This is a genomic window from Xenorhabdus thailandensis, assembly GCF_037996785.1.
Taxonomy (GTDB): domain Bacteria; phylum Pseudomonadota; class Gammaproteobacteria; order Enterobacterales; family Enterobacteriaceae; genus Xenorhabdus; species Xenorhabdus griffiniae.
This window is the reverse complement of the sequence record NZ_JBBMXF010000007.1, coordinates 572,672-688,014: the sequence shown is the minus strand read 5'-3', so window position 1 is coordinate 688,014 and position 115,343 is coordinate 572,672. Positions and strand designations below refer to the sequence as shown.

The following is a 115,343-nucleotide window of genomic DNA, read 5'->3' as shown; positions in this document are numbered from 1 at the left end:
CAGGTTCGCGATGGTAAGGGTATCACCAGAAAAACGGAATTTTCCAAGCGTGTCACTGAACTGTGCATTATCCAATGTCATGTTCATCGCGTTAAAATCTATCAATCCATCTTCAGCGTTCCAACTGCCATTGGCTAAGCCTAAGTTTTTGATGGTGCTATCCAGATAATCAACAGACCAGTTTTGCCCTTGCAGTTTGGCATTGGTGATATTGAAATCTTTGACATACATAGTTGGTAGATGACTGATTTTTCCTTTTAACTCACCCAGTGTCATCGGGGTTTGCCAGCGAATGTCACTGAGCAGGATATTGTTCCAACGCCAACTGCCGTCAGGCAATTGCTGGCCATTGCCAGAAATAGCGCCTCGCAGAAATGTTGCGCCAAAAGAATCGATAGTCAGAGCCTTATCCTGGTAACTGCCTTGCATAACGGCATTTTCAACAGATATGTCATTTAAGCGGATCGTACTGGCACTGAATTGATATTTTCCATTACCAAATGGGTTGCCCACAGCAGGAGCCCAAGGTGTAATGCCGCCCGTGATATTCTCCCCCTGAATACGCGTATTGGGACTCTCTAGCTGAATATTCATCTGGTTCAGTTGCAGGATATCCGCTTGTAAAAGAGGGGGAGTTTGATTTTCAGGTAGTATCAATGTTCCTTGTTGCAATGTCAGACGACGGAGATTTTGGGGGGACAGTAAATGCTGCCATTTGAAATCGAGATCAATGGCATCGGCATTGAGTGAGAAAGGACTTTGTTTGTCACGAATGTTAATGTGGTTAAGTGATAGGGTAGCCGGTTGCAGCCAGCTATGGTCGATGCTTTCAATACTGACTTGGTAATGTCCTTGTCTGCTGAGCCATTGACTTAATTGTTTGGCTCCCCAATGCGTCTGGGCAACAACATAGATAACTATGATTGCCAAAATTAGTAATAGTAGAAGAGTGACAAAAAATTTCCCTAACCACCTCATTATTTCACCTCAACAGTGTAACCTTCCAATAGAAGCCCTTTTATGCCGTAAAATAGGGCAGCACTCAATAGATGATTTAGATAAAAAAGAAAACTCCCGCCGGTAAGGCGGGAGAGACGTATTATACAGAAATCTGACAACTATTTTTCTTGGGGAAAAATGAGGTTAAGCAGAATGGCGGTTAACCCACCGGCAGCAATGCCTGAAGAGAGTAAGTTTTTCACCCAATCAGGGGCAAATTGCAAAATCAACGGTTGCTGAGAGACACCTAACCCCACGGCCAGGGACAGTGCGATGATCATAATGGCACGGCGATTCAGGTGTTCACGGGAAACTATTCTGACCCCAGATGCAGCGATAGTGCCAAACATCACAATCGTCGCCCCACCCAGAACAGGTTCAGGAATGTGTTGTACAAAACCAGCCACGGCAGGAAACAACCCCAATAGGATCAGCATTGCAGCAATCATGTAACCGACATGGCGACTGGCAACACCCGTTAGTTGGATCACGCCATTGTTCTGGCCAAAACAGGAATTTGGAAATGTATTGAACACGGCTGACACCATAGAATTGAAGCCATTTGCCAGTACACCCCCCTTGATACGTTTCATGTAGAGTGGGCCGCTGACAGGCTGTTCGGAGACATCAGAGGTTGCTGTGATATCACCAATCGTTTCCAGTGATGTCACCATAAAAATCAGCATCAGTGGGATCAACAGATTCCAGTCAAAAGACAAGCCATAATAGAGTGGAGAAGGAACGGTGATGATTGGGGCATCTTCTTTCGGTGTTGAAACGGGTAACATATCCATGTACCAGGCCAGCAGATAACCCACTGTCATGGCGATGACCAGAGATGCAACCCGCAAGTAAGGGTTATTTTGGCGATTCAGCAATACGATAACGGCAAGAACAGTTCCAGCGAGCAGCAGGTTTTCTGGTGCACCAAATGTGCCGTTTTGAATCGCAGAATAACCACCCCCAATCGAAGTTAATCCCACTTGAATTAACGATAAGCCAATAATCATCACCACGATACCGGATACCAGAGGTGTGATGATCCGTCTTGCCAAATGTAACACGCGTGAGAGCAGCACTTCCGTCATTGAGGCGAGCATCAGTGTACCGAACAAGGCTGCCATCATCGTTGGAATATCCGCACCACCATTTTTCAACGCCAGGCCACCCATAATCAGTGGGGCAACGAAATTAAAACTGGTGCCCTGAATTGAAAGCAAGCCAGAACCGATTGGCCCCCAAGAGCGAATTTGAATAAGTGATGCCAAGCCAGAGGCAAACAGGGACATACTGATAATGCGTTGAGTATCCTGCTCTGGAAGCTCCAGAGCCTGGCAAATCAACATTGCAGGTGTAATAACAGCTACAAACATGGCCAGTAAATGTTGGGATGCAGCAAATAAGGTATGTGGAAGTGGCGGCTTATCTTCCAGACGATAGATCAGTTCGTTATTTGATTTATTGGGGACTTCTGATGAATTGGATCCACGGGGTAAATTGACCATGTTGTGAAATTTCAGATAGACAAAAAGTGCATTTTAATGATTCTCATCATTAAAGCAATCGTTTGCGTTAAGTTTTCATCATGAATTACGGCTTAATCCTGTCACATTTTTAAATGTTTTAACTTGTGTTTATGAGAAATTTTATTTCTAATCCAACCCTTACCTGCTCTTGGCGTTTTTACAGGATGATTATAACGTCACATTAAATTCACATAATATTAACAATGGGTGAGGTACATCGATGTATCATCTAGATATTTATGGCACGCTCGTTGCTGCCACGCTGGTTTTGCTACTAGGAAGAAAACTCGTACAATCAGTCCCATTCCTTGAGAAATATACGATCCCTGAGCCAGTCGCAGGTGGCTTATTGGTTGCGTTAGTTCTGTTGGCAGTTAAACAATCTGTAGGTTGGGAAGTTAGTTTTGATTTATCTCTCCAAGAGCCTCTCATGTTGATGTTCTTTGCCACAATCGGTTTGAACGCTAATCTTGCCAGCCTGAAAGCAGGCGGAAAATCTTTGGTTATTTTTGTCTGCGTGGTTGTTGGACTGTTATTTGTACAAAACACGGTTGGTATCGCCTTGGCGAAAATGCTTGGCCTTGATCCGTTAATGGGATTGCTGGCAGGCTCCATTACACTATCTGGTGGGCATGGAACAGGTGGTGCTTGGAGTAAGGTATTCACTGAGCGCTATGGTTTTGAAAATGCTACGGAAGTGGCAATGGCATGTGCAACATTCGGCCTGGTTTTAGGTGGCTTGATTGGGGGGCCAGTTGCCCGTATGTTGGTGAAAAATACCCAAACACCAGGGTTGGAGTCTGAGGATACCGAGCTGCCGACGGCATTTGAGAAACCTTATACTGGCCGGCTTATTACACCATTAGTGATGGTGGAAACTATTGCTATGGTTTCCATTTGCTTATTGGCAGGTAAGTTTATTGAGAAACTGTTACAAGGCACAGCCTTTGAATTGCCGACATTCGTGTGTGTTCTGTTTGTTGGTGTCATTCTTAGTAACGGACTCTCTCTGCTTGGTTTTTATCGGGTATTTGACCGAGCGGTGTCGGTCTTGGGTAACGTCAGCTTATCGCTGTTCCTGGCGATGGCTTTGATGAGCCTGAAACTGTGGCAACTGGCTTCCCTTGCGCTGCCAATGTTGGTCATTCTTGCCGTACAGACTTTGGTTATGGCGTTGTATGCTATTTTCGTTACTTACCGGATCATGGGTAAAAATTTCGATGCGGCAGTATTGTCAGCCGGCCACTGTGGTTTTGGTTTAGGTGCGACACCAACAGCCATCGCGAATATGCAAGCGATCACTGACCGTTTTGGGCCATCGCATGTAGCATTCTTACTCGTACCTATGGTGGGGGCATTCTTTATTGATATCGTTAATGCTGCCGTCATCAAATTGTATCTGTTATTACCGATGTTCCCATCTATAGCAGGTTAAAGTAATACACTTTTGTCCTCGCCTAATATCTTGGCGAATATGCCGCTGAAATATTCAGCGGCTGGCACCTAAGCGCGGCTATATTGGGAACTATCCGGCAACCAGCGTTCAATCAGCGCTTTGGCGTGTTCAGGATAATTCTGGTGGATATAGTGGGCGATACGCTGAACTTCGGGCAGCATACCTTGGTCTCGCAATAAATCCGCGATCCTGAATTCTGCATTACCTGTTTGGCGTGTACCCAACAGTTCACCTGGTCCGCGGATCTCTAGATCTTTCTGGGCAATCACAAAACCATCATTACTGTCCCGTAAAACTTGCAGACGAATTTTCGCTGTATTGGTCAGTGGAGTTTTATAGAGCAAGACACAATGAGAAGCAATGGCACCACGCCCGACGCGCCCTCGAAGTTGGTGCAACTGTGCCAATCCTAGCCGTTCGGGATTATCGATAATCATCAGGCTGGCATTGGGCACATCCACCCCGACTTCAATGACCGTAGTGGCAACCAGCAATTGTATTTCACCTTGCTTGAACGCTTCCATGACGGCTTGTTTTTCTGCTGGTTTCATCCGCCCATGCACTAAGCCAATTTTCAATTCAGGCAATGCCAGTGTCAATTCTTCACTGGTTGCCTGTGCGGCTTGCGCTTCCAATACCTCAGAATCTTCGATCAAGGTACATACCCAGTAAGCCTGACGGCCTTCATCCAGACAGGCGCTTTTGATACGTTGGATAATGTCGTTCCGGCGAGTATCTGGGATGGCAACGGTGGTGACAGGCGTCCGGCCTGGAGGCAATTCATCAATGATAGAAGTATCCAGATCGGCGTAGGCGGTCATTGCCAATGTGCGTGGAATAGGGGTCGCTGTCATGATCAATTGATGGGGGTGGAAGCCTTGGTCGCGCCCTTTCTCCCATAATGCCAGACGTTGGTGAACACCGAATCGATGTTGCTCATCAATGATAACCAGTGCCAATCCGGCAAATTTTACCTGCTCCTGAAACATGGCGTGAGTACCGACAATCATGCTCACTTGACCGTTTGCTATCGCCTCTTGCTGTGCCTGACGTGCTTTACCTTTCTGTTTGCCTGCTAGCCAACCGACCTGAATACCCAGTGGCTCAAGCCATTGACGGAAGGTATTGGCGTGTTGCTCTGCCAAAAGTTCAGTTGGTGCCATCAGTGCTACTTGCTTGCCGTGAACAATGGCACGGACAGCCGCCAGCGCTGCCACTAATGTTTTCCCTGAACCGACATCCCCCTGTATCAGACGCATCATGGGGACATTTTTTGCTAAATCGTGTTCTATTTCTGCTACGACACGGGCTTGAGCGCTTGTGGGTGAGAATGGTAACTGGCTTAGAAGTTTCTGTTTCAGTGAATCATTTGCCATTAAGGGATATGCATGAAAGCGCTGGGCTCCCGCCCTGACTGCCAACATACTTAAATGATGCGCCAGTAATTCTTCCAGAATTAACCTACGCTGGGCTGGATGTTGGCCATTTTCTAAATCGGCCAGAGAAGTATCCGGCGGGGGATGGTGCAATGTACGCAGTGCGTCGGGCAGACTGATGAGCTTCCGGCTGAATTTTTCTGGTAGTAATTCATTAATGGCGCAGGTAGCCAATATTTCCAATGCCTGATCGATTAACTTGCGCAGCGTTGTTTGACGTACTCCCTCGGTCGTGGGATAGATGGGGGTCAACGTCTCTTGCAGTTGGATACGGTTGGCATGTTGTTGGATTTTATATTCAGGATGGATAATCTCTGGCCCTTGATTTCCGCGACGAATTTCCCCATAAGCAACAACGTGCTTTCCTGCGGCCAGGTTATTTTTCATGGTGGCAGTAAAATTGAAGAAACGCAGAGTCAAAATACCTGTGCCATCACTGATTTGGCAGGTCATGATGCGCCGACGCCCAAACGTCACATTGGTGCGTAATATTTCACCTGTTACCGTAGCATAAATACTGGGCAATAATTCATGAATGGTATACAGGCGGGTTTGATCCTCATAGCGGAGTGGAAAGTGAAAAAGTAGATCCTGTAGATTGACCAACCCTAACTTAGCGAGCTTAGTGACCTGATTGGCTCCAACGCCACATAACGTGGTTAAGGGAATGGCATCAAGTAGTTGGCCTTTCATACGATTTCTCCGTCAGTGTGATTTATTTCCTTGCTGATGGTGCAATTGTTTTTTGCGCGGCGGATGTTTCTTGCATCGCTGACCACCAGGACTCACTTGCGATGATTTGCCCTTGCTTATCTATCAAGGGTTGTTCCAAGCCCTTACGGCGAGAAACGGCAGCCAATACGGGATATCCTCCTTCGAACAGTAGCCTTTGCTGTTCCTCTTCCGGCAGAATGCTTTTCTGCCGCTGGTACATGCCTGCCAATTGACGCTGCCGTTGTACTTCATACAAAATCAAGGCAGATGCAACAGAGACATTCAGTGACTGCACCATACCTGCCATTGGAATAATGATATCGTGATCTGCCAGGGCGATAGCTTGTTTTGAGATACCTTTTTTCTCCTGCCCCATAATGATGCAGGTAGGCTTAGTGTAATCAATTTGACGGAAATCGACGGCTTTATCAGAAAGATGAGTTGCCAGCACTTGCATTCCATCAGATTTAAATTGGTGAATCGCCTGTTCAATCGTGGAATGCGTTTTCACCTGAACCCAACTATTGCTACCTGCTGCCGAAGAAAGCTGGGTTCTTAATTGCTCAGTAGGCCAGATAGCATGGATTTGGTGAATACCCACAGCATCCGCTGTACGAATAACGGCGGATATATTATGGGGTTTGTGGACTTCTTCTAAACAGATTGTCAGGTCAGGTTGACGCATTGCCATCATCTGGCAAATGCGTGCGTAACGTTTAGGATTCATAACCTCTAGTTTCGGTTACGGCTGACTCGCATCACGTCTGGCATGATACGTATCTTACGCATGATATTCGCCAGCTGGATACGGTCTTTGGTCGTCAGCCTGATGAAAGCACAATAGACACGGCCATCTTTCTCTTCTGTATTCATACTTTGAATACTGGAGTTTACATCGTTAATGGCCGCAGTCAGATTTGCCAGTGCCCCCTGATGGTTAAACATATCGACTTTAATTTCAGCAATAAAATCGCTATTGATATCTTTATCCCACTCAACAGGCATGAATTTTTCCGGTTCTTTCTGGTATCCACGGATATTGCGACAAGATTCGTGGTGGATCACCAAACCTTTTCCTGGGCTGATATGGGCAATAATCGGATCACCTGGAATTGGGCGACAACATTTGGCAAAGGTAATCAAAATACCATCAGCACCCTTGATAGGGAGCTTGCGGGAAGAGTTGCTATTGTTGTTTGGTACTTTCTCTGGTGAACCCAATAATAAATTGCGGGCGACAACCACGCTCATGGCATTACCCAATCCGATTTCCGCTAACAAATCATCCAAAGCAGCGAGCTTCATTCTTGCCAGCTCTTTGTTGATATTTTCTTGTGGAATATCGGTAATTTTCGTGCCGTTACCAAGTGCATGATTGAGTAAACGGCGCCCCAAACTAATGGAATCATCCCGTTTTAGGTTTTTCAGTAACTGGCGAATTTTGGCGCGTGCTTTGGAACTAACGACAAAGTTCAGCCATGCAGCATTAGGGCGAGCCCCTGGTGCCGTAATAATTTCGACCGTTTGCCCACTACTAAGCGTTTGTGAAAGAGGATAAGGTAGTCGATCGACACGTGCACCCACACAGGCATGTCCGATATCGGTATGGACGGCATAGGCAAAATCAACAGGAGTCGCGCCAGCCGGTAACTCAACAATTCGTCCTTCGGGGGTAAAAACGTAAATCTCATCAGGAAATAAATCAGATTTAACGCTTTCAATAAATTCAAAAGAGCTGCCGGCACTTTGCTGGAGTTCCAGCAAACTTTGCATCCAGCGCTGGGCACGAACCTGCGCAGTCGTACCGGATTCCCCTTGCTCTTTATAAGCCCAATGTGCGGCAACCCCCATTTCTGCCATTTGATCCATATCTTCAGTACGGATCTGAACTTCGACGGGTACTCCATGCGGGCCTATCAGGGAAGTATGGAGGGATTGGTAACCATTGGCTTTGGGGATAGCAATATAATCTTTCACTCTACCGGGGCGTGGTTTGTACAGACTGTGCATTTGCCCCAATACGCGGTAACAGGTATCAAGATTATTGACGATGACACGAAAGGCGTAAATATCCATGATAGAATGGAAACGCTGCTCTTTCAGGCGCATCTTACGATAGATAGAGTAGAGGTGTTTTTCGCGGCCACTGACTGTGCATTTGATACCGGCATCCGTTAACCTGCCTTCAATCTCCGACAGAATTTTCTGGATCATCTCTTTACGATTACCGCGAGCGGCTTTCACAACTTCTTTAATGACGCGATAACGGTTCGGATACAGAGCCTCAAACCCAAGTTCTTCCAGCTCGGTTTTTAGGTGATGAATACCCAGACGATGAGCCAGTGGGCTATAAATTTCCAGCGTTTCCCTGGCAATGCGCCGCCGTTTATCGGGGCGCAGGGAGCCAAGGGTTCGCATATTGTGCGTACGGTCTGCCAGTTTGATCAAAATGACGCGGATATCCTGCACCATCGCCATGATCATTTTGCGGAAGTTTTCAGCCTGTGCTTCCTTTTTGTCGCGGAAGTTCAGTTTATCCAGCTTGGATACTCCCTCCACCAACCCGGCAACGGCCGTGCCAAATAACTGTTCTATATCCTGAAATGTTGCAGGGGTGTCTTCAATGACATCGTGCAAAAGTGCCGCCATCAGTGTTTCATGGTCAAGGCGCATTTCAGCCAGAATACAGGAAACGGCCACGGGGTGAGTGATGTATGGCTCACCGCTGGAACGGGTTTGCCCTTCGTGGGCATCCCGCGCAACCACATAGGCCTGTTTAAGCAGATCAATTTGATCTTCAGGCAAATATTTCAGAACTAGCTGATTCAGACTTTCAAACAGGTACAAGGCAGACCTACCGTAAAATTAACGACGACCTTCAGCGATGGCAGAAACGGCTTTGATTTCTGCGGCTTCTTGCTCTTGCTGTTCCTGGCGCTCACGAACATCGAGAATTTTGTTGTTAATGAGGCCTTGCTCGATTTCACGCAGGGCGATAACAGTCATCTTATCGTTTTCTTCTGGAACCAGGGGATCTTTGCCACCTACTTGCAATTGGCGTGCTCGGCGAGCAGCGACCAACACCAGGTCAAAACGGTTACCAATTTTTTCTACTGCGTCTTGAACAGTTACGCGTGCCATATGAGTGCTACTCCACAGATAAATAAATGACTGGGCATAATACTGAAACTTGGTTCAGTCTGCCAATAATTTGCTGATTAAGGCATCATGCCGCTGGGTCTGACGATCTAATCGTAGACGCTCTGAACGAATAATCGATTGTAAATCGGCTAGTGCCGTATTGAAATCGTCATTGATGATGACGTAATCATATTCGTTGTAATGTTCCATTTCCGCGACAGCCTGAGCCATGCGTTTGGCAATGATTTCTTCGCTGTCTTGACCGCGCCCACGCAGGCGGCGGAGCAACTCTTCCTTAGAAGGTGGAAGAATGAAAATGCTGCGAGCTATTGGCATTTTCTGGCGGATTTGCTGTGCACCTTGCCAGTCAATATCAAGAAAAACATCAACGCCACTGGCGAGTGTGTCTTCGATGACTTTTCGGGATGTGCCGTAATAATTACCAAAAACACAGGCATATTCCAAAAATTCATCATGGTTGATCATATTTTGAAACTCATCCACCGTGACGAAAAAATAGTGTTCACCATGATTTTCGCCTGGGCGAGCTTGCCGCGTTGTATGCGAAACGGAAACCTGAGTGTCATACAAGGGTTGGGTTTTTAATAAAGCCTGAATAAGGCTTGATTTTCCTGCTCCACTCGGCGCAGAAACAATATATAACGTTCCTTGGTTCATGATGATTTCTTGACTGATTGGGTATAAATAAATGCAAGCGCAGGAATATAATATCCCACATAGTATACACGGATACGTTAATCCATGCAGCGCTACAATACATGCCAACAGGTATTTCACCAAAATATTTTCTTAACAAACTGGCATTAATGAGATTTTTTGCGACACATTTTCAGCAAAAATAGCTGTTTGCAGAAATTACACATTTATTTTTCGAAACTTCTCTCAAACTTCTTTTTTGCCACTTGGTAAAAAATTTCCTGCTTTTTATCCTCTGCCCGTGTCTTGGCATCAATTTTTAGGAAGTCGTTTTAAGGAAACCAAGGAGCAGGGATGCTTAATTTTCTCATCAGTTTTTTAATAACAGTATGGATATTGCTATCTGGTATACCAATGGCATTTGCAAACAGGGCTCAGTGTCCTGACTGGCCCCAAGAAAAATTTCAGAGTGAAATTAAGCGCCTGTCACAGCAGGTGGCTAAGTGGGATCATCTATACCGTCAGCAGGGAATTACTGAAGTCGATGATGAAATTTACGATCAATTATTGGATACCTTGAGAATTTGGCAAGGTTGTTTAAATCATGGGTCAGACCGTGCTTTACTCTCTGTTAGCCCGGTTGCCGATACTTCCGTGATTCCTGTGCTCTCTTCTGAACAGTCAGGGAAACAGCGTCATCCTGTCCAACATACAGGTTTGCATAAATTGAAGGGAATACAAAAAATTAGCCAGTGGTTACAGGGGCGCACAGGGGTGTGGTTGCAACCTAAAATTGATGGTGTTGCAGTTACTTTGGTGTATGAAAAAGGTCAATTAGTGCAGCTAATTAGCCGTGGTAATGGTATTGAAGGAATAGACTGGATGGATAAAAGCGCATTTATTCCCAGTATTCCTAAACAGATTAAAAATGCCCCTAAACATTTGGTATTACAAGGTGAGCTTTTCTGGCAGCAGGAACAGCATCGTCAGTTTGTTGCGGGGAGTCAGGGCGCGCGCAGTAAAGTTGCAGGCTTAATGATACGTAAAACTCCAGCGCCAGAACTGAAACACGTTGGTATTTTTATTTGGGGCTGGCCGGATGGACCAAATGAAATGGCGGTGAAACTGGAAAAATTGGCAGTAATGGGGTTTCCCATCACACAGCAATATAGTCACCCCATTACCACAGCAGAAGATGCCGAAAAAAGATGGAAAGATTATTTTGTCCAGCCCCTCCCTTTTGCGACAGATGGGATTGTATTACGCCAAGAGCTTGAACCGACAGGCCGACAGTGGCGCTCTGGATCAAACAGTTGGGCGATTGCATGGAAATATCCACTGCGGCAACAAATGACAACCGTAAAAGGTATTAATTTCACAATAGGCCGGACAGGGAGAATATCCGTTGGATTAGAACTGGAAAAAGTAAAGGTGGATGATCGACAGGTCAGTCGAGTCAACATCGGTTCGATCAAACGTTGGAAGCAGTGGAATGTCTATCCTGGCGATAAAATCACGGTGGCGCTGGCGGGACATGGTATACCTAAACTCGATAAAGTGGTGTGGCGTATGGCGGAACGCCCTGATATTCAACCACCTAATGAGCAGGATTATCATTTCCTGAGTTGCCTGACATTCGATCATCAAAACGAAACTAATGCTGATCATTATTGCCAGCAACAGTTTATCGCTCGCCTGACGTGGCTTGGGGTAAAATTGAAAATGAAAGGCGTGGGACAAGGAACGTGGACAGTGTTGGTAAAACATGGGCTGTTGGCAAATTTAACGGCTTGGCTGGATTTGGATAAGGAGCAGCTTGGGGCAGCGACCAATATTGGAACTAAACGTGCGGAATTAATTTTCGCCCAGTTTCAACAGGCAAAGTTACAGCCACTTTCACTATGGTACGAAGCCATTGGCCTGCCTTATGCCAGGCACTTTACTGATGAACAAGCAGATAAACTGGGATGGCAATGGGAAACGATATTCTCTGACGTAAAAGCGAAACCCGCATTAACAGTAAAACAAAGAGAAAAAATCTTGGCCTTTTTACAGCATCCTGAGATTAAGACAGTAATTCATATTTTGTCTTTACGGGATATTGAGAAAACAAGAGATATTCAATGAATAGGGGCAAAAGGCGCCCCAGAAATTCATTACGGTATTAGTGGTCTGTGCCATCGTAATTGAAGATGGGTAAACCAAGGCGATAACGAATAGCTATTAATCGTGCAGCGAGTCCGGCAACAAGTGTAATCAAGATAACGCTGTTTGGGGGTAATGGCGTATACAGTAAGGCAATATAGAGCCAGGCAGCGGCAAAAGAGACACCGGCATAAATCTCTTTTTGGAATACCAGAGGGATGGTATTACAAAACATATCGCGCAATACACCACCAAAAACGCCAGTGATGACTGCGGCAATGGCGGCAATAATCGGGCTGTAGTGCATATCTAACGCGATTTGTGCACCTATGATGGAGAAGACGATTAAGCCAATGGCATCAAGAATGAGAAACAGACGGCGTAGATGTTTCATCATAGGAGCAACCCAGATAGTGAGCACAGCAGCACAGGCAACGGTCACTATATACTCTGGATTTTTTACCCAGCCAAGGGGATAGTGCCCCAAAATAATATCACGGACAGTGCCACCACCAATGGCTGTCACGGAAGCAATAATGATAACGCCGAATACATCCATTTTTCGACGACCTGCGGCTAAGGCGCCTGTCATGGCTTCAGCCGTAATACCAATGATATAAAGGACACTGAGTAACATAAGTTTAATTACATGAAATATAACGTAGAAGTAAAGAGTACTGTTGTAATAATAACGTCTCGACTGAAATTTTTTAGCCGAATTTGAATAAAATTAGTTTTTATTATCCGAAACCTCGCAAAAGAAGGCAGTAAAATGGTTTTTAAGGAACGTCAGATTACATTCGATAGTCGTAGCCATCAGATAACTAATATAAATGTTTGGACGCCAGACAGCCAATGGTTGGTGTACGATGTTCGTCCCGATGGTGCCACTTTTACCAGTTTAACGATAGAAAAAATTCATGTTGATCATGGACAAACTGAAATTATCTATCAGGCAAAGGATGGCGCTCATGTTGGCGTGGTGACTGTGAGCCCGCAAGAACCCGTTCGTTATGCCTTTATTCATGGCCCGGAAAAACCAGATGCACAGTGGCAATATGATTTTCATCATCGCCGTGGTGTCATAGTTTCCGATGTACAGCCCAATGTGGCAATTAACATTGATGCTATGGATATTACTCCACCTTATACCCCTGGCGCTTTGCGCGGTGGAACACATGTCCACGTTTTCAGCCCTGATGGTAGTCGTCTCAGTTTTACCTACAATGACCATGTGATGCACGAGTTAGATCCTGCGCTTGATTTACGTAATGTGGCGGTGGCTGTTCCTTTGCAAGCTGTAATACCAGATAAAAAACATCCAAGGGAATATGATGGTAGTTATTTTTCGGTTGTGGTTAGCGAGACTACAGCCTGCCCGCGTCCCGGCAGTGATGACATCAATCGAGCTTATGAAGAAGGATGGATTGGGCAGCGAGGATATCGCAAAGATAATGGTCAATGGCAGCGTTGGGCACTGGCTTTTATTGGGGATACCTACGCCACCAATGGCGAAAAAATACCGGAAATTTATCTCGTTGATCTGCCAGAGCACAATGATGAATATGCCATTGCAGGCAGCCAACCTTTAGCGGGTACAGAAACAGCATTACCCGCGCCCCCAGCGGGAGTAAAACAGAAACGCCTGACTTTTACGCACGGTAATCGCTGGCCGGGAGTGGTGAATGTTCCACGTCATTGGCTAAGAACATCACCAGATGGCAGTAAAATCTGTTTCCTGATGAAAGATGAAAAAGGGATTGTCCAGCTATGGTATATCTCACCAAATGGTGGTGAACCCATGCAGATAACTTACAACAAAAACGGTATACAATCCGCATTTAGCTGGGATAGCCGTGGGCGGTTTATTGCCTGTGTTTGTGACAATAGTGTTGTACTCTGTGATAGCCAGACTGGAAAAATCCAGCGTTTAACGGGGCGCACTGAGGATGCCCCTTCCGCTGATGCGATAGTGATATCACCGGATGATCGTTATGTCGCTTTTATGCGTGATATTGACGGTTACCGACAACTATTTGTGGTGGAAACAGGGATTAACTGAAAACAACAAATGTAGCAAAGTGAGCATCGCAGATTAAAGGCGGTGCTTGAATACGCCGATATAGTGTATAGGTTCCTAAGTATCGTGGTCACCAGGTTCTGGTGCAGGTAGTATGACGATTGGTTTTTTATCTAGCTGATCTATACGATGTTTAGGGGATTGTTTTGAGCTATCTTGATCGGAGCGAACATAATCGTAGGGAAGTAGAAGCGTGTCCAGGAAAGCAGAAAACGGCAGATCGATTGTAAGTAAGGGCTTCATAAACCATCCTGTTTGGTCATCTTTTAACATACCAATATTGGCTTTTGCCCCAGAATAATAACCTTGATAGGGGCCACTGTGGGTCATGATACTGGAACAGCCCGTAACAAGTGACCATCCTAATGCAGTAAATAGTAATAGAATCTCTTTACAATTTTTCATCATTTTCATGATCTCAATGAGCTAATTTGCCAATGTTTAAATACCTTATTCGCTATTAATGCCATTTTTCCAACGCCTGACAAATATAGTTTTTTCATGATGTTTTACCGTTTAATTCTATTTACTATAGCTAGGTAATATTCAATTTGCTATAGCACTTATCGCTAATTTTGATAATTTTTTGTGATGTGAATTTAATTTCATTTTTTAAGTTATTTTTTGGGTAAGGGAGAGCATATATACCAATCTAACTTCAATATGCGTGTGATTTCTCCCCGCTTCACGGGGAGAAATCAGGTTTCATAGAGTGTTGTAAATTGCAACTTGAAGTTTAATGCGTATAGTTGAAGAAAATAGAAGGAACAATTATTTCACTAAATTTATTGATAATGGTTATCAATTATTAAGAATGATATCGATTGGATATCACAGATATTTATTTTTTGAACATTAATCTTTTTCTTCCTGTTAAAAAATAAAAATTCCCCCTGCATAAAACTTGTCATATAAAAATATGTAAAGCACACAATATGTGGTTTAAAACACATAAATGACGGTTAATTCGTGCCAATATTTCATTGGTGGCAAGGCCATCATTTATGGGGAACAAGGGAAAATGACGAATTTTCTGGATGATCAATCTTTGGTAAAGGAAGCGGGTCATGAGTGATATTGCACTGACAATGAGCTTGCTGGCGCTGTCTGCCGCATTAGGGTTATGGATAGGCAATTGGCGAATACGGGGTATTGGTTTTGGAATTGGTGGAGTTTTGTTTGGTGGGATTATTGTTGGCCATTTTTCCCAGATGTATTCTTTGTCTCTCAGTAATGACATGCTACATTTTATTCAGGAATTTGGCTTAATTCTGTTTGTTTATACTATTGGTATTCAAGTTGGACCGGGTTTCTTTTCTTCCCTGCGGGTTTCTGGCCTTAAATTAAATGGTTTTGCTGTCCTGATTGTCATTATTGGTGGATTAGTTGCTGCCATTATTCACAAATTGTTTGGTATTCCTCTACCTATTATTTTAGGTATTTTTTCCGGTGCAGTGACAAATACACCATCTTTAGGGGCTGGGCAGCAAATCCTGGCAGATTTGGGATCTGACCCTTCGTTTGTCAGTCAAATGGGTATGGGATATGCAATGGCTTATCCCATGGGAATTTTCGGTATTTTATTGACTATGTGGTTGGTTCGGCTCTTTTTCAGAGTAAGCATTGAACAGGAGGCTAGATCGTTTGATAACCAAAATAATCAGAGCCGAGAAGTACTCCAGACAATGAATATAGCTGTACGTAATCCAAATTTGAATGGATTAATGATGCAGGACATTCCTCTGCTCAATAATAATGATGAAGTGGTATGCTCCCGCCTAAAACGGAAGGATTTGTTGATGGTTCCTCAGCCTACTACCGTGATTCAGAGTGGTGATCTGCTTTATTTAGTTGGGCAGCATGAAGCGTTGAATCAGGTTAGGCTGGTCATTGGGGAAGAGGTTGATGTTTCCTTGTCTACTGCCAGTGATATTTTTCAATCCGTCAAGGTTGTGGTAACGAATGATGAGGTATTGAGTCAGAGGCTTGGGACGCTTAATTTAAAGCAAAAATATGACGTTGTTGTCACGCGCCTCAATCGTGCAGGAATTGAATTAGTTGCCAATAATAATGCCAGTTTACAGTTTGGCGATATTCTGAATATTGTTGGTCGTCCTGAAGCTGTAGAAGTTGTTACAAAGCTCTTGGGTAATTCACAACAAAAACTCCAGCAAGTTCAGATGTTGCCTGTATTTATTGGAATAGGATTAGGGGTTTTATTAGGTTCGATTCCTTTGTTTATTCCTGGTTTTCCAGCTGCGTTGCGTTTGGGGTTAGCAGGAGGGCCTTTGATTATTGCGTTAATTTTAGGACGGATTGGCACGATCGGTAAATTTTATTGGTTTATGCCCCCTAGTGCAAACCTTGCATTACGCGAACTGGGGATTGTTATGTTTCTGGCGGTTGTAGGGCTGAAATCTGGCGGTAATTTTATTAATACACTGGTGCATGGCGAAGGGCTGGCATGGGTTGGTTATGGTGCATTGATAACGATAGTTCCCCTGTTAGTTGTGAGCCTGCTGGCACGTATTGTTGTAAAAATGAATTATCTCAGCTTATGCGGAGTACTGGCAGGTGCTATGACAGATCCTCCCGCCCTTGCTTTTGCCAATGGAATTCATAGCACCAGCGGGGCTGCGGCGTTGTCATATGCGACAGTTTATCCATTGGCGATGTTTTTGAGGATCATGACTCCCCAAATTTTGGCCGTGATTTTCTGGGCCTTATGATTTAGGTATTTATACCAATCTAACTTCATAGATGCATGTGATTTCTCCCCGTTTCGCGGGGAGAAATCAGGTTTCATATCGTGTTGTAAATTGCAACTTGAAGTTTAATGCGTATAAATTAACTTTATAATAGAAAATTTATTAATATATACTGCAAAAGCATGGAAAGTTTATTTTATTAAATGCCGTATACGAAATATTTAAAATCTGTGAAATAAACTTATTCTAGTTTCCATAATGGAAAATACTTCATTCTGCCTATATCCCGTCATCAAAACCAGAAACCCAACGTGCCATTTTTTCTCCGGTGGTGACTCGCGCAACATTTGAAGTAAAAGTGTTCCCACTCGTATGAAAGGTGAAAAAGCATGAAATCAAAACTGATTATCATCAATTCGTGCGTTATACTGGTATTGGGATTATTTTCTATAGACCTTTATAATCCGGCACTACCTATAATAAAAACTGTACTCGCAATTACTGACAATCAGGCACAAAGCCTTGTTGTTTATTATCTCGTTGGTTTCGCTGCATCTCAACTTTTTTATGGGCCTCTCTCCGATAAACATGGACGTGTTCCTGTCATTGTATTTTCTTTATTATTTTCTGCTATCGGTAATTATCTGACTTCTACGGCTGGATCATTTCACACACTATCTCTATTCCGGCTTTTGACCGGTATTGGTGCAGGTGGGTGTCCAGTTATTAGCAGAGCTATACTCAGTGATACTTTCCGGGATAAGACGGAGTTATCTAAATCTCTGGCTATTTTTTCGATGGCATCACAAATTTCACCTGCTTTTGCTCCTGTCATTGGGGGGTATATTACAGAATATCTGCCGTGGAAGTTTAATTTTATAGCCCTTACCATAATGATTCTGATAGGTGCATGTTTTGTAAAAATGACGTTGCCGGAAACATCACCAATGAAATCAACAGACAATCGCCGGATAACAGGTTTTCGAATTCTGTTATCTGATATTAATTTTGTTATATACAGTGTTGTTTCTGCCGTTTTGTTTGCTATTACCATTGGTTATTTTACTGCCAGTCCTTTTGTATTCCAGACACAATTTAAATTATCTTCATCACAGAATGGATATCTGTTTATGATTTATTCTGCTGGGATCGTAATAGGTTCATTGTTGACAAAAAAAGGGTTGTCGCATTCCACACCTGAAAAAATTCTGAAAATTTCACTTCCGTTATTAGTGTTGTTTACAGTGGTGGCGCTCATTTCTATTTATTTTACTCAGATATTGTCGATTGAATTTATTATTATTTACAGTTTTGCAGTAGGACTGGGATGTGGACTGTCTTCTCCATTATTACTTGGGATAAGTTTGCATGGACATCCGGAATTGTCCGGAACAGGCAGTGCCTTACAAGGCGCATTAAAAATGGCTGGAGCAGCCATTGTGTTATGGTTTTTCTCTAATGGTCATACAACGACGGCAACAGGCTTAATGTGGGGACTTTTTTCCCTTGCTCTGATTTGTTTCATCTTAATTGCATCTACACAATATTGGATATCTAAAACAGCAAATAGACATTTGTAAAATAATTCATGTATGGAGGAAAGTTAAAGCACCTCAAAATGAATTGGGATTATCCAATGGAGCACGAGGTGTTAGCAAAATCCGCTGTAAACCCTCGACAGGGCGGGGAGCAGTCACAAAGAATAAGAAATAGCTCAGGGGCGGCTTCAACGGAAGGTGAAGCCATCCATCGGTAAGAGTCGGGGAGGACGTTTGACCAAAATTTCATTTACCCGTATATAGTTACCCGTATATAGTGACAGCTTGCCTATCTATTTTGAGTTGTCAGGTGGTCAAACGCATGACTCATTCTTACATGAAAAGAATCATTTTCTTCTGGCAAGATTTGTCCCTAAAACGCTTTTTGAGGGAACTTATCGTTGCAACGGGCGCCAAATCAGTATCCTGCTTCTTGATGCGCTATCTCAATCTCTTCAGACAGAATACGAATACCTTCTTCGATCTTTTCAATATCAGGAACATAGTTCATTCGCATACATTGATGGGCATGTGGCCAATCGTGTTCTAGTCCCGGAAAGAAGAAGTGTCCCGGCACCATCAGCACCTTGCGTTTCTTCAACCGCTGATAAAGTTCTTCCGTCGTGATGGGTAAATCTTTGAACCAGAGCCAGAGAAATATGGCACCTTCCGGTTTATGGATAAGGCAGCGATCTTCCGGTATATGGCGCCGAATGATGGTAATTACGTTTTCTACCCGCTGCTTATAAAACGGTTGAATAACATTTTGTGACAGGCGCAAGAGGTCGTTACGCTTAATCATTTCCAGGGCGATAGCTGGCCCAACACCCCCAGGAGCCAGGTTAATAATGCCATTCATGTTGCTAATAGCACTGATAATTTTTTCGTTAGCAATAATGATACCGCAGCGAGAGCCTGGCAGACCCAGTTTGGACAGACTCATGCACAAAATAATATTGTGATTCCACAACGGGGTAGCGTCGCTGAAAATAATACCAGGGAATGGCACACCGTAGGCATTGTCGATCAATAAGGGGATTTGGTGCTGTTGAGCCAGGCTATCCAGGCGCAGTAATTCTTCATCAGTGATTACGTTGCCTGTTGGGTTGGTAGGACGAGAGACGCAAATCAGGTTAATGTCTTCGGTAATATTCAGGTGATCGAAATCGACGTGATATTTGAATTGGCCGTTGGGCAGCAGTTCAATATTCGGCTTATTAGCGACAAATAACCCTTCATCCAAACCTGAATCTGAATAGCCAATATATTCTGGAGCAAGAGGAAACAAAACACGTTTCATTGAGCCGTCGTCAGCGCGACCTGCCAGTAAGTTAAACAGATAGAAAAAGGCGCTTTGGCTGCCATTAGTCAGGGCAATATTTTGTGGGTGGATGTCCCAACCGAGCTTTTCTCTCAATTCTTGGGCCAGCGCCGCTATCAAGGTGTTTTTCCCTTGTGGCCCGTCATAGTTGCATAGGGTTTCGCTTAATTGACCGTCTAACGCCATGTCAGTCAATATCTGCTGGAAATAGGCATCCATTTCTGGGATATGTGCAGGATTGCCACCGCCTAACATAATTGCACCAGGCGTTCTCAGACCTTGGTTGAGATCATTCATCAGACGGGTAATTCCCGAATCTTGTGTAAATTTGTTACCGAATTGCGAAAATTTCATATTGGCGTTTGCGTCTGTTTTTGTATGAGAAGAAAACACCATACCTTGCTCATTACGCGGGTGCAATGGGGCAAAAGTGGTATTTCCGCTTATTTTTATACATTAATTTAAATTTTTCATCACAGTAACCGATTTTCGACACAAACAATTTACGAGGTGATCATTTACCAGGCCTGCTGCTTGCATAAACGCATAACAAGTGGTGCTGCCAATAAATTTAAATCCCCGTTTTTTCAGTGCTTTTGCCAGTGCATCGGAAGTTGCAGTTTTGGCAGGAACTTCCGATAAATCTTGCCAGTGATTAATTTGTGGAGAGTTATCAACGAAACGCCAGATAAAAGCGCTGAAGTCTTCACCTTGTTCAGCCATTTTTAGGTAAGCGCGGGCATTGTGAATAATTGCATTGATTTTGCTACGATTACGCACGATGGTTGGTTCTTCCATCAGTCTTCCAACGTCTGTTTCATCCATTTTGGCTATTTTGACCGGATCAAAATGATGAAAGCATTTTCTATACCCTTCCCGTTTTTTCAGGATAGTGAACCATGACAAACCCGCTTGTTGTCCTTCCAGACAAATCAGTTCGAAAAGTTGCTGGCTATCTCTTAAAGGGGTGCCCCATTCGTTGTCGTGATAGGCCAGATAATCAAGGTCTGATGTTACCCAACCGCAGCGCGTTATTTCCTGGCTCATAAACTGTATTTGCCTCAGATAATGGTTGATAATTACATCAATGTTAGCTGTATAAATATACAAGTAAAGAGACCTGATTAAGATTTTTTTATACTGCGATAAAATTGGGGGTGATCAGTGCTGTATATCTTACGTCCAAAGGGTATACTGGCCTCTTTCGTTTAAATTCATATGCATCGCGTGCGGGTTCAACATGCAAAAGTTTGATACCAAAACCTTCCAGGGGCTTATCCTGACATTACAGGATTACTGGGCGCGTCAAGGCTGTACCATTGTCCAACCACTGGATATGGAAGTCGGCGCAGGAACCTCTCATCCTATTACTTGTCTGCGTGCTTTGGGACCAGAGCCTATTGCAGCAGCTTATGTGCAACCATCCCGTCGTCCAACTGACGGTCGTTATGGCGAAAACCCAAACCGCCTCCAGCACTACTATCAATTTCAGGTTATCATCAAGCCATCTCCAGATAACATTCAGGAGCTCTATCTGGGTTCCTTGAAAGCGTTAGGACTCGATCCGACTGTTCACGATATCCGCTTTGTTGAAGATAACTGGGAAAACCCAACTCTGGGCGCTTGGGGACTGGGCTGGGAAGTCTGGCTGAACGGTATGGAAGTGACTCAGTTTACTTACTTCCAGCAGGTTGGTGGCCTTGAATGTAAGCCCGTGACTGGCGAGATTACTTACGGGTTGGAACGTCTTGCGATGTATATTCAAGGCGTGGACAGCGTTTACGATCTGGTATGGAGCGATGGTCCGCTGGGTAAAACCACCTATGGTGACATTTACCACCAGAATGAGGTTGAACAGTCTACTTACAACTTCGAGCACGCCGATGTGGATTTTCTGTTTACCTGCTTTGAGCAATACGAAAAAGAGGCACAGGAATTACTGGCGCTGGAAACTCCGCTGCCATTGCCGGCTTATGAGCGCATTTTAAAGGCGGGTCATACCTTCAATTTGCTGGATGCCCGTAAAGCGATTTCCGTGACTGAACGTCAGCGCTATATCCTGCGCATCCGTACCCTGACTAAAGCGGTTGCTGAAGCTTATTATGCCTCCCGCGAGGCGCTTGGCTTCCCTATGTGTAACAAGAAATAAGAGGCCATCATGATTCAACAGACTTTCCTTGTGGAAATCGGCACAGAAGAGTTGCCACCAAAGGCACTGCGTTCATTGGCTGAGTCTTTTGCGGCCAATTTTGAAGCTGAACTGAATAATGCCAATCTGGGTCATGGTGAAGTTAGCTGGTTTGCGGCACCTCGTCGTTTGGCGCTGAAAGTCGCCAATTTGGCGGCAGCACAGGCTGATCGTGAAGTTGAAAAGCGTGGCCCTGCGATTGCTCAGGCGTTCGATGCAGAAGGTAAACCGACCAAAGCCGCAGAAGGTTGGGCGCGTGGTTGCGGTATCACTGTTGATCAGGCTGAACGCATGGTAACGGATAAAGGGGAATGGCTGCTCTATCGCGCTCAGGTTAAAGGCCGTGAAGCAAAAGCGCTGCTGGCGGATATGGTGAGTAGTTCTCTGAGTAAGTTGCCGATCCCTAAATTGATGCGTTGGGGCGATAAACAGACTCAGTTTGTTCGTCCGGTACATACGGTCACTATGCTGCTGGACAGCGAGGTGGTTGAAGGCGAAATTCTGGGGATTCAATCGGATCGCATCATTCGTGGTCACCGTTTTATGGGTGAGGCGGAGTTTACCATTGAGAATGCACAGCAGTATCCCGCTATTTTGCAGGAGCGTGGTCGGGTTATCGCGGATTATGAAGCTCGTAAGGCGATGATCAAGCGTGATGCCGAACAAGCCGCAATGCAGCTTGGTGGTATAGCGGATCTGAGCGACAGTTTGCTGGAAGAAGTGACTTCTCTGGTGGAATGGCCGGTTGTCTTGACGGCGAAATTCGAAGAAAAATTCCTGCAAGTTCCTGCTGAAGCGCTAGTTTATACCATGAAAGGTGACCAGAAATATTTTCCGGTTTACGACAAGGCCGGCAAATTAATGGCGAACTTTATTTTTGTCACCAATATTGAATCTTCTGATCCTCAGCAAATTATTTCAGGTAATGAAAAAGTGGTTCGTCCACGTCTGGCGGATGCGGAATTCTTCTTCAAGACTGACCGTAAACAACGTTTAGAAGACAATCTGCCGCGTTTGGAAACCGTGTTGTTCCAGAAACAATTGGGAACCTTGCGTGACAAAACAGATCGTATTCAAGCCCTGGCTGGTTGGATTGCGGAAAAAATCGGTGCAGATGTCAATCATGCGACTCGTGCGGGTCTATTGTCCAAATGTGACCTGATGACCAATATGGTGTTCGAATTCACCGATACGCAGGGCGTAATGGGAATGCACTATGCACGTCATGACGGCGAAGCGGAAGATGTGGCGCTGGCACTGAATGAGCAGTATCAGCCACGTTTCTCTGGTGATGCACTGCCATCAACGGGGGTTTCCTGTGCCGTTGCTATTGCAGATAAAATGGATACTTTGGCTGGGATCTTCGGGATTGGTCAGCATCCGAAAGGGGATAAAGATCCGTTCGCTTTGCGCCGTGCGGCCCTGGGGGTTCTGCGCATTATTGTTGAGAAAAAATTACCTCTTGATCTCCAAACGTTGACAGAAGAAGCGGTGCGTCTGTATGGCGACAAGCTGACCAACGAAAAAGCGGTGGATGATGTGGTTGAGTTTATGCTTGGTCGCTTCCGTGCCTGGTATCAAGAGCTGGGGTATAGCGTGGATACTATTCAGGCAGTATTGGCGCGTCGTCCGACTCAACCGGCAGATTTTGATGCCCGTATGCAAGCGGTTACCCATTTCCGCACCCTGGATGCAGCCGTTTCTCTGGCAGCGGCCAATAAACGCGTTTCCAACATTCTGGCGAAATCAGCAGAACCGTTGAATGACACTGTCCTTGCTTCTGTATTGAAAGCCGCAGAAGAGATCCAACTGGCGACACACTTGGTGGTGTTGAAAGAAAAACTGGCTCCTCTGTTTGCTGCAGGCAACTATCAGGATGCGCTGGTTGAATTGGCTTCCCTGCGTGAAGTGGTGGATGCATTCTTCGACAATGTGATGGTTATGGATGAAGACAGCCAAGTCAGGATCAATCGCTTGACGCTATTAAGTGAATTGCGTGACTTGTTCTTGCGTGTCGCAGATATTTCTCTGCTCCAGTAATATCGGCCACAACAGCCATGTTGGATGGTTTATCATCAAACAATCACTTATCTTGAAAAAGGTATTGACGGTCTGTGGCTCTGGCAGTAAGATGCGCTTCGTTTTCGGCGAGTAGCGCAGCTTGGTAGCGCAACTGGTTTGGGACCAGTGGGTCGGAGGTTCGAATCCTCTCTCGCCGACCAGCATCTATAGAAACCCTGCTCTTATGAGCGGGGTTTTTTCTTATATATCAGATAAATATATATTAAATAAAATAGTTCGCTATTTTCTTACAAGTCTAAAGTCGGGCATTAATTATTCGAATGCCATATTCCGAAAAGACAGTATCAGCAGAAACCAGTGTTAACCCTTCCATTTGAGATTGTACAATGAGCATCCTATCAAAAGGATCTCCATGATGACGTGGTAAATCACCTGCACTTTCTGCATGAGCATGTGTTATTGATAAAGGAATAAAATTATTTTTTTCCATGATAATATCGAAATCAGCATTGAACTTTAGTTTTCCCAATGCACGTTTTATCGAAATTTCCCAAGGAGTCACTGCGCTGACAAATACGCTATTTGTCCCTTTGCTGAGTATACTTCTTGTCATTTTGCCTAAAGATGGATCATCCGTTATCCACCAGATTAGCGTGTGGGTATCTAATAAAAGCCGTTTCATAAAGATCCTTCAAACATTTCCTGTATATCGTGATCAGCTTCGTAAAATTGTTCATCTATGCTGACATTATTTTCGAATCCTCCAGGTATTCTATCTGATTGATTAATAGGGACTAGCTGGACATAAGGTTTTCCAGATTTAGCAATAATAACAATTTCACCATCAACAGCTTTATCTGCCAGTTGGCTCAAGTGTGTTTTCGCCTCGTGCATATTGGCTTGAATAGTCATGCTTTCTCTCCATTAGCTAAGTTAGCTAAGGTTATATTGTAGTCAGTTTTGAGCAAAATATCATCACTAATGTTCATCTAAGTAATATATACGCATTAAACTTCAAGCTGCGATTTACAACACGATATGAAACCTGATTTCTCCCCGCTTCGCGGGGAGAAATTACATGCATCTTGAAGTGAGATTGGTATATTGGTAATTTCAGAAAGAAACTGGGCATAAGGAATAATTATTTTTCTCTATTTATTATGCTGTTATAAATTCCCACCCTTTCATAAGCCATTTTGCTTATTGTTTGACCATTTGGTCACAAATTCAAAATTATCATCACCAGAGATTAATTCTTATTAATTGCTTAATTTTTAGTTGTTTTGTCTATTTAACGTGCTTCTTGTCATGTTTTTTAACCATGGTTGTTAATAATTCTTTTCTTTTGTGTTTTTCTTATGTTTCTGTTGTTGTGTTTGATGATGTTGACGTCAGGCATAACAATTGATTAATTGATAAGCGAAAAACAATAAAACAAGCTAAATATCACAAACGGGGTTCAAGTAATGACAATTTCCAAGAAAAAACAGTTCAGTTTGTTAAAACTGGGTGTCGGTTTTGTCGCACTGGCTGTGACAGCTAGCATTCAAGCAAAAACGTTGGTTTACTGCTCTGAAGGCTCTCCTGAAGGTTTCAACCCACAGTTATTCACTTCTGGTACAACTTATGATGCAACTTCCAGACAGATTTATAACCGTTTGGTGGATTTTAAAGTAGGTACAACTAACGTCATTCCAAGTCTGGCCGAAAGCTGGGATGTGAGTGACGATGGTAAGGTTTATACCTTCCACTTGCGCAAAGGAGTGAAGTGGCATAGCAATAAGGAATTCAAACCTACCCGTGATTTTAATGCTGATGATGTGATTTTTACTTTTATGCGCCAGAAAGATAAAAATCATCCGTACCATCAGGTGTCGGGGGGCAGCTATGAATATTTCATCGGTATGGATATGGGGAATATCATCAGCAAAATAGAAAAAGTCGATGATTATACCGTTCGCTTTGTCCTGTCACGTCCTGAAGCCCCTTTTATCGCTAATCTGGCGATGGATTTTGCTTCGATTCTGTCCAAGGAGTACGCTGATGTGATGATGAAAGCGGGAACGCCTGAGAAAGTTGACTTGAATCCAATTGGTACAGGTCCATTCCAACTCGTGCAATACCAAAAAGACTCCCGAATTCTCTATAAGGCATTTAAAGATTATTGGGAAGGGCCAGCAAAAATCGACCGCCTAGTTTTTTCTATTACGCCTGATGCTTCTGTACGTTATGCAAAATTACAGAAAAACGAATGTCAGGTTATGCCGTATCCAAACCCTGCGGATATATCCCGCATGAAGCAGGATAAAAATATTGCCTTGATGGAACAGGCTGGTTTGAATGTGGGATATCTTTCTTTCAATGTCACCAAGCCGCCAATGGACAACGTGAAAGTACGTCAGGCATTGGCGATGGCAGTGAATAAAGATGCCATCATTGACGCTGTCTATCAGGGCGCTGGGCAGAAAGCGAAAAACCTGATCCCGCCTACCATGTGGGGCTATAACTCAGATATCAAAGACTACTCTTATGATCCCGCCAAGGCTAAGGAATTGTTGAAAGAAGCCGGTTTCGCGAATGGTTTCGAAACCGATCTGTGGGCGATGCCTGTACAGCGTCCATATAATCCGAATGCCCGTCGTATGGCGGAAATGATTCAGGCTGATTGGGCGAAAATTGGTGTCAAAGCCAAGATTGTCAGCTATGAATGGGGTGAATACCTGAAACGAGCCAAAGATGGTGAACCGAAGACCGTGATGATGGGGTGGACAGGAGACAATGGTGACCCTGATAACTTCTTCGCAACCCTGTTTAGTTGTGCAGCGAAAGATAACGGTTCTAACTATTCAAAATGGTGTTACAAGCCATTTGAGGATGTTATCCAACCCGCGCGTACAACCGCTGATGTTAACAAACGTACAGAACTTTATAAGCAAGCGCAGGTTGTCATGCATGAACAAATGCCTGCGTTGATCATTGCCCATTCCACGGTTTATGAACCAATTCGTAAGGAAGTGAAAGGATATGTGGTTGATCCACTAGGCAGACATCTTTTCTATGATGTTGATCTCAAATAATTCTTGCTGTTGAGCTGTTGTGATTAACCATCCCCCAGAGTTTTCTGTGGGGATGGTTTCGCTTCTCTGATGGACAAGTTGACTCTGTAAACACCAAGCGGTCCGAAGAGCTGCACTGGTATTTAAAAAGGGAACTCAGGATATGCTGCAATTTATCCTCCGACGTCTGGGATTAGTGATCCCGACGTTTATTGGTATTACGCTGCTGACTTTCGCGTTCGTACACATGATACCTGGTGATCCCGTGCTGATTATGGCGGGAGAGCGTGGGATTTCTGCTGAGCGTCATGCCCAATTACTGGCTGAAATGGGGTTAGATAAGCCTCTCTGGGAGCAATATTTTCATTACATCAATGGCGTATTACATGGTGATTTGGGGATCTCGTTAAAAAGCCGCATTCCAGTGTGGGATGAGTTTGTCCCGCGTTTTAAAGCGACTTTTGAATTGGGTATCTGTGCCATGTTATTTGCCATCGCTGTCGGTATTCCTGTCGGAGTATTGGCGGCCGTCAAACGGGGTTCTGTCTTTGACCATACAGCGATTGGTTTGTCATTGACCGGCTATTCTATGCCAATTTTCTGGTGGGGGATCATGCTGATCATGCTGGTTTCTGTGCATTGGAACTTAACCCCTGTTTCTGGCCGAATCAGTGATAGTGTGTTTCTTGATGACAGCAATCCTCTAACGGGTTTTATGCTAATTGATACACTGATTTGGGGTGAGGAGGGCGATTTCACTGATGCTGTCATGCACATGATCCTGCCTGCCATTGTGCTGGGAACGATCCCATTAGCCGTTATCGTGCGTATGACGCGTTCTTCCATGCTGGAAGTGTTGGGTGAAGATTATATCCGTACTGCCAGGGCAAAAGGGCTGAGCCGCATTCGTGTCATTATTGTCCATGCGCTGCGTAATGCGTTGTTACCTGTCGTCACGGTGATTGGTTTGCAAGTAGGCATCATGTTGGCGGGTGCCATTTTGACAGAAACCATTTTCTCATGGCCAGGATTAGGGCGTTGGCTGATCGATGCCCTGCAACGTCGTGACTATCCGGTGGTACAGGGCGGGGTATTGTTGGTGGCAACCATGATTATTCTGGTCAATCTGGTGGTTGATTTGCTGTATGGCATCGTCAATCCGCGTATTCGTCATAAGAAATAGGAGCACATGATGACTCAAACAACTGAGCCTGTGGTATCGGGTGCACCGAAATTAATGACGCCGATACAGGAATTTTGGCACTACTTTAAACGTAACAAAGGCGCAGTGATTGGCCTTGTCTATATTATCCTGATGCTGCTGGTTGCAGTATTGGCGGGGGTATTAGCGCCACATGGTCCAGCAGAACAATTCCGCGATTCCTTACTGATGCCACCGGTATGGCAGGAGGGGGAAGCTGGCAATTTATTCTCGGCACTGATGATGTTGGGCGCGATATCCTGTCCCGTCTAATGTATGGCGCACGCCTTTCATTGTTGGTTGGCTGTCTGGTCGTGGTGATGTCACTCATCATGGGCATCATTCTGGGAGTATTGGCCGGCTATTTCGGTGGTATGGTGGATACCATTATCATGCGTATCGTCGACATTATGTTGGCCTTGCCAAGCCTGCTGCTGGCATTAGTGCTGGTGGCGATATTTGGTCCATCAATTGTCAATGCGTCATTGGCACTGACTTTTGTCGCTTTGCCTCACTATATCCGTCTGACAAGGGCGGCGGTACTGGTAGAAGTTAACCGCGATTATGTGACGGCTTCCCAAGTCGCTGGTGCGGGAGCCATACGCCAGATGTTCATCAATATCCTGCCAAACTGCCTTGCGCCGTTGATTGTGCAAGCGTCATTAGGGTTTTCGAACGCTATTCTTGATATGGCGGCTTTAGGGTTTCTAGGAATGGGGGCACAGCCACCAACGCCAGAATGGGGAACCATGTTGGCCGATGTTTTGCAATTTACCCAAAGTGCGTGGTGGGTTGTGACCTTTCCGGGGCTGGCTATTCTGTTGACAGTATTGGCATTTAACCTGATGGGAGACGGGTTGCGTGATGCACTTGATCCCAAGCTCAAGCAGTAGGGGGATTGTGAAATGGCATTATTGAATATAGACCAATTATCGGTGCATTTCGGGGATGAAGATGCACCATTCCGCGCTGTTGACCGTATTAGCTACCGTGTTGAGCAGGGAGAAGTTGTCGGTATTGTTGGAGAATCTGGCTCAGGTAAATCCGTCAGTTCATTGGCGATTATGGGGCTGATTGATTATCCGGGCAAAGTGATGGCCGAAAAAATGGAATTTGATGGCTGTGACCTGACCAAAATCTCAGAAAAAGAGCGTCGGCAGTTGGTGGGGGCGGAAGTCGCGATGATTTTCCAAGATCCCATGACTAGTTTGAACCCGTGCTACACCGTCGGTTATCAGATTATGGAAGCCTTGAAAGTCCATCAAGGCGGCAATCGAAAGACGCGACACCAGCGGGCAATCGACCTATTGACCCAAGTGGGTATTCCCGATCCAGCTTCTCGTCTGGATGTTTACCCGCATCAATTATCGGGAGGGATGAGTCAGCGCGTGATGATCGCGATGGCTATCGCGTGTCGGCCGAAGCTTCTGATTGCCGATGAACCGACGACGGCTCTGGATGTCACCATTCAGGCACAAATCATTGAGTTGTTGTTGGAATTGCAGCAACGGGAAAATATGGCCTTACTCTTGATCACCCATGATTTGGCGCTGGTGGCAGAAGCAGCCCATCATATTATTGTGATGTATGCTGGACAGGTGGTGGAAATTGGCAAGGCAACGGAAATTTTTCGTGCACCTCGCCATCCTTATACACAAGCATTATTGCGGGCATTGCCGGAATTTGCGGTGGACAAGTCTCGTTTGGCATCGTTGCCTGGCGTTGTTCCTGGAAAATATGATCGCCCAATGGGGTGTTTGCTCAACCCCCGTTGCCCCTATGCCAATGCGCATTGTCGTCAGGAGGAGCCACCATTGAAATCAATGAGTGGGCGTCAGGTTAAATGTCACATGCCACTGGATGATGAGGGGAGGCCAACAGTATGAACATTCAACAAAACAGAGAACAAGAAAAGGCGACAGCAATTTTACTGAAGGCCACGGAATTGAAGAAGTATTATCCGGTGAAAACCGGTTTATTCTCGCCTGAGCGTATGGTTAAGGCGTTGGATGGTGTCTCATTTGAGCTGGAAAAAGGCAAGACGTTGGCAGTTGTTGGCGAATCGGGCTGTGGAAAATCCACATTGGGTCGTCTGTTGACCATGATTGAAAAACCGACAGATGGGGAGCTTTATTATCTGGGGCAAGATCTCTTGGTGCCAAATAAAGAAGCAGAAAAACTTCGTCGCCAGAAAATCCAGATTGTATTTCAAAATCCTTACGCTTCCCTAAATCCGCGTAAAAAAGTGGGACAGATTCTGGAAGAACCATTGTTGATTAATACTTCACTGACCGCGAGCGAACGCAAGGAAAAAGTCTTGCAGATGATGGAGAAAGTGGGGCTAAAACCGGAACACTATGCGCGTTATCCACATATGTTTTCTGGTGGTCAGCGTCAGCGTATCGCCATTGCCCGCGGGTTGATGTTAAATCCGGACGTGGTGATTGCAGATGAACCCGTTTCAGCGTTGGATGTTTCAGTGCGGGCGCAGGTTTTGAACCTGATGATGGATTTGCAGCAGGAGCTGGGATTGTCTTACGTCTTTATATCCCATGATCTTTCGGTCGTCGAACATATTGCTGATGAAGTGATGGTGATGTATTTGGGACGCTGTGTTGAAAAAGGTAGTAAGGAAATGATTTTCAACAATCCGTGCCATCCTTACACACAGGCATTATTATCGGCGACACCTCGTCTGAATCCTGAGTTACGCCGTGAACGTATTAAGCTGACGGGAGAACTGCCAAGCCCAATGAATCCGCCTGCGGGGTGTGCTTTTGCGGCTCGTTGCCGTCGTGCATTTAGCCTATGTACCCAATCCCAGCCTAAATTAAGGCAATATGACGGACAACTGATCGCATGTTTTGCGGTCGAGCAGGATCAAAATCCATCCACCTAACCCTACCTGACCGTGGTATAACGTATAAGCGTTGTAGCTCGGTCATTTTCTCTATTGCATCGCTATTCATCAAAATAAGACGACCGCAAGTAAAATCAAGTATACTCACTCACATTGTTAAGATGTGTTGGTCAGTGTTTTCATTATTAGTTGGTATTGGTTTGGATAAGATGAAATTGCGTGTCAAACGTTCGTTAACCATTAAACAGATGGCCGCAGTGACAGGAGTCACTTTGGTTACCATTGCCATTTTCATCACCATCCAGTTATCCCACCTATTGCAGCAGCGGAAAGATGACTATATTAGCCAGCTTAACAATGCAGCCGTACAGATCCAAACACCTTTGGCGGAAGCGTTGTTGAGTTCAGATCTCAATAAAGCGAAGACACTGTTGATTGGGTTGAAGACCTCGGGCATTCTGGGTCGGGTCGATGTGTTATTACCTGATAACGTTCGGGTCATGAGTCTGGATTTTGCCACTCATCGTCCCATACCTGAACTGGCAAAGAAGGTTTTTGGTATTCCTGTTGAGGTCAATATTCCTCTCTATGTTTATGGTGTTGCGCCAAAAACAGCACAATCACAGGGACACCTTATGTTGCAGGTTGATTCCAATCGGGTATATCGTTTTGCCTTGAATACACTTGCATTAATGTTGACCACTTATTTATTACTCGCACTTATTCTTACGGTGTCGATAAGCTGGTGCGTAAATCGCATTATCATCCGTCCACTGCGCGATGTTGCATGGGAACTGAATGAAGAACAAGCGTCAGAGCCTATGCCTTGTCCTAAAAGCCATCAGGATGATGAGCTGGGGTTGCTGGTAAAAGGCTATAATCGTCAGGTTAATAAGCAGAAAACGTCATCAAAATGAAACCTGACAAGATGAATAATGGTCTAATTCTCGATGATAATATCCAAGGATGGCGGGTTGTCTTAGGTTTTGCAGAATAAAATTAAACAGGTAGGGGTAAGTGAAAATGCTGGGTAACAAAATTGGATATCTTATTGGTGGTGCGATCCTGGCTACGACTTGTTTGGTGCATGCTGAAACCTTGCAACCTGATCCAGCCTGGCAACAAGGCAAACTTGAAAATGGATTCAGTTGGCAAATTCTGCAAACACCACAGCGGCCTAATGATAGAATACAGTTACGATTATTGGTAAAGACTGGCTCATTGTCTGAGAAAAATCAACAACGGGGTTATACTTATCTTATTCCCAAAATCGTTTTATCCAGTAGCAAAGATTTATCATCGCAGAAGTTGGAAAACCTCTGGCACAATGTCATAGATACTAAAAATCCCCCTCCACCCGCCATTGTTTCCTATGATTTCACTCTTTATAGCCTGAGCCTGCCAAACAATCGCCCTGAACTATTGCAAGACGCATTGATATGGTTGTCTGACATTGCTGGTAGTGCGGTATTTACGTCTGAGACACTGGCACAAGCCATGAAAGGGGATGCACATCTTGTGACAACTTTTCCATCTGATATTCAAGATCCCGTGTGGCGTATGCGCTTACAAGGATCGACACTTATTGGCCATGATCCTGGTATGCCAGTATCACTGCCTGTGGATGTGAAAAAGATCGAAAATTTTTATCATCAATGGTACACGCCAGATGTGATGACACTATATATCGCGGGTCATGTTGACAGCCGATTACTGTCAGAGCGAATTAACCAGACATTCGCATCATTGGATGGAAAACGGCAGACGCCAGAGCCTGTTCCTACCTTGTTGCCGCTGAAAGTCGCAACGATTGGCGTAGTGAATGAGAAGGCTAAACAAGATCGTTTATCTTTGACCTGGAACCTGAACTGGTTGCCGATTAATGATTCGCAAACCTTGATTCAGTACTGGTTAAATGACCTGACGCGTGAAGCGCTTTACTATTACCTACAATTGGGGCTAAAAGACAAGGATGACATGCAATTAGGCCTGGATTGTCGTGTGCTGTACCAGCGGGCAAACTGCTCATTAAATTTGGATTCTTCTACGGATAAACTGATGGAATCCACACTTTATCTGGCTTCCCAACTGGCATCATTGCGAGAAAATGGATTGCCACAGGAACAATTTGATGAACTCTATGCTCAGAAGCGGAGTCAGCTCCAGCAGTTATTCGCCATGTATGCTCGTACGGATACCGATATTTTAATCAACCAACGTCTGTTGTCACAGCAAAATAATGTGATAGATATCGCTCCTGAACAATTCCAGCGGTTAAGGCAAGCGTTTTTATCCTCCCTGACACCACAACTTTTGAATAAAAAGCTGCAAGAGATGTTGTCTCAAGACATCTCTTTTATTCTGGTGCAACCAAAAGGTGAAGCGACGATTGATGTTAATCAAATCAAAAATAGCTTTAACCAAATTATGAGACCGGGGCCACAGCCGGAGAAACCGAAAGAGCCTAAAACAGTGAACGATGGGGAGTAAGAGGGTAAACAAGTGCTCTTGTTTCATTTCCCAGTAATATTTGGGCATTACCCTCGAGACTCTTTGCAGAACTCGTCTCAGGAGGTTAAAAACTTATGCCCGACTTTTCACGCAGAAAAATATTACAAGCAGCTGCGATCGGAGCTGCGAGTTCATTACTGCCCGCTTCGATTCGCAAGGCGCTAGCCATACCCGCCAATAACCGTACCGGAACTATTGATGATGTAGAACATGTGGTGATCCTGATGCAGGAAAACCGCTCCTTCGACCATTATTTCGGCACGTTACCTGGCGTACGCGGTTTTAGCGACCGTATCACCATTCCACTCTCCGGTGGGCGCAACATTTGGCAGCAGCAGGGAGTTGGGCGGCTGGTCTTGCCTTATCATTTAGATAGCCGACGCGGTAATGCACAGCGGGTTAAAGGTACGCCTCATTCCTGGAATGATGCACACTCCGCTTGGGATAATGGCTGTATGAGTGCTTGGCCAACCTATAAAACGACACGCTCAATGGGTTATTACTGCCAGGCTGAGTTGCCGTACCAGTTTGCTTTGGCTAATGCCTTCACCTTGTGTGACGCATACCATTGTTCGATCCATGCCGGTACCGATCCCAATCGTTTGTTTCTCTGGACCGGCACCAACGGTCCCAGTGCCGCTAACGTTGCCGCAGTGGTCAACGAATGGGATTCTCCCGGTCTTCCAGAGGAAGGATATACATGGAAAACCTACCCAGAACGACTGGAGGAGAACGGCATTAGCTGGAAAATTTATCAATACCTGCCGGACAACTACGGTGATAACCCGCTGGCTGGTTTCCGCCAGTACCGTGCCGCCAGCGTCGCGGCCGGTAATCCGGCACAACCGCCGGAAGGTTTCCATGACTTTGTACCTTACAGTGATGAACTTAACGAAAAAATTCCATTGTATAAGGGCAACGGTAATACTCTGCCAGCTGTCAGTGGTAACGATCTGGAGATGATACTGGCTGGATTTCGCGCCGAGGTGAAAAAGGGCAGATTGCCGCAGGTAAGCTGGATCGTCGCACCGGCAGTCTATTGTGAGCATCCATCGCCTTCCTGCCCTGTGCAGGGGGGCTGGTTTATTCAGGAGATCCTCAATGCGCTGACAGATGACCCGCAGGTGTGGAGCAAGACGGTATTGCTGGTGAATTTCGATGAGAATGATGGTTTTTTTGACCACATGCCTTCACCCTCCGCACCGTCGCTACGGAAAGATGGTAGTTTCGCTGGCAAGTCCACGCTACCCTTCGACACTGAAATTTTCCAACACGTAGCCCCAGAGGGATCGCATCAGCAGCCACCACCAGACGGGCGCATTTATGGTCCTGGGCCGAGAGTACCGATGCTGATCTTGTCACCCTGGAGTCGTGGAGGTTGGGTTAATTCACAGGTATTCGACCACACCTCAGTTCTACAGTTTTTGGAAAAACGCTTCCGGGTACGCGAGCCGAATATCAGCGCCTGGCGGCGTGCAGTGTGCGGTGATCTCACTTCAGCATTCAACTTTGCCAATCCCAACAATGAAGTACCCCGTTTGCCTGCCATCACGCGACGGAAAGCAGACAACCTGCGTCTGAGCCAGGATGCGTTACCACCGGTGCCGTTACCGGAGGTTGGAAAGCAGCAGTTGCCGTATCAACAGCGACAGAGTCGCCCGTCCCGTGCGTTACCTTATCGGCTTAATGTTGAAGTCTCGGCTTACCCTGACAAGGGGTTACTGACCCTGAGCTTTCACAACACGGGCGAACAGGGTGTGGTATTCCATGTTTACGATAAGCTACATCTGGGTGATATCCCGCGGCGTTATACCGTTGAAGCCGGTAAATCGCTCAGTGATGACTGGCAGGCGGCAGATAACTATGATCTCTGGTTGCTAGGACCCAACGGTTTTCACCGTGCACTGAGTGGTTCACTGACACAGCGGCAGCCAGAAGTGAGTCAAATCATGAATGATACTTGCCTGCAACTGGAACTGCACAATCCGGGTGACAAAACGGTAGAGATCATCATAAAACGCTGCCCTTATACATTGCAGGGACCGTGGCACATTAAAATGCCAGCAGGAAGCTGTCACAGCCAGATTTTTGGCACCCACACCAGTGGTGGCTGGTACGATATTTCGCTGGCGGGGCCGAAAGGATGGCATCGTCGCTTGGCCGGCAGACTGGAAAACGGTGAGCACAGCATCAGCGATCCGTTGATGGGAAAAGCGTAAGGTAACTGTGCGGAATAACAGGGCGGTTAACCCGCCCTGAATTAAATGATTAAATTGATTTAAGCTGACTGGTATCGGTTTGCATGCGTGTGATTTCTCCCCGCTAAGCGGGGAGAAATAAGGCTTCATATCGTGTTGTAAATTGCGACTTGAAGTTTAATGCGTATATATCTAATCGATACTCTTAAATTATATCTGTAATGTTTTTATATTTAAGTCTTTGTGCGCAATTGATTCTTAATTAAAACAATAAATAATATCGCAATTATTTGTTGCTACTTCATCAATGATCATGGCGTTCTCAAACATCCCGAGGTTGGGTGAGTATCGCCTCGCGTAAATTTCCGTATCGGTGAGCACCAATCCCTTAATACACATCGTCAAAGAAAAGTTCGTTAAATCCTCTCCGAATCGATTAGAAAGTAGGATTTTCTAATCATTAAAATTTAATTCCATTTAAGTATTTTTATTTCTGTATGAGACTTGTTCCACACTTTACAAATATCTTTACTCAGACTTAATGATTAGTTACAAATAAGGACATAATCATGCCGATAGCGGTTTATGCGCTTGCAATAGGTGCTTTTGCAATATGCACTACAGAGTTTGTCATCGTCGGGCTTTTACTTAATATAAGCAACGACTTATCCATTTCTATTTCTTCAGCCGGCATGCTTGTCACCGCCTATGCAATGGGGGTCGTCATTGGTGCTCCCATTCTCACTCCACTGATGGTGCGGTTTAAACGTAAAAAAGCGCTGATTGTCTTAATGGCACTTTATGTCCTTGGTAATATCGCCTGTGCAGTTGCGACCAGTTATGATTTCCTGATGGCGGCTAGGGTGATTGCAGCACTTGTTCAGGCATCCTTCTTTGGGCTAGGAGCCGTTGTTGCCACGCAACTTGTACCTGAAGGAAAGCAAGCCAGTGCAATTGCGGCAATGTTCTTGGGAGCAACGCTAGCAAACGTATTTGGTGCGCCTATCGGTACGGTGATTGGCGAATATTTTGGCTGGCGTAGCACATTCATAGCATGCTCGGTCATCGGCGTCATCTCAGGTCTTTCTATTGCTGTGCTCGTACCGGATGTGAAAAGCGAAAGGCCTAAAAATATTGCGCGTGAATTCGGTATTCTTCTGCAACCGCGAGCGCTCAAAGCTCTTCTCATTACCATTCTGGGGTTCAGCGGGATTTTTACCGCACTGACCTATCTCGGTCCTCTCCTGACACAGGTGACAGGATTTCCAGAGACAGCTGTGTCATGGCTTCTGTTCATCTTTGGTGTAGGTATGGTTATCGGTAACCCTCTTGGCGCACGCCTTACCGATCACAGTCTCCGTCTGGGTATTCTCATCACACTAGTGGTTCTATTCATAGTACTGATCGCACTTGGCCTCCTGGCAAGCTTCAAGGTGATAACAGGAATTCTGATTTTCTTGTTTGGGGCTGCAATGTTCTCCGCCATTCCTCCATTACAGGTACAGGCTATGCAGGCCACTAGTGATGCCCCTGTCATGGGTTCCTCATTCAATATTGCTGCGTTCAACCTTGGCAATGCTGGAGGAGCATGGTTAGGGGGTTACGTTCTCGAGCATGGAATGAAAGTCGCTGAACTCCCTATGGTCGCTGCTGGTGTCACCGCAATTGGTCTGGTATTTGCTTTTCTGGCAAAAGCAGGACTACCGGTAAAAATCTCTCATTAAATGTTATCCAGAAGTATCGAGCTTGCTATTTTTTTACTAGGATAAGGAAAGACAGTCATGAATCCGCCTGTAATTCGCTTAAAAAAATCGCTTTGTTTTTTGTTGTTATCGATTGCCTCTTATAGTCATGCCGCAGACGCAAAAATTATACCTGCCGGTAAGCTTAATAATATGGTGCTCGTGCATGGTGCTTTTGTTGACGCTTCTATCGGGCAGGATATGATAATAGATCTCCAGGCAGTATATAAATCGGTAGCCGTCCAGCTCCCAGTGGATTTCCATACAAATGATATCAGAGCAATACAACAGGTTTTTCGACAGAGAAACCGAGCCAATTTTGTTGGTTGGTTACTCTTATGGAGGGATGCCTGTTGAAAACGCAATTGCGCACGGACATTATTCCTTGGAACGTGCCGATAAGGACGGATATTCCGGGCTCGCAGTATCCGAAGCATCAGCCATAGAAATGGCACGTCAGGTCTCCGAAGCCGCTATTGAAATGAGCAAGACAGTGCCATCAAAGCTCAGCTTTCTTAGCTATTCATCTGTTCATGATAACGGTGTCGGTGGTTTCTGGGCGCCTGCATCCTATTTACAGAAAGAGCTTAAGGCACAAGATGCCTTAGCCATGTCTATCACGCAGGGATGTAACAGCCTGGTAATTGCAGTATTGACGGCGTCAAAAATGCTTTCGTCTGATGGACAGGCATTGATTGTCTGTTCTGATCAGTTTTCTCAGTCATCGTTTAACCGATGGTCCTCTGATGCCGGTGTTCTTTATGGTGATGCAGCCGTTGGAGTCATTCTGAGCAAATCACAGGGTTTTGGATATATTCGCTAATTACAAAAAAATGGATGGAAATACACGGACGGGACACTTTTTTCCTGCATATGAGAAAAGCTATATCGCTAGCTCTTAATCGGCTCGGTCATGCAGGTTTTGCAGAACCCGATAGTCATTCCGTAGTGGTCCATTTGTCGGAAAAAGTATTGTTGATAATTTATATGTCCCCGCATTTGGGCATCTGGGGCTATCAACAATGAGAGAATTCGGCCTACGAACCGGGCATACGGGAGCGGGCGATCAATTCCTAGGGCTTGCAAAACATTTATCAGCAACTACTGAAAAAAAATAATACTAGTACTGTTCTATTAATTGGCGCAGGTGCAGGTTTTACACTCACGGTCATGGTTATTGAGATCAAAGAATATTCTATTCTAGAAAATAAACAGTTAAGTGTTATTTATTAAACACGTAATTGAGGTAAATATGGAACGTGTTGAGCTTTTATATTCCGCTGGAAGTAATGACTATCTTGCATATCATGTAAAATCAAAGGGAAAAATAAGAATCCTTATGTTTCCAGACTGGCAAGGGTGTGAAACTGTGTCTGCTCGCAGGCTGGCAGAATATTATGCGAGCAGTTGTGATGCAGAAGTCATCCTGACTGACGTTTATGGTAAAGATAGGCGTCCTAGATCTGATGACCAGGCTGATCGGGTAATAACTCAGTCTCTAGATAACCCATTTGATACACGGGAGCTACTGAAAAACATCTTCTTTTCCTTGGAGACTCACTGGTACAGCATCGGACCTTTGTTTATTGTCGGATTTTGCTTTGGCGGATCACTCGCATTTGAATTTGGTCGTGCTGAACTTCCCGCAACTGGTGTTGTTTCCGTCCACGGACAACCCGATTCGAGACAGCCCGCTACTGGCTTGGGAAAAAAGCCTGCATTCCTTATGTTACATGGCGCAGAAGATCCGTTTATTACGGACACTTCTCTGAACTTATTTATGGGTGAAATGCGCCGAATTAACGCTGACTGGTCCGTGTACTTTTTGGGTGGAGCAAAACACAGTTTTACCCGCAATGACATACCAGTAGGCAATCCCTATATGGGTTATAACAAAAAAGCCGATGAGGAAGCGGTTCTCGCTTTAAAAATAATGTCGGAAAGATTATTGACTGAAAAAACTAAATCATAGTTTCAAAACCCAACATGATGGTAAATAGGGAAGATGTGGTAATTATAGCAGTACGCCACACCCCTATTGGTGCATTTCAGGGTGCCTTGGCTTCATTTTCTGCAAGTGAACTAGGAAGTTTTGTCATAAAAGCACTTCTGAGCGAAACCGGGCTACCATCCGGGATAATAGATCAGGTCATCATGTGACAGGTATTGACTGCAGGTTGTGGACAGAATCCCGCACGTCAAGCTGCTTTGCTGGCTGGACTCGATGTTGGTGTTCAGGCACTAACTATTAACAAAGTATGCGGCTCTAGTCTCAAAGCGGTGCATTTGGGTGTACAGGCTATCCGGTGCGGTGAAGCAGAATTCGTTATAGCTGGCGGCCGAAAACATGACCCGCGCCCCGTATGTGTTAACCACAATGCGAGAGGGGGCAAGGCTGGGGCATACAGATGTAAGAGATTCACTTGTACACGACGGCCTCTGGGACGCCTTTAATAATTTCCATATGGGGGTTACAGCAGAAAACGTTGCGAAAAAGTTTAACCTGACAAGAACTGAGCAGGATGCTTATGCAGCAGAATCTCATCGACGAGCTGTCACTGCAACAGATAAAAACCTTTTCGCATCAGAAATGGTAGAGGTCAATTATACTGACCGTAAAGGCAATCAGATTACGGTAAAGGCAGATGAAAACCCGCGGGATATGTCGGTTACCAAACTTGGAAAATTAAAATCGGTCTTTGATATAAATGGAACGGCCACTGTCGGAAATGCCTCATCTCTTAATGATGGCGCTGCTGCGGTTCTGCTCTGCAGCGCAGATAAAGCCCGTGAATTGGGCATCCAGCCATTGGCTTCATTCGAAACATTTTCAAATACAGGTATAGAGCCAGGAATAATGGGCATAGCACCTATTGCTGCCATTAATAACTGTATCACCCGATTGCATTGGCAATACGAAGAAATTGATGCAATGAGGCATTTTCAGCACAGGCTCTTGCAATACTCTCACAGATCCCAATTCCTGTGGAACGTGTAAACCCGTTAGGCGGGGCTGTTGCATTGGGTCATCCTATCGGTGCATCAGGCAGCCGTATTCTAGTAACGCTTCTTCACCATATGGTGAGGAACAACCTCCATAAAGGTATAGCAGGGCTTTGTATTGGTGGCGGAGAGGGAGCAGTCACGTAAAGGCGCTATTTCTTTCTGCTTTATAAGGTAATTTTTTCTTAATTGTTTCTGAAAATTTTAGTATTGTTGGACTCCGGGTTAAGACACTGGCCATTTTGAGGTAATACATCTGTGGATTTGCTTAAAAGTATGAAGATATATGTAGATGTGGTTGAAAAAGGTAGTATGACTGCCGCAGCAACTTGCTCAGAGTTAACTCCCCAAATGGTCGGTTTATACATCAGAGAATTGGAAAAGCAATTTAGTGTCAAATTACTGAAAAGAACTACTCGCCAGACCGGACTGACTGAAGCAGGGAAATTATTTTATCAGCACTGTGTCCAGGTGTTAGGGATGATCGATGAGACTCAGCAAACCATCACCCAGATGAATAGAGAAGCAACAGGCCTGCTGCGACTTACCGCGCCCACCACGTTTGGTATAAGGATAATTTCGCCGTCGTTAGGTAAATTCAGAAAACTTTATCCCGGAGTAGATGTTGACTTGTTTTTAACCGATTCGGTTATGGATCTTGTCGCTGATGAGGTAGAACTTGCAATACGCATTGGTGTGCTCAAAGACTCCTCCCTAATTGCACGGCCATTAGGAACGTATCGGATGGCTACCGGTGCAGCTCCGTCATACTTGAATGAAAAAGGTATCCCTACCACGCCGGAAAGCCTTGTCGCCCACGATTGCATCGGTTTTCAGCTAAAAAAATCACGAAGGCATTGGCATTTTCTGACAGAAAACGGAGACCTCAATGTTCCGGTTCATGACAGTCTCAGCATTAACCACGGCGAAGCATTACGCCAAGCGGCACTTTCAGGTGCAGGTATTATCATGCAGCCTGAAGTGTTACTTAAGCAGGACTTCGAATCTGGTGCACTTATAAGATTATTTCCAGATGAAAATCTGGCCAGTAAACCGGTTAACATGGTCTATAGGCAAGATAAGTTTGCAACAGCCAAAATGAAAGCCATTATAAATTTTGGACTCGATCATTGGAAAATCTAAACATAATAAGGGGTAATGGATTTTTCGTGCGACAAGGGATTCATTATCAACTTTATTCGCTTCATTTAAGCAGAATTCACTTCAACCAATTTCAAAGAGATACATTTTATGGATCATCGTAAACTTGGGAAAGTCGATATTTCGGCCATAGGTCTTGGATGCATGGGGCTGAGCCAGGCGTATGGTATACAGGATGAAGCGTCCTCGATTCGGACGTTGCACCGGGCGGTCGATCTCGGTGTGACCTTTTTCGACACCGCTGAAGTCTATGGTTCTCACCGCAACGAAATTCTTCTAGGAAAGGCACTCAAAACATATCGCAACCGTGTGGTGATTGCGACGAAGTTCGGCTTCACCTACAACCTCAACCGAACTGATTTCGGTGAGATCACTGGAACGGATGGCAGACCAGAGAACGCTCGGGCGGTAGTAGAGGCCTCGCTGAAGCGGCTTCAAACGGATGTGATCGACCTGTTTTACTTGCACAGAGTGGATCCGGCAGTACCAATCGAGGATAGTGTCGGCGCTATGGCTGATTTAGTGACGGAGGGTAAGGTTCGCATGATTGGCCTTTCCGAAGTATCAGCCCAGACTCTGCGCCGTGCTCATGCCATTCATCCTATCGCTGCCCTGCAGAGTGAATATTCTCTCTGGACCCGTGATATTGAAACGAATGGCGTTCTTAAAGCTTGCCGCGAACTAGGTATTACCTTCGTACCATTCAGCCCCTTGGGGCGTGGCTTTTTGACCGGAAAAGTACCCATCACGGCCGAATTGGAGTCGGGAGATTTCCGTCACAACTTGCCACGCTTCCAACCCGGCCATGTTGAGGCAAATCGGCGGCTGGTTACGGTGATTGAGGAAATCGCAGCGGCAAAGGGGGCTACCGCTGCTCAAGTTGCCCTCGCTTGGGTGCTGGCTCAAGGGAACGACATTGTACCGATCCCGGGGGCGAAGCGCATTGTGCATCTGGAACAGAATGTCGCAGCTGTCGATCTCGTACTGACTATGGGGGAGCTCAGGCAGTTGGAGGCAACTTTTACTCCCGAGAACATATCGGGTAGTCGATATCCTGCTGTCTTCGAGGCTATGGCGCAGAAATAAACCGCAGTTGAGAGCCGGAAATCCATTCTCCAGTTGGGGTTTCCGATCTCCATTCCAGACCACTCGTCGGGCATTGCATAACCGCCCACTTACGCTCCCACAGAACTGTATGTAACACTCGCGGCTGATCTGCCGAAATTTCCGTTCCCCCAAATCCAATCCCTCCACGAACTCATTGGGGGCAATAATAGTTCAAGTCCGGATAACAGGGAGGGTTAACCCTCCCTGATTTAAATAATTAATGTTTTTGAACCCGTTAACTTATTTCTTCTTCGCGGCAGCCCGTAACTCAGTCACGTTTTTACCGCCGATACCCCAGTTATCTGTTTCGACTTCATCAATGATGACAAAGGTTGTTGCCGGGTTTTTCCCAAGTACATCCACCAGCAATTGGGTTGCACCTTCAATCAGTTGTTTTTTCTGCTCAGCGGTGGCGCCTTCGCGGGTAATTTTGATGTTCACAAATGGCATAAAATGACTCCTTTTTGGGTTTGTTATAGATAGTGGGTACAGCAAAAAAACAGTCTTATTGATTGAGATATGGATGTTTATCTGGCTTCTTTTCTTCCGCAGTGGCGATCCAGGCAGCGCAGAACAGCGTCAAACGGGCGAAAAAATAGAAAAATGCCATTAAACCAATCACCGAACCAAAAGCAGCACCCGAAGGGGAGCTGGCAAGGCGGGGCAACATCATGGTCATAATAGATTTAATCACTTCAAATCCAATGGCGGCCATGAGTGTGCCTTTAAACAGCGCTTTTCTTTCAGGGCGATGACGCGGCAAGATCCATAATATCCAAAGGAATAACAAATAATTGGATGAAATGGAAATCGTCATACCAATTGATGTCCATGCCGGCCGGAGCCATTCTATCCCTTCCAGTCCGAGGGCGTGGACGATAGTGGCTTGGGCGGAGCCTGCTATGGAAGTCAGTGAAAGGGTGATGACCAACGCAAATAGCAGGCCAAATAAAGAGAAAAAGTCGCGAATATATTGAAAGTAAATTTTCTCCTTATCTTCATGATTGCGTTCCCAGACATCCCTGGATTGGGCGAGTATTGCCTCGCGTAAATTACCAACCCAGTTCATCCCTGAATAAAGGGCGATTGCCAAGCCTGTTAGTCCCACGGTTGTTCTTTGGTTGATTGCCGTGTCTACGCTGTTTTTCAGGGTGTTGGCGAGATCGGGATCACTGATGCTATTAGCGATGCCATTAATCAAACGTGCCAGCAGGTCAGGATTGGAGGCCAACACAAAACCGGCGATGGCAAAAGAGAGCATCAGAATTGGGATTAAGGATAGAAACGAAAAATAGGTAATGGCAGCCCCAAATTGGCTACCCATGCGGTCGTTAAAACGTTGTGCCGCCCTAATAAAGTGGGCGATAAAAGGAATACGGCGGATAGTATTGCCAATACGGATGGTGACGGAAAGCGCTTTTCTACTGCCATATAGCCCCTTCTCTAATGGTGTAAGATCCTTCCCTGTATTGAGTTGTTCCCTTTTTTCATGGTTATCTGGCATTACATCCTCTAGCGAAAAAATATGTATGCGAAAAAAGAGTAACAGGCAAAATAGAAAAGGCAACTGGTGAAGGAATACGGTAGCCGTATATTGGCTACCGTACAGAAGATCAATCGATTAATCTCATTGATGACCCTTAACTTCACTGTAAACAGTTGGCAGTTCAGTATCGTGGCTCTCATTTTTCACAAAAGGCACTTTACCGGAAAAAATATCTTTTTGTGCGGAGGTTGCCAGACTGGTGAGGGAACCTGGTACATTAATACCTAGGTTTTTGCCTTTATCGTATCCAGTGACAGATTGTTGGTTAATTTGCTGGGTATTCAGCGAGACAGCACCTTGTGCGCTATCAATTTTGCTGCCCACTAAATAAGTTGTTCCAGAAACATCCAGATTAACCTCTTGGGTGCCCGTCAAGGTTGTTTGTTTATCTACCGCTTCTCGATCGAGAGTATCGTAATTGCCTTTGAGTTTGCCATTGTAGCCCTTGAACGCCGCTTTCAACTGGTCTGTCAAACTTGGGGCTTTATCTCCGGTTTTAGCGTCGTCGGCCGCCGCAGTTTCCGTTGTGGCAGTTGTCGTGTTTTCTGGAATGTTTTCCGCTGCGTTAGGAACAGCCTGTTTAGAAGCGGCATCTCCTTTGACGGTTTTGCTATAACTCAAGCCAGCATCCAGACCCACATTCAGGCTATGGGTGCTGTCCTTGCGGCTTTCGGCATTAAAGTTGCCACCAACTTTGCCCGTGATCTGATTAGCATCCACATTTGCACCTTTAAGTGAGGTATCTCCCGCACTGGTCAGGCTGACATTGCCACCGGAAACCTGTGCGTTATGGTGCGTGGTTTGTGCCAAGTTATTGACGCCAAATTTCACTTCACCGCCAATATTATATTTGCTATCGATGATCCTGTTGGCCGGATCGGTTGTTGAAGCATCACCTGTCGCACCATCACCTCCTTCTTTGCGGGCAGTAGAAGACATGCCACCTTTAGCTTTAGCACCGACATTCCAACCATTGGCATTGGCAGTCTCCTGGGCTGAAGTCAGTTCGATTTTCCCACGCTGTGCGGTTAAATCTACCTGTTTGCTGGAAACGTTGGCACCTTGTAATGTCAGGTTATTACCTGCATTCAGATTTACGCCTTGTCCACCAGCGATATTGCTGGTTTGAGCGGTAGTATTGTTCTGATTGTCGGTGTTATAACCGCCACCAAGGCTACCACTGAAATTTTTGCCATCAGGGTTGGTGCCCACGGTCAGAGAAAGTTCCCCATTGTAACCACTGCCTTGTTTCTCATTGTGGTTGGTGGCCTGATTGAATTGAATATTTCCACCTGTATTCACGCTGGCTGAACCTTTACCCGCATTGATTGAAGTGCCTTGGTAGCGCGCATCTCTAGTCACCTGAACATTAACGCCATTTTGGGCGTTAATGTTGCTGGTCACTGCGCTGGTAGTGCTGTTGGATGTTTCCTGATAGCTACCACTGCCTTTGCCATTAACGGAGAGATCTGCACCGGTTGTGGTATAGACACGTAAGCTGGCATTGCCAGTCGTGTCAGCGGTATGGGCGTTTTGGCTGTTAGCTGCCGCTTCACTGGTATGGCTGCCTGCGGTCAGCGAGACACCATCTTTGTTGGCTTGGTACTGTGTCCCTTGGTCATAAATGTCACCGTTCGTTGTGACTTTGACATCTCCTGCCTTGATGTTAGTCACCACAGCATTGGATTGATGGTTATTGGTGTAACGGCTGTTACCATTTAGCGCCAGTTCAATACCGGCATTAGGCAAACCCGTATTTGTGATGGAAGTATCCAGTTTCTTATCTGCGGCAGCCTTGACGGTTTTTTCTACAGGACGGGTCGTTGCGCTGTAATCGGCAGTCCCACTGATCTCACCACCTACCTGTAATTGACTGGTTGAGGTGGATTCAGTATTGGCTGTTGCCACATTTTTAATGCTGCCGGCATTAGCCTGATAGGAACCTTGCACTTGATGATCCGTACCCTGCTGCTTCAACTCACCCATTGCATTCAGCTCAAGGTTGCCAGTCACCTGAGTTTTGGTGACTTCTGCCGTTGTTCGGCTGTCGGATTTTCCATTGCTGTTGTAAGTTCCTTCAACACCACTACCGAGTTTGTCCATACCGCCAGTGACAAACACACTGCTGCTCAATTTTTCCTGTGAGGTTGAGGTTGATGTGCTATTTTCGCCAGCCAGCAACGCAATGTTATTTCCGGTAATTTTCGCATCGCCTTGTGTGGTGACCAACTTAGAGCCGGTCACGGTAACATTTTGGCCGGCATTTACGGTGAGGTTGCCACCATTTAGTTCTGATGGGCGTTGCGTTATGCCTTCATCTTTCTGTTTATCGGTGGTGTGTTCAAAACCGACACCTGCACGGTATTGGTTATCTTTCACATCCTTGGCGTAGTATTGCCAGTCAAGGTTGGTTTTTTCCTGTTGATCCTGATTTTTCTCACCATAATTTAGGATATTGATATTGCCTGATGTATTCATTTGCAGCTCTCCGGCACTTTTTGCCAGACTGCCAATAACATTAATGTCTTTATTACTGAGTAATTTCAGTTCTGCATCAGAAACCAATTGACTACCGGAAGATTTTTGCTGCTGGTTGTGTTCTTGGTTAGTATTTTTGGTGATGTTGAAAATGGTGCCTTTTCTTTCATCCACATCTTTAAAAGTATGGCTGACTGCATTATCGATAGTTAACTGTCCGTCATTGGCTTCAACATAAGCACCGTTTTGCGCTTTAACTTTACTGCCTGTAATGGTGACACCATTTGCTCCAGTCAGCAGTAAGTGCTCGCCAGACGTTACTTCGGAAATATGATGGGTTTCTGATTTATCGCGGTTATCTTTTTTGCTGCCACCGGCAATCCCGCCCCAATAGGTTTTATCCTTGGTAAGGATTTGATCATCAATGAGGGATTGGACAGTAATGTTAGTTTGCTGATCCGCAATAATAATCAGGTTCTTGCCTGAGTTAATCCGGGTTCCGATGATATCAATATTTCCTTTCGCGTTGATACCTAAGATCCCGCCTGCGCTTAATTCATTGCCGGTACTTCTTTGGGTGGTATTGACCTCATTCCAATTACCCGTTTGCAATGATGCACTATGGTTCTTTTTGTATCCCTTCTGTGAAGTTATTTCTGATTCCACCAAACTTGCTAGCTTCACATCTTTCCGGGCTGATACAGACAACTGATTGCCCGCTTTGATCTTACTGCCAAGAATTTCGGTATTGTCTTCACTGGCTAAATGGACATTTTCACGAGCATTGATGGTATTGCCTTCGTACTCGTATTTTTCACTCTCATTGGTGACATCATACTTCCAAGATAATTTCCGTTGATTATTCGTGTTACGGGCAAATTGGTGAAGCTGTTGCCCATTGAGTTTCAGATTGGTACCAGCTAGTTGGACATTATCCCCTTCAATATCAGTTGCCATCACTTGGTTGTCTTGTTTGGCCACCAGCGTGATGTTCTTGCCTGCCAATTGGGTACGGGCGACAGATTCACTGATTTGCTTTTGTTCGGTATAAATGCCACTAAAAGTGCTATCGTGATTATCGCTGCCCATTTTGTCTGATGAAGATTGACTCAGGCGTCCTTGGGACAGCACATTATTGCCGCGCAAGGTAATATCCCCGCCTTTTAGATCTGCAGCTTCCAATTTCACATCACCGTAGGATTCAACTTCAATGCCATCATTGGCGGTGACTTGGCCTTTTAAATTAACTCCGCTTCCTTCCGCCGTATTCAGCAGGCGAATGCGTCCTGCCCGCATACTGCCCAAATAATAGCTGTCGAGTGCATTGATATTGGCTTGCTGGGTATCCAAGATTTGGCCATCAGCCGAAATTTTGTTATTCCCCGTCGTGAGATTGAGGTTTTTTGCGGTGATCACCTGGCCATTGATGTCAATTTTAGGGGCGATCAGATTCAGTACATCATTATGGGATAAGCCATTGTTTCTGATATTCAGGGCGTTCAAATTATCAAACGTATTGAAGCCTTGCAGGATCCCATTTTCTACCAGCGGATTACCGACAACCAATGACGCCTGATTGGTATTGATAAAACCACAGCCGTTACAAGTGATACCGTTAGGGTTTGCCAGCACATAATCGGCAGCGATACCAAATACTTCCTGTTCGCCGAGCAAAAGCGAAGGATTACGGCTAATAACCTCATTTAAGATCACACTGGCAACTTGTCCATTGAGGTTGCTGTTGGCAGATAATTCACCTGCCAATTGTGATGTTCCATTCTCCAGGGAGTTATTGAACACCGCCCCCATTTGATTGACGTTAAAGTCTTGGTATTGGTTATGTGATAACCCTGATTCGGAAGGTGCAACGATATTGACCACTGTTGCGCCGGTATCCGCTTGCATAACATCTGGGCTGTGTGCGGCATCGCCACCAGGTGTAATATCATTGGCAAAACTGACTGAACAGGTTGCCAGAATAATTGCCATAGAGGCGGCAAGTTTTCCCGTTGGAGACAGTTTAAATTTTTTACTTTTCATATAATTTCCTTATTTGCATCTTTATTGCCATGTGCAGCGCTCTAGGGATTATTGTTCTAATAATCCCCACAACTGACTGCGGTTAAAAAATCAAATGGTTCAAAAAATTAAAAAGTGTAAGAGAAGCGAGTTAACAGTTGCATAGGTTCATCCGTATCCCTATTTGGGCGAGAAAGTAATTTGCCTCGGCTGATCTCAACATCTGCAAATAGTTGCTGATAGCGTAGTGTCAAACCTGCACTGAATCCGGCACTGCTTTTCCAGCTGTCCTGACTGCGATAACTTTTAACCTGGCCGATATCCACGCCGGTGCGTAACGCAAGTGAGCCATTGGCAATAGGGATTGAGTGAGAAAGCGTATTTCTTAAATACCAGCCATTATCAGCCGATGACACATTTTTACTGAAGCCTCGCACTGCATTACGGTCAGTTACATTGAGCCACTCAACACCCGGTAGCCCATCTTTACTGTATTGGGCATAAAATTGACTGCTAAATTGGTAAGGCACAGCCAAGAGTGTGAAACGCTGTTGTAAATTTGCCGATAATTTCCCTTTGGTAAATTGCTTATTCAGACTGGTTTTAGTGGTTTGGGCACCAAACCACGGCATTCCCCGTTCAATACTCATATTGAGGGAGATCAACCCTGAAGGGATAATTTGTAAATGGTTAATACCCAGTTCGAGGACACTCAATGTCTGGCTACTGACAGTAATCCCGGCTTCTTGGATATGGTTAGTGTAATTCTTATAAACAAACTGGGTGTTTAATGTGCTAATTTGTGACTGGTTACGATGAAAAACCCAATCGGCACGAACGCCTTTTTGTTGTGAATTCCCGTTCAGTATGATCGAGTTCCTCTGTAAACGGGGATGGCTAGTGTATTGGGAATAACTGTTAAATCCACTCAAGGTTACAGCTCCATAGGCGAGCGAATAGAGCAGAGTATAGGCGCGATTATATTGGGTATTGGGTTTATCGACGGTACTGGCGCCGTTGAGGCTAACAAAGTCAGATAATCCCAATGGGCTATCGACACTGGCATTGAGTCGCGTGATCCATTTTCCGGTGCTTTTATGTCCATAATTATCGGTTGTAGTGGTTATTCTCCATGGGGAAGAATGCTGATTATGTAGCTTGACGATAGAACCACCATTAACAGTACCCGGTAGAATATCGAGTGTCGTTTTGTTTGATTGCAGGCGATTTGCCTGATCTAGCCCTTGATCAAGCTTATTCAGGTTGAGTGGTTTGTTTGTCAAACGAGGGAATAGTGTTTGGCTATTAACCCAGCGGTCACCTCCTTCTATCGCCTCGACAAAACCTTCAACGACATTGATCCCCAGTTCATCATGGGGGTTTAGGGGAAGAAACTGAACGCGTGCCGTAATGTAACCTTTAGCAATATAAAGGTTGGTGATTTCCGCTGACAGCTTGTTGATATCATTGCTGGTGATACAGTTATCGGGCAGGGCACTGAGTGTATTTAGATCTCCTGGAGAGAGTAAGGTAATGCCTTGCAGATAAACCCCATTGATGGCCAAACATGGCTGCGCTTCCTTCACCACGGGTGAAACCGTTTGTGGTGAAACGCTATTTGAGCGATTAATCAATCCTTGATGGCGACGCTCTTCAATTAATTGGTCTATTTCCCGTGAACTGTCCTGTAAAGTTCTTCTTGCTTCATCTGTAGGGAAAGCAGGACTAAGCACGTCAGGGGATGCGCTTACCTGAAATGTAGAACATAATAAGATGAAGATTATTGTCCTTTTAATCATAGTAATACCCAAATGACAATAGTTGATGGGAAGTGTATCGTGTTGGGTTAGGTTTAAACATCCTGGTTTATTAATGAAGCATTAAAGCATAGAAAGTATTTTATGTTGTTCTGATTGATAATTATTTTTTGTTAAAAATTACATCTTAAATTTATAAATTTACCTTAGTTATTTATTATGATTCATTTTGGTTATGTATCATCTCAATATTAAGAGTTAAGTGAAATTTAATTTTGGTTTAAATATATCCATCTCTATCTCTTTTTATTTCATCTGCATAGGTGTTATTTTTGTATCAGTTTGAATTTATGGTGCTTTTTTATTTTTTCATCCTTATAATGTATAAGGAAATATATAATTAATATTTAAATTATTTCATTTTATAATGGTAGGTAATGCTGATGAATAATGGATGTTTTTCTCTATATTTATGATGCTATTGATACTGATGCAGTTTACAGAATTAATGCATCAGATATTATTGTCAGTGTGTCCACAAATAAAACTGGGTTTAAATATTATAGGGAGGTTGTTAATATCAATATTCTATTTTAAGAAATACTTTAAGATGGTTGTTGCCAAAATGCATGTGATGATATGGTGGTAATTCATGTAAAAAATAAACTTAAAATCATTTTATGCTTGTTTATTATCGTATTTTTGATTTTAAAAATATATTGAACGTCAAATTACATTGGTATGTATAAATTACCAGTGTTTCTTTCCCTTTTCTGATTGTTTCATGATGTAACAAATCGGATATACCTAATCACTCTAAAATAATCATAAAATCACGTTAGCAACTATTTATCTAGTTTATTATTTTATTACCATGTTTTTCTATTTGAAATCAAAAAAAACATGGGTACAATTACTATACTTTTTAGTCATCCAAAGTGTCCCTGTATGATACTGTTGATGCTAAGAATAAGAGATAGACATTAATTTTTATCTTGTAAACCGCACTTAGGATACTAAATAACAATTGTGTAACAATTGCTTGTTTTTAAGTAATAAGTGAGGTGGCGTTGTCTACACAATTCAAGATATACCTTCATGACATATTATAAAATCCAAAAAATACCAGTCTGCTGTTGGAAAGGCAGAGGGGGAGGTTTCTGTCTGTGTTTATCAGTGTCATGAGGCAAGGTACAGTGACAGAAATGAAACTGTATTGATTGGGTAATAATATTAGCTGTTTGATTTTAGAGGTGAAAATTCCAAGGCCGTTTTCTCATATCAGATTTGATTATGAAGGGGGGAATGATGTTTTTCCGTAATGTCGACAAAAGTAATATTATTATTTTCTCGTTAATGCTGGGAGTTATCATTTTATTTTTATCTTTTGGAAACAGCAGATTAGGAATTATTGATTACGCCGATAAGCATTGCCAGAAGAATACAACCTGCTTGATTGATATGAATAAGATTATTCCTTTTGACTGGGACAAAATGTATATCATCGACAAAGGCATAGCACCAGAGGATATTGAAAAAATTATCGGAACTAAGTTTGATTACGAAACGAGCCTTTTTTATAAGATTATTTTTGTCAGGGATCAGAAGGTGATTTATTCAGATGAATATCATCCACCTAATGAATCTTATATGAAAAAATTTATTAAGCCTAACTTTCATTATCCTTATGAAAGAGAGGGGAATTATTTTAGTCATTATGCTATTTCTAAAGATAACTCCATTCTTTCCGTGAAAATTGAAGATGAACCGCTTATGAGTGATAAAATCTATTACAATATTTTTCCTTCCAATGCGCAGCAAACTAGAGGGAGAGGGCTATAAAACATAAGATAAATACAGGATTGTATGCAGGCCATGGCTTTTACATGGCCTGTCTTTTTTATCTATTTTTTCTTAATGTCTATTTTGTTGCTTTTAGGGGTGATGTGGGACTGGCTTTTGCTACTTGGCTGTTTCAATTGTGGTGAATTGTTTTTATCAGCTAAATTCCTTGTCGTATTATTTTGTGCATTATCTTTTATGGTTTCTGGCTTATTGTTGTGTTCTTGCAGAAGTTCTTCCAGGGCACATGTGGCCTTTATATTTTCCAAAGTGCGAGTTAATCCTTTTATCAGACGCTCATCTTTATCTGCTTGAGCATATTGGAGTTGTTTTTCTAATGTTTTTTTCTTTATCTCACATCCTGCCTTACCTTGGTTTGCATAGGCAATACTCATACTGAAAACGATCAATACAGATGAAATCACTGTTTTCGACATCATGAACTATTCCTAAAATTTTGAGATTATTTATCTGGAATTTTATACGCTGATTTTGTTTTGATCCTGAAAATTCCTCTGGATCCACAACGAAGAGGGAGCATAAGGCAGCTTTTATCTTTTTTGTTGAGAATAAGGCTATAATGCCTCTTTCGTTGTCTGGTAGGGCATCAGGCAAGTTATTAATATTTTGCTTTCGGGGTTAAATCCAATGTTAAGTTATCGCCATTGCTTCCATGCCGGCAACCACGCTGATGTGTTAAAGCACGTAGTACAAAGCCTGATCATTGAGTCGCTTAAAATAAAAGAAAAACCTTTCCTGTATCTGGATACTCACTCTGGTGCAGGCCGCTATCATTTGAGTGGAGAACATGCCGAACGTACGGGAGAGTATCTGGAAGGTATTGCCCGTATTTGGCAGCGTGATGATATCCCCGAAGAATTGGCTGCATACATGGATGTTGTGAAAGCATTGAATCCACAAGGCACTTTACGTTATTACCCAGGCTCTCCGCTGATTGCCCGTCACTTATTGCGGGAGCATGATGAGCTTAATCTGAGTGAATTGCATCCCAGCGATTTTCCCCTGTTACGTACGGAATTTTCCCGCGACAGACGTGCCCGTGTCATGCGGGAAGATGGTTTCCAACAGTTGAAGTCAAAACTGCCACCAAAAAGTCGTCGTGGGTTTGTGCTGATCGACCCACCTTATGAATTGAAATCAGATTATCAGAATGTTGTTCAGGGTATTCAGGAAGGGTATAAGCGCTTTGCTACAGGTACTTATGCTCTGTGGTATCCCGTTGTTCTGCGTCAGCAGATTAAACGTTTGGTAAAGGGACTGGAAGCCACGGGTATTCGTAAGATTTTACAAATTGAACTTGGTGTGCGCCCTGACAGTGATCAACGGGGTATGACGGCATCAGGTATGATCGTCATTAATCCACCGTGGAAATTAGAACAACAGATGAAGGCCGTGTTACCGTGGTTGCATCAGGTATTAGTTCCTGAAGGCACAGGACATACATCAGTAGAGTGGATTGTCCCTGAATAAGGTAAAGGTTCAGCGTGGCGTCGTTATTAAAGGTTTGATGACGTCTGAATAAACTGTGACACGATATCACTCGATAGCCGTGGCCTATGGCAATAAGAGTTAGAATCGTCCACTGTGAGTGATAATTTTTTGTCACAATGACGTCAGGCTGAACTTTAGCAGTAACTTAATTGATTAGACGGAAGTGACCTAAGATGAGTAAACATTACGATTATATTGCAATTGGTGGTGGCAGTGGCGGGATTGCTTCCATTAACCGTGCAGCCATGTATGGGCAAAAATGTGCCCTGATTGAAGCAAAGGCATTAGGTGGAACATGTGTTAATGTGGGCTGTGTACCAAAGAAAGTGATGTGGCACGCTGCTCAAATTGCGGAATCTATTCATCAATATGGCCCCGATTATGGTTTTGATACTACCGTCAATCATTTTGACTGGAAAAAACTCATTGCTAGCCGTACTGCTTATATTGATCGTATTCATCAGTCATATGAACGCGTATTGAATAACAATAAGGTCGATGTTATTCAAGGATTCGCCCGTTTTATTGATGCACATACTGTTGAGGTTAATGGCGAAAAAATCACGGCCGACCATATCCTGATCGCGACAGGTGGTCGCCCTGTACGTCCAGATATTCCCGGTGCTGAATATGGTATTGATTCAGATGGTTTCTTCGAACTAAATGAAATGCCGAAGCGTGTTGCTGTGGTCGGTGCTGGCTATATTGCTGTTGAAATCGCGGGTGTTTTGAATGCATTGGGTAGCGAAACACATCTGTTTGTCCGTAAGCACGCACCTCTGCGTTCTTTTGATCCCATGATTGTGGAAACACTGTTAGAAGTCATCAAAACTGAAGAGCCAATACTGCATACAGAAGCAATATTACAGTCTGTGATGAAAAATAGTGATGGCAGCCTGACTGTTAAATTGCAGGATGGTCGGGAGCAGGTTGTTGATACGCTGATCTGGGCGATTGGGCGTGAGCCAATGACAGATAAGCTGAATCTGGCTGCAACCGGTGTTAGGCTGAATGAAAAAGGCTATATCCAGGTCGATAAGTATCAGAATACCAATGTTAACGGTATTTATGCAGTGGGTGATAACACGGGCGCGGTGGAATTGACACCCGTTGCGGTAGCAGCAGGGCGTCGTTTGTCAGAGCGTCTGTTTAATAACAAACCTGATGAACATCTGGATTACACCAATATACCTACAGTGGTATTTAGCCATCCACCAATTGGTACGGTAGGTTTGACGGAACCACAGGCAAAGGCTCAGTATGGCGAAGATCAGGTTAAGGTTTATACATCGTCATTCACCGCAATGTACACCGCAGTGACGCAGCACCGTCAGCCATGCCGTATGAAGCTGGTTTGTGTAGGAGCCAATGAGAAGATAGTTGGTATTCACGGTATTGGCTTTGGAATGGATGAAATACTGCAAGGTTTTGCGGTTGCGCTGAAAATGGGAGCAACGAAGAAGGATTTTGATAATACGGTTGCTATCCATCCGACGGCGGCGGAAGAGTTTGTGACTATGAGGGGTTAATGTAGAAAACCCACCTACACACGTTCGTACTGTAGAAAAACTGAGAGGCCAGAGCATCGTTCTCTGGCCTTCATTTATCGACTCATCGATACACTGCCTCTTCTAAAACGTTTATGCCCCATTGCTCGTTTTGACTCATTAGCTCAATCGAAAATATCCTCTCCTGTTGCCCTATAAATTTTCATCTATTTACCTAATGTTTGCCCCTACCGTATAGCGACTAACAATGTATGGGTATGAACCTGTTCTGGACATGGTGTGGCGATGAAAATCCCAAAAGCTAGCCAAAATAATTCTCGGAATAAATTGTCTCGGTTTTTCTGGTTTTGAAAGTACTGGAAACTCATTCAAAGTGATGCGAGGTTGCTAAAATAACGCGATGCTCGACTTTAACACCCTATAACGTTGGCTTGTTGAAGCCAGTCGCGTTGATTTTTACCTTGTTTAACATTGGCAAAAATACCCAACGTGTGAGAAAGCAGTTTTCTGGCAATTCGATTACTCAAATGCCACAAATCCCGTGCCCAGCACTTCTCGATAGCAAATTGTCCGGCGAGTTGACCAATCACGGTTTCAATTAAACGGCGTTTGGCGTTAATGATCCTTCTCGTTTTTCTGGGGAGGGGATCATCCATATTGGCTCGCACCGGGGTAATCATTTCAATACCCTCCACCCTCATTTCCTGCTTAAATTCAACGCCTAAATACCCTTTATCACCCAGCAAACAGCCTTTTATCGAGCCGAGCACATCCCAGATTGCTTCACGCTCACTGACACTGGCGGGCGTCAGTGTAAACCCGGTTACCACGCCGGTTTCGTCTATCATGAGATGTCCTTTGAAGCCGTAGTAAATTTCGTTTTTGGCGGCGCAGTACCCATAATCGGCTTGTCCTTTGAAGTTGGCACAGCCTTTTGCTCTTTTGAATCCACAGACGGGCAATGGAAATCCGTCGATAATATGTACCGGCCTGTCGAGCGCGCCCAATAACCTCGCCAGTTTTTCTTGCAGTTGTTGTTTAACAACCCAAAGATTCGAAATCTGTTTAGCGAAATTGGCGCGTGAACCCAGCCCCGGAAACCATTCGCGCCAGTGGCCATTAAAGTACGTCCAAATGCCTTTATCTGTTGAAAACCCTAAAAATTCACCCACCACTTCCATCGTGATAGCTTCTGCATCGCTCAGTTTAGGCGGATATCCCCGGCTTCTGAATCGCATACCTTGCTGTAACTGCGTTAAATTGTCATCTACCCAACAAAACACCCAAATGATAAAATCTTGCTGTGACATAGCCTTTTGTTCCTTTATTTCTCTATTTTTGACGACTTAAAGTTATAAAGGAGCGGCTATGTCATTTCAACTCATCATAAAAGTCGAGCATCGCGTTAAAATATTTAAATTATTTTATCTAGACATTTGAACGCTAAGCCTAGCTGGGGTTTTGTTAGAATTTAGGGTAATACACTATTACACGTTTAACAAATGGAGCTATCTAATTGAAGCTATATGAAAATGTTGTGATTGGAAATTTCTTGTATAGTTTAGGCTATTCGCTTGGAATGTCTCAATCAGAAAAAAATCAATTGTCTGTGATTAATTTGCTTCAACAGACCCCAGCAGATAAAGAGTTAGGAGATATGCTGTTAGAGTTTCCTAGCGTAGTCAGGTTAATCGAATTCAAAAATAGTGCTAGCAGTTTAGAAAAAGAAAAAAAACGATGCGAACAATTAACTGTTGCTATCGGAGAGCATGAAATTTTAAAAAAAATCTCTAGAGAAGTTCACTGGTATGTCGAAACAAAACCTTTTGAAGAAATTTGCTTAAATAATATCCTTACAATCTTCTTGAAGCAAGTAAGAAAAACGAAGAAAACATCGAAGTTGCAATTATAAATCTTAATAGAAATATTAACGCCATAAGTGATTGTACTAAGTCTCTTGATAGAAAAATTGAACATTCAGTTCAACTGGCTAGCAAAAGGTATGCGGAAATAATATCACAAGAAGTAATCTCTAAGCTCAAAAATGCAAATGAGTGTGCAGAAAGAGCCGCAAAAAAATATGAAAAGGCAGCAAAACTATCGGTTTTAAAGCTGGGAATGATGTTCTTTTTGTTTTTCCTATTGGCAGGAGTTCTTTTATGGTTTTTCTTCATTAAAGAAATTCCGACAATTAGTGAAATAAACTCATTAAGAAAAAGTTTTATTAGAGGAAAAGATATTAAGTTTGAAAAATTATGGTAATTTAACTTCATGTGGTAATGAAAGAAAACCATGCATAAAAGTCGATATTTCAACTAGGTACGGCGATGAAGATCCTCACTATTATGTTATCTTACCAAAACAGTGACCAACGTGTAATAAGGCGTCTAAGAGAGATTACCAATGTTTGGCATTTTCGGTTTAATTCTGAGTTGGTGTTTACGGCACAATGAGTTAGGGCTGAGTGGTAACGTTGCTCGCCCCTTAACACGGCTTTAGTCCATAGAATTTTTAAGATTATTGGTCAGCCGAAGTCGGATTGAGCAACATGTTGCCCGACTAGAAGAGGCAACACTCCATAATTATCACGACTCCAGAAACTGGCTGGACGAGCATCGTTTATATGTTAATACCGAGCAATAGAGAGACTGGATGCTCTTCCAAAGGAAGTAGGCTTGATCTAGGGGCTGTGGATGTTTTGTGAGGGGAATTGGAACGGCATGATGATCTGGTATCCTTGTTTTCGCCAAAAAACCGTTACCTTGAGAACATCATGCCAAGAACTATGTTACCAGCTCCTTTGTGGAATAAGCTATTTTTATTCATGCAACAAAATGAGCTTATCTACAATAAAGAGGAACACCGACTGACTTTCGAAGGCATTCTTTACCGGATGAGAACGGGTATTCCATGGCGTGAATTGCCGGATGAATTTGGCAAATGGAACACCGTATTCAGACGTTTTAATGCTTGGTCAAAAAAAGGCATTTTTGATTTATTATTCAAAATGTTGTCTGAAGACACGGATACTGAATGGTTGTTTATTGATGGCAGTATTATCCGTGCACATCAGCATAGTGCGGGCGCCGCCTCAGAGGAGAATGAGGCCATAGGTAAAAGTTGTGGCGGACTCTCAACCAAAATCCATTTAGCCGTAGACAGTTACGGTTTTCCTGTCCATTTTGAGCTTTCCGAGGGACAAACACATGATATCGTTCATGCTGAAAGTCTCCTTGCACAATCTCCAACTTCAGATTTTGTTATTGCGGATAAAGGATACGATAGTGAAGCTTTCAGGGAAATCGTCAAACGAAAAGGCGCGACACCGGTCATTCCCTACCGGAACAATAGCCGAAAATCGGATAAAAAGATTGATAAGGGTTTATATCGTTATCGTCATTTAGTGGAAAATGCGTTTGCCAGAATCAAGCATTTTCGTGCAATCGCAACAAGATACGATAAATTAGCACGGAATTATGCCAGTATGGTGGCACTGGCATTTATCATCGTCTGGCTACCCATGTGGTCAGAATAAATGATGAACACAAAACGTCAACAGACTCTATCTTGGAACAGAAAGATTTGAAGTTCATCCCGAGATGGACGAAAGCTATCTCATTGACTAACAGAGCAATGCCATCGGAATGGAATTGTAAGTGGCCCGCTTAAATAGGCGGGGCACTTGGGCACCGAGAAGACGGAACTATGTGCGAAATGCGTTGGGCCTTACCAACAGTAAGAAGAAGGAAAGAACAAGATTGGCTATCGCAAGGGAAGAGTTTTGACTAAGCAAGAGAACATTGTCCGTTATTGGCATGCCGTTGAGTTACTGTATTTCGGCGTGATACTGGCGAACCCATTTTCCCAGCGTACTGGTATTGACGCCCAATGAACGGGCGACATCAACAACCCGTTGTTGATGGAGAACAACCTGTTGAACTGCTTCCAGCTTAAATTCAGCGGAATAGTGGCGTTTGGTAAGCTTCACTTTCATTGTCACACCTCATTGTCATGTAATTAACATTAGCAATTTTTTGAGGTGTCCGGAATTATCATGCCACTACACTCCGCGACAATAAGTGCACTGCGTTCTCCCATTTGCTTGAGATAATCCCCAAGGGAAAGAGAGCCATCCAATACAGGTAAATGCTGCGCTTTGACAAATTGACGTTGGGTGTGAACAGACGATTCCAGTTTTCGGGTGAATAAGGTCATAAAAGATCGGCGCCTAAAGGAAGAGCGCCGATCTTAATGGATAACATGGGCTTTTACGACACCCTCTGAAGGACGCTGATAAAAGCGACACCTGTACCAATGGAACAGAAGCTGCCGACGATGAGCTTATCAACATTAGCAAAATCAGGTGATAAGTAACGGGCGCATTCGTCAAATGAGTGACCGTGATAGTAACCGGAATAGTAACTGAAGCGGCCAACCTGGATATTGGGATTGGAGACTTGTTCCGCTAATGTTTTGCCCTTAAAGGGACTATCGAAATAATTTTTCATAGGGTACTTGTTTTATTGTATAACCCGCCAAAACGTCGATAATACGCGGCGGTGGGTTGAGGTAATTGGCCAATGGTCGTTTCACAGCATTCACTGACATAGTGTGTCGCAGCAGGGCCAATGTGCTGATAAATATTGATACATAAATGACGGGCAATTTGCCCTTCCCATTGCGCGGGCAGCAGGGCATCAGGCAGCAGTGGGTCGCGCAGAACGATACGGCGGTAAAAGTGGATGAGCAGAAGACGCAGCTGGAAACAGCGTCTTGGCGTCAGGTCAGCCTCATGACAATCCCGTAGCAGCGTCATCAACGGGCGGAAGGAAACAATAAATTCGTGATAGTGCTGTGATATCTGTTCCAGTGACCAATTGAGAGAGACGAGTTCTTTCAGGCTCTGTTCTGAACGTGGGTAAGGATAATCAGCACGGAAATAAATGACAGAATTGCTGGCGTTGAGTTCCCCTAACAGTGAGGGAATATCTCTTTGGGAATGACTTGGAGCGGCCATCAGGGTACGGTTAAATTGTGCGAAACCGAGCCAGCTCAGCTCTTTTTTCAGGCGGATACGCTCGTTTTTGGCGGTGCCTTCCAGTAGCAGCAGATCCCACTTGCCATCCCATTCTGGCTGTTCACTGAGATAGATTTTATCCTCTGCATGACGAAATTGATGCATTCCCCGCTCGGCGATGCGGTAATAACTGCGTCGCCCTAGTTTTTCGACTGTAAGCCACCCTTCTTTTTGCAGCCTAAATACAGCTGTTCTCACAAAACGGTCACTAAACCCCATCGACTCCAGCAAGAAGCTCAAACTACCAAGCCAAACCTCACCGCCACGGTGACTCAGGGCATCCCCATATAAGGAGATGATAAGCGATGTTCCGCTGATAGGCTGTGCATTGAGAGCGTGTTGGATAAAATCGTCAAGTTTATGTGTCATAGTTTCGGTGATCTGCTCAAAAGTGTGTCATAACATTAGCATAACTGTATCAATGGGCTTAATCGATACGCTTAGAAAAATCCCTTTGAGGCGACATACTATTGGGAAAAATACCATTGGAAAAAGGTGCCACCGCTGTTTCATATTATTTAACTTGCGGTGGCGAAAGGTTTATTCGCGTGGTCGGTTGTCGATTACCCGTACTGCTTTACCTTCTGAACGTGGAATGACACCATAATTGACAATGCTGACATCGGTGTTAAGCCCTACTACCGATTTTATGTGATGGCGCAATTGATGACAGAGATTGCAACGTTGTTCATCGTTCAGCTGATTTGGCTCTTTCAATTCAACTTTGACTGACAAGCAATCATGATTGCCCTCGTGGTTGATTTCTAATTGATAATGCGGTGAGAGTTCCTTGATGTGCATGATCTGTTCTTCTATCTGTGATGGAAAAACATTGATGCCACGAATAATCATCATGTCGTCGGAACGGCCGGTGACTCTGCCGATGCGCCGCATATTACATGCCGTACCAGGCAATAAGCGCGTCAGATCGCGGGTGCGATAGCGGATCATAGGCATACCTTCTTTGCTCAGGGTAGTGAGAATGAGTTCTCCGGTTTCACCGTCTGTCAGGTTATTCAGGTTGTCAGGATTAATCACTTCCGGGTAGAAATGATCTTCCCAAATGGTGGCGCCGTCGGCGTATTCCAGTGATTCCATAGCAACGCCTGGCCCCATCACTTCGGACAGGCCGTAGATGTCCAACGCCTTGATGCCCATGCGTGTTTCAATTTCAGTACGCAAGGTGGTTGTCCACGGTTCTGCGCCAAAAATACCAATACGTAAGGAGCATGTGCTGGCATCCCCACCCATCTGGCGCTCCAGTTCATCCAGTAAAGTCAGGCAGTAAGAAGGCGTTATCATAATGATGTCAGGTTTGAAATCCACAATCAGCTGCGCTTGCTTTATGGTGTTACCGCCAGATACCGGAATGACGGTCGCTCCCAGTCGCTCAGCCCCATAATGTGATCCTAATCCTCCTGTGAACAGGCCGTAACCGTAGGCGATGTGAACTTTGTCTTTGGCACTTACTCCGGCAAATCGCAGGCAGCGGGCGATCAGTTCTGACCAATTGTCGATGTCCTGTTGGGTATAACCCACCACGGTTGGGCGTCCTGTTGTGCCGGATGAAGCATGAATGCGAACTATCTGTTCCATTGGGACAGCGAAGGTATCGAAAGGATAATGCTCCCGCAGATCTTGTTTGGTGGTGTAAGGAAATTTGGTGATGTCACTGAGTTGTTTAAAATCACTTGGATGGACACCGGCTGTATCAAATTTGTGGCGGTACATGGGAACGTTGTTGTAGGCGTGGTTTAGGGTCCATTTCATCTGGTTAAATTGCCATGCCTGAATCTCATCACGTGAAGCAAATTCAATGGCATCCAGAGATTGTTTGGCGGGTCTTTTTAGGTGTTGTACGTTGTTGTTCATAGTTTCCTGTCCTTTTGTTGGTTTGTTTGTAACAGGTTGTTTTTGTGGTTATGTGTGCGTAGTGATATACAGGTGTTGGTGAAGTCAGGTTACTGTGTATCAGTTTGTTGTTGTAAAAATAGCTGCTATGAAACACGTTCAATAATCATGGCGATGCCTTGTCCTACCCCAATACACAGGGTGCACAAGGCGTAACGTCCGGCACGTCGCTCCAGTTCAAGCGTGGCTGTCAACGCAAGGCGGGCGCCGCTCATACCCAGAGGGTGCCCCAACGCAATCGCGCCTCCATTCGGGTTCAGGTGTTCTGCATCATCTGGTAACCCCAGTTGGCGCATCACAGCCAGTGCTTGTGCAGCGAAGGCCTCATTCAGTTCAATAACATCCAGTTGGTTTAGGGTTAAGCCGGTGAGTTCCAGCACTTTGCGAGTCGCAGGCAGTGGCCCGATCCCCATGATACGTGGCTCAACACCACATGTTGCCGTTGCGATGATACGCGCCCGTGGTGTCAGGCCGTGGCGTAAGGCTGCCGTTTCTGAGGCGATGATCAGTGCTGCCGCCCCATCATTGACACCGGAAGCGTTACCCGCGGTGATCGTACCGCCGGCACGGAATGGGGTTTTGAGTCGTTGTAATTGTTCGAGCGTCGTTTCTGGGCGGGGATGTTCATCCTGTGAAATGACCGAAGCTACGCCTTTTTTGTTGGCGGGAGGCAGAGTAACAGGGAGGATTTCCTCGGCCAGTAGGCCACGTTGTTGCGCTCTGGCGGCACGTTGCTGGCTGCGCAGGGCGAAGGCATCTTGGTCATCACGGCTAATTTGAAACTGGGCGGCGACATTTTCTGCCGTTTCTGGCATGGAATCTGTGCCGAATTGCTGTTGCATCAGCGGGTTAATAAAGCGCCAGCCAAGGGTGGTATCAAAGATCTCAGCTTGCCGGCTGAAAGCACTGTTTGCTTTGGCCATTACAAAAGGAGCGCGGGTCATCGATTCAACGCCACCCGCCAATATCAGTTGGGCGTCGCCGGATTTAATACTGCGAGCGGCGAAGGCGAGTGCATCGAGGCCTGAGCCACATAACCGGTTGACTGTCGTACCAGAGACTGAATTTGGTAGCCCTGCCAGCAATAGTGCCATACGTGCGACGTTGCGATTATCTTCTCCAGCCTGATTGGCGCAACCGAGGATCACGTCATCAATTTGTTCCCAATCCAACGCTGGATAACTCGTCATCAATGCCCGTAACGGCAGGGCAGCCAGATCGTCAGCCCGCAGGTTGGATAGCGCACCACCATAACGGCCGATAGGTGTGCGGATACCATCACAGATAAATGCATGGTTCATGATTGCTCTCCCTGACGGTTTGGCTGGTTCTTTTTCAGCGTATTGTCAGAAATAGGATGACTGAGACGATAGGAGTAACCACGGAAAAAAGCGACAACTTTACCGTTTTGGTTGATGATCTCCACGTCATACAGGCCAGTGTTTTTACCTTGATGCCGAACAGAAGCGGTGGCGATCAGTTGATCACCCACCAATGCCGGACGGATAAAATCAATGCTGCCACTGGAAGCGACGGCGGCTTTCCCGTCGCTGTTACAGGCATAGGCGAAAGCGGTATCCGCCAGGCTGAACAGAATGCCACCGTGACAACTTTGATGACCGTTGAGCATATTGGGTACGATTTTCATACTGAGTCGGGCAAACCCGATATTGATATGTTCAATCTGCATCCCCATATTTTGGGCACAGGCATCCTGGGCATACATAGCTTCAACGTAGTGGCGAGCTGCGTTAGCATTATTTTGCATGATCATCCCCTTTTTGGCGTTTTTGGGGCTGCTGGAGAGGGAGTTGAGTATGTCCCGCCGCGAGTTGGCGCAGTAAAGGCGTTGGGCGGTAACGGGGTTCCCCATAAAACTTCTGCAAGTTTTCCAGTGTACTGAGAATATGTTTCCAACCCAACTGCTTACCCCATGCCAGCGGGCCGATGGGGTAATTCACACCGTGGCACATCGCCAAATCGATATCTTCAACGTTGGCAATGCCTTTATTAAAGGCATCCAGTGCCTCGTTACACAGCATGGCAACGGTACGCATGGTTAACAAAGCGGGATAGTCTGGCAAGAGAATGACCTGTTTACCAAGGGATTGCAGAAAACCGATCACCTTTGCGGTTTGTTGAGGCGTATTCTGGCAAGCAGCACTGAGTGTAATGATAGAAGCTGATTGGTGATTGACAGAAAGATCAAATTGCACCACGGGTGCCCTGACTTCGTCGGCAATCTGGGCGCAGGTTCTCCCTTTGGTCAGAATCAAGAGAATGTCATCAAGCTGCAAGGTCGGGGAGTGGAATCGGTCATTTTTGTTTTCTTCGAAGATGATTCCATATTGCTGTAACAGGGCAACCAAGTGCGGCAATGCCGCCCAATTTCCTGTCGCTTTGATCCGCATCGGTTGTTTTAGGGTTTTGGTGTGTTTCGGCGCGATCTTAGGTTGTGGCTGGCTCTCTTTTTTTCCACCGTTTCCTTTGATGTCATAGACGTAAAAACCACGACCACGTTTGCGTCCAAGATGATCGGCATCCACTAACTCTTTTTGCAGCAGCGAAGGTTGGAAGCGAGGATCGCCATGGAAAGCCTGGAACAGGGATTCCGTCACGGTGTAGTTAACATCATGGCCGATCAAATCCATCAGTTGTAATGGCCCCATCGCGAAACCACCAGATTCTTTGAGAATGGCATCCAGTGTAGCGGGAGTGGCAACCTGTTCTTCCAGTGCACGCAGGGCTTCAGCGTAGAATGGACGGGCGATGCGATTGACGATAAATCCCGGCGTAGAACGGCAAATCACAGCTTGTTTTTTCCAGCCAGTCACGAGGGTTTTGAGTGTTGCCACGGTTTGGGGGGAAGTTTCCAGACCTTGAACGATTTCCACAAGCTTCATTAGAGGAGCTGGGTTGAAAAAGTGTAGCCCAGCCATGCGTTGCGGGGCAGACAGGACACGGGCAATGGCGGTAATCGACAAGGATGAAGTATTGCTGGCAAACAGGGTTTGCTGTGAACAAATGGATTCCAGTTGCTGGAAGAGATCCTGTTTAGCTGCCAGTTGTTCGATAATGGCTTCAATCACCAGCCCACACGGTGCTAACGCATGTAATGAATTCGCCTGAGTGATGCGTTGTAACAGGGTTTCTGTTGCACTGGCTTCGGCTTTGCCTGCTGCTACACGTTGATGCAGGCGGGTGCGTAAATTATCCAGCGCCTGACTGACCGCTTCGCTGTTGCTGTCAAACAGCAGGACGGAATGTCCTGCCTGAGCCGCAACCTGGGCAATGCCGATGCCCATTGTTCCCGCACCGATAACGGCTATAGGGCCGTGGAGGGGAGGCGTGTTCATGATCATTTCCCCTTGAACGTTGGCTGGCGTTTTTCAATGAACGCATTGACGCCTTCACGGAAATCTTCGCTATGCCCGCACAGGCGTTGTAAATCTCGTTCGAGATCAAGTTGTTGGTCCAACGTATTGGTTGCGGCTGCATAGGTGGCTTGCTTGATGCAGCTCAGGGCTAAGGTAGGTTGGGTAGCAAGGTGTCGGGCGAGCTTCTGGGTTTTGTCTTCCAACTCTTCAGGCTCAACGACTTGCCAGATCATGCCCCAATCCAGTGCTTGTTCGGCGCTGATTTTGTCGCCTAATAGTGCCATCCCCATCGCCCGCGCCTGCCCAATCTTATGAGGCAGGAAGTAGCTACCGCCAGAATCGGGTGTCAGTCCAATGCGGCAGAAAGCCTGAATAAAACTGGCGGTACGGGAAGCGATAACGATGTCACAGGCCAGGGCAAGAGAGACACCGGCACCCGCCGCTACACCGTTGACGGCGCAGACAATGGGCTTAGGCAGGGAAGTCATACGCCGGATTAGCGGGTTGTAGTAGCGTTCAACGGATTTGCCAAGATCAGGGATATCGCCATCAGAAATGATGGCATTGCGATCGTTTAAATCTTGTCCGGCACAGAAGCCACGTCCGGCTCCGGTGAGCCGGACACAACGTACGGACTCATCTTGTTCAGCAATATCCATTGCCAAACTTAATTGCTGGTGCAGCTCCTCGTTAAAACTATTGAGGCATTCTGGACGGTTGAGAGTAATGTTAAGGACACCTGCTTGTATATCGGTCAGTACCGTTGACATGTTTTCCATCGATCAGAACCCCTTAAAGGTTGGTTTACGTTTTTCCAGAAAGGCGGTGATGCCTTCCTGACGATCGGTTGTGCCTGCCAACGTAACAAAGTGCTGGCGTTCGGCGAGTAGCCCTTGTGACAGGCTGGTTTCTTGTGCGGTTTTGAGAGCTGCCTTGGCCGCCCGCAGGGCTAAGGGAGAAAATTCACTGATGCGTTGTGCAATCTGTACTGCACGTTCTAATGTCAGAGCATCAGTGCAAACTTCGCTGACTAGCCCCGCTTCCCGGGCGCGATGAGCATCGATAGCTTCGCCGGTTAATACCATCTGGTAAGCCAATGCCTTGCCGACGCTGCGGATGAGCCGTTGCGTTCCCCCCGCCCCTGGCATCAGCCCCAAGGTGATTTCTGGCAGGCCAAAGCGGGTGTTTTCTCCACAAATCACCAAATCACAAGCCAATGCCAGTTCGCAGCCAGCACCAAGTGCGTAGCCATTAACGGCAGCGATCAGAGGCTTACTGATATTATTTAAACGTTGCCATAGCTGTGGACGGCGATCAGTCATGGCTGTTGCAACGCGCTGTTGCTGTAGTTCTTTCAGGTCGGCACCTGCGGCAAAACAGCGTTGTGATCCCGTAATAACAATGGCGCCTGTATCGTTATCCGCATCGGCGAGTTCCAATTGCTGTACGAGTTGTTCCAGACAATCATTACTGAGGGCATTGCGTACTTCTGGCCGATTTAAGGTTAATATGCGTACCCTTTGCTGCTCCTGACATAAAATCCATTCCTGATTCATGGTGGCTCCTCAGACATCAAAATCGACAACGACGCCATCGCCTTTCGGCCATGACTGGCAACTTAAGATATAACCGGCAGCCAATTGATCGGGTTCGAGGCTGTAATTCACCCTCATATCCACGTCACCGGCTTTAAGCTGGCATTTACAGGTAGCGCATACCCCGCCTTTGCAGGCGTAGGGTAAATCTGCGCCTTGGCGTAATGCGGCATCGAGGATGCTGTTATCTTCGGCGTGCATGGCAATGTTGAGGATACGGCCATCCAGGTGGATCTCAACGCGGGTTTCACAGCGTTCTGTAAGATTGGCAGGGCGGGAATTTACCGTGGCTTGTCCGGTATTGAAACGTTCACTATGGATGCGTTCAACCGGTATTCCCGCCTGCTCCAATGCAGAATGGGCCTCATCCAACATGGCTTCGGGTCCACAGAGAAAAGCATGGTCAAATTGGGTAAAATTGAGCAAGGTTTTGCCAATGTGGTTTAGGTGTTCAGTATCAATACGTCCATTAAATAATGGGCTATCAGTGGATTCTTGACTGAATAAGTACAGCACTTGAAAACGGCTCAGGTAGCAATTTTTGAGATCGGCCAGCGTTTCTTTGAACATGATGGAGCGACTAGTGCGATTGCCATAAATAAGCGTAAAAGTGCTATTAGGCTCTAATGCCAGCGTACTTTTGATGATCGATAAAATGGGCGTAATACCCGAACCGGCGGCGATAGCCAGATAATGTCCCTGCTGGCCTTGATTGGGGTGATGGCCAAAATTGCCTTGTGGCTGCATAACTTCCAGCTCATCCCCGACTTTTAATTGTTGGTTGATGAAGGTCGAAAAGCGGCCTTGGTGTATGGCTTTGACACCAATTTGTAATACATCATCCAACGGTGAGCTACAGATGGAGTAGCAGCGGCGTAGTTCTTCGTTATTCACTTTCGCCTTGAGTGTCAGGTGTTGGCCGGGGTGATAACAGAACTGTTTTTTCAGCTCATCGGGAATATGCAAGGTAACGACTACAGCATCTGGCGTTTCTCTTTCAATGGCGGCAATGCTTAAGCGGTGAAAGCCATGTGAGCGTGTTTGATGTAAAGTGGACATCTTACGTTCCTCTTAAGTGCGTCCTCGTTAAATGCATTTGAAATAATCAAATGGTTCCCAACAATCCCGACAGCGGTAGAGCGCTTTGCAGGCAGTGGAACCGAATTCGCTGATTTTTTCTGTTGCATGGCTGCCACAGTACGGGCAGCTGATGGGTTCCATATCCGCCGTTTTTTCACAAACTAATCCTTGAGGCGGAGCAATACCGGATGCTCGCAAACGTTGTTTGGCATCTGCATTTATCCAATCGGTGGTCCACGCAGGATGCAGGCTCACTTCGATATGTACGGGAGAGAAGCCGGCTTGTGCCAGTATGTTCTGAATGGTTTCGATCAGGTATTCCGTCGCAGGACAGCCGGAATAGGTTGGGGTAAATGTCACCCGCCAGCCGTTTTGTAATGGGGTGACGGCCCGTATCATGCCGAGATCAGTAATAGAGAGAGCAGGAAGTTCTGGATCGGCAATTTGGTGCAGGCATTGCCAGATTTGATGAACTTCCGGCGGCTGTATCTCTGAGTAAAAGCGAGTATTGTATTGCTGTTCCATGATCACCTCCTATTACCCTCTCCGTTTTGTTACCAGTTGCAGTTGGGGTAGGTACGTTGCAGGTATTGCATTTCTGCCAACAGGAATCCCAAATGCTCCGTATGTAGTCCTTGTTTTCCACCTTGCCGGTAAGGGGCTTCCTGTGGCATTTCTAGCGTGGCTTCGGTGAACGTTTCGTTGATGATGTGCAGCCACGGTTCATGCAGGGTACGCGGATCAATGGCAATGCCTTCTTCTGCCAGTTGCTGTTCTATTTCGTCGCAATAGAACAGTTCGCCAGTAAAGCGCCACAGTTGATTGATCGATTGCTGGATTTTTTCGTGACTCAGTGCCGTTCCATCCCCCAATCTGATCATCCAGCCTCGGCTAAAGCGCAGGTGATATTCCACCTCCTTCAACGACTTGGCACTAATGGCCGCCAACTGGGGATCACGGCTTTGTCCCAGCGCCTGATGCAGCAAGACATGATAGGCATCAATAAAAAATTGGCGTACCAAGGTGTCGTTAAAGCCGCCATTAGGTTGTTCCACCAGCAGCAGATTGCAGAACTCGCGCTCATGACGCCAAAACGCCAGATGATCTTCATCCTGCCCTGTTCCTGAAAGGGTGGCGGCATAACTGAGGAAATGGCGTGCTTGGCCCAATAGGTCGAGGCCGATATTGGACAGGGCAAGGTCAATCTCCAGTTCTGGTGCATGTCCACACCATTCGCACAAACGCTGTGCCAGAATCAGTGGGGTATCTCCCTGACGAAGTACATATTTGAACAGGGCGTGGTTTAACCGGGAATGATTGGGGGATGAAATGCTGGGTATATTCATATTCCGGTTCCCTACATATTCTTGATGCCATCAGGAATGGTGTAGAAAGTCGGATGACGGTAAATCTTGTCCTCCGATGGCTCGAAAAAAGCGCCGCGATCTTCCGGTTGTGAGGCCACCAGATAGATGGATTGCACCACCCAGATGGAGCAACCTTCATTGCGCCGAGTGTAGGCATCGCGTGCGTTTTCCAGCGCCATTTGATCGTCTGCTGCGTGGAGGCTGCCGACGTGACGGTGCGCTAGCCCCTGTTTACTGCGGACAAAGACTTCATACAGTGGCCAATCGGTATCGTTCATTGAGTCCTCCTTCCGATGTTGTTCAGGTCGTGCACAGCATTAAGCAGCGCGCTTTTTGGCCGCCATTTTTCTGGCGTGAACAGAAGCTGCTTCCCGTACCCAACTTCCGTTTTCCCAAGCCCGGCGTTTGGCTTCCAGACGTTCGTGGTTGCATATCCCTTGCCCTTTCAGTACTTGATAGAATTCATCCCAGTCGATTGCACCAAAACGGTAATGTCCTGTTGTTTCATCCCAAGCCAACTCAGGATCGGGCGCTGTCATACCCAGGGCTTCTAACTGGGGGACGGTGTTGTCGATAAATTTTTGCCGCAGTTCATCATTGCTGAATCGCTTGATTTTCCATGCCATGCTTTGGGCGCTGTTGGGAGAGTCACTGTCATTGGGACCAAACATCATCAATGTCGGCCACCAGAAGCGGTTAACGGCATCTTGTAACATGGTACGTTGGGCTTCGTTGCCATTCGCCAGCACTGTGACTGCTTCATAACCTTGCCGCTGGTGGAAGCTTTCTTCCTTGCAGATTTTGACCATCGCGCGGGCGTAGGGACCGTAAGAGGCACGGCATAAGGCAACCTGGTTGACAATCGCTGCGCCATCCACCAGCCAGCCAATCACGCCAACATCGGCCCAACTGAGGGTGGGATAGTTAAAAATCGAGGAATATTTCATCTTGCCATCTAACAACTTTTGGTAGATGTCGTGACGGGAACAGCCCAATGTTTCAGCGGCGCTGTAGAGATACAGTCCATGCCCGGCTTCATCCTGGACTTTCGCCAGCAATATGGCCTTGCGACGCAGTGTAGGGGCACGGGTGATCCAATTGGCTTCCGGTAACATGCCGACGACTTCTGAATGTGCGTGTTGGCCAATCTGGCGTATCAGGGTTTGGCGATAGGCTTCGGGCATCCAATCTTTAGCCTCAATAGAGAGATCTGCGGCTATTTTTGCTTCAAAGCTCGCCTGAAGTGGATCAGTTGTCATATGCGACTCCATTATGATTCTTATTTTCTAATATAAGACATAAAAATGAATCACTTTTTATAACTGCAAATCTACAAACTGGTAACAAAAATAGCAAACACAAAAATTGTGCATTTGTTGTTCATGTCACAATATTAATTTTAACTCTTTATAAAACAATTAATTAATCATTTTTATTTGGCGGTGGGATAAATATTAACAAGTGATTAGGTGCAAATGTTTGTATTTTGTTAATTTTATGAGTGGTTTTGTCAATCATATATGTGATACATAAATGGCATTCCATTACTTAATAATTGTTTCATTGGTTAAATCGGTGGAGAAAAAAATGCAACAGTTAACGAGTTACATTTGTGGTGCCTGGATGTATGGGCAAGGTAATCCCAGAACCATTCATCATGCAGTAAGCGGCGAAGCTTTGTATCAGGTATCTTCAGAAGGTTTGCCATTGGCAGAAAGTGTAGTCTACGCCCGTGAAAAAGGGGGAAAGGCACTGGCTGCGATGACGTTCCAACAGCGTGCGCAGATGATGAAAGCAGTTGCAAAACACCTGCTCGCCAACAAAGAAGCACTGTATGCCATTTCCACGGAAACAGGTGCGACCCGTGCGGATAGTTGGGTGGATATTGAGGGGGGTGTAGCAACACTGTTCTCGTATGCAGGATTGGCAGGGCGAGAATTGCCGGATGATACCTTGTGGCCGGAAGATGAGATGATCCCACTGTCTAAACAATCCCAGTTTGTGGCACGCCATGTGCTGACTTCCCGCCCCGGTGTTGCACTGCATATCAATGCGTTTAACTTTCCGTGTTGGGGAATGCTGGAAAAATTGGCGCCAACGTGGATGGCAGGTATGCCAGCGATTATCAAGCCTGCCACCGCATCTGCCCAACTGACACAGGCGATGGTGCGAATGATCATCGATAGCGGCCTGGTGCCGGAAGGGGCACTGCAATTGATCTGTGGTGGCATTGGTGATCTGTTTGATCATCTTGATTATCAGGATACCGTGACGTTTACCGGTTCGGCACAAACGGGACGGAAGTTGCGTGTCCATCCTCGGCTGATAGAAAAATCCATTCCTTTTACGATGGAAGCGGATTCGCTTAACTGCTGCATTTTAGGTGAGGATGTGACACCAGATATGCCGGAGTTTGGCGTTTTCATCAAAGAAGTGGTACGCGAAATGACGGTGAAGGCCGGCCAGAAATGTACGGCTATCCGACGCGTTATTGTGCCTGCCAGCCAAGTGGAAGCGGTTAAACAAGCGCTACTTAAGCGGCTGTCTGGTGTGGCTGTTGGTGATCCTACGTTGCCAGAAGTGCGCATGGGGGCGTTGATTAATCGGGAACAGCGTGACGAGGTGCAGGCGAAAGTCAACGAATTGCGCACGAGTGGTTGCGAGGTTTTATGTGGTGGTTCACTGGATAAATTGGTGCTGACAGGCAATAGCAACCGTAATGGCGCCTTCTACCCGCCGACGTTGCTCTACTGTGCAGATCCAATGACCAATCAGGTGGTACACGGCACAGAAGCCTTTGGGCCGGTTGCCACGTTAATGACGTATCAGGATACCGAACAGGCGATTGCATTGGCGATGATGGGACAGGGGAGTTTGGCTGGCTCATTGGTGACGGCAGATGAGCAGATTGCCGTACAGGTGATCCGGGCGACAGCCTGTGCGCATGGCCGTATGTTAGTGCTAGATGAAGCGGCGTCTGCGGAATCCACGGGACACGGTTCCCCGTTGCCTATGTTGGCACATGGTGGCCCAGGGCGTGCCGGTGGCGGCGAAGAGTTAGGTGGCTTGCGTGCTGTGAAACACTATATGCAGCGCACAGCGATTCAAAGCAGCCCAAGTATGCTGGCAGCGATTGGCCGTGAGTGGGTTCGTGGCGCGAAAGTGAAAGAAGAACCGATTCATCCATTCCGCAAATATTTTGAGCAAATTGAAATGGGTGAAAGTTTACTGACTGCTCGCCGGACGGTGACGGAAGCGGATATTGTGAATTTCGCTTGTCTGAGTGGCGATCATTTTTACGCTCATGTGGATAAGATCGGTGCAGCTGAATCCTTGTTTGGCGAACGGGTAGCCCATGGTTATTTTGTCGTATCGGCTGCTGCGGGTTTGTTCGTTGATGGTGCAGTGGGACCGGTACTTGCCAACTACGGTATGGAAAACCTGCGTTTTATTGAGCCGGTCAAGATTGGTGATACCATCCAAGTGCGTTTGACCTGCAAGAAGAAGATTAAGAAAGTCCAGAAGACACCAGAAGATAAACCACATGGTGTGGTGATATGGGATGTGCAGGTGTTGAATCAGGAACAACAGCCGGTGGCGCTTTATAGCATTCTGACGTTAGTGGAACGGCAGCAAGGGGATGTTATGGCTTAGGATAAGCAAAGAGCCTGGGGGTATTTGTCAAAGGCAAGGGGCAGCGGTAATCCTCAGGCTGAATTTTATCGGTTGCATATGTGAGTTGTAACGTTCGGAATAATTCTTCTAAGTGCGTGTTTCTGCCAACTCGTTTTAGATCGCGATAAGCGGCCAACCGACAAAATGGGGAGGGCTTTCTCAAGAGAGATACGAGTGAACAACGTGTTTAATCTTTTTCTAAAATTCTTGGGCCGGCTCCATCTTGTCCAAGAACATCATTCGGATTACGTAAAGGACACTCTGTTAACGAAAGGCATCCACACCCAATACAATTACCTAAATTATCTCGTAATCGGATGAGTTTTTTGATGCGTTTATCCAGAACATCCTGCAATTGTAAAGAAAATGTTAGCCATTGTTCGGCTGTCAATTGACTATCGGGTGGAAACTGGTCTAGTGCTTGTTTTATTTCTTTCAGAGAGATACCTGTGTTTTGTGCGACTTTGATGATCGCAATATAGCGCAATACAATTGAAGGAAAACGGCGCTGGTTACCTTAGATTGCGTGAACTTTTGATTAATCCTTTCGATTCATAAAAATGGAGGGCAGATATAGCAACTCCGCTACGTTTTGATACCTCTCCGATAGTTAACGCTCGATTAAAATCAATGGATTTATCTTTTTTCATATTGATGAACCCTAATTTAACTTTAGTGTATACCCATCGTAATTGAAGCTGCTTGATTTTTCATCCATATCAGATCAAGACTGTGCTCATGAAGATTACCCCGACAGATGCCAAAAAAGAAGCTCTCGAATTGATGCACGATACGACTCGTGATGGGCGCGTACATGACCGCATTAAGGCCGTGCTTTTGGCATCAGAAGGTTGGATTGCCCAGGCTTTGCGTATTCATGAAAGTACGGTGAGTCGTCATCTGAAAGACTACTGCTCTGAGGAAAAACTCGCTCCTGAAAATGGCGGCTCTGAAAGCTGGTTACCATCATTCTGAAATAGTTCAATTTTTCGCGGAAGTCCTGAATATTGAGTTGCATTATTTGCCGCCTTACAGCCCTAATCTCAACCCGATTGAGCGATTATGGAAGTACGCGAATGAACAGGTACGAAACAATACGGATAACATTCAATATTTTCTGGAACGTGTGCGTTGGGATACCGAGGTCGTTTGCGATATCTTACGTGACTATGTCATCGAACATCTGGGCGATGAGCAAGGTATTCTTGTCGTTGATGAAACCGGATTTATCAAAAAGGGCAGCCATTCTGCTGGTGTTCAACGCCAATATAGCGGCACGGCCGGGCGGGTAGAAAACAGTCAGATAGGAGTTTTCCTATGTTACGCCGGCAAGGGAGCAGTGCCTTTATTGACCGGGCGTTATATCTGCCCAAACAGTGGACGGAAGATCGTCCTCGTTGTTTAGCTGCCGGCATATGCTGGTATCGGCATATCACGCTGTCATTATTAGCCCATGCAGTACTGGCGGTTTTGCAGCTACAGGAGAAAAAAACACCGGAGGGTCGGGTCGAACTGAGTAATTTGTTGTCAAAATTAATGAAAAAAGCAGAGGAAACCGTAGAACAAATTTTATATTGGCCAGATTGGCGGCGGCGACATCAATATAAAGCCCGGCAATATCATTATCATCGACGAGAGGGATCCTTGATCACGGAAAAGTTACGACTGTAGTATTAGTACCATTTATAGCGCTTAACAAATATCGAGACCAGGAAAAAGGGTTATGAATACTTTATCCATTGTAATCATTTTATCGATGTTATTTCCTTGCCTGGTCAATGCTGGTGAAGTAAAGACAGCTTTAGCCAAAGAAAATGAAACAGCGACAGCACGTTTTTTCAGTAAGCTGATTGAAGCCAACGATCCAAATGTTGCAGAGCTAACTATGGCATTGAAAATGATGCCTAAAGGTGCAGATATCCATATTCACTATTCTGGTGCAATATATGCAGAAACCTATCTTGATTGGGTTGGTGATAAGGGCTATTGCATTTATGATCGAACCGATCCAAAACTTAAGATCGAAATTTTTCGAATAGAAACACGTCAGAAAAACCAACTCCCAAGCGAGGATCAGCAATTTTGTCTCGAAAAGAGTGCAGTCATGGCAAACAATGCCTTCTACCGAGAATTATTGAAGGTATGGTCAGACAAAGATTTTCATAACCATTATCACGAGCAGAAGGCATCGGACCAGCAATTTTTTGATACTTTTAGTTATTTCAGCCCATTATCACATCAAATTTTAATGGATGGGATGACGAAATTAAAAAATCGAGCCAAAAATGAAAATGTTCAGTATCTGGAAATAATGTTAAACAGGGCACCTTCTTTTGAGTACCCAGAGCTGGCTAAAGCACTTGATGCGTTAGGCCCAGATGCTGATGAAAATACTGTTTTCGCAGCATTGGCGCCCTATGCGGATTTTATGGCTAAGGATCCACTTGTCAGGAAAGGCATATCTGATTATATCCAAACCGAAGAAGCGGCGGTTTCCGGGATCGACGATGATAAATTTCGGATTAGGCTCCAATCTTATGTTGTTCGTAATGCGTCACGCGCGACTGTATTCTCAAGTTTGTATTCGGCATTTTCGGCGGCACATATGAGCAAAAAGATTGTCGGTGTGAATATTGTTGGGCCGGAAAATGGTTATATAGCCATTCGTGACTATAAGTTGCACATGCTGATGTTCCGGTATCTGAAAAGGCTTTTCCCCGATGTTCGTTTATCGCTACATGCGGGGGAATTAGTAAGTGGAATGGTTCCGCCAGAAGATTTGGCAAATCACATTCGATATGCCGTAGATATCGCAGGGGCAAATCGGATCGGCCACGGTGTTGATATTGCCAGGGAAGAGAAGGCGTTTGCATTACTCCAGGTACTGAGAGAAAAGGCAATTCCTGTCGAAATTAACCTGACGAGTAATGACTTTATTCTTGGTGTTAGAGGGAATGAGCATCCGATAAAACTTTATCAACGTTATGGAGTACCTTTTGTGATATCAAGTGATGACCCAGGCGTTTCTCGTGGTGACCTGACTCATGAATTTGTCATTTTTGCCACAAACTACAAGCCATCTTATGCAGAGATCAAAAAGACCGTATTTAATAGCATCCAATATTCTTTTTTATCCCCAGAGGAAAAATCGGCGGAGTTGCAGGATCTGCGATCCAGGTTTTTGATTTACGAATCAGAGATTGCGGGAATAGAAAAAAAGTAAAGCGGTGAATGATCGAGATATAAACGCTGTGTTAAATAACCAGTTGAATTAAATAAAAAATAAGGGAATTGCGATAGAAAATAGGGATGATTGATTTCGAAAGTTTATGAGTTCGATGAGCGAAAAAAAACTTATATGACACGAATAAATCAAAATGAAAAATGGCGATAATTTCTATCGCCATTTTCAAAATCAATCTTGCAATCAAGCGGCTTTGGCGTTTTGTGCCAGCCAGTCAGCTACACGCTGTTTTTGTTCATCAGTGAGCCACATACCCAGTTTGGTTCGGCGCCAGATAGCATCATCTAGCTCAATTACCCATTCGTGTTTAACTAAGTAACGCAATTCAGCTTCATACAAATTATGGCCGAAACATTCGCCGAGGTCGGCCAACGTTTCTGCATCTTGCAGGATGAATTGGCTGTTGCTGCCGTAAGTACGGGCATAACGCAGTGCCACACCTTCAGGCAGCCAGTTATGACGCTGGCGTAGCAGGCGCGCATAACCATCGCGATCACAGCCTTCCAGTTCACCGCCTGGTAACTTGCCATTTTTGGTCCATGCATTGCCCGCGTTAGGGTAGTACTGAGCCAGCTTATCCATAGCGTGTTCAGCCAGTTTGCGATAAGTTGTTAGCTTACCGCCAAATACGGACAGCAATGGCATTTGTCCTTGCTCATCTTGCACATCCAGCGTGTAATCACGGGTGATCGCTTGTGGTGAATCGGATTCATCATCACACAGGGGGCGAACGCCAGAGTAGGTCCAAACAATATCATCGCGACCAAGCTGTTTCTTAAAGTGGTCGTTATAGACTTTCAGCAAATAGTCGATCTCTTTATCGTCAATTTTGACTTCTTTTGGATCGCCTTTGTATTCAACATCCGTTGTGCCGATAATCGAAAATTCGTCATTCCATGGAATAACGAATACGATGCGGTGATCTTCATTTTGCAGAATATAGGCCTGCGGCTCATCGTGAACGCGAGGCACAACGATATGACTGCCTTTGATAAGGCGAATGCCATAAGGTGATTTTAGTTGCAGCCCGTTATCGAAGAAGTTTTTCACCCACGGGCCAGTTGCGTTAACCAAACCTTTCGCGCGCCATGTATTGGTTTCGCCAGTTTTGAGGTTTGTGGCTTCAACCATCCAATAGCCATTTTCACGCCATGCACGAGTTACCTGGGTGCGGGTACGTACTTCACCACCGTGTTTTTGGACTTCTTGTGCGTTTAGAACCACCAGACGCGCATCGTCAACCCAACAGTCGGAATATTCAAATCCACGAGTGATGGATGGCTTCAATACCGAGTTTGTGCCAAATTTCAGCCCCTTACTGCCTGGTAAGCTAACGCGTTTGCCCAAGTTATCGTACAGGAACAGGCCAATGCGGATCATCCATGCTGGACGCAGGTGTGGTTGATGTGGCAGGCGAAAGCGCATCGGGAATGCAATATGGGGAGCCAGTTTTAAAAGCACTTCACGTTCTGCCAGTGCTTCACTGACCAAACGAAACTCATAATGTTCCAGATAGCGTAACCCACCGTGGATCAGTTTGGAGCTGGCAGACGAAGTTGCACTGGCCAAATCTTGACCTTCCAACAGTAGGACTGAAAGCCCCCGGCCAGCAGCATCTGCCGCAATACCAGCGCCGTTAATTCCGCCGCCTATTACAATCAAGTCTTTGGTTTCCATTGCATCCCCTATGAAATGTTCGAAACAGTTCTTTAATGTTCGTTTTCGCTCAAAGATTGTAATTAAAAATTCATCAATCGCCAACTATTAACTCAGAAAAAACATATTCACGTGACACAGGTAACAAAACCTTATCTTATACATAAGATTAATAAGGATTTTGTGGGATACAAATTGAGAGGGAATATTAGTGGGAGCTAACCCCACCAGAATATCGGGTGGGGCATTATTATGGCACTTTTGGTTAAAAAGTGATTAGCACAATTCTAACTTAACGCTGTGCTGTTCGATAATTTTCTGGATGCCGAGAGGAGGAACTTTATCCGTGAACAAAAAGTCAATCAAGTTCATGTTACCGAGATTAACCATGGCATTGCGGCCGAATTTTGAATGATCGGCAACCAGCATGACACAGCGGGAGTTTTCGATAATGGCACGTTTGGTACGAACTTCGTGGTAATCGAATTCCAGCAGTGAACCATCACTATCGATGCCGCTGATCCCAAGAATGCCGAAATCAAGGCGGAACTGGGAAATAAAGTCTAGCGTTGCTTCACCAATGATGCCGCCATCGCGGGAGCGTACTTCACCACCCGCCAAAATCAGGCGGAAATCTTCTTTGCCCATAAACAGAGTTGCGACATTGAGATTGTTGGTGACAATCCGTAAATCGCGATGGTTGAGCAGGGCATGTGCTACGGCCTCTGGCGTTGTTCCAATATCGATGAACAGGGTTGCTCCGTTTGGAATTTGGGTGGCAACTTGTTGTGCAATTCGAGCTTTTTCATCCGACCACATGATCTTGCGGTCATGGTAGGCCGTGTTGACCGAGCTGGATGGTAATGCGGCACCGCCATGATGACGCTGGATCTTATTTTTATCTGCGAGATCATTTAAATCACGTCGAATAGTTTGTGGGCTAACATCAAAATGTGTAACCAGCTCTTCAGTGCTGACATAACCCTGGAGGCGCACGAGCTCAATTATTGCATCATGTCGCTGAGTTTGCTTCACAAAATTCCCCTAATATATGCATAGATGGATTATCGTTGACCAAAATTATCTCTCTTCTATTTCAAGCCGAGGCTGAAATTTATTGAGGTTTATTTGGCATTTTTTGGTTTTTTTGTTTACGCAAATTATCCCATAACCCCATTAATAAACCGATGATTAATCCTGCAACATGGGCGGCATTGGCGATGTTTAACGAAAATAGATCGAAATAACCCACCAACAACCAAATGACAGAGATAGCGATTAACCCCCTGGGAGCACTGATCCCTCGTTTTGGAGAGATTTCACCGGTTAGCCAAACATACCCAATCAGTGCGTAGACGACCCCGGATAATCCTCCGAAATGAGATCCACTGAATAATGATTGCGCCCAGCTACTGAAAATGGCTGACACTATCGTGATTTCAAACAACTTACCGCTCCCAATCTTTTTCTCTACCTGGCTGCCGAAATACCACCATAAAGCAAGATTAAAGAGCAAGTGTGTCAGAGAGAAATGCAATAGCGTTGGGCTTATCCAGCGCCATAACTCCAGATACTGATCACTGTTGGCTGGCCATGCTAATCCATTCATAACATCCGGTATGCCGGCTATTGCCACCCAGAGGTAAACGAGGATACAGAGCAGAGTTATGGCAATAGTCAGGGAGCCAGACTGGTTTTTGAGCGTACTCAAATTCAGGTTGTGGTGATAGTTGGAGAAGCTGACAGATTTGCCTGTTTGCCAACTGGCAGCTTGGTAGCGTTCATTGAGTGGATCGCGAGCAAAGTGGCGAAGTTCCTCTTCAACCCGACTGAGTTGGCTATCATCCTCTAACCAGAGTTCAACTAATGACGGCTCATTGGTGGCCTGCATGGTCAAATGAATGCCCTGCGTCGCCATATAATCAATAAAGGCCTGAGCCAGCCGAGGGTTAGATATTGAGGTTATATGGATCATTGCTCGTCTTATCTCTGCCTTAAGTTGAAGTTAATTGCATTATAATCAGTGCATTAAAGATTTATTGAGTATGGACAGCGTGAGGATAGTCTCTTTGCCAGACTTCAAAACCGCCATTGACACTATAAACGGTCTCAAAACCCATATTGATCAGGTACTGTGCTGCTCCTTGGCTGCTATGGCCGTGGTAGCACATTACCATGACCGGTTGGTCAAAATCCGCTTCTTGTAGAAAGCTATTGAGTGTTTCATTTGTTAGGTGGAACGCATCGGTTACGTGTCCAGCATGGAAACTTTGTGGATCGCGGATATCAACCATGACTGCGGTTTTATCGAGCCAATGTTGGTAAGCCTGTTCAGGAGTTATCGTTTGAAAATGGTCCATAAATACTCAACGTAGTTTCTAAAATTTTCATTTTCAATATATTCATTTCTTAATAGTCGTCAGGTCATACCTGACTGCCTTCCCAATATAACGATTGGGAAGGCGTAGAAATGTAGAGATAGAAAATGTTAGAAACAGAAAAATGGTTAAAAATTGTCAAAATAAGAATGAAAAATCAGTAATATGAATGTTCACCGCGCTGATGCTCAGTCAGATCTTTCACACCTTTTAATTCAGGGAAGGTCTGTAATAACTGTTTTTCGATCCCCTCTTTCAGAGTGACATCGACCATCGAACAGCCGTTACATCCACCGCCGAATTGCAAAATAGCATAACCTTCATCGGTGATTTCCATCAGGCTGACACGGCCACCATGTCCTGCGAGCTGTGGGTTGATCTGCGATTGCAGGACATATTCAACACGATCAATCAGTGGGGCACCATCCGCCACTTTGCGCATTTTAGCGTTCGGGGCTTTCAGGGTCAGTTGGGAACCCAATTGATCGGTCACAAAATCAATGACAGCTTCTTCCAGAAAAGGTGCACTAATTTCATCAACATAAGCTGAGAGTTGATCGAACTTCAATTCGGTGTCAGTGGCTTCAACAGCATCCGGTGGGCAATAGGAAACACCGCATTCGGCGGTTGGTGTTCCTGGATTAATAACAAAGACGCGGATCTGTGTGCCCGGTTCTTGATTTGCCAGTAGCTTGGCAAAATGTGCTTGCGCTGCTTCAGTAATATTAATCATGTCATTTGCTCAATAGTTGACTGTTCTAGTTGGTTATAATACGCCCATTTATAAAGGAACTACAAGGTTCGGCATATTGCCCAAGCCTGTACAGAACGAGCACCAGCACGAATTATCAACTGTGAAGCCTCATGCAGTGTCGTGCCCGTAGTGATCACATCGTCGAAAATTGCGACATGTTGATCGGTAAAATCGCCCTGTAATTGAAAGGCTTGCCTAAGATTGGTTCTTCTTTGGGCGGCAGATAAGCCCCGCTGCGTGAGTGTAGCACGTGAGCGGCGTAAAAAATCCGGTTGATATGGACATTGCAGCCAACGCGATAGGGATCGGGTAATGAGTTCAATGTGATCGAAACCACGTTGCCAGCGTTTTCTGCGGTGCAGAGGTATGCCCAATATGCGATCTGGCTTATGCCAGCGGCCTTCACGATAGCCTTGCAACCAATGCAGCAGGAACAAACGCGCCAGCACGGAGGCGAGTTGTGGGGTGTTGTTATATTTATAGCGTTGAATAAGCTGACTTAATGGTGGGGTGTAATCCGTAATGGCGATCAAATATTGCCACGCTGGGGGACTCTTTATGCATCGCCCACAGGGAAAGTTGCCGGATTCAGAAGGCAGTGCACAGCGTGGACAGACATGTTGCAACCGCCTTAAGTGACGGTGGCAGAGATAACAAATCCCATGATGGGCAAAATACAAATTTTGCTGGCATAGCCAACAGTATCCAACCATTGTTAGCATAGTTTCCTTCCTTGGTGATAAATAAAGTGAGAATAACAATGAATCAGTTGTTTTGGCAGAGAATTGGCGATGCACCACATGATCTTGTGATGCTGCACGGATGGGGTTTAAACGCTGAGGTTTGGCGCTCAGTGGAAACGCGATTGGCTTCGCATTTTCGTTTGCATCTGGTGGATTTACCGGGTTATGGGCGTAGCCAAGCGTATTCGGCTATGTCATTGGCGGACATGGCAGAGATTGTTTGGCAGCAAGCGCCAGTAAATGCCTTGTGGCTAGGTTGGTCTTTAGGAGGATTGGTGGCTAGCCGGATTGCTTTGGATCACCCAGCACACGTTGCGGGTTTGATCACGGTAGCTTCTTCGCCAAGATTTAGTGCTGATGGCGACTGGCCAGGAATTAAGCCGGAGGTCTTGAGTGCCTTTGAGCATCAATTAAGTACCGATTTTCAAAAGACAGTCGAACGGTTTCTGGCATTGCAGACGTTAGGAACAGACAGTGCACGTCAGGATGCCCGTGTACTGAAATCAGTGATCCTGAACCAGCCGATGCCGACAGTCGAGGTACTTAATGCCGGTTTGGAAATCCTGCGCACTGATGATTTAAGAGAGGAATTATCCCAACTTCAATTACCTTTCCTACGTCTATATGGTTATCTTGATGGTTTAGTACCGCGTAAGATTGCTTCACAGCTTGACAAGGCATGGCCACATACGCACTCCGTTATGATGCGCAACGCTGCCCATGCCCCTTTTATTTCCCATCCAGAGGAGTTTGTTGACGTGTTGACGAATTTTGCTTCTGATATTGGATGGTAATTATCGATAACTACTCTCTCTGGTGTTACATATAAACTATGGGTAATTTGAGCAATAGCAGGGAGGGATCTTAAACGATAAATCCGGTCATAAAGAAACATTGTAATGACAAACTTAAAAGGTATTACCTTTTAATATTAAGGTGGAAGAAAATGGCAACCTCAGTAAAACTTGACGATAACTTGAAAAGCCGGATCCAGTATTTGGCAAAAGTGCGGCATCGTTCAGCGCATTGGATAATGCGTGAAGCTATACGTGACTATGTAGAGCGTGAAGAAAAACGAGAATCTTTCAAACAGGATGCCTTGCGTGCTTGGGAAGCGTATCAAGAGAATGGACTACACCTGACGTTTGAAGAAGCAGACGACTGGTTAGCTAAACTTGAAGCCGGAGAAGATGCGGAGTTACCTGAATGTCACGTTTGATTTGATCTCCGCCTGCTCTCGCTGATATACAGCGGCTCTATGGTAAAAGACAAAGACACTGCTCGTCGAGCGATTAAAACAATACGCGCTGGCGTGAACTGGCACACCAGCCTAAAGCAGGACGCCCTGCTGACGACATGGATCCAGCATTCCGAGAATGGCTTATTGATTTTGGAAGTAGTGGCTATATCGCCTTGTACCGCATTGAGGGTGAAACAGCAACAATTCTTGCTGTACGGCATCAAAGAGAGGTTGGATATTAATAAAAAGAAAGTCAATCTCTTATCTGACCAATAAATGGAATAAACGGCACAACGTATATGTTTATTCCATTCTTGATGCAATGCAATCGGTAATAAAAATATTCACTACCTTGTTATCACCCTTTATTTATTCGGATAAACCTCAGTCACAATTTCTGGTGTATTCACGATAGTATCGAGAACAGGGCAATTACTTTCGACAAAGGTAATAAAATCACGGATCTCTTGTTCGGTATTATCGGCTTTAATATAAAATTTGGAGGTGATTTTTGAAAATCCCATTTTGGCGTTTTTATTTTTACCCGTGAAGCCATCGGTATCCAGTTCTCCTTCCACTTTAACTTGAATATCGATCAACTTGATTTTATGCTTGCGGGCAAAGCTTTTTGCCACAATACATTGACATGCACCAAATGCAGAAAGTAATGCTTCCACTGGATTCATCGCCTCATCGGTTCCGCCGAGGCTTTTGGGTTCGTCTACATGAAAAGTAAAATCTCGCGATGAGCATTTCATTTTGAGATGGCCAACTGACTCAACTGTTGCAGTGAATAACTCTTTAGGCATATTACTATCCTCAGGTTATTAATATAGGGATACTGCATCCCAGATAATAAAGAGAGAGTTATAATTAATCTATATATTCTTTTTAAACGTTTATCAGAAGGGATTTTTCTACAAGGTAATTATAGCGATAAGGCAGGGAGTTCCTTATTTTTTTACCGCAAGCTGATACGCTTTAGTGTCACATTTTTGTGTTTCCGGGCACTGCTTGCAGCCCCCGCTGAGGCAGGAGGAAGCATCCACTTCCTCCAGTTTACCCATTATGACAAGCTGCTTGAGCATGGCTTCCACCATTGGCAGCGGTGCTGAAAACTGATGGCTCAATGACCTGGCATCGGTACGCCCGTTGAGGGCAACAGCATCTCTGATTTTCAGCAGGTTAATCATTCATGGCTCCTCAATGGTTCCGGCTAGTGACAGCTATTGTTTGAGCATTCGCAACGACGGTCTGTGGCGTTGTTGAATGTCACAGTGACTCGGCTGCGGGCGCGGCGTAAACCAATCACTATTAGAATGTTAAATAGGATCACGGCCAGAATGGTGATCAGGCTACTTTGTGGATGAGCTGAAAACGTTGTGATTTGATAAAACAGCGCTGACAGAGAATAAGCAACGTTTAATCCCCACAGAATCGAAAATGTCATCCAGCCACGGCTGGTTTCACGGGCAATGGCGCCCATCACGGAAACACAAGGCACGTACAGCAATACGAAAATCAGGTAACTGTAGGCAGAAATGGCAGAGCCAAATTTGGCACTCATGGTGCCCATCGAGCTGCGATCCATGTTGCCATCACCTTTGCTGGCTTCAATCGGATTAGAAAGTGCGCTCAAAGTGAAGGTTTCTTTCAGGCTATCCCACGTTTCTGCGACCGAATCTTTTAGTTGATCCAATAAATTAAATTCATCGGGATTAAATGGCTCTTGAGCAAGGTTTTCTGCGGTATAGAGGGTATTTAGGGTTCCGACAACCACTTCTTTTGCCATCGCGCCAGTGATAAGCCCGACAGTGGCTTGCCAGTTATCGGAATGCACACCGATAGGTTGCAACACAGGTGTAAGCACTTTACTGACGGAGGCCAGCGCCGATTGGTTGATATTATCTACGGTCTTGCCGGAGAAGGAGAAACTGTTCAGCGCGCCAATCAACATGCTTGCTGCGACAATCACTTTACCTGCGCGTATGACGAAACCTTTCAGCCTTTGCCATGTCTGGAGCAATAGAGTTTTGGCATGGGGAACATGATAAACCGGCAGCTCCATAACAAATGGCGATGCTTCACCGCGCATTAGCGTGAATTTTAGCAGCAGCCCTGTCAGGATGGCGATGACAATCCCCAGGATATACAGGGAAAAAACGATGCTTGCTCCTTCTTTGCCGAAGAAAGCGGCAGCGAAGACGGCAAAGATCGCTAACCTTGCCCCGCAAGACATAAACGGTGCCATCATGATGGTAATCAGTCGCTCACGCGGGGCATCCAGTGTCCTTGAACCCATCACGGCAGGTACGTTACAACCAAAGCCAACAATCAGGGGTACAAAGGATTTACCCGGCAACCCTATGGCTTGCATCAGCCTGTCCATGACAAATGCTGCCCGTGCCATGTAGCCGGAATCTTCCAGAAAGGAGAGGAACAGGTACATCATGCCAATTTGAGGAACCAGAGGTAGTACCGTGTTAATGCCCCCGCCAATTCCCTGAGCAAGGAACACTGTTAACCAATGCGGGAAATGGAGAGTATGGCCGAGCCATTGCATTCCATCGATGAAAATGGCAGCGGAAGCTCCGTCGAAGATAGGCTGTAAGGCTCCACCAATATTGATAGCCAGCACAAACATCAGGTACATGACAAACAGAAAGATAGGTAAACCCAACCAGCGGTTCAGAATAACGGTATCTAACACTTGGGTTAGTTTGTTTGGTGTGGCTGAGCGGGTATCAATGACCGCCAGACAAATTTCACTGATGGTTTGATAGCGTGAGCCGGCAATGATGAGATCGGGTTCTTCAATTTGTTGTTTTTGTAGGCGTTCCTTGCTTTCAGCCAATTGTGTGTGAGTCAGGCCGGATACCTCACGGCTGTAAATATCCCCTTCCAGGACTTGCAAAGTCAGCCAGCGGCATTGTTGTGGCGTGAATTTTTCTGTGATCTGGCTGGAAAGGTGGGAAATTTCCTGCAATAACGCATCAGGATAATTAACCTGTACAGGATTAGATTTCTGTGGGTAATTGTCGATGGTTTTTTTTAGTGTATCTATCCCTGTGGCGCGGGTTGAAACTAGCGGGATGACCGGACAGCCAAGGCGTTTCTCCAGTGCAGGAATATCAATATTGATGCGTTGATTTTGGGCGATATCCAACATGTTCAGTGCAATGATGCAGGGAACACCCAGTTCAATCAATTGCAGTGAGAGATAAAGGTTACGCTCCAGATTAGATGCATCAACAACATTGATCAGCATATCCGCTTCACCACTGAGGATATAGTGGCAGGCAATTTGTTCATCAATGGAAGTTTGCTCAGAAATGGTGGTAAGCGAATAAGTGCCAGGGAGGTCGACAAGTTCGACCTGATGGTTATCAGTGATAAAGTGGCCGGTTTTGCGTTCTACGGTAACACCAGCCCAGTTTCCCACGCGTTGGTGAGAGCCAGTAAGCTGGTTAAAAAGCGTTGTTTTGCCGGCATTGGGATTACCAATCAGGCCAATGGTTAATTGTTTCATCATACTTTCTGCCAATCAGGAAAGCGAATTTCGTACCTTAGCTATACGTTCAGTACTCTGGTTACATCGGGTTATAAAAAATTTATGGTCGATGGTTATTCTGAACCAAATCGTCTTAGAGCTTTGTTAATTCAGATCTTCATGTAACATAAGAAATGCTAAATCTTGTTTACGAAGGGTAAGGCTAACTCTGCGTGTTTCGATTTGTATTGGATCGCCCAATGGAGCGAAGCGAATGACCTGAAATGTTGAGCCAGGTAACATACCGAGTGACAATAATTTTTGTCGGTAAGCTGGGGTAATTTCTGGAGAAAATCCCAGAATTTTATACCTACGTTCTGGAATAAGAACCATATAAATCTCCGCTCTAACTGAAAAAATAAGTGATTATAAGAATTATTATCCTCAATAACGGGAGAACCACAAGAAAAAAGTAGGGTAATTCCTCTGAATTATAGTTGCTAATGATAATAATACGCAACTGCGATGTTCGCTATTTATATTGGATAAGATGGGAATGAATTGATATTTATCAAATTAATGGTGGTTTTATTGAAAATAAGTCATTATCAAAATTATTTAATATTTGGAAAAATTCTTTATTGATAAGCTATGTTAATGAACAGAACTTATTGATTTTTATTTCATTATTAATTTAACAAATTATTGGCTTGAATTAGCTTTTTGGAGGATAAATCAGTTCACTTAATGGAACCTGTATACGCTTATCATCCTGGTACTGGCTCCAGGCTGAATCTTCATCTGGATTATGAGTGGAAAGGTTAAAAATACGTATATTGCTGAGTAGATCAAAACTGCTTTGGATATATTTATTCATGGTTTTTCCTCAACAGTATGAATGCGTTCTTGATACCTAAAACGCGAAATTAATTGGGTATAAGAATATTGGAATGTTATGGATAATTTATATTATTCAATAAATTCCAATTATTATGAGATTTATTGTGAAATGAATTATACGGAGGATTAATTAAAATATGCAGCAGATGTCATCACTTATTCAAATTTATAACGTCATTAATGAATATTAATACAGTGTATAAACATAAACCGAGTATGTATCATATTGGCATAAAAAAAGATACTCAATAATTCGAACCAATGATAAAGCAATATACTTTGTGATAGAAACTATAACAGACTCGGCTTTTTACTGAACCTAAAAAGCCGAGTCTACATTTACGTGATGATAAAATAACTATACTTAAGAAAATTTAATTTACAAATGAAACTCCCCCTCCTCGAGTACATGTTTTTAATGTAGTTGGAGGTGTCTTCTCTCCCGGCTCAACTATGGCAACACATGGGAAGACATTAAGTGAATCATGGGTAGTACTCTTCCCTATAATTTTAACTTTCAACTCTCCAGGAGTCTTGCTACCGTCATCGAGAGGTAGAAAATCGACTTCGTCGCCAGGCAAGCTTGGGTCTGGGTCTGAAAACCATGCAATAGAAATATGACCCGGCTTTCCTTTGGGCGCATTTTTAACAGGACTACCGTCAGGACCTTTCATCGTCGCAGTATATATAAAATAATCTGTTCCATTCGGCTTAAGTACTCTAGTGTCAGTGGTCGAGGGTGGGTGTTGGACGGTCATTTGGGGTTCACTGAACGTTGGCCAATCGAATCCCACCGTCACAGGCTGAGTTGCTCCAATGCCATCCACTGAAGCCGTTACGGCAACGTATTGAGGCTTATTACTGATTAATGATGCGGTAGCTTTACCGTCATGTGTATTGGTCGTACTACTTGAGGGAATTATTATTGCGTTCTTGTCACCAGATTGATCAACTGTTACATGCCAGTTAACTTTCTTATTAGGCAACGGGTTACCATTACCATCCGTAACGGTGACTGTCAGGTTATAAGGTTTACCTATCACTACAGGGCTTTGTACATCCAATGTTATTGGCGATATCCCTGTTAGTTTGAAATCTACCGTATACGTTGGTGATTGAACAGGCTTATTTTTCCCCACCTTGAGTGAAACTACCACATCCCCACTGAATGCCTTAGTACTGGTGATGATTGCCTTTAAGTTTCCTTTGTCATCTGTTTTAGTCTCTTGGGTTAGTGTTATTCCAGATTTAGCGGCGTCTGATGGTTTATCTATCTTCCAATGTGCATCACTAATGACCGTACCCTCTTTAACGGGGTTGCCATCAGCACCCAGGATAGTCGCCATAAATTGATATTGTTGGTAACCACCGGCCGATAAGGCCTGTAATTTCTCGGACGTAATACCAGCCTGACTAACACTATAATCTTGGGTATCTTTAGTAAAGGTCACTTTGGTTTGTGCAGAAACAGCAGCCTGACCTTCAATGGAAAGCGAAACTACCACATCCCCACTGAATGCCTTAGTACTGGTGATGATTGCCTTTAAGTTTCCTTTGTCATCTGTTTTAGTCTCTTGGGTTAGTGTTATTCCAGATTTAGCGGCGTCTGATGGTTTATCTATCTTCCAATGTGCATCACTAATGACCGTACCCTCTTTAACGGGGTTGCCATCAGCACCCAGGATAGTCGCCATAAATTGATATTGTTGGTAACCACCGGCCGATAAGGCCTGTAATTTCTCGGACGTAATACCAGCCTGACTAACACTATAATCTTGGGTATCTTTAGTAAAGGTCACTTTGGTTTGTGCAGAAACAGCAGCCTGACCTTCAATGGAAAGCGAAACTACCACATCCCCACTGAATGCCTTAGTACTGGTGATGATTGCCTTTAAGTTTCCTTTGTCATCTGTTTTAGTCTCTTGGGTTAGTGTTATTCCAGATTTAGCGGCGTCTGATGGTTTATCTATCTTCCAATGTGCATCACTAATGACCGTACCCTCTTTAACGGGGTTGCCATCAGCACCCAGGATAGTCGCCATAAATTGATATTGTTGGTAACCACCGGCCGATAAGGCCTGTAATTTCTCGGACGTAATACCAGCCTGACCAATACTGTAATCTTTGGAATTGGCTGGATTGTCACCAAAGCTGACTTCGCCCACTAATTCTGGAGGCTGGCTATCTATTTGCAGGTACACCTTGACATTTTTATGTGGGTGTTGACTGACTAAGACCGGTTTTTGTTTGAAACGCCCGTTTTCATCAAGAACCACAGAATCCGACGTTCCCCAATCAAGTAACTTCAACCCACTCTCTGGGCCGATTTTAGGATCGGTTATCCACTGAACATGATTGATGGTGACATTTTTTATCGGTGCATTAGCGGCCGTATCAAAGGTAATCACAGGGTCAAACGTATATCCGTCCTTTTGATCTCCTGTCGCAGGTAATGGTCCTGCTGGAGTAAAGTTAGCTCCTTCCTGTTTTTTCAGCATAAACGGCCTGACAATGACACGCATTTCAGCAGGCGCTGATTTTTGGTTATTTTCCCATTCAGCAACAGCATAAATGGGGTAATTGTTATTTTGGTTATCGCCAGATAAATAGGTTGGTAGGGTAACGTTGATGGTGTTGCCGGTCTTGGAAGAGAGTTTCCCACCGTGTTGTTCAAAATCTTTGTTGGTTGCCCAATGGATCTGCTTAAGCGGAGACTCAGAAGAGAACTTGGCGGTAATATCCTGCTGACTTCCACTATAGCCGGTGATAACCTCCGGCAGCGACAATTGAGCGGCTGGCTTTGCCTGATGCTCAAGGACGATATGGTTATTTCTTTCTACCAGATCATAACGGCTGCCTGCTAATGTCCTCGCTATCGCCACGTTTTCTGGCGATAACTGCACACTCAGGGGAACACCCAATCTATAGCTTAAGTTCGCCAAAAACTGTGTTTCGTTGTGCCCGTTTCCTTGTTTATAATCCACACCCAGAGTAAATAGCGGAACTGGGGTGTAAGACAGCCCCAATGTAGCCAGGACGGGGTTTTTCTGTTTGGTGTCACGATCGAATAAAGTAACCTCATCGCCAAAATATTGCTCATAAGTCAGTTTGGCGCCCAGATTAGGGTAAGCAGGTAAGAAAAACTCCCCACTAATGTCATAACCGTTGGCTGGGCGTTCGTAATAACCGACAAAATCCCGTGAGTTTTTCCAGTTACTGACACGAAAATAGGTATTAGCAGCCAGTTTAATGTTGTCTGCCCACACTTCTCCGCCCAGCCCAAGACGCTGGTTTTTGCCCGTCAGGTCATTGTCATAAAAGGTATTCAGGCCATACATCCAGTCCTGATAGAAATAACGACCACCCAATCCTACGTTGATGGTATCCCGACTGTCTTTGTTGCGATAGCCAAGTTGGGAAAAGAACATCCAATCCGCTTTATTATCATAAAGTGGCAGTAAAAGATCGAGTGAGCTGTTTTTTCGCGATCCCTTTTTATCCAGTCCAAAATTAATTCTGGCCGTACCAAACTGTGATAACCATTTTTGTGCCTCAGACGTTACCATGCCGTTAACTTGCCCTAACGCATAGGATTTGGCGTGTTCGGCCAATTCTGAAGGTGAAGATGACAGGATATTACCGGCCATTTGGAGGTTTTTAGTAATAATATTTTGTGTATCAGCATCTGAGGGGTGATTGTTTTCTTTTACGCTACTTTTTTTATACGTATCCGAATTCAGATATTTTTTATCTGATTCATTCACTCGCCCGCTGATATTATCGTTCTTATCTGCTTTTTTCGTAGCTCTTTCAGTTTTAAGCCACCCTTCTGCAAAGGAATTCGTTATTGTATAGGGTACTAATAACGTGTAAAGAAAAAAGAGCAAAAATATGACCTTACCAATATATGATAACATATTCATATACCTCATATTAAATAATCCGGATTTAGCCCTATTGTGATAATAGTGATGTATTTTATTTTTGCGTTATTAAAGATAGTTATCACGTGATAATTATTTTCAATAAGTTAGGGCGTGTTGACGTTTATTGTTTATCATCCACTCAACCCACATGGATAGCCATATCATGACAAACGCCAGTGCTAACATATTGGCGTAATTTCGGGCTAACTTATCGTATTTTGTTGCAATAGCTCGAAAATATTTTATTCTGGCAAACGCATTTTCGACTAAATTCCAGTAGCGATATAAAAAATCATCAATATTCTTATCTGATTTTCGGCTATTATTTCGGTAAGGAATGACTGTTTTCGAACCTTGTTTTTCAACAAAAATTCTGAATTTATTACTATCGTAACCTTTATCAGCAATGACAAAATCGGATGCGGGTGTGCTCTGGCAAACAAGCTGGCGCGAATAGCATGGGCAATCACCACTCAGCGCATTGAATATCAGGGCTGATATATGTATTTCTAAATCAACGGGTTAATTTTTTAGCAGTTAAACGTTAGTCACCCATCTGGTTTTGCGAAGATTGATTATTGATGACATGAACGGCCAGTCGGCATGATGAATAGCCTGACAAAAAGAATGGTTCATTGAAGTCGAAGGGCTTTTTAGGTTCATCAGGCGCGGAACTCATTGAGGCGCGGGCATCCTTGCTCATAATGACGCTGGATAGATCAAGTAAGCCTACTATGCATCAAAATCAGTGTTGCAAAAACGGAGTGACCATAGATCTTTTTTGGCATCTGTCAGGGTAATTTTCATGAGCGCGATCTTGATCTGATTCGAATAAAAAATCAAGCATCTTCCATTACGATTGGTATATATATATGAATCTACGATGTACTATTGGTGAATAATAATTTCATCTAAAAAACCTCCCCTAAAAATTTACCACACAAAAATAATCCACCATATAAATTATTACTTATAAAGTAGCTTACTTAAATCCCTTATTCATAGAAAAGTCCTTTTTACTCGCATTAAATACATTTAAATCACCAAAAAAAACCAAAAGTTAGAGTAAGATTTAATTTCACAGTATATTTAACTTAAAATAAAATCAACACAATTAACCTCTGGATTTAAAAAATAATATCAATATAGTGAGAGCTTAACAGCAGTAATTTCAGTGAATATCTAGCTCTTAACCAAGCGCTATTAAATAGTTTTTAATTAACTTCATATTAAAACAGGAAAACATATCTATTCCAACGTGGAATAATTATTACCACAGAACTATATTTAGGAGTGTTAATATATGAATTCTAATAAAACTAGTACGGATTCAATTACTGGTAATTTTTTACAAAATACCACATTACTGAATTCCACAATTAATGATATCAGTGCAAAAAACCTGACCGTTGCAAACCTGACATTAGCCGATGAAGCAACTAAAAATAGCTTAGCACAACAACTTTGTGATGTTTTAAATGCATGTGTTCTGGCAGCCCTTACGAAATCAAATATTGCGGATTTAAAACTGACTGATGCTACCCTGATCAATCCCATAATAAACAAAAGTCTGAAATTAGATGATGATGCACTGGCATCATTACTCAAACAATTAAATGGAGCCAAACTAGAATCACTAACTTTGTTAAGAAGCACCTTGGAGTCCCCGAGCATACAGGATTCAATCACATTAGATCCGAATGCATTATCAGCTTTGATGCAGCAATTAAAAGAGCCATTGGATGATCAAATAATACCGTTAATACAAAAAGTATTAATGGATGAACCTGTAATAAACAAACCAACAATAAGTGGCGGTTTATTATCAGAAAATGCTTTAATCACCAGTAGTGAAATAAGTAACAATACTGGAAAAAACAATGCTTTTTCAGTAACGCAGTTAATTGAAGAAACTAATATTGAAGGCCATTTAACGCTGGATACTATAGCGCTTACGGATTTATGCACGCAATTATCACCCTGTATACAAAACAACATACAAGATAAAGTTGATAACTATTTATCAACGACATCGGTGCTTCCTAAAAATATGGCTGGTTGTGATGGTAATCCATTAAAACCAACAGATAAAATTCCTACCTGTGATGTTGTTGACGAAAAGATAAAAAAGGCCACCGTTGCTAATCCTCAAATAATAACAAACTTAACGGGTTGTGACGGTAATCCATTAAAGCTAACCGATAAAATTGCTACCTGTGAGCATGTTCAAGAGACTGTTAAAAAGATTGAGATTAAGTCAATTACCGATGTTGCATATGATAACGTTAAGAAAACAATGACCTTAACTGTGACTTATACCAGCGGGGATAAAACACCTCTGACTGTTGATATGAGTCATATGCAAATGGGTGCAGATGGTGACACGGGTTTGACCTCTGGCGGCAAAGCCCCGGCAACTACGTCAGGAATGGAAGTTCCTACCACATTTTTTGGTGGTCGTGCCATGTTATTGGGTACACCGGATGCATGGTTTACGGCCGGTGATTATGTCATACCTGCATTTAAAAAAGCCTAAGGTGTACCCATGATAAGCTGACGTTCTATTATTTGGTCACGTATTCAGCCCGTTGATTAATATCAAACATAGTATTCAATTAATACTCTTGGAATAATAAATTTATGTAAAAAATTCGAATTTCGAAAATATGGGATAGGCAACATTACGTTGTCAATCTGGAGTTATTAAAAAATGAATATGTGTCAAATTTTGATATTATGGAAATTGTTGCTATTTTTGTGATTAAAGAACACTAATTAATTTTAGATTGGATTATTTATCCACTCTGTTCTTAATAAAAAATCTCATGCTAATGAGTAATAATAAAATCTCATTATAGTGATTTTAAAAATAATCGTTTGATGAAGCGATATATTCTGATTTGAATTGCAAAAATCACTTGGATTCGCCTAGCTAAGTGAAATTTATAATAGTTTATTACTGATAATAAGGATTTTAAATGGATAAGTTTACACTTATAGTAGATGATGGCTCTTCACACCGTCCTCTTAAAACCGGTGAACAAATAACACAATTAAAGGGTCATGGAGTGCGACAATCATTTACAAAGACAATAACAGATAATGATTGGGTATCTTCAGGTAATGTAGTTTATTTTTCGCTAGAAAATAAATTAAATCTTAACTCGCAATGGAATGACTTTTTGAGTTTTCAGTTACGTATGTATGTTGATTTCGAACCGGGATTGCCAACGTATACGTTTTGTTGGAATTGGGAAAAAGATCGCAACGCGATGAAGAATTATAATATTAGATTCGATGTTATATTTTTTAAGAAACCAGAATATTATATTGATTATTCTTCAGAGAATCCCCAAAGAATTGCAATATCATCAAGGCCACAACCAATTACTATACCGTATTTTATTGATGCATTTTCTTATCCAGCCAATTTTAGGCAAGATATATCCTGAGGAATACTTGATGAATTCTCCCATTTCTTTAATAATTTCGACTGAAAATTACCAAAAACCAATAAATTCGGATGTTATATTACCAGCGGATGATAAGGTTTATTCGATGGTTTCGATTGTTTATTACGGAAATATTGGCGAACCTGATCCAAATGATCCCTTTTATCCCGGTAATTACTTTGAATTTGGTAATTTAATGGCACTTCCTAAAGTCATAGCAGAAGCAGGACCAAAAGGTTACGTATGTTTATCTCAAGTCAGCTTGTTAATGACATTTTATTCTAAACAAAATAAAAAAATCACCCCAATTATTATGAACAATGGTCAAGCCCGTTTTGATGATACGGAATATAATTGGAATAAATCATTTCAACAAAATTTCGGTATTTATTTTCCAGAAATTCCTGACTACAGTATAGATCATTACAAAGTTCCAGGGAAAAAATACCCTTTTATGGGTAGTGATGATGCACGGATTGCAGTTCGTAGAGATTATATTTATTACCCTACTAGTTAATTGATTTTGACATGTAATTATATATGTATTTAATTATATGATTATATGTATAACTTGCGTTCAAATAATCAGAACCACCCGCATAGCGGGTGGTTTTATGTTTAAGAAGCTAACGCATCTTAAACTGGCTAAAGCCATAGTAAAAACCCGCCTTCATAGAAGGCGGCATTGATTTAAGTCAACTAACGTTTTTTGTTAATTAACGTTTTTTACTAAAGGCGGCGGCCAATGCATCACTCATCGCGCTATTGGCTAAAGGCGCAGAACCTGAACGCGAAACAGGGCGGTTTCTGCCATTGCCGTTACGATTATTGCGATTTTGACGGTTGCCTTCTTGGGCGCTACGGCGTGCTTGAGTTTCACCAGGTTGCTCATCAAGACGCATGGTCAATGCAATACGTTTGCGGTTGAGGTCAACATCCATCACCTTCACTTTCACGATGTCACCTGTCTTGACGACGGTGTGTGGATCTTCCACAAAGCGATCGGAGAGGGAAGAGATATGAACCAGGCCATCCTGATGGACACCGATATCCACGAATGCACCAAAATTGGTCACGTTAGTTACCGTACCTTCCAAGATCATGCCTGCTTGCAGGTCGTTCATGGTTTCAACCCCATCGGCAAATGTGGCGGTCTTGAATTCAGGACGCGGATCGCGACCTGGTTTTTCCAGCTCTTTCAGGATATCGGTGACGGTCGGGATCCCAAATTTTTCGGTCGTGAACTCCTGGGCGCTCAGGTTACGCAAATTAGCAGGATTGCCCATCAGTTCAGGCAGGGTTTGCTGGGTTGCGGCCAGGATTTTTTCAACGACGGGATAGGCTTCTGGGTGCACCGTTGAAGCATCCAGCGGGTTATCACCTTGATTGATACGCAGGAAGCCTGCGCATTGCAGGAAGGCTTTTGGTCCCAGACGGGTCACTTTCAATAGCTGGTTACGGTTGTTGAAACGACCGTTTTCATCGCGCCAGTTAACAATATTCTGGGCAACCGTGCGCGTCAGGCCAGCAACGCGAGTCAACAACGCGACAGAGGCGGTATTCAGGTCAACACCGACACTGTTTACACAGTCTTCAACCACGTTATCCAGTTTCTTAGCCAGAAAAGTCTGGCTGACATCATGCTGGTATTGACCAACACCGATGGATTTGGGTTCGATTTTCACCAGCTCAGCCAGTGGATCTTGCAAGCGGCGAGCGATGGAGACAGCACCACGCAGGGAAACATCCAGATCAGGGAATTCTTGCGCAGCCAATTCAGATGCGGAATAGACAGAGGCTCCCGCTTCACTGACGACCACTTTCTGTGCCGTAACGTCAGGATACTGTTTCTGAACGTTGGCAAAGAAACGCTCTGTTTCACGGGATGCGGTGCCGTTGCCAATCGCAACCAGTTCCACTTGGTGTTTGGTGCACAGCGCTGCGACGGTAGCAGCCGCTTTGTTTTCCTGTCCAGTGTGCGGATAAATGGTATCGGTGGCAATCAGTTTGCCTGTCGCGTCAACAACAGCGACTTTTACCCCTGTACGTAAACCCGGGTCCAGGCCCATTGTTGCACGCATACCCGCAGGCGCAGCCATCAGCAGGTCATTCAGGTTACGGGCGAATACGTTAATAGCCTCGTTTTCGGCTTTCTCACGCAGTGTGCCCATCAGTTCGGTTTCCAGATGCAGCAGTACCTTGATACGCCATGTCCAGCTCACCACTGTTTTGCGCCAATTGTCAGCCGGTGCATTGTTCAGGCGCAGATTCAGGTGATCGGTAATAATTTGTTCGCAGTGACTCTCTTTCGGTGCTTCTTCAAATTGTGGATCCGCATTTAAAGAGAGTTGCAGGATACCTTCGTTCCGTCCACGGAACATAGCAAGGGCACGGTGGGAAGGAACAACAGCAATGGCTTCGTGGTGGTCGAAGTAATCGCTGAATTTCGCGCCTTCTTCCTCTTTACCTTCGATAACCTTAGAAACCAGGTGAGCATTTTTCCATAAATAGTCACGTACCTTCGCCAGCAAGGTTGCATCTTCGGCAAAACGCTCCATCAGGATATAACGTGCGCCATCCAATGCTGCCTTGGTATCAGCAACGCCCTTGTCAGCATTGACATAGGCCGCCGCCGCCAGTTCTGGCTCTTGTTGCGGATCTTGCCAAAGCAGATCGGCCAGAGGCTCCAATCCGGCTTCGATGGCTGTTTGTCCACGGGTACGGCGTTTAGGTTTATAAGGCAGGTACAGATCTTCCAACTCAGTCTTGCTGAGCGTCGCGTTAATCGCTTCTGCCAGCTCAACGGTTAGCTTTCCCTGTTCCTCAATTGATTTCAGGATAGTTTGACGGCGGCTGGACAGTTCACGCAGATAGCCGAGCCGGCTTTCGAGTTGGCGGAGCTGTGTGTCATCCAGACCACCGGTGGCCTCTTTACGGTAGCGGGCGATAAAGGGAACCGTATTTCCCTCATCAAGCAGGGAAATGGCAGCTAGGATTTGCTGTGGTTGAGCCTGTAGCTCACCGGCAATGATTCGACTTAAAGATTCATTCATGGTCTGTTTTCTTCAACTTCTTTAGGGTCTGTAGATATCCTGCGACATCATCAGACAGAGCCGGATAAGATCAAATTTCATCTGAAACAGTATCGGCATGGTTCAAACTGGCTCCATTTATACGTGCTGAGCGCGATAATTTCCAGTTTAGCGCGATATTTCAATTATGTTGCAGCAGAATTCATCAAATATCTTCTGAGTTGGGATTGGGTTGATGAGAGTTGATAAGATATAGTACTGCGCCATTAATCATCTTTTCTCAAGTGAGTTTTTCATGGCCAAGAGTCACTATATTACCCGAGAGGGTTGGCATGTACTTGATCAGGAATTGAAATATCTTTGGAAGGTTGAACGCCCTAAAGTGACCCAAGCTGTTTCAGATGCTGCTGCATTGGGGGATCGTTCAGAGAATGCAGAGTACATTTATGGTAAAAAAAGGTTAAGAGAAATTGACCGCCGAGTGCGTTTTTTGTCCAAACGTCTGGATGTCCTGCAAATTGTCGATCCTGACCCACGACAAGAAGGAAAAGTCTTTTTTGGGGCGTGGGTAAAAGTTGAAAACGAGTATGAGGAAGAACACCTATTTCGTTTGGTGGGACCGGATGAATTCGATCCGGCTAAAAAATGGATCTCCATTGATTCTCCGGTGGCGAGGGCGTTACTGGGTAAGCAGGTTGATGATGAAGTCACGGTGATGACACCGAATGGCGCGGTGACTTACTGGATACTGGAAATTAGCTATCAGCCTTTGGCATAAGTTGCCTTAAAATACATGTGGTTAAGTCTCTATTGGAGTTATGGGTTTTCTTGTGAGAGTGATGGATGTTGCGGGCATGGAGCATCTTAGGAGCTGAAACATGCAAGAGAGTTATAAGATCCTTGTTGTTGATGATGATATGCGCTTGCGGGCGTTACTGGAACGTTATTTATCCGAACAAGGGTTTCAGGTGCGTAGTGCCGCAAATGCAGAGCAGATGGATCGTTTATTGACCAGAGAATCCATCCAATTGATTGTCCTGGATTTAATGTTACCGGGTGAAGATGGGTTGTCTATCTGTCGCAGGCTGAGAAGTCAGCATAACGCGATCCCGATCATCATGATATCCGCGAAAGGGGAAGAGGTTGATAGGATTGTTGGGCTTGAAATTGGCGCTGATGATTATCTTGCCAAGCCTTTTAACCCGCGTGAATTGTTAGCACGTATACGTGCTGTTCTGCGGCGGCAAGCGAAGGAATTGCCGGGGGCGCCGACGCCGGATAATGCGGTGATCAAGTTTGGGAAATTTAAACTTGATCTTGGAACGCGTGAAATGTTCAATCGAGATGAATTATTACCTTTGACGAGTGGGGAATTTTCCGTGTTGAAGGTGTTGGTTTCTTATCCACGAGAGCCATTATCACGGGATAAGTTGATGAATTTGGCTCGGGGGCGAGAGTATGGTGCGATGGAGCGTTCCATTGATGTCCAGATTTCCCGTTTGCGTCGCCTGATTGAAGAAGATCCTGCCCATCCACGTTATATCCAGACGGTCTGGGGGCTGGGATACGTTTTTGTTCCTGATGGAAACAAGGTATGAAAAAGCCCAGTGTGAAAAAGTTTTGGCTTTCTCTGCGTACTTTGTTTTTCCGTGTCCTGTACTTAGTGCTGGGCAGCTTGCTGTTCAGTACTCTGATCACCTTACTGCTGGTGGTATTAGAAGCACTCCCTTTTAACGCGGTATTTCCCTATCTCTTTATCAGTGTTTTTGCGATGGCATTGTCTGTGTTTATGGTGTTCTGGCGATATTCCGCTATCCAGAAACACTCATTAAAGGTGATGCAAAAAGCCGTTATCGACATAAGAAAAGGAAGAAGAGGCTCATCAGTGCCTGAAATGGGGATGCCCGCTATTCGTGCCGTAATTAGGGCGCTTAACCAGTTGTCGATAGAACTGAAATCACAGGAAAGTGATCAGGCGGTATTAATAGCTGGCGTGAGCCATGACTTGCGTACTCCGCTTACCCGTATCCGTCTGGCGATGGAAATGATGGAGGGAAAAGATGATTTTCTGACAGAATCTATCCATCAGGACATTGAAGAATGCAATGCCATGATTGATCAATTCATTGATTATCAGCGAGCAGGGCAGGAGATGCCGATGACATGCTGTGAATTGAATGGGTTGCTTGAAGAGGTGATGACAGCAGAGCAGCGTTGTGCCGCAGATACAGATATTGAAAATCGTTTAGCTACCAGTTCAATTTTCATTTCAGCCCACCCCTTTTCCATCAAACGTGTACTGGTCAATTTGTTTACTAATGCCCGTCGTTACGGCAATGGGTGGATCCGCATCAGTAGTGGCTCAACAGAAAAATTTGGCTGGTTTCAAGTTGAGGACAACGGCACTGGAATGACGAAAGAAGAAGCCGCTGTTTTATTCCAACCTTTTATGCAAGGAAATAATAGACGTGAAATAAATAGTGGCGTGGGGCTGGGGCTGGCGATCATCCGCCGTATCATTGATAGCCACGGGGGAGATATTCAGGTGGGGAGCAGTGAAAAACAGGGGTTATCAATTCGTATCTCTATTCCGTTGAGTACAATATGATGAAAATCGCGTTGAACGCAAAATAAGGCACGGCTGCAACTTTAATATCGCTTGTTTAAGTGAAAGTGGCCTCTCTTTTGCCATGTGTGCTATCTCCAGTTGTACCCGATAAAGATCTCCCATAATTTCTGATAAATTCCTTACCGCTTTTGGCTTATCAGAACAGGGTATATTAATAAATTATATATTTTTGCATAATTCAGAACAAAATTTCGCTCCATCAAGATTATTGGTTTTTATAAGTCAATTCAGCAAGAGTGATATTCAATAATTCCCTGTATAAATAGATAAAATCAGCAATTAAAACTAAAGAGCTTGCTTGTCAAACAAAACTTGGCCTGTTAACTTCGCGTTGGATAATAGAGGAATAAAGACATGTCTGTAGAAGCATCTCAATTTGATAATAAAAGAAAGATCAATTTTTTTGCTGATATATTTGCATTAAATACTTTTTGCTATCTTATTTCATTACCCATTGAACTTGGGTTTGCACAGATGAGTTTTTCAACCCATTTGCAAGCCCGTTTTATCGGTCTTTTTATTATTACAACAACAGCCAGACCCTTTGGTATTTGGCGAGATTGGATCTTTAAAAAATTTAAATTATCTAATGAAGATAAAGGCATAAAACCTTACCTTGTTGATACTTTAGCTTACCTTTCCTTCGAGATGCCATTATATATTATTAATCTTACTATTAGCGGAGCATCTTTAGAGCAGATGCTTAAAAGCATTCTTTTTTTCGCTTTTATTGCTGGTATGGTAGGACGTCCATATGGTATTTATAGAAACTTCATTAGAAGTAAGCTATTTAAGCTCGACTCAAGTTTGTAAAAGACAGGGAGATATAATAAATGGAAGAAGGGCGTGTATTAATCCGTTGATGAGTGTCAAATACAGTTATTACTGAATGTACCAATGATCTTATCGTGTAGTTTGGGGGTAGAATAATTCAGTGTCTTACGATTGAATTGCTTAATTCGGATGCGTAAAGTCAAATTCTCCCGTTCAATGCCTTGAGTAAAAATCTTCCTGACAAAATCGACATTTCACTTCAACCGTCGCTATTTAATTTTTCTGAAAAATGGCGGTTATATACAACCGCCAACGGGTTGGATACCTATGCCAATCTAACTTCAAGATGCATGTGATTTCTCCCCGCGAGGCGGGGAGAAATCAGGTTTCATAGCGTGTTGTAAATTGCAACTTGAAGTTTAATGCGTATAAAACGTTCTGTCATAAAAATGTCATAATTCATACATCTTATTGTCATTGAATTCGCTTATTTTCATTATTGAATCATTTTGTTACCTAAAAATCAGACTGTCAGTGATACCTGACATTTGTGTTTCATTAATGATGCGTATCCCAGTAGGAAATCCAACAGGAGATAGTATGAAATTAATGCGTACCACCGTGGCGAGTATCATGGTTGCTGTATTTGCCATGACATCCCTGTCTTCATTCGCGGCCACCAGCCTGACGGGGGCGGGTGCGACGTTCCCTGCACCGATATATACCCAATGGGCGGATTCTTATCAGAAAGAAACGGGCAACAAAATCAATTATCAAGGCATTGGCTCTTCTGGTGGTGTAAAACAGATTGTTGCCAATACGGTCGATTTTGGTGCCTCTGATGCCCCGCTTTCTGATGAAAAATTGGCGACTGATGGCTTGTTCCAGTTCCCAACGGTTATCGGTGGAATTGTGCTGGCGGTGAACATTACCGGTGTTAAAGCCGGTCAGTTGGTTCTGGATGGTAAAACACTGGGTGATATTTATCTAGGTAATATCAAAAAATGGAATGATCCAGCGATTACCAAGCTGAATCCCGATCTCAAATTGCCAGAGCAAAATATTGCCGTGGTTCGTCGCGCTGACGGCTCAGGAACCTCTTATGTTTTCACGAGTTACCTGTCCAAAGTTAACAGCGATTGGAAACAAAAAGTCGGGACGGGTTCGACCGTCAAATGGCCAACAGGATTGGGTGGTAAAGGTAATGACGGGATTGCTGCATTTGTTCAGCGTCTGCCGGGCTCGATTGGTTATGTCGAGTATGCCTATGCGAAGCAGAATCACCTGGCTTATACCAAACTGGTTTCAGCGGATGGTGCCGTGCTAGCGCCGACCGAAGAGAACTTTAGTGCAGCGGCCAAAGGTGCGGATTGGAAGCGCAGTTTTGCGCAGGATCTGACAAACCAGAAAGGCGATCATGCGTGGCCAATTACCTCGACTACATACATTCTCATCCACAAAAAGCAGGCAAATGCTGCCAACGGTGCCGAAGTGCTGAAATTCTTCGATTGGGCTTATAACAATGGCAAACAACAGGCGAAAGATCTGGATTATGCCACCCTGCCGGAAGAAGTGGTCAGCCAGGTGCGTGCAGCATGGAAGAGCAATCTCCCCTTTTATTAAGGGGAAATAACCTAAAATGAGAATGAAGCGTATGGCCGAACGTAAAACGGCACTGAAAGCACCGAGCATAAAGGGTGACATTATTTTCAGCGCCTTGGTGAAGTTAGCGGCGCTGTTAACTTTATTTCTGCTGGGAGGCATTATCATTTCACTGATCATTGCTTCCTGGCCGAGTATACAAGCATTTGGTTTTGCTTTCTTATGGAGTAAAGAGTGGGATGCACCGGCAGGGGTGTTTGGCGCATTGGTGCCGATTTATGGCACATTGATGACTTCGTTAGTTGCCCTGATTATTGCGGTTCCCGTGAGTTTTGGTATTGCCCTGTTTCTGACGGAATTGTCACCAAACTGGTTAAAACGTCCATTGGGTGTGGCGATTGAGTTATTGGCCGCGATCCCCAGTATTGTTTATGGCATGTGGGGGTTGTTTGTTTTCGCTCCGCTGTTTGCCACCTATTTCCAGCAACCCGTTGGTGATGTGCTCTCCAGCATTCCCATCGTAGGGGCGCTATTCTCCGGTCCTGCTTTTGGCATCGGCATTCTGGCGGCGGGTGTCATTCTTGCCATCATGATTATCCCCTATATCGCTTCTGTCATGCGCGATGTGTTTGAACAAACCCCTGTGATGATGAAAGAGTCGGCTTATGGCATCGGTTGTACAACATGGGAAGTGATTTGGCATATCGTCTTGCCTTATACCAGGAATGGTGTGATTGGCGGTGTGATGTTGGGACTTGGCCGGGCATTGGGAGAAACAATGGCAGTCACCTTTATTATCGGTAATACCTACCAACTTGATAGTTTGTCGCTGTATATGCCGGGGAACAGTATCACTTCTGCATTGGCAAATGAATTTGCTGAGGCTGAATCTGGCCTGCATACCGCCGCATTGATGGAACTGGGGCTGATTTTATTTGCCATCACCTTTATTGTCCTGGCGTTGTCAAAATTAATGATTATGAGTCTGGCAAAAAATGAGGGGCAGCGCTGAGATGACAACCGTCAATGAGCAACCTTCACATTTAGTCAATACAGTAAACGAAGCGGAGATGAAAAGTCGTCGCCGTATGCAGTCATGGCGTCGTCAGAAAAATCGGCTGGCGCTGATGTTATCCATGATGACGATGGCATTCGGTTTATTCTGGCTGGGCTGGATTTTGATCTCCACCGTCACTAAAGGGATTGATGGCATGTCGCTGGCGTTGTTTACTGAAATGACACCGCCTCCGAATACCGAGGGTGGTGGGTTGGCAAACGCCATTGTGGGTAGCGGCTTGCTGATCTTCTGGGCGACGGTGTTTGGTACGCCATTGGGAATTATGGCGGGCATTTATCTGGCGGAGTATGGTCGCCATTCATGGCTGGCAGAAATCATCCGCTTTATTAATGACATCCTGCTTTCAGCCCCTTCGATTGTTGTCGGATTATTTGTCTACACCGTTGTGGTCACGAAGATGCAACATTTTTCAGGGTGGGCTGGAGTAATGGCACTGGCACTGTTGCAGATCCCTATTGTGATTCGCACGACAGAAAATATGCTGAAATTAGTGCCGGATAACTTGCGTGAAGCTGCTTATGCCTTGGGAACACCGAAATGGAAAATGATCTCTGCCATTACGTTGAAAGCCTCGATATCAGGCATTATGACCGGTGTGTTACTGGCTATTGCTCGTATCGCTGGTGAAACGGCTCCATTGTTGTTCACCTCGCTTTCCAACCAGTTCTGGAGTACCGATCTTAACCAGCCGATGGCAAACTTGCCTGTCACTATTTTCAAGTTTGCCATGAGTCCATTCTCTGACTGGCAGCAGTTGGCATGGGCGGGAGTATTGCTGATCACCCTGTGTGTATTGCTCATTAATATTGTGGCGCGTGCGCTGTTTGCGAAGAAAAAGCACTAATATTTTTTCAACGGAATAAAAGCAGAAGGTATTCAAGAGATAAATATTGATGAATAAGGCTAATGACGTTATTTCAGTAAATAAAATCGCAGAAAGTAAAATCCAGGTGCGTGATCTGAATTTCTATTACAGCAAGTTCCATGCGTTGAAAAATATTACGCTGGATATTGCACAAAACAAGGTAACGGCATTCATCGGGCCATCGGGCTGTGGCAAGTCCACATTACTGCGTATTTTCAACAAAATGTATGAATTGTACGGGGATCAGCGCGCTGAAGGTGAAATTATTCTGGATGGCACCAATATCCTGACAGACACACAAGATATTGCCTTGCTACGTGCCAAGGTTGGAATGGTCTTCCAGAAACCAACACCATTTCCGATGTCCATTTACGACAATATTGCTTTCGGGGTGCGCCTGTTTGAAAAACTGCCCAGAACAGAAATGGATGAACGAGTCCAATGGGCATTGACCAAAGCGGCATTGTGGAATGAAACCAAAGATAAATTACACCAGAGTGGGCATAGCCTCTCTGGTGGCCAGCAACAGCGTCTGTGCATTGCCCGTGGTATTGCCATTCGTCCAGAGATCTTGTTGTTGGATGAACCTTGTTCGGCACTTGATCCCATCTCGACAGGACGCATTGAAGAGTTAATCAGTGAACTGAAATCGGAATATACCGTCGTGATCGTCACCCACAATATGCAGCAAGCGGCTCGCTGTTCGGATTACACTGCATTTATGTACCTGGGTGAACTGATTGAATTTAGCGACACCGATAGATTATTCACCACACCGAAGATGAAACAGACCGAAGATTACATTACTGGCCGTTACGGTTAATACGGGGGGATAGAAAAATATGGACAATCTGAATCTCAGCAAGCATATCTCCGGTCAGTTCACTGCTGAACTGGAACATATTCGTACCGAATTGATGACAATGGGTGGTTTGGTGGAAGAACAGCTCAGTAAGGCGATTCTGGCGATGCACAACCAAGATGAAGTATTGGCACGGCAAGTGATTGAGGATGACCAGAAAGTCAATATGATGGAAGTGGCGATTGATGAAGCGTGTGTCCGCATCATTGCAAAACGCCAACCGACGGCCAGTGACCTGCGCCTGATCATGGTTATTTCAAAGACCATTGCTGAACTGGAGCGCATTGGCGATGTTGCCAATAAGATCTGTAAAACTGCGCTTGAAAGATTTTCACATCAACAACAATCTTTGCTGGTTAGCCTGGAATCATTGGGGCGCCATACGATCCAAATGTTGCATGATGTGTTGGATGCCTTTGCCCGTATGGATCTGCAAGAAGCCATCCGTATCTACCGTGAAGACAAAAAAGTCGATCAGGAATACGAAAGTATTATCCGCCAGCTTATGACTTATATGATGGAAGATCCCAGAACCATTCCGAATGTCATGACGGCTCTCTTCTGTGCCCGCTCTATTGAGCGCATTGGTGACCGTTGCCAGAATATTTGTGAATTTATTTTCTATTACGTCAAAGGACAGGACTTTCGCCATATCGGTGGTGATAATTTGGAAAAATTACTGACCCAAAAAGAATAGTTATTATTCTAAAATTGAATAAATATATTATTTTATATTATTTCAGGTGCTATATCTAAATTGATAGCTTTTGTTGATATATAAAAATTAATAACCAACAGGGGTGTACAATGAAGATTGGCAACAAATCTCGCGTAGCGGTTACTGCTTTGCTGACCAGTTTGGCATTGGTTTCAGGAGTGGCAAAAGCAGATAAACTTGATGACATTAAAAAAGCTGGCACGGTACGTATTGCAGTATTTGACAGTAACCCACCATTTGGTTTTATCGATCCTCAAACGAAAAAATTGGCAGGCTATGATGTCGATATCGCCAATGCGATTGCCAAAGATTTAGGCGTGAAGCTGGAGCTGCGACCAACGAATCCAGCAAACCGCATTCCTCTGCTTTCTTCCAAAAAAATTGACTTAATTGCTGCTAATTTCACGATCACTGATGAACGTGCAAAACAAGTTGATTTTTCCATCCCTTATTTTGCAACAGGTCAGAAATTCATTGCCCGCAAAGGTGTTTTGACCAAGCCGGACGATATTGCCAAACTGCGCATTGGTGCAGACAAGGGGACGGTGCAGGAAATCACCTTACGTGAGCGTTATCCAACAGCTAAAGTGATCTCATATGACGATACACCATTGGCATTTGCGGCTCTGAGAAATGGCAATGTCCAGGCGATCACGCAGGATGATGCGAAACTGGTTGGCTTGCTGGCAAACGTACCGGAAGCACAGAAAGCCGATTTTGAAATTTCCCCTTTTAGTATTACTCGTGAATATCAAGCAGTTGCGGCCGCCAAAGGGGAAACGCGATTAGTTGATTCGGTTAACCAAACCTTACTGAAATTAGAAAAAGAGGGTGAAGCAGAGAAAATCTATAACCGTTGGTTTGGTCCGGAAACGAAATCCGCTCAACCGCGGGGTGATTTTAAATTTGCTCCGTTAGCAGATCAGGCAAAACAGTAATGTTTGTTTAGTGCTTCCATTTAAGAACACCAATTGATTAGCCCCGTTATTGCGGGGCTTTGCTGTTTGTTTATGCGGTGAATGATATGTTTGAGCAATTTATTACTGAGCATTTACTGGCTCCTGAATATCTTCTATGGCTTTGGCAGGGATTTCTGATCACTTTGTGGCTTTCTGCCTGTGTCATTATCTCCTCCACTTTACTGGGTTTTGTGATTGCCGCGATACGGGATAGTCAAATCAAGCCACTGCGCTGGCTGGCTACGGCTTACACTACGGTATTTCGTAACACCCCTTTGTTGGTACAGCTGTTTTTCTGGTATTTCGCATCCGGGCAAATTTTGCCACAAGAGGCGATGATATGGCTGAACACGCCTCACGACACAATAATTTTCGGTCTAACACTGGAATGGCCATCCTTTGAATTTCTGGCGGGATTCATCGGACTCACTCTCTATTCAGCTCCGTTTGTTGCAGAAGAGTTGCGTGCGGGCATTCAGGGCGTTGGAAGCGGACAAAAATATGCAGCCCATGCATTGGGTTTAACAGGCTGGCAGGCCATGCGTCACGTTGTATTGCCACAGGCATTGAAAATAGCTATGCCACCCTTATTGGGGCAATACATGAATATTGTCAAAAATTCATCATTAACCATGGCGATTGGTGTGGCAGAACTCTCCTATGCTTCTCGTCAGGTGGAAACCCAATCTTTACAAACCTTTGAGGCATTTGGTGTGGCGACAGTGCTCTACATTGCCATTATTGCTGTGATGGAAGGCTGGGGACAATGGCGCCAACAGAGAACCTTGGCGAGAGGGTATTGATATGGACTTTACTGTTATTGCAGAAAACTGGCGTTACTTGTTATTAGGAACCTTTCCCGATGGGCCGTTGGAAGGGGCGGCATTGACGCTAGTAATCAGCATCATAGCGGGGACTATCTCTATCGTATTGGGTATTTTGGGTGGCGTTGCTCTGGCAATGTTGCACGGTTTTTGGGCCAATTTATTGGCAGCAATACTGGGTTTCTTTCGCGCTATTCCGGTCATTATGCTGATTTTCTGGACATATTTCTTATTGCCTGTCGTATTGGGGATGGAGATCCCTGAAATTACGACCGTTGTCTGTGCGCTGGCATTGATTACTTCGGCTTATTTAGCACATGGCGTCAAAGCGGGAATTTTAGCGATTGGTGATGGTCAATGGCGGGCAGGGTTATCACTGGGTTTCAATCGTTGGGAAGTCCTGTGGCATATCGTTTTGCCGCAGGCATTGCGCATGATGGTGCCTTCATTTATCAATCAGTGGATTGCGTTAATCAAGGATACTTCATTGGCTTATATCGTTGGCGTGGCGGAATTGTCATTTTTGGCGACTCAAGTAAATAACCGCAGCATGGTTTATCCGATGGAAGTCTTTTTATTCGTTGCGTTGGTTTATTTTGTGATGTGTTTATCACTGGAATTGATTGCCAATTATGTTGCCCGCCGTTTCTCGGTGAGGCGTAAAAAAACATTGGCCGAGGTTTCTTAGCATTAATATTGGGTATCTGGCAGATATTTTCGTTGTTGTATTATGGGATTCTGCCAGTGCCGCCAGGTTATCAGTCTGAGAGAAACTTCTTTCTGTGCTACTGTCTGCCTTACGTCAGTGATATAGGTAGCTTCCGATACTCCTTTCAACTTTGTAATGACAGTCACTGTCATATATCTGGGCGTAGTACAGTAGCCTCGTCAGTGCGGCTGATTTCTCCCCGCCTCGCGGGGTGAAATCACACACATATTGAAGTTAGATTGGTATATTTTCTGTAAAAAAAATATAATAAATTTTAATATACATTACGGAATATAAACTTCTTTGCAGAAGGGATTGTAAAGATAAAAATAATATAAAAATGGCATTTTTAAGAGATTCACTGTATCTGGATAACTTTTTTTATTGGGTATCAAATTTGTTACTTATTAATATCTGGAAATTTCTATGATACTTATAAATCAAAGAAAACCAAACTGATGTGGAGAAAAGAATGAAAGCTGTTGTATATAAAAAACCATTACCCATAGATCACCAAGAAAGTTTATTGGATATGGAAATTCCAGAACCTAAGATAGAAACAAATGATCTATTAATAGATATTAAAGCTATATCTGTAAATCCAGCCGATGTAAAAATAAGGGCATCTTCTACACCAAAAGATAAATATCGTATACTTGGCTGGGATGTGTCAGGCGTTGTTATTGATAAAGGTGAGAATGTTAAAAATTTTAATATAGGCGATGAAGTCTACTATGCTGGGGCAATTAATAGAGATGGTTGCTATTCAGAAAGACAAGTTGTTGACTATCGGATAGTTGCTAAAAAACCTAAAAATATCAGTTTTTCAGATGCTGCTGCTGTCCCATTAACAGCTCTTACTGCGTGGGAAGCATTATTTGACAGACTGAACATAGATAGAAATGAGGAATCTTGCATTTTAATCATTGGTGGAGCGGGTGGTGTTGGTTCGATAGCTATTCAAATGATAAAAGCTATGACAAAATTGACAGTAATTGCTACAGCATCAAGAAATGAATCAAAAGAATGGGTAAAATCTCTTGGTGCCGATTATGTTATAAACCATTTTGACAGTTTAGAAGAACAAATTCATTCTGAAAAAATACAGGCTCCTAAATATGTATTTTCCACATCTAATACAGATTCCTACTTAGATCAAATAGTTAATATTATTGAACCACAAGGGAAAATCGTACTCATTGATGATCCAAAATCATTGGATATTTTAAAATTAAAAGGGAAAAGTTTGACGATTTGCTGGGAATTTATGTTTACTCGCTCCTTGTTCGAAACTGACGATATATCAAATCAGGGCAAAATATTAGATGAAGTAGCTATCCTTTTAGATAAAGGAAAAATAAAAACAACAAAAAATAAAGAATTTTATGGAATAAATGCATCTAATTTAAAAGAAGCACATCAAATAATAGAATCAAATAGAACCGTTGGAAAGATAGTTTTAAATAAGGAGATTTAAGATGAATAGTTTTGTTTTGAACTCTGAGGAATTTATAGCTTCTATTAATTATGCTTTTTTTAACTTACTGAAGTTATCTTATAATACGCGTGTTTTAAATTCTAAAGTAAATCATAGTGATTATAAGAAAAAGTTAAGTTACTGTTTGGATAGTATTAGCAATATAAAAACAGAGAAGCATTTTTACTTAAGTGAAATAAACGATAAAAATTTAATTGATGGAAATAAAGAATTAGAAGGAATTATAGGTGGTAAAAGTCTTGTAGAAATTTATAATAAATATATAGAGCTATCAGATTATATCTATATTAATTTTAGGTTTAATGAGTATTTTTCTTTAAAAATTAATGAGGTTAATTGTTTTAAATTTAGTAAATTTAAAGATGATAGTGTTGAATTACTTTCCAATATAGACGATGAAAATATTTTAAATTCAATAAAGAAAAGTCTATGAAGCTATTTTGGATAATGAAACTTTTCCAAATAAAATAGATTATTTACTACTTCACCTGTCCAGATTTCGCCTTCACCAGAAAGTATTATGTACCATTCATCTCCGTTGCTGTGGTTATGGCACCCAACTTTTTTACCTGCATTAATAGACGTGGCATAAGCATTTAAGCCTTCTTTTTTTATCATGTGCCTGACAGAAATACCCACTGCATCATCTTTGATGGCTTCTTCTGTAGAAAGAGGCATTGATATTCCTAGAAGCATTTTGGAACCTTATAGAATACCTGACAACATTAAAGTCAGAGAAATAGTTTTAAGGAATAAAAGAAAAACACCTTCATCTACTTATGTTGGAAGAGCTGAATTTGAAAAGACATTAGGTGAATCTTATGTTAAGTCAATTCATATTACGTCAGCTTGTTGTTCTAATTTTTTTAAAGATGGAGTAACTGAGTGTAAAATAGCTATCGAAAATAAACCATATTCTGAGATAGTAAAATTTTTAAAATCAGTTTCTAATTTAACTGTTAGAGATAAGTCATGGCAGATATTATCTGCTGCTTTTTGCATTAATGTTCCTATTATCGATGATAGAAATCCAGAAAATATAGTACAAGTAAATAATAAATTTGACATCGGTATGTTGGCTATTGATGCTGTCTATGAAGCCGGTATTGAGAAAGTCACATGGGATGGAACAAAAGATAGTTATCCTAGTCAATGCATATTTGAACAACTTACATTTGAAGAATGTGTTTCCCTTGTCCATTATGCACACGAAAAAGGGCTGATTTGTTACTTTAGCGCTGGATTTAGATTTAACCATATAGAAGATGTTGTTTATACTGGGGTTGATGGTGTTGGGTTAGGAGGGGCACAATTATTAAGATATATGGATAAAACAAATGGAAATCATGGTCCATTTATTTATGAAAATATAGAAAAATTAATTGATATCCGAAATAGATCAGAAAAAAACATATTAGGTGTTTCAGCAATAAAATTGGCTAAGCTAGATGCCCTTCATTATAAAGGTAACTTAAGTGATTCATTAAATAAAGTAAGGGTCGATTTATTTGAAAATATAAAAACAAAAAATGAAGTAAGTTTGTTGAAAATAAATAATATTTTAAGTGTCTAGGTGTTTTTATAATTTGTAAATATTGTTTATTATTTGAATTAAATTCAGTCTGGTAATAATATTATAAAATTCCTTAAAAAGGAAAAAAGCTATTAGCCGGACTGAATTATGTCAACTCATGTTCAAATCGTTTAATGAAATCATCGCGTATCAGCAGAAAATACTTGGTATCACTGATTTTACAATATTCTTCAGCTAGCTGCGATTCACAATGGCTTAATTGAATAGTAAAGCTGGAATAATCGTTTGAGACGCTCATCACGAGTCGTATTTATGCGTCAATTCAAAGAGGGATTTTGTGCTAGTATCAGATAAATTCTTATGGTCGCTATCATGGTTTTAATTGTAAATCAAGAGTTTTATGTGGCGACCAATATAGTAATGCTATAATTTGAAAGACAGTATGTATAGGGTGTGAATAAAAGAAAATAATTCACATATCATAATGATCTAAAAAATCTTCTTGGTTATTCTTAAACCAATCTTCCATTGAAATAAAAATAGGGATGAGTTCCTCTCCATATTTAGAAAGAGTATATTTAATTCTCAATGGCTTCTCCTTGATAATAATCTTATTAATTATTCCTTTTCTTTCTAAAAAATGTAATTGTAAAGACAATGTCCTACGGCTTAGTTTATTATATTTATTAATTAACTCAGAAAACCCTGCACCATCGCTTTTAGCAATATGATATATTATTACTCCTCTCCATTTTCCTCCCAACAGTGAAATAGCAGCTTCTACAGGACAACCCAAAAAACAATCAAAATTAGTGTGTTTTTTCATGTAATTTAATATTGAAATTAATAATAACATTATGAAATTTTTATAGTATAAAAATTTCCTATTACCTTATATTACGCAACTACATTTATAATCATGTGATATTATACATTTTTTTTATTCATATCAATTCATAATCACATACATTATTTTAATAATCTTCATTGAATTAATAATGAGGTTTCTCTTTTCTAGATACAGCAATGAATACCGAAGTCAACAACAGCAATGTCCCCGCTGCGATCAACACCGACAGGAATGAGTGATTGAAAGCCTGTTTTGCAGCCTGGAGCAGCGACAGTGCAACCTCTCCCTTTAGCCCTTCTGCGACAATAAGAGCCTCATCAATACTGTTTCGTGCCAGTGCTGGGATGCCCCTATCCGCCGGAAGAGTGAATGAGGCAGAATAGACCGCTACCATTAAACTGCCGAGAGCGGCTATCCCGATTAAACTTCCCAATTCATAGGCGACTTCTTCGATAGAGGCGGCGGTGCCAGCGCTGCTTTCTGGGGCATTTAACATGATGGATGTGGAAGCGGCGGTCATTGCTGCACCAATACCAAATCCAATGAGGCAAAATGCAGTGATTTGCACAAAAAGCGATTGCAGGCCAGCGAGATAAACAAAGCTCCCCAGTCCGGCAAGGGCGAGCGAAAGCCACATGATCCGCTCAGAGCCAAATTTTGGTATCGCAATCCCGGCTAGGGGGCCAGCAATAAAAGAGGCTGCGGGAATAGGTAAAATAAATAATCCCGCCAGCAAGGGAGATAGACCCATAGCGAGTTGGAAGCGTTGACTAACAGCAAGCTCTATCCCGACTAGCGCTGCTGTGGAAACGAAAGCAACGACGATTCCCGCGGTGAACGTGTGATTACGGAAAAGCTTGAAGTCGATCATGGGGGTTGATGAACTTAACTGGCGACGAATGAAGAAGGCCGTGAAAATAATTCCTATGATGCCGACTATCGCGGTGGTCAGCAATGAAGGTGCTGGTTTGCTTAATTCTTTGATCGCATAGGTGATACTCACCAGGCCAATCAGGATTTGCACAGAGGCAATAAGGTCAAAAGAATGGCCTGGATTGTTTGGACTTTTAGAAATAACGACCAGTGCAAAACCAAAGGCAATGAGGGCAATCGGGACATTGATCAGGAAAACCGATCCCCACCAATAATATTCGAGCAGGAATCCGCCGATAACCGGGCCAAGCGCGGCGCCGCCTGAAGCTATGGCGGACCAGATACCAATGGCAAGTGCCCTTTCGTTTGGATCTGCAAATGCTTGCCGGACTATTGCGAGCGTTGCAGGCATCATCATTGCCGCGCCAAAAGCAAGCACCACACGCGCAGCAATCAGGGTCACAGGGGTGGGGGAAAATGCCGCCATCAGCGATGCCACACCGAAAATGGCTAACCCGTTAGTAAACAGTTTCTTTGCACCAAAACGGTCACTCAACGCCCCCATAGCGGGGAGTAACCCTGCAATAGCCAATGTATAAGCATTCATGATCCACAGTTTTTCTGAAGCAGAAGCATGTAAATCGTGTGTCAGCCGAGGCAAAGCGGTGTATAGCACGGTCATATCAATAACAACTAAGAAAAGTGCACTGGAAATAATAGCGAGCACAAGCCAGCGGATATTCGATTTCATAAGCAAATTCACCAATGCGGTTCGGCAACCTTGCCGAGCCTTGACTAAATTGTTGGCGATTATTATAAATACATACGTATTTAATTAAAAGGAGGTTCGCATGGGACGACGTAAAACAATTGATCGGGAAGTTCTGTTGGATGCAGCGGAACACATTGTCACAACACATGGTGCCGCGGCTCTCACGATTGATGCGCTGGCGAAGGCAGTTGGCATTACCAAGGGGGGCGTGCAATACAGTTTTAGCACAAAAGATGGGCTTATTGATGCGATGTTTGAACGTTGGGAAGCGAGTTATAACGGACAATTTCATGAAATTGCTGGAGATAACCCCCACCCGCTAACGGCTATGCGTGCGCATATTGAAGCGACCAGTCGGTCGGATGAAGCATCAACGGCAAAGGCGGCGGGTTTAATGGCTGCTTTATTACAAACACCGGAACATCTTGAATCGACCCGTATCTGGTATCGACAACGCATAGCAGGCT

100 protein-coding genes, 1 tRNA gene and 9 pseudogenes (2 of these 110 running past the window's edge) are annotated in these 115,343 nt (G+C 44.2%); 55 read left to right on the top strand and 55 right to left on the bottom strand.

What is annotated here, in order from left to right; translation table 11 throughout:
* Together AAC853_RS05730 and AAC853_RS05725 are read right to left on the bottom strand one after the other, a co-directional pair.
* A protein-coding gene (locus AAC853_RS05730) for an AsmA family protein (RefSeq protein ID WP_340613936.1) crosses the window boundary here: on the bottom strand, nucleotides 1-978 show its 5' portion. It extends 777 nt beyond the left edge of the window; only the first 978 of its 1,755 coding nucleotides appear in the window; it begins with the start codon at nucleotides 976-978; its stop codon lies beyond the left edge, outside the window.
* A 140-nt stretch (nucleotides 979-1,118) separates the two neighbouring features.
* Nucleotides 1,119-2,504: a nucleobase:cation symporter-2 family protein gene (locus AAC853_RS05725; protein WP_340613935.1), complete on the bottom strand. Its 1,386-nt coding sequence runs from the start codon at nucleotides 2,502-2,504 to the stop codon at nucleotides 1,119-1,121.
* 241 nt (nucleotides 2,505-2,745) lie between these two features.
* On the opposite strand from AAC853_RS05725, the gene gltS reads away from it, so the two are divergent.
* Nucleotides 2,746-3,960, top strand: coding sequence for a sodium/glutamate symporter (gene gltS, locus AAC853_RS05720; protein ID WP_338884064.1), 1,215 nt, complete (start codon nucleotides 2,746-2,748; stop codon nucleotides 3,958-3,960).
* A gap of 68 nt (nucleotides 3,961-4,028) precedes the next feature.
* Here the strand turns inward: gltS and recG are convergent, their stop codons facing one another.
* From recG to gmk, 5 genes are read right to left on the bottom strand one after another with little or no spacing between them, the layout of a single operon-like run.
* Nucleotides 4,029-6,110: an ATP-dependent DNA helicase RecG gene (recG, locus tag AAC853_RS05715; protein ID WP_340613934.1), complete on the bottom strand. Its 2,082-nt coding sequence runs from the start codon at nucleotides 6,108-6,110 to the stop codon at nucleotides 4,029-4,031.
* A 22-nt stretch (nucleotides 6,111-6,132) separates the two neighbouring features.
* Nucleotides 6,133-6,858 carry a tRNA (guanosine(18)-2'-O)-methyltransferase TrmH gene (trmH, locus tag AAC853_RS05710; RefSeq protein WP_340613933.1) on the bottom strand — a complete coding sequence of 242 codons (726 nt, stop codon included), beginning with the start codon at nucleotides 6,856-6,858 and terminating at the stop codon, nucleotides 6,133-6,135.
* Nucleotides 6,859-6,863: 5 nt separating this feature from the next.
* Nucleotides 6,864-8,978 (bottom strand): bifunctional GTP diphosphokinase/guanosine-3',5'-bis pyrophosphate 3'-pyrophosphohydrolase, encoded by a 2,115-nt coding sequence (spoT, locus tag AAC853_RS05705; protein WP_338884069.1) that lies wholly within the window; start codon nucleotides 8,976-8,978, stop codon nucleotides 6,864-6,866.
* Between the two features lie 18 nt (nucleotides 8,979-8,996).
* Nucleotides 8,997-9,272, bottom strand: a complete 276-nt coding sequence (gene rpoZ, locus AAC853_RS05700; protein WP_074020086.1) for a DNA-directed RNA polymerase subunit omega — start codon at nucleotides 9,270-9,272, stop codon at nucleotides 8,997-8,999.
* A gap of 54 nt (nucleotides 9,273-9,326) precedes the next feature.
* Entirely contained in the window at nucleotides 9,327-9,950 is a 624-nt protein-coding gene (gmk, locus tag AAC853_RS05695; protein ID WP_340613932.1) for a guanylate kinase, read from the bottom strand.
* A 333-nt stretch (nucleotides 9,951-10,283) separates the two neighbouring features.
* On the opposite strand from gmk, the gene ligB reads away from it, so the two are divergent.
* Nucleotides 10,284-12,056, top strand: coding sequence for an NAD-dependent DNA ligase LigB (gene ligB, locus AAC853_RS05690; protein WP_340613931.1), 1,773 nt, complete (start codon nucleotides 10,284-10,286; stop codon nucleotides 12,054-12,056).
* 37 nt (nucleotides 12,057-12,093) lie between these two features.
* On the opposite strand, the gene AAC853_RS05685 is transcribed toward ligB, so the two are convergent.
* Nucleotides 12,094-12,711, bottom strand: coding sequence for a trimeric intracellular cation channel family protein (locus tag AAC853_RS05685; RefSeq protein WP_340613930.1), 618 nt, complete (start codon nucleotides 12,709-12,711; stop codon nucleotides 12,094-12,096).
* Between the two features lie 135 nt (nucleotides 12,712-12,846).
* On the opposite strand from AAC853_RS05685, the gene AAC853_RS05680 reads away from it, so the two are divergent.
* Nucleotides 12,847-14,136 carry a YidR family protein gene (locus AAC853_RS05680; protein ID WP_340613929.1) on the top strand — a complete coding sequence of 430 codons (1,290 nt, stop codon included), beginning with the start codon at nucleotides 12,847-12,849 and terminating at the stop codon, nucleotides 14,134-14,136.
* 75 nt (nucleotides 14,137-14,211) lie between these two features.
* Here the strand turns inward: AAC853_RS05680 and AAC853_RS05675 are convergent, their stop codons facing one another.
* Nucleotides 14,212-14,559, bottom strand: a complete 348-nt coding sequence (locus AAC853_RS05675) for a YceK/YidQ family lipoprotein (protein WP_340614163.1) — start codon at nucleotides 14,557-14,559, stop codon at nucleotides 14,212-14,214.
* Nucleotides 14,560-15,221: 662 nt separating this feature from the next.
* On the opposite strand from AAC853_RS05675, the gene AAC853_RS05670 reads away from it, so the two are divergent.
* A complete protein-coding gene (locus tag AAC853_RS05670; RefSeq protein WP_340613928.1) occupies nucleotides 15,222-16,883 on the top strand; it encodes a putative transporter in 1,662 nt (553 codons plus the stop codon).
* Between the two features lie 368 nt (nucleotides 16,884-17,251).
* Nucleotides 17,252-18,442 (top strand): MFS transporter, encoded by a 1,191-nt coding sequence (locus AAC853_RS05665; RefSeq protein WP_340613927.1) that lies wholly within the window; start codon nucleotides 17,252-17,254, stop codon nucleotides 18,440-18,442.
* 376 nt (nucleotides 18,443-18,818) lie between these two features.
* Here AAC853_RS05665 and AAC853_RS05660 read toward each other — a convergent pair whose 3' ends face one another.
* Complete coding sequence (locus tag AAC853_RS05660; RefSeq protein ID WP_340613926.1) at nucleotides 18,819-20,075, bottom strand: valine--pyruvate transaminase; 1,257 nt, start codon at nucleotides 20,073-20,075, stop codon at nucleotides 18,819-18,821.
* 102 nt (nucleotides 20,076-20,177) lie between these two features.
* Nucleotides 20,178-20,768 (bottom strand): DNA-3-methyladenine glycosylase I, encoded by a 591-nt coding sequence (locus AAC853_RS05655; protein ID WP_340613925.1) that lies wholly within the window; start codon nucleotides 20,766-20,768, stop codon nucleotides 20,178-20,180.
* Between the two features lie 193 nt (nucleotides 20,769-20,961).
* On the opposite strand from AAC853_RS05655, the gene glyQ reads away from it, so the two are divergent.
* The 3 genes from glyQ to AAC853_RS05640 all read left to right on the top strand — a co-directional run bounded on the left by glyQ (nucleotide 20,962) and on the right by AAC853_RS05640 (nucleotide 24,131).
* On the top strand, nucleotides 20,962-21,870 hold the full coding sequence (glyQ, locus tag AAC853_RS05650) for a glycine--tRNA ligase subunit alpha (protein WP_193849885.1): 909 nt from the start codon (nucleotides 20,962-20,964) through the stop codon (nucleotides 21,868-21,870).
* A gap of 9 nt (nucleotides 21,871-21,879) precedes the next feature.
* Nucleotides 21,880-23,949 (top strand): glycine--tRNA ligase subunit beta, encoded by a 2,070-nt coding sequence (gene glyS / locus AAC853_RS05645; RefSeq protein ID WP_340613924.1) that lies wholly within the window; start codon nucleotides 21,880-21,882, stop codon nucleotides 23,947-23,949.
* Between the two features lie 105 nt (nucleotides 23,950-24,054).
* Nucleotides 24,055-24,131: transfer RNA gene (locus tag AAC853_RS05640), tRNA-Pro, on the top strand.
* Nucleotides 24,132-24,226: 95 nt separating this feature from the next.
* Here AAC853_RS05640 and AAC853_RS05635 read toward each other — a convergent pair.
* A complete protein-coding gene (locus AAC853_RS05635) occupies nucleotides 24,227-24,613 on the bottom strand; it encodes a type II toxin-antitoxin system VapC family toxin (RefSeq protein ID WP_189759247.1) in 387 nt (128 codons plus the stop codon).
* A complete protein-coding gene (locus AAC853_RS05630; RefSeq protein WP_273557490.1) occupies nucleotides 24,610-24,843 on the bottom strand; it encodes a type II toxin-antitoxin system Phd/YefM family antitoxin in 234 nt (77 codons plus the stop codon). Before AAC853_RS05630 ends, AAC853_RS05635 begins: the two co-directional genes overlap by 4 nt.
* 554 nt (nucleotides 24,844-25,397) lie before the next feature.
* Here AAC853_RS05630 and dppA point away from each other — a divergent pair.
* From dppA to AAC853_RS05555, 15 genes and pseudogenes are all read left to right on the top strand, one after another.
* Nucleotides 25,398-27,008, top strand: coding sequence for a dipeptide ABC transporter periplasmic-binding protein DppA (dppA, locus tag AAC853_RS05625; protein WP_273557491.1), 1,611 nt, complete (start codon nucleotides 25,398-25,400; stop codon nucleotides 27,006-27,008).
* A 142-nt stretch (nucleotides 27,009-27,150) separates the two neighbouring features.
* Nucleotides 27,151-28,170: a dipeptide ABC transporter permease DppB gene (gene dppB / locus AAC853_RS05620; RefSeq protein ID WP_189759244.1), complete on the top strand. Its 1,020-nt coding sequence runs from the start codon at nucleotides 27,151-27,153 to the stop codon at nucleotides 28,168-28,170.
* Nucleotides 28,171-28,179: 9 nt separating this feature from the next.
* Nucleotides 28,180-29,081 (top strand): annotated as a pseudogene (gene dppC, locus AAC853_RS05615) (dipeptide ABC transporter permease DppC).
* 12 nt (nucleotides 29,082-29,093) lie between these two features.
* Nucleotides 29,094-30,074, top strand: coding sequence for a dipeptide ABC transporter ATP-binding protein (gene dppD, locus AAC853_RS05610; protein ID WP_338804248.1), 981 nt, complete (start codon nucleotides 29,094-29,096; stop codon nucleotides 30,072-30,074).
* Complete coding sequence (gene dppF, locus AAC853_RS05605) at nucleotides 30,071-31,087, top strand: dipeptide ABC transporter ATP-binding subunit DppF (protein WP_338884086.1); 1,017 nt, start codon at nucleotides 30,071-30,073, stop codon at nucleotides 31,085-31,087. Before dppD ends, dppF begins: the two co-directional genes overlap by 4 nt.
* A gap of 170 nt (nucleotides 31,088-31,257) precedes the next feature.
* Nucleotides 31,258-31,965, top strand: a complete 708-nt coding sequence (locus AAC853_RS05600) for a HAMP domain-containing protein (RefSeq protein ID WP_338885503.1) — start codon at nucleotides 31,258-31,260, stop codon at nucleotides 31,963-31,965.
* 106 nt (nucleotides 31,966-32,071) lie between these two features.
* Nucleotides 32,072-33,538: an insulinase family protein gene (locus tag AAC853_RS05595; protein ID WP_340613923.1), complete on the top strand. Its 1,467-nt coding sequence runs from the start codon at nucleotides 32,072-32,074 to the stop codon at nucleotides 33,536-33,538.
* 95 nt (nucleotides 33,539-33,633) lie between these two features.
* On the top strand, nucleotides 33,634-35,778 hold the full coding sequence (locus AAC853_RS05590) for a phosphocholine-specific phospholipase C (RefSeq protein WP_340613922.1): 2,145 nt from the start codon (nucleotides 33,634-33,636) through the stop codon (nucleotides 35,776-35,778).
* Nucleotides 35,779-36,326: 548 nt separating this feature from the next.
* Nucleotides 36,327-37,481 (top strand): MFS transporter, encoded by a 1,155-nt coding sequence (locus AAC853_RS05585; protein WP_340613921.1) that lies wholly within the window; start codon nucleotides 36,327-36,329, stop codon nucleotides 37,479-37,481.
* Nucleotides 37,482-37,538: 57 nt separating this feature from the next.
* A complete protein-coding gene (locus AAC853_RS05580) occupies nucleotides 37,539-37,856 on the top strand; it encodes a hypothetical protein (protein WP_340613920.1) in 318 nt (105 codons plus the stop codon).
* Nucleotides 37,846-38,322, top strand: a complete 477-nt coding sequence (locus AAC853_RS05575; protein ID WP_340613919.1) for a beta-ketoacyl-[acyl-carrier-protein] synthase family protein — start codon at nucleotides 37,846-37,848, stop codon at nucleotides 38,320-38,322. Before AAC853_RS05580 ends, AAC853_RS05575 begins: the two co-directional genes overlap by 11 nt.
* Nucleotides 38,323-38,751: 429 nt before the next feature.
* Nucleotides 38,752-39,471, top strand: coding sequence for a dienelactone hydrolase family protein (locus AAC853_RS05570; protein WP_340613918.1), 720 nt, complete (start codon nucleotides 38,752-38,754; stop codon nucleotides 39,469-39,471).
* Between the two features lie 14 nt (nucleotides 39,472-39,485).
* Nucleotides 39,486-40,649: pseudogene (locus AAC853_RS05565) on the top strand (acetyl-CoA C-acyltransferase).
* A 111-nt stretch (nucleotides 40,650-40,760) separates the two neighbouring features.
* Nucleotides 40,761-41,645, top strand: coding sequence for a LysR substrate-binding domain-containing protein (locus tag AAC853_RS05560; RefSeq protein ID WP_340613917.1), 885 nt, complete (start codon nucleotides 40,761-40,763; stop codon nucleotides 41,643-41,645).
* A 108-nt stretch (nucleotides 41,646-41,753) separates the two neighbouring features.
* Complete coding sequence (locus AAC853_RS05555; RefSeq protein WP_340613916.1) at nucleotides 41,754-42,749, top strand: aldo/keto reductase; 996 nt, start codon at nucleotides 41,754-41,756, stop codon at nucleotides 42,747-42,749.
* Nucleotides 42,750-43,010: 261 nt separating this feature from the next.
* Here AAC853_RS05555 and AAC853_RS05550 read toward each other — a convergent pair whose 3' ends face one another.
* The 4 genes from AAC853_RS05550 to AAC853_RS05535 form a co-directional block, all read right to left on the bottom strand.
* Nucleotides 43,011-43,220, bottom strand: coding sequence for a 2-hydroxymuconate tautomerase family protein (locus AAC853_RS05550; RefSeq protein WP_479715116.1), 210 nt, complete (start codon nucleotides 43,218-43,220; stop codon nucleotides 43,011-43,013).
* A gap of 55 nt (nucleotides 43,221-43,275) precedes the next feature.
* Nucleotides 43,276-44,274: an inner membrane protein YhjD gene (yhjD, locus tag AAC853_RS05545; protein ID WP_340613915.1), complete on the bottom strand. Its 999-nt coding sequence runs from the start codon at nucleotides 44,272-44,274 to the stop codon at nucleotides 43,276-43,278.
* Between the two features lie 123 nt (nucleotides 44,275-44,397).
* Nucleotides 44,398-48,834, bottom strand: a complete 4,437-nt coding sequence (locus AAC853_RS05540) for a hemagglutinin repeat-containing protein (protein WP_340613914.1) — start codon at nucleotides 48,832-48,834, stop codon at nucleotides 44,398-44,400.
* A gap of 107 nt (nucleotides 48,835-48,941) precedes the next feature.
* Nucleotides 48,942-50,612 carry a ShlB/FhaC/HecB family hemolysin secretion/activation protein gene (locus tag AAC853_RS05535; protein WP_340613913.1) on the bottom strand — a complete coding sequence of 557 codons (1,671 nt, stop codon included), beginning with the start codon at nucleotides 50,610-50,612 and terminating at the stop codon, nucleotides 48,942-48,944.
* 1,266 nt (nucleotides 50,613-51,878) lie between these two features.
* Between AAC853_RS05535 and AAC853_RS05530 the strand changes: the two genes are divergently transcribed.
* On the top strand, nucleotides 51,879-52,412 hold the full coding sequence (locus AAC853_RS05530; protein WP_340613912.1) for a hypothetical protein: 534 nt from the start codon (nucleotides 51,879-51,881) through the stop codon (nucleotides 52,410-52,412).
* Between the two features lie 62 nt (nucleotides 52,413-52,474).
* Here the strand turns inward: AAC853_RS05530 and AAC853_RS05525 are convergent, their stop codons facing one another.
* The gene (locus AAC853_RS05525) at nucleotides 52,475-52,852 is read right to left on the bottom strand and encodes a DUF1090 family protein (protein WP_338884101.1); all 378 of its coding nucleotides are present in this window, start codon (nucleotides 52,850-52,852) and stop codon (nucleotides 52,475-52,477) included.
* Nucleotides 52,853-53,060: 208 nt separating this feature from the next.
* Here AAC853_RS05525 and AAC853_RS05520 point away from each other — a divergent pair, with 208 nt between their 5' ends.
* Together AAC853_RS05520 and gorA are read left to right on the top strand one after the other, a co-directional pair.
* The gene (locus tag AAC853_RS05520; protein ID WP_338884102.1) at nucleotides 53,061-53,903 is read left to right on the top strand and encodes a 23S rRNA (adenine(2030)-N(6))-methyltransferase RlmJ; all 843 of its coding nucleotides are present in this window, start codon (nucleotides 53,061-53,063) and stop codon (nucleotides 53,901-53,903) included.
* A 194-nt stretch (nucleotides 53,904-54,097) separates the two neighbouring features.
* Nucleotides 54,098-55,453, top strand: coding sequence for a glutathione-disulfide reductase (gene gorA / locus AAC853_RS05515; protein WP_340613911.1), 1,356 nt, complete (start codon nucleotides 54,098-54,100; stop codon nucleotides 55,451-55,453).
* Nucleotides 55,454-55,842: 389 nt separating this feature from the next.
* On the opposite strand, the gene AAC853_RS05510 is transcribed toward gorA, so the two are convergent.
* Nucleotides 55,843-56,742, bottom strand: a complete 900-nt coding sequence (locus tag AAC853_RS05510; RefSeq protein WP_338882532.1) for an IS982 family transposase — start codon at nucleotides 56,740-56,742, stop codon at nucleotides 55,843-55,845.
* 206 nt (nucleotides 56,743-56,948) lie between these two features.
* On the opposite strand from AAC853_RS05510, the gene AAC853_RS05505 reads away from it, so the two are divergent.
* Complete coding sequence (locus AAC853_RS05505; RefSeq protein ID WP_340613910.1) at nucleotides 56,949-57,344, top strand: hypothetical protein; 396 nt, start codon at nucleotides 56,949-56,951, stop codon at nucleotides 57,342-57,344.
* A 70-nt stretch (nucleotides 57,345-57,414) separates the two neighbouring features.
* Here AAC853_RS05505 and AAC853_RS05500 read toward each other — a convergent pair whose 3' ends face one another.
* Nucleotides 57,415-57,606, bottom strand: coding sequence for a hypothetical protein (locus tag AAC853_RS05500; protein ID WP_340613909.1), 192 nt, complete (start codon nucleotides 57,604-57,606; stop codon nucleotides 57,415-57,417).
* Between the two features lie 599 nt (nucleotides 57,607-58,205).
* Between AAC853_RS05500 and AAC853_RS05495 the strand changes: the two genes are divergently transcribed.
* Nucleotides 58,206-58,967 carry an IS5 family transposase gene (locus tag AAC853_RS05495; protein ID WP_340613431.1) on the top strand — a complete coding sequence of 254 codons (762 nt, stop codon included), beginning with the start codon at nucleotides 58,206-58,208 and terminating at the stop codon, nucleotides 58,965-58,967.
* 291 nt (nucleotides 58,968-59,258) lie between these two features.
* Here the strand turns inward: AAC853_RS05495 and AAC853_RS05490 are convergent, their stop codons facing one another.
* The 15 genes and pseudogenes from AAC853_RS05490 to paaA form a co-directional block, all read right to left on the bottom strand.
* The gene (locus tag AAC853_RS05490) at nucleotides 59,259-59,426 is read right to left on the bottom strand and encodes a transposase (RefSeq protein ID WP_340613908.1); all 168 of its coding nucleotides are present in this window, start codon (nucleotides 59,424-59,426) and stop codon (nucleotides 59,259-59,261) included.
* A gap of 29 nt (nucleotides 59,427-59,455) precedes the next feature.
* Complete coding sequence (locus AAC853_RS05485; RefSeq protein ID WP_340613907.1) at nucleotides 59,456-59,647, bottom strand: hypothetical protein; 192 nt, start codon at nucleotides 59,645-59,647, stop codon at nucleotides 59,456-59,458.
* 77 nt (nucleotides 59,648-59,724) lie between these two features.
* Nucleotides 59,725-59,940 (bottom strand): annotated as a pseudogene (locus AAC853_RS05480) (type B chloramphenicol O-acetyltransferase); the annotation flags it as partial.
* Nucleotides 59,937-60,878, bottom strand: a complete 942-nt coding sequence (gene paaX / locus AAC853_RS05475) for a phenylacetic acid degradation operon negative regulatory protein PaaX (RefSeq protein ID WP_340613906.1) — start codon at nucleotides 60,876-60,878, stop codon at nucleotides 59,937-59,939. The gene paaX and the pseudogene AAC853_RS05480, both read right to left, overlap by 4 nt.
* Nucleotides 60,879-61,049: 171 nt before the next feature.
* A complete protein-coding gene (gene paaK / locus AAC853_RS05470; RefSeq protein WP_273559333.1) occupies nucleotides 61,050-62,381 on the bottom strand; it encodes a phenylacetate--CoA ligase PaaK in 1,332 nt (443 codons plus the stop codon).
* Nucleotides 62,382-62,506: 125 nt separating this feature from the next.
* Nucleotides 62,507-63,721 carry a 3-oxoadipyl-CoA thiolase gene (gene pcaF, locus AAC853_RS05465; protein WP_340613905.1) on the bottom strand — a complete coding sequence of 405 codons (1,215 nt, stop codon included), beginning with the start codon at nucleotides 63,719-63,721 and terminating at the stop codon, nucleotides 62,507-62,509.
* Nucleotides 63,718-64,194 (bottom strand): hydroxyphenylacetyl-CoA thioesterase PaaI, encoded by a 477-nt coding sequence (paaI, locus tag AAC853_RS05460; RefSeq protein WP_422824180.1) that lies wholly within the window; start codon nucleotides 64,192-64,194, stop codon nucleotides 63,718-63,720. The genes pcaF and paaI overlap by 4 nt, the downstream gene beginning before the upstream one ends.
* On the bottom strand, nucleotides 64,178-65,776 hold the full coding sequence (locus AAC853_RS05455) for a 3-hydroxyacyl-CoA dehydrogenase (protein WP_340613903.1): 1,599 nt from the start codon (nucleotides 65,774-65,776) through the stop codon (nucleotides 64,178-64,180). Before AAC853_RS05455 ends, paaI begins: the two co-directional genes overlap by 17 nt.
* 2 nt (nucleotides 65,777-65,778) lie before the next feature.
* Nucleotides 65,779-66,576, bottom strand: a complete 798-nt coding sequence (gene paaG / locus AAC853_RS05450) for a 2-(1,2-epoxy-1,2-dihydrophenyl)acetyl-CoA isomerase PaaG (protein ID WP_340613902.1) — start codon at nucleotides 66,574-66,576, stop codon at nucleotides 65,779-65,781.
* Nucleotides 66,577-66,579: 3 nt separating this feature from the next.
* Nucleotides 66,580-67,353 carry a 2,3-dehydroadipyl-CoA hydratase PaaF gene (gene paaF / locus AAC853_RS05445; RefSeq protein WP_340613901.1) on the bottom strand — a complete coding sequence of 258 codons (774 nt, stop codon included), beginning with the start codon at nucleotides 67,351-67,353 and terminating at the stop codon, nucleotides 66,580-66,582.
* Nucleotides 67,354-67,362: 9 nt separating this feature from the next.
* Complete coding sequence (paaE, locus tag AAC853_RS05440) at nucleotides 67,363-68,451, bottom strand: 1,2-phenylacetyl-CoA epoxidase subunit PaaE (protein WP_340613900.1); 1,089 nt, start codon at nucleotides 68,449-68,451, stop codon at nucleotides 67,363-67,365.
* A 27-nt stretch (nucleotides 68,452-68,478) separates the two neighbouring features.
* Entirely contained in the window at nucleotides 68,479-68,997 is a 519-nt protein-coding gene (paaD, locus tag AAC853_RS05435; RefSeq protein WP_340613899.1) for a 1,2-phenylacetyl-CoA epoxidase subunit PaaD, read from the bottom strand.
* A gap of 29 nt (nucleotides 68,998-69,026) precedes the next feature.
* Entirely contained in the window at nucleotides 69,027-69,818 is a 792-nt protein-coding gene (gene paaC / locus AAC853_RS05430; protein ID WP_340613898.1) for a 1,2-phenylacetyl-CoA epoxidase subunit PaaC, read from the bottom strand.
* 11 nt (nucleotides 69,819-69,829) lie between these two features.
* On the bottom strand, nucleotides 69,830-70,117 hold the full coding sequence (gene paaB / locus AAC853_RS05425) for a 1,2-phenylacetyl-CoA epoxidase subunit PaaB (protein ID WP_273559315.1): 288 nt from the start codon (nucleotides 70,115-70,117) through the stop codon (nucleotides 69,830-69,832).
* Between the two features lie 39 nt (nucleotides 70,118-70,156).
* A complete protein-coding gene (gene paaA / locus AAC853_RS05420; RefSeq protein WP_340613897.1) occupies nucleotides 70,157-71,098 on the bottom strand; it encodes a 1,2-phenylacetyl-CoA epoxidase subunit PaaA in 942 nt (313 codons plus the stop codon).
* Between the two features lie 328 nt (nucleotides 71,099-71,426).
* Here paaA and paaZ point away from each other — a divergent pair, with 328 nt between their 5' ends.
* A complete protein-coding gene (paaZ, locus tag AAC853_RS05415; RefSeq protein WP_340613896.1) occupies nucleotides 71,427-73,493 on the top strand; it encodes a phenylacetic acid degradation bifunctional protein PaaZ in 2,067 nt (688 codons plus the stop codon).
* A 208-nt stretch (nucleotides 73,494-73,701) separates the two neighbouring features.
* Here paaZ and soxR read toward each other — a convergent pair.
* Nucleotides 73,702-74,164 (bottom strand): annotated as a pseudogene (soxR, locus tag AAC853_RS05410) (redox-sensitive transcriptional activator SoxR).
* A gap of 88 nt (nucleotides 74,165-74,252) precedes the next feature.
* Between soxR and AAC853_RS05405 the strand changes: the two are divergent.
* The 4 genes and pseudogenes from AAC853_RS05405 to AAC853_RS05390 form a co-directional block, all read left to right on the top strand.
* A pseudogene (locus AAC853_RS05405) lies at nucleotides 74,253-74,477 on the top strand (IS630 family transposase); the annotation flags it as partial.
* Nucleotides 74,455-74,550: pseudogene (locus AAC853_RS17780) on the top strand (hypothetical protein); the annotation flags it as partial. The pseudogenes AAC853_RS05405 and AAC853_RS17780, both read left to right, overlap by 23 nt.
* Before the next feature lie 63 nt (nucleotides 74,551-74,613).
* Nucleotides 74,614-74,930, top strand: a pseudogene (locus AAC853_RS05395) (transposase); the annotation flags it as partial.
* Between the two features lie 307 nt (nucleotides 74,931-75,237).
* Entirely contained in the window at nucleotides 75,238-76,737 is a 1,500-nt protein-coding gene (locus AAC853_RS05390) for an adenosine deaminase family protein (protein WP_340613895.1), read from the top strand.
* Between the two features lie 204 nt (nucleotides 76,738-76,941).
* Here AAC853_RS05390 and glpD read toward each other — a convergent pair whose 3' ends face one another.
* From glpD to gntX, 6 genes are all read right to left on the bottom strand, one after another.
* Entirely contained in the window at nucleotides 76,942-78,435 is a 1,494-nt protein-coding gene (glpD, locus tag AAC853_RS05385; RefSeq protein ID WP_338804203.1) for a glycerol-3-phosphate dehydrogenase, read from the bottom strand.
* A gap of 255 nt (nucleotides 78,436-78,690) precedes the next feature.
* Nucleotides 78,691-79,449 carry a DeoR/GlpR family transcriptional regulator gene (locus AAC853_RS05380; protein ID WP_340613894.1) on the bottom strand — a complete coding sequence of 253 codons (759 nt, stop codon included), beginning with the start codon at nucleotides 79,447-79,449 and terminating at the stop codon, nucleotides 78,691-78,693.
* Nucleotides 79,450-79,528: 79 nt separating this feature from the next.
* Complete coding sequence (gene glpG, locus AAC853_RS05375) at nucleotides 79,529-80,389, bottom strand: rhomboid family intramembrane serine protease GlpG (RefSeq protein ID WP_340613893.1); 861 nt, start codon at nucleotides 80,387-80,389, stop codon at nucleotides 79,529-79,531.
* A gap of 61 nt (nucleotides 80,390-80,450) precedes the next feature.
* Nucleotides 80,451-80,774 carry a thiosulfate sulfurtransferase GlpE gene (gene glpE / locus AAC853_RS05370; RefSeq protein ID WP_338884016.1) on the bottom strand — a complete coding sequence of 108 codons (324 nt, stop codon included), beginning with the start codon at nucleotides 80,772-80,774 and terminating at the stop codon, nucleotides 80,451-80,453.
* 175 nt (nucleotides 80,775-80,949) lie between these two features.
* The gene (nfuA, locus tag AAC853_RS05365) at nucleotides 80,950-81,525 is read right to left on the bottom strand and encodes a Fe-S biogenesis protein NfuA (protein WP_338884017.1); all 576 of its coding nucleotides are present in this window, start codon (nucleotides 81,523-81,525) and stop codon (nucleotides 80,950-80,952) included.
* Between the two features lie 59 nt (nucleotides 81,526-81,584).
* Nucleotides 81,585-82,268 (bottom strand): DNA utilization protein GntX, encoded by a 684-nt coding sequence (gntX, locus tag AAC853_RS05360; RefSeq protein ID WP_340613892.1) that lies wholly within the window; start codon nucleotides 82,266-82,268, stop codon nucleotides 81,585-81,587.
* Between the two features lie 38 nt (nucleotides 82,269-82,306).
* Between gntX and bioH the strand changes: the two genes are divergently transcribed.
* The 3 genes from bioH to AAC853_RS17775 all read left to right on the top strand — a co-directional run bounded on the left by bioH (nucleotide 82,307) and on the right by AAC853_RS17775 (nucleotide 83,805).
* A complete protein-coding gene (bioH, locus tag AAC853_RS05355) occupies nucleotides 82,307-83,083 on the top strand; it encodes a pimeloyl-ACP methyl ester esterase BioH (RefSeq protein WP_340613891.1) in 777 nt (258 codons plus the stop codon).
* 152 nt (nucleotides 83,084-83,235) lie between these two features.
* The gene (locus AAC853_RS05350) at nucleotides 83,236-83,508 is read left to right on the top strand and encodes a CopG family ribbon-helix-helix protein (RefSeq protein ID WP_338884021.1); all 273 of its coding nucleotides are present in this window, start codon (nucleotides 83,236-83,238) and stop codon (nucleotides 83,506-83,508) included.
* Nucleotides 83,509-83,547: 39 nt separating this feature from the next.
* A complete protein-coding gene (locus tag AAC853_RS17775) occupies nucleotides 83,548-83,805 on the top strand; it encodes a hypothetical protein (protein ID WP_422824179.1) in 258 nt (85 codons plus the stop codon).
* Nucleotides 83,806-83,894: 89 nt separating this feature from the next.
* Here the strand turns inward: AAC853_RS17775 and AAC853_RS05340 are convergent, their stop codons facing one another.
* The 8 genes and pseudogenes from AAC853_RS05340 to AAC853_RS05305 form a co-directional block, all read right to left on the bottom strand.
* Nucleotides 83,895-84,338 carry an OsmC family protein gene (locus tag AAC853_RS05340; RefSeq protein ID WP_340613889.1) on the bottom strand — a complete coding sequence of 148 codons (444 nt, stop codon included), beginning with the start codon at nucleotides 84,336-84,338 and terminating at the stop codon, nucleotides 83,895-83,897.
* A gap of 144 nt (nucleotides 84,339-84,482) precedes the next feature.
* Nucleotides 84,483-84,722 carry a FeoC-like transcriptional regulator gene (locus AAC853_RS05335; RefSeq protein ID WP_074020763.1) on the bottom strand — a complete coding sequence of 80 codons (240 nt, stop codon included), beginning with the start codon at nucleotides 84,720-84,722 and terminating at the stop codon, nucleotides 84,483-84,485.
* Between the two features lie 23 nt (nucleotides 84,723-84,745).
* The gene (gene feoB / locus AAC853_RS05330; RefSeq protein WP_340614161.1) at nucleotides 84,746-87,058 is read right to left on the bottom strand and encodes a Fe(2+) transporter permease subunit FeoB; all 2,313 of its coding nucleotides are present in this window, start codon (nucleotides 87,056-87,058) and stop codon (nucleotides 84,746-84,748) included.
* A gap of 126 nt (nucleotides 87,059-87,184) precedes the next feature.
* The gene (feoA, locus tag AAC853_RS05325; RefSeq protein WP_074020765.1) at nucleotides 87,185-87,412 is read right to left on the bottom strand and encodes a ferrous iron transporter A; all 228 of its coding nucleotides are present in this window, start codon (nucleotides 87,410-87,412) and stop codon (nucleotides 87,185-87,187) included.
* 322 nt (nucleotides 87,413-87,734) lie between these two features.
* A complete protein-coding gene (locus tag AAC853_RS05320) occupies nucleotides 87,735-87,896 on the bottom strand; it encodes a hypothetical protein (protein ID WP_340613888.1) in 162 nt (53 codons plus the stop codon).
* A 397-nt stretch (nucleotides 87,897-88,293) separates the two neighbouring features.
* Nucleotides 88,294-91,836 (bottom strand): inverse autotransporter beta domain-containing protein, encoded by a 3,543-nt coding sequence (locus AAC853_RS05315; protein ID WP_340613887.1) that lies wholly within the window; start codon nucleotides 91,834-91,836, stop codon nucleotides 88,294-88,296.
* A gap of 105 nt (nucleotides 91,837-91,941) precedes the next feature.
* A pseudogene (locus tag AAC853_RS05310) lies at nucleotides 91,942-92,277 on the bottom strand (transposase); the annotation flags it as partial.
* A 112-nt stretch (nucleotides 92,278-92,389) separates the two neighbouring features.
* Nucleotides 92,390-92,548, bottom strand: coding sequence for a hypothetical protein (locus tag AAC853_RS05305; protein WP_340613886.1), 159 nt, complete (start codon nucleotides 92,546-92,548; stop codon nucleotides 92,390-92,392).
* 600 nt (nucleotides 92,549-93,148) lie between these two features.
* Here AAC853_RS05305 and AAC853_RS05300 point away from each other — a divergent pair.
* From AAC853_RS05300 to AAC853_RS05290, 3 genes are all read left to right on the top strand, one after another.
* On the top strand, nucleotides 93,149-94,381 hold the full coding sequence (locus AAC853_RS05300) for a hypothetical protein (RefSeq protein ID WP_340613885.1): 1,233 nt from the start codon (nucleotides 93,149-93,151) through the stop codon (nucleotides 94,379-94,381).
* Nucleotides 94,382-94,823: 442 nt separating this feature from the next.
* Nucleotides 94,824-95,297 carry a hypothetical protein gene (locus tag AAC853_RS05295; RefSeq protein ID WP_340613884.1) on the top strand — a complete coding sequence of 158 codons (474 nt, stop codon included), beginning with the start codon at nucleotides 94,824-94,826 and terminating at the stop codon, nucleotides 95,295-95,297.
* 10 nt (nucleotides 95,298-95,307) lie between these two features.
* Nucleotides 95,308-95,814: a hypothetical protein gene (locus AAC853_RS05290; protein ID WP_340613883.1), complete on the top strand. Its 507-nt coding sequence runs from the start codon at nucleotides 95,308-95,310 to the stop codon at nucleotides 95,812-95,814.
* 199 nt (nucleotides 95,815-96,013) lie between these two features.
* On the opposite strand, the gene AAC853_RS05285 is transcribed toward AAC853_RS05290, so the two are convergent.
* Nucleotides 96,014-98,350 carry a Tex family protein gene (locus AAC853_RS05285; protein WP_340613882.1) on the bottom strand — a complete coding sequence of 779 codons (2,337 nt, stop codon included), beginning with the start codon at nucleotides 98,348-98,350 and terminating at the stop codon, nucleotides 96,014-96,016.
* A 274-nt stretch (nucleotides 98,351-98,624) separates the two neighbouring features.
* Here AAC853_RS05285 and greB point away from each other — a divergent pair, with 274 nt between their 5' ends.
* The 4 genes from greB to alaE all read left to right on the top strand — a co-directional run bounded on the left by greB (nucleotide 98,625) and on the right by alaE (nucleotide 101,771).
* Complete coding sequence (gene greB, locus AAC853_RS05280; protein ID WP_340613881.1) at nucleotides 98,625-99,107, top strand: transcription elongation factor GreB; 483 nt, start codon at nucleotides 98,625-98,627, stop codon at nucleotides 99,105-99,107.
* A 100-nt stretch (nucleotides 99,108-99,207) separates the two neighbouring features.
* The gene (gene ompR, locus AAC853_RS05275) at nucleotides 99,208-99,927 is read left to right on the top strand and encodes an osmolarity response regulator transcription factor OmpR (RefSeq protein WP_338884033.1); all 720 of its coding nucleotides are present in this window, start codon (nucleotides 99,208-99,210) and stop codon (nucleotides 99,925-99,927) included.
* Nucleotides 99,924-100,937, top strand: coding sequence for an ATP-binding protein (locus AAC853_RS05270; RefSeq protein ID WP_340613880.1), 1,014 nt, complete (start codon nucleotides 99,924-99,926; stop codon nucleotides 100,935-100,937). Before ompR ends, AAC853_RS05270 begins: the two co-directional genes overlap by 4 nt.
* A 375-nt stretch (nucleotides 100,938-101,312) precedes the next feature.
* Nucleotides 101,313-101,771, top strand: coding sequence for an L-alanine exporter AlaE (gene alaE / locus AAC853_RS05265; RefSeq protein WP_340613879.1), 459 nt, complete (start codon nucleotides 101,313-101,315; stop codon nucleotides 101,769-101,771).
* Between the two features lie 56 nt (nucleotides 101,772-101,827).
* Here alaE and AAC853_RS05260 read toward each other — a convergent pair.
* Nucleotides 101,828-101,968, bottom strand: a pseudogene (locus AAC853_RS05260) (IS1 family transposase); the annotation flags it as partial.
* A gap of 364 nt (nucleotides 101,969-102,332) precedes the next feature.
* Between AAC853_RS05260 and pstS the strand changes: the two are divergent.
* The 10 genes from pstS (at nucleotide 102,333) to AAC853_RS05210 (ending at nucleotide 111,280) form a co-directional block, all read left to right on the top strand.
* Nucleotides 102,333-103,355, top strand: a complete 1,023-nt coding sequence (gene pstS / locus AAC853_RS05255) for a phosphate ABC transporter substrate-binding protein PstS (RefSeq protein WP_340613878.1) — start codon at nucleotides 102,333-102,335, stop codon at nucleotides 103,353-103,355.
* 31 nt (nucleotides 103,356-103,386) lie between these two features.
* Nucleotides 103,387-104,346, top strand: coding sequence for a phosphate ABC transporter permease PstC (gene pstC / locus AAC853_RS05250; protein ID WP_340613877.1), 960 nt, complete (start codon nucleotides 103,387-103,389; stop codon nucleotides 104,344-104,346).
* Nucleotide 104,347: 1 nt separating this feature from the next.
* The gene (pstA, locus tag AAC853_RS05245; protein ID WP_273557448.1) at nucleotides 104,348-105,256 is read left to right on the top strand and encodes a phosphate ABC transporter permease PstA; all 909 of its coding nucleotides are present in this window, start codon (nucleotides 104,348-104,350) and stop codon (nucleotides 105,254-105,256) included.
* 49 nt (nucleotides 105,257-105,305) lie between these two features.
* Nucleotides 105,306-106,100, top strand: coding sequence for a phosphate ABC transporter ATP-binding protein PstB (gene pstB, locus AAC853_RS05240; RefSeq protein WP_340613876.1), 795 nt, complete (start codon nucleotides 105,306-105,308; stop codon nucleotides 106,098-106,100).
* 19 nt (nucleotides 106,101-106,119) lie between these two features.
* Nucleotides 106,120-106,836 (top strand): phosphate signaling complex protein PhoU, encoded by a 717-nt coding sequence (gene phoU, locus AAC853_RS05235; protein WP_273557449.1) that lies wholly within the window; start codon nucleotides 106,120-106,122, stop codon nucleotides 106,834-106,836.
* A 110-nt stretch (nucleotides 106,837-106,946) separates the two neighbouring features.
* On the top strand, nucleotides 106,947-107,795 hold the full coding sequence (locus AAC853_RS05230; RefSeq protein ID WP_340613875.1) for an ABC transporter substrate-binding protein: 849 nt from the start codon (nucleotides 106,947-106,949) through the stop codon (nucleotides 107,793-107,795).
* 86 nt (nucleotides 107,796-107,881) lie between these two features.
* The gene (locus tag AAC853_RS05225) at nucleotides 107,882-108,619 is read left to right on the top strand and encodes an amino acid ABC transporter permease (RefSeq protein ID WP_340613874.1); all 738 of its coding nucleotides are present in this window, start codon (nucleotides 107,882-107,884) and stop codon (nucleotides 108,617-108,619) included.
* 1 nt (nucleotide 108,620) lies between these two features.
* On the top strand, nucleotides 108,621-109,328 hold the full coding sequence (locus tag AAC853_RS05220) for an amino acid ABC transporter permease (RefSeq protein WP_340613873.1): 708 nt from the start codon (nucleotides 108,621-108,623) through the stop codon (nucleotides 109,326-109,328).
* A gap of 493 nt (nucleotides 109,329-109,821) precedes the next feature.
* Complete coding sequence (locus AAC853_RS05215) at nucleotides 109,822-110,826, top strand: zinc-binding alcohol dehydrogenase family protein (protein WP_340613872.1); 1,005 nt, start codon at nucleotides 109,822-109,824, stop codon at nucleotides 110,824-110,826.
* Nucleotide 110,827: 1 nt separating this feature from the next.
* Nucleotides 110,828-111,280 carry a hypothetical protein gene (locus tag AAC853_RS05210; RefSeq protein WP_340613871.1) on the top strand — a complete coding sequence of 151 codons (453 nt, stop codon included), beginning with the start codon at nucleotides 110,828-110,830 and terminating at the stop codon, nucleotides 111,278-111,280.
* A gap of 2 nt (nucleotides 111,281-111,282) precedes the next feature.
* Here AAC853_RS05210 and AAC853_RS05205 read toward each other — a convergent pair whose 3' ends face one another.
* On the bottom strand, nucleotides 111,283-111,525 hold the full coding sequence (locus AAC853_RS05205) for a hypothetical protein (RefSeq protein WP_340613870.1): 243 nt from the start codon (nucleotides 111,523-111,525) through the stop codon (nucleotides 111,283-111,285).
* Between AAC853_RS05205 and AAC853_RS05200 the strand changes: the two genes are divergently transcribed.
* Complete coding sequence (locus tag AAC853_RS05200) at nucleotides 111,500-112,420, top strand: hypothetical protein (RefSeq protein ID WP_340613869.1); 921 nt, start codon at nucleotides 111,500-111,502, stop codon at nucleotides 112,418-112,420. The genes AAC853_RS05205 and AAC853_RS05200 overlap by 26 nt on opposite strands.
* Nucleotides 112,421-112,853: 433 nt before the next feature.
* Here the strand turns inward: AAC853_RS05200 and AAC853_RS05195 are convergent, their stop codons facing one another.
* The gene (locus AAC853_RS05195; protein WP_340613868.1) at nucleotides 112,854-113,207 is read right to left on the bottom strand and encodes a winged helix-turn-helix transcriptional regulator; all 354 of its coding nucleotides are present in this window, start codon (nucleotides 113,205-113,207) and stop codon (nucleotides 112,854-112,856) included.
* Nucleotides 113,208-113,373: 166 nt separating this feature from the next.
* Nucleotides 113,374-114,855 (bottom strand): MFS transporter, encoded by a 1,482-nt coding sequence (locus AAC853_RS05190; protein ID WP_340614160.1) that lies wholly within the window; start codon nucleotides 114,853-114,855, stop codon nucleotides 113,374-113,376.
* Between the two features lie 100 nt (nucleotides 114,856-114,955).
* Between AAC853_RS05190 and AAC853_RS05185 the strand changes: the two genes are divergently transcribed.
* Nucleotides 114,956-115,343: the 5' portion of a TetR/AcrR family transcriptional regulator gene (locus AAC853_RS05185; protein WP_340613867.1), read on the top strand. 152 nt of this gene lie beyond the right edge of the window; the window shows 388 of its 540 coding nt (coding positions 1-388); it begins with the start codon at nucleotides 114,956-114,958; its stop codon lies off the right edge, out of view.

What these genes read in the sequence shown, in the direction of transcription:
- dppD (WP_338804248.1), top strand. Translation starts at nt 29,094, where the DNA reads ATGGCATTATTGAATATAGACCAATTATCGGTGCATTTCGGGGATGAA.
- AAC853_RS05200 (WP_340613869.1), top strand. Translation starts at nt 111,500, where the DNA reads ATGGCTTCTTCTGTAGAAAGAGGCATTGATATTCCTAGAAGCATTTTG.
- glpE (WP_338884016.1), bottom strand. Translation starts at nt 80,774, where the DNA reads ATGGACCATTTTCAAACGATAACTCCTGAACAGGCTTACCAACATTGG.
- recG (WP_340613934.1), bottom strand. Translation starts at nt 6,110, where the DNA reads ATGAAAGGCCAACTACTTGATGCCATTCCCTTAACCACGTTATGTGGC.
- AAC853_RS05285 (WP_340613882.1), bottom strand. Translation starts at nt 98,350, where the DNA reads ATGAATGAATCTTTAAGTCGAATCATTGCCGGTGAGCTACAGGCTCAA.
- glyS (WP_340613924.1), top strand. Translation starts at nt 21,880, where the DNA reads ATGATTCAACAGACTTTCCTTGTGGAAATCGGCACAGAAGAGTTGCCA.
- AAC853_RS05210 (WP_340613871.1), top strand. Translation starts at nt 110,828, where the DNA reads ATGAATAGTTTTGTTTTGAACTCTGAGGAATTTATAGCTTCTATTAAT.
- trmH (WP_340613933.1), bottom strand. Translation starts at nt 6,858, where the DNA reads ATGAATCCTAAACGTTACGCACGCATTTGCCAGATGATGGCAATGCGT.
- paaF (WP_340613901.1), bottom strand. Translation starts at nt 67,353, where the DNA reads ATGAATCAGGAATGGATTTTATGTCAGGAGCAGCAAAGGGTACGCATA.
- dppB (WP_189759244.1), top strand. Translation starts at nt 27,151, where the DNA reads ATGCTGCAATTTATCCTCCGACGTCTGGGATTAGTGATCCCGACGTTT.
- pstC (WP_340613877.1), top strand. Translation starts at nt 103,387, where the DNA reads ATGGCCGAACGTAAAACGGCACTGAAAGCACCGAGCATAAAGGGTGAC.
- nfuA (WP_338884017.1), bottom strand. Translation starts at nt 81,525, where the DNA reads ATGATTAATATTACTGAAGCAGCGCAAGCACATTTTGCCAAGCTACTG.
- AAC853_RS05500 (WP_340613909.1), bottom strand. Translation starts at nt 57,606, where the DNA reads ATGAAGAAAAACCATAAAAGAACTCCTGCCAATAGGAAAAACAAAAAG.
- AAC853_RS05485 (WP_340613907.1), bottom strand. Translation starts at nt 59,647, where the DNA reads ATGACCTTATTCACCCGAAAACTGGAATCGTCTGTTCACACCCAACGT.
- AAC853_RS05540 (WP_340613914.1), bottom strand. Translation starts at nt 48,834, where the DNA reads ATGAAAAGTAAAAAATTTAAACTGTCTCCAACGGGAAAACTTGCCGCC.
- ligB (WP_340613931.1), top strand. Translation starts at nt 10,284, where the DNA reads ATGCTTAATTTTCTCATCAGTTTTTTAATAACAGTATGGATATTGCTA.
- ompR (WP_338884033.1), top strand. Translation starts at nt 99,208, where the DNA reads ATGCAAGAGAGTTATAAGATCCTTGTTGTTGATGATGATATGCGCTTG.
- pstA (WP_273557448.1), top strand. Translation starts at nt 104,348, where the DNA reads ATGACAACCGTCAATGAGCAACCTTCACATTTAGTCAATACAGTAAAC.
- paaB (WP_273559315.1), bottom strand. Translation starts at nt 70,117, where the DNA reads ATGAACGATACCGATTGGCCACTGTATGAAGTCTTTGTCCGCAGTAAA.
- feoA (WP_074020765.1), bottom strand. Translation starts at nt 87,412, where the DNA reads ATGGTTCTTATTCCAGAACGTAGGTATAAAATTCTGGGATTTTCTCCA.
- AAC853_RS05270 (WP_340613880.1), top strand. Translation starts at nt 99,924, where the DNA reads ATGAAAAAGCCCAGTGTGAAAAAGTTTTGGCTTTCTCTGCGTACTTTG.
- AAC853_RS05205 (WP_340613870.1), bottom strand. Translation starts at nt 111,525, where the DNA reads ATGCCTCTTTCTACAGAAGAAGCCATCAAAGATGATGCAGTGGGTATT.
- AAC853_RS05595 (WP_340613923.1), top strand. Translation starts at nt 32,072, where the DNA reads ATGCTGGGTAACAAAATTGGATATCTTATTGGTGGTGCGATCCTGGCT.
- paaG (WP_340613902.1), bottom strand. Translation starts at nt 66,576, where the DNA reads ATGGAAAACATGTCAACGGTACTGACCGATATACAAGCAGGTGTCCTT.
- AAC853_RS05320 (WP_340613888.1), bottom strand. Translation starts at nt 87,896, where the DNA reads ATGAATAAATATATCCAAAGCAGTTTTGATCTACTCAGCAATATACGT.
- AAC853_RS05535 (WP_340613913.1), bottom strand. Translation starts at nt 50,612, where the DNA reads ATGATTAAAAGGACAATAATCTTCATCTTATTATGTTCTACATTTCAG.
- paaE (WP_340613900.1), bottom strand. Translation starts at nt 68,451, where the DNA reads ATGTCCACTTTACATCAAACACGCTCACATGGCTTTCACCGCTTAAGC.
- AAC853_RS05670 (WP_340613928.1), top strand. Translation starts at nt 15,222, where the DNA reads ATGAGTGATATTGCACTGACAATGAGCTTGCTGGCGCTGTCTGCCGCA.
- AAC853_RS05290 (WP_340613883.1), top strand. Translation starts at nt 95,308, where the DNA reads ATGAATTCTCCCATTTCTTTAATAATTTCGACTGAAAATTACCAAAAA.
- AAC853_RS05590 (WP_340613922.1), top strand. Translation starts at nt 33,634, where the DNA reads ATGCCCGACTTTTCACGCAGAAAAATATTACAAGCAGCTGCGATCGGA.
- AAC853_RS05550 (WP_479715116.1), bottom strand. Translation starts at nt 43,220, where the DNA reads ATGCCATTTGTGAACATCAAAATTACCCGCGAAGGCGCCACCGCTGAG.
- AAC853_RS05530 (WP_340613912.1), top strand. Translation starts at nt 51,879, where the DNA reads ATGTTTTTCCGTAATGTCGACAAAAGTAATATTATTATTTTCTCGTTA.
- AAC853_RS05525 (WP_338884101.1), bottom strand. Translation starts at nt 52,852, where the DNA reads ATGATGTCGAAAACAGTGATTTCATCTGTATTGATCGTTTTCAGTATG.
- glpD (WP_338804203.1), bottom strand. Translation starts at nt 78,435, where the DNA reads ATGGAAACCAAAGACTTGATTGTAATAGGCGGCGGAATTAACGGCGCT.
- paaX (WP_340613906.1), bottom strand. Translation starts at nt 60,878, where the DNA reads ATGACACATAAACTTGACGATTTTATCCAACACGCTCTCAATGCACAG.
- AAC853_RS05520 (WP_338884102.1), top strand. Translation starts at nt 53,061, where the DNA reads ATGTTAAGTTATCGCCATTGCTTCCATGCCGGCAACCACGCTGATGTG.
- paaI (WP_422824180.1), bottom strand. Translation starts at nt 64,194, where the DNA reads ATGATCATGCAAAATAATGCTAACGCAGCTCGCCACTACGTTGAAGCT.
- AAC853_RS05665 (WP_340613927.1), top strand. Translation starts at nt 17,252, where the DNA reads ATGAAATCAAAACTGATTATCATCAATTCGTGCGTTATACTGGTATTG.
- gorA (WP_340613911.1), top strand. Translation starts at nt 54,098, where the DNA reads ATGAGTAAACATTACGATTATATTGCAATTGGTGGTGGCAGTGGCGGG.
- AAC853_RS05630 (WP_273557490.1), bottom strand. Translation starts at nt 24,843, where the DNA reads ATGACTATTCAAGCCAATATGCACGAGGCGAAAACACACTTGAGCCAA.
- AAC853_RS05340 (WP_340613889.1), bottom strand. Translation starts at nt 84,338, where the DNA reads ATGCCTAAAGAGTTATTCACTGCAACAGTTGAGTCAGTTGGCCATCTC.
- glyQ (WP_193849885.1), top strand. Translation starts at nt 20,962, where the DNA reads ATGCAAAAGTTTGATACCAAAACCTTCCAGGGGCTTATCCTGACATTA.
- paaD (WP_340613899.1), bottom strand. Translation starts at nt 68,997, where the DNA reads ATGGAACAGCAATACAATACTCGCTTTTACTCAGAGATACAGCCGCCG.
- gmk (WP_340613932.1), bottom strand. Translation starts at nt 9,950, where the DNA reads ATGAACCAAGGAACGTTATATATTGTTTCTGCGCCGAGTGGAGCAGGA.
- yhjD (WP_340613915.1), bottom strand. Translation starts at nt 44,274, where the DNA reads ATGCCAGATAACCATGAAAAAAGGGAACAACTCAATACAGGGAAGGAT.
- paaK (WP_273559333.1), bottom strand. Translation starts at nt 62,381, where the DNA reads ATGAACAACAACGTACAACACCTAAAAAGACCCGCCAAACAATCTCTG.
- feoB (WP_340614161.1), bottom strand. Translation starts at nt 87,058, where the DNA reads ATGAAACAATTAACCATTGGCCTGATTGGTAATCCCAATGCCGGCAAA.
- paaC (WP_340613898.1), bottom strand. Translation starts at nt 69,818, where the DNA reads ATGAATATACCCAGCATTTCATCCCCCAATCATTCCCGGTTAAACCAC.
- bioH (WP_340613891.1), top strand. Translation starts at nt 82,307, where the DNA reads ATGAATCAGTTGTTTTGGCAGAGAATTGGCGATGCACCACATGATCTT.
- AAC853_RS05215 (WP_340613872.1), top strand. Translation starts at nt 109,822, where the DNA reads ATGAAAGCTGTTGTATATAAAAAACCATTACCCATAGATCACCAAGAA.
- AAC853_RS05220 (WP_340613873.1), top strand. Translation starts at nt 108,621, where the DNA reads ATGGACTTTACTGTTATTGCAGAAAACTGGCGTTACTTGTTATTAGGA.
- phoU (WP_273557449.1), top strand. Translation starts at nt 106,120, where the DNA reads ATGGACAATCTGAATCTCAGCAAGCATATCTCCGGTCAGTTCACTGCT.
- AAC853_RS17775 (WP_422824179.1), top strand. Translation starts at nt 83,548, where the DNA reads ATGGTAAAAGACAAAGACACTGCTCGTCGAGCGATTAAAACAATACGC.
- greB (WP_340613881.1), top strand. Translation starts at nt 98,625, where the DNA reads ATGGCCAAGAGTCACTATATTACCCGAGAGGGTTGGCATGTACTTGAT.
- AAC853_RS05495 (WP_340613431.1), top strand. Translation starts at nt 58,206, where the DNA reads ATGCCAAGAACTATGTTACCAGCTCCTTTGTGGAATAAGCTATTTTTA.
- paaZ (WP_340613896.1), top strand. Translation starts at nt 71,427, where the DNA reads ATGCAACAGTTAACGAGTTACATTTGTGGTGCCTGGATGTATGGGCAA.
- AAC853_RS05555 (WP_340613916.1), top strand. Translation starts at nt 41,754, where the DNA reads ATGGATCATCGTAAACTTGGGAAAGTCGATATTTCGGCCATAGGTCTT.
- AAC853_RS05585 (WP_340613921.1), top strand. Translation starts at nt 36,327, where the DNA reads ATGCCGATAGCGGTTTATGCGCTTGCAATAGGTGCTTTTGCAATATGC.
- glpG (WP_340613893.1), bottom strand. Translation starts at nt 80,389, where the DNA reads ATGATCCATATAACCTCAATATCTAACCCTCGGCTGGCTCAGGCCTTT.
- AAC853_RS05225 (WP_340613874.1), top strand. Translation starts at nt 107,882, where the DNA reads ATGTTTGAGCAATTTATTACTGAGCATTTACTGGCTCCTGAATATCTT.
- AAC853_RS05455 (WP_340613903.1), bottom strand. Translation starts at nt 65,776, where the DNA reads ATGAACACGCCTCCCCTCCACGGCCCTATAGCCGTTATCGGTGCGGGA.
- AAC853_RS05190 (WP_340614160.1), bottom strand. Translation starts at nt 114,855, where the DNA reads ATGAAATCGAATATCCGCTGGCTTGTGCTCGCTATTATTTCCAGTGCA.
- AAC853_RS05680 (WP_340613929.1), top strand. Translation starts at nt 12,847, where the DNA reads ATGGTTTTTAAGGAACGTCAGATTACATTCGATAGTCGTAGCCATCAG.
- paaA (WP_340613897.1), bottom strand. Translation starts at nt 71,098, where the DNA reads ATGACAACTGATCCACTTCAGGCGAGCTTTGAAGCAAAAATAGCCGCA.
- AAC853_RS05600 (WP_338885503.1), top strand. Translation starts at nt 31,258, where the DNA reads ATGAAATTGCGTGTCAAACGTTCGTTAACCATTAAACAGATGGCCGCA.
- pcaF (WP_340613905.1), bottom strand. Translation starts at nt 63,721, where the DNA reads ATGAACCATGCATTTATCTGTGATGGTATCCGCACACCTATCGGCCGT.
- gntX (WP_340613892.1), bottom strand. Translation starts at nt 82,268, where the DNA reads ATGCTAACAATGGTTGGATACTGTTGGCTATGCCAGCAAAATTTGTAT.
- AAC853_RS05230 (WP_340613875.1), top strand. Translation starts at nt 106,947, where the DNA reads ATGAAGATTGGCAACAAATCTCGCGTAGCGGTTACTGCTTTGCTGACC.
- AAC853_RS05660 (WP_340613926.1), bottom strand. Translation starts at nt 20,075, where the DNA reads ATGAAATTTTCGCAATTCGGTAACAAATTTACACAAGATTCGGGAATT.
- AAC853_RS05635 (WP_189759247.1), bottom strand. Translation starts at nt 24,613, where the DNA reads ATGAAACGGCTTTTATTAGATACCCACACGCTAATCTGGTGGATAACG.
- AAC853_RS05335 (WP_074020763.1), bottom strand. Translation starts at nt 84,722, where the DNA reads ATGATTAACCTGCTGAAAATCAGAGATGCTGTTGCCCTCAACGGGCGT.
- AAC853_RS05685 (WP_340613930.1), bottom strand. Translation starts at nt 12,711, where the DNA reads ATGTTACTCAGTGTCCTTTATATCATTGGTATTACGGCTGAAGCCATG.
- rpoZ (WP_074020086.1), bottom strand. Translation starts at nt 9,272, where the DNA reads ATGGCACGCGTAACTGTTCAAGACGCAGTAGAAAAAATTGGTAACCGT.
- AAC853_RS05295 (WP_340613884.1), top strand. Translation starts at nt 94,824, where the DNA reads ATGGATAAGTTTACACTTATAGTAGATGATGGCTCTTCACACCGTCCT.
- AAC853_RS05300 (WP_340613885.1), top strand. Translation starts at nt 93,149, where the DNA reads ATGAATTCTAATAAAACTAGTACGGATTCAATTACTGGTAATTTTTTA.
- AAC853_RS05655 (WP_340613925.1), bottom strand. Translation starts at nt 20,768, where the DNA reads ATGAGCCAGGAAATAACGCGCTGCGGTTGGGTAACATCAGACCTTGAT.
- AAC853_RS05315 (WP_340613887.1), bottom strand. Translation starts at nt 91,836, where the DNA reads ATGTTATCATATATTGGTAAGGTCATATTTTTGCTCTTTTTTCTTTAC.
- AAC853_RS05510 (WP_338882532.1), bottom strand. Translation starts at nt 56,742, where the DNA reads ATGTCACAGCAAGATTTTATCATTTGGGTGTTTTGTTGGGTAGATGAC.
- AAC853_RS05725 (WP_340613935.1), bottom strand. Translation starts at nt 2,504, where the DNA reads ATGGTCAATTTACCCCGTGGATCCAATTCATCAGAAGTCCCCAATAAA.
- AAC853_RS05575 (WP_340613919.1), top strand. Translation starts at nt 37,846, where the DNA reads ATGCCTGTTGAAAACGCAATTGCGCACGGACATTATTCCTTGGAACGT.
- AAC853_RS05490 (WP_340613908.1), bottom strand. Translation starts at nt 59,426, where the DNA reads ATGAAAGTGAAGCTTACCAAACGCCACTATTCCGCTGAATTTAAGCTG.
- AAC853_RS05195 (WP_340613868.1), bottom strand. Translation starts at nt 113,207, where the DNA reads ATGAAAAAACACACTAATTTTGATTGTTTTTTGGGTTGTCCTGTAGAA.
- AAC853_RS05580 (WP_340613920.1), top strand. Translation starts at nt 37,539, where the DNA reads ATGAATCCGCCTGTAATTCGCTTAAAAAAATCGCTTTGTTTTTTGTTG.
- gltS (WP_338884064.1), top strand. Translation starts at nt 2,746, where the DNA reads ATGTATCATCTAGATATTTATGGCACGCTCGTTGCTGCCACGCTGGTT.
- alaE (WP_340613879.1), top strand. Translation starts at nt 101,313, where the DNA reads ATGTCTGTAGAAGCATCTCAATTTGATAATAAAAGAAAGATCAATTTT.
- AAC853_RS05390 (WP_340613895.1), top strand. Translation starts at nt 75,238, where the DNA reads ATGAATACTTTATCCATTGTAATCATTTTATCGATGTTATTTCCTTGC.
- dppA (WP_273557491.1), top strand. Translation starts at nt 25,398, where the DNA reads ATGACAATTTCCAAGAAAAAACAGTTCAGTTTGTTAAAACTGGGTGTC.
- pstS (WP_340613878.1), top strand. Translation starts at nt 102,333, where the DNA reads ATGAAATTAATGCGTACCACCGTGGCGAGTATCATGGTTGCTGTATTT.
- AAC853_RS05675 (WP_340614163.1), bottom strand. Translation starts at nt 14,559, where the DNA reads ATGAAAAATTGTAAAGAGATTCTATTACTATTTACTGCATTAGGATGG.
- pstB (WP_340613876.1), top strand. Translation starts at nt 105,306, where the DNA reads ATGAATAAGGCTAATGACGTTATTTCAGTAAATAAAATCGCAGAAAGT.
- AAC853_RS05305 (WP_340613886.1), bottom strand. Translation starts at nt 92,548, where the DNA reads ATGAGCAAGGATGCCCGCGCCTCAATGAGTTCCGCGCCTGATGAACCT.
- AAC853_RS05350 (WP_338884021.1), top strand. Translation starts at nt 83,236, where the DNA reads ATGGCAACCTCAGTAAAACTTGACGATAACTTGAAAAGCCGGATCCAG.
- AAC853_RS05570 (WP_340613918.1), top strand. Translation starts at nt 38,752, where the DNA reads ATGGAACGTGTTGAGCTTTTATATTCCGCTGGAAGTAATGACTATCTT.
- dppF (WP_338884086.1), top strand. Translation starts at nt 30,071, where the DNA reads ATGAACATTCAACAAAACAGAGAACAAGAAAAGGCGACAGCAATTTTA.